General features: G+C 69.3%; 102 protein-coding genes and 16 pseudogenes (1 of these 118 only partly in view). 45 read left to right on the top strand and 73 right to left on the bottom strand.

Going from position 1 to position 112146, the window contains the following annotated elements:
* The 6 genes and pseudogenes from ACZ4SF_RS33985 to ACZ4SF_RS33960 form a co-directional block, all read right to left on the bottom strand.
* A protein-coding gene (locus tag ACZ4SF_RS33985) for an MEDS domain-containing protein (RefSeq protein ID WP_468392210.1) crosses the window boundary here: on the bottom strand, positions 1-378 show its 5' end (the start). The gene continues 405 nt to the left of window position 1, outside the view; only the first 378 of its 783 coding nucleotides appear in the window; it begins with the start codon at positions 376-378; its stop codon lies off the left edge, out of view.
* Between the two features lie 795 nt (positions 379-1173).
* On the bottom strand, positions 1174-2376 hold the full coding sequence (locus ACZ4SF_RS33980; protein WP_468392208.1) for an NAD(P)/FAD-dependent oxidoreductase: 1203 nt from the start codon (positions 2374-2376) through the stop codon (positions 1174-1176).
* 112 nt (positions 2377-2488) lie between these two features.
* Entirely contained in the window at positions 2489-3430 is a 942-nt protein-coding gene (locus tag ACZ4SF_RS33975) for an RNA polymerase sigma-70 factor (RefSeq protein ID WP_468392206.1), read from the bottom strand.
* A 302-nt stretch (positions 3431-3732) separates the two neighbouring features.
* On the bottom strand, positions 3733-4602 hold the full coding sequence (locus ACZ4SF_RS33970; protein ID WP_468392204.1) for a class II glutamine amidotransferase: 870 nt from the start codon (positions 4600-4602) through the stop codon (positions 3733-3735).
* Between the two features lie 68 nt (positions 4603-4670).
* The gene (locus tag ACZ4SF_RS33965; protein ID WP_468392202.1) at positions 4671-4895 is read right to left on the bottom strand and encodes a hypothetical protein; all 225 of its coding nucleotides are present in this window, start codon (positions 4893-4895) and stop codon (positions 4671-4673) included.
* Positions 4896-5061: 166 nt separating this feature from the next.
* Positions 5062-5832 (bottom strand): annotated as a pseudogene (locus tag ACZ4SF_RS33960) (transposase).
* Between the two features lie 35 nt (positions 5833-5867).
* On the opposite strand from ACZ4SF_RS33960, the gene ACZ4SF_RS33955 reads away from it, so the two are divergent.
* Positions 5868-6344: a hypothetical protein gene (locus ACZ4SF_RS33955; protein WP_468392200.1), complete on the top strand. Its 477-nt coding sequence runs from the start codon at positions 5868-5870 to the stop codon at positions 6342-6344.
* 280 nt (positions 6345-6624) lie between these two features.
* On the opposite strand, the gene ACZ4SF_RS33950 is transcribed toward ACZ4SF_RS33955, so the two are convergent.
* The 5 genes and pseudogenes from ACZ4SF_RS33950 to ACZ4SF_RS33930 all read right to left on the bottom strand — a co-directional run.
* Positions 6625-6801, bottom strand: coding sequence for a hypothetical protein (locus ACZ4SF_RS33950; RefSeq protein ID WP_468392198.1), 177 nt, complete (start codon positions 6799-6801; stop codon positions 6625-6627).
* Between the two features lie 167 nt (positions 6802-6968).
* Positions 6969-8078, bottom strand: a complete 1110-nt coding sequence (locus ACZ4SF_RS33945; RefSeq protein WP_468392262.1) for a hypothetical protein — start codon at positions 8076-8078, stop codon at positions 6969-6971.
* A gap of 1067 nt (positions 8079-9145) precedes the next feature.
* A complete protein-coding gene (locus ACZ4SF_RS33940; protein ID WP_468392261.1) occupies positions 9146-9511 on the bottom strand; it encodes a hypothetical protein in 366 nt (121 codons plus the stop codon).
* 625 nt (positions 9512-10136) lie between these two features.
* Positions 10137-11333, bottom strand: a complete 1197-nt coding sequence (locus ACZ4SF_RS33935; protein ID WP_468392196.1) for a phospholipase D-like domain-containing protein — start codon at positions 11331-11333, stop codon at positions 10137-10139.
* A 345-nt stretch (positions 11334-11678) separates the two neighbouring features.
* Positions 11679-12198 (bottom strand): annotated as a pseudogene (locus tag ACZ4SF_RS33930) (hypothetical protein); the annotation flags it as partial.
* A gap of 107 nt (positions 12199-12305) precedes the next feature.
* Between ACZ4SF_RS33930 and ACZ4SF_RS33925 the strand changes: the two are divergent.
* Positions 12306-12494, top strand: a complete 189-nt coding sequence (locus ACZ4SF_RS33925) for a hypothetical protein (protein WP_468392270.1) — start codon at positions 12306-12308, stop codon at positions 12492-12494.
* Positions 12495-12911: 417 nt separating this feature from the next.
* Here the strand turns inward: ACZ4SF_RS33925 and ACZ4SF_RS33920 are convergent, their stop codons facing one another.
* Positions 12912-13955, bottom strand: a complete 1044-nt coding sequence (locus ACZ4SF_RS33920) for a GlxA family transcriptional regulator (RefSeq protein WP_468392194.1) — start codon at positions 13953-13955, stop codon at positions 12912-12914.
* Between the two features lie 133 nt (positions 13956-14088).
* Here ACZ4SF_RS33920 and ACZ4SF_RS33915 point away from each other — a divergent pair, with 133 nt between their 5' ends.
* Positions 14089-15015 carry an NADP-dependent oxidoreductase gene (locus ACZ4SF_RS33915; RefSeq protein ID WP_468392192.1) on the top strand — a complete coding sequence of 309 codons (927 nt, stop codon included), beginning with the start codon at positions 14089-14091 and terminating at the stop codon, positions 15013-15015.
* Between the two features lie 98 nt (positions 15016-15113).
* Here the strand turns inward: ACZ4SF_RS33915 and ACZ4SF_RS33910 are convergent, their stop codons facing one another.
* The 3 genes from ACZ4SF_RS33910 to ACZ4SF_RS33900 form a co-directional block, all read right to left on the bottom strand.
* Positions 15114-15257 (bottom strand): ATP-dependent DNA ligase, encoded by a 144-nt coding sequence (locus ACZ4SF_RS33910; RefSeq protein WP_468392191.1) that lies wholly within the window; start codon positions 15255-15257, stop codon positions 15114-15116.
* Positions 15258-15628: 371 nt separating this feature from the next.
* Positions 15629-15943, bottom strand: coding sequence for an MmyB family transcriptional regulator (locus ACZ4SF_RS33905; RefSeq protein ID WP_468392259.1), 315 nt, complete (start codon positions 15941-15943; stop codon positions 15629-15631).
* A 147-nt stretch (positions 15944-16090) separates the two neighbouring features.
* Positions 16091-16564: a hypothetical protein gene (locus ACZ4SF_RS33900; RefSeq protein ID WP_468392189.1), complete on the bottom strand. Its 474-nt coding sequence runs from the start codon at positions 16562-16564 to the stop codon at positions 16091-16093.
* 341 nt (positions 16565-16905) lie between these two features.
* Here ACZ4SF_RS33900 and ACZ4SF_RS33895 point away from each other — a divergent pair, with 341 nt between their 5' ends.
* The 4 genes from ACZ4SF_RS33895 (at position 16906) to ACZ4SF_RS33880 (ending at position 19757) form a co-directional block, all read left to right on the top strand.
* Positions 16906-17124, top strand: coding sequence for a hypothetical protein (locus tag ACZ4SF_RS33895; protein WP_468392187.1), 219 nt, complete (start codon positions 16906-16908; stop codon positions 17122-17124).
* 122 nt (positions 17125-17246) lie between these two features.
* Positions 17247-17789, top strand: coding sequence for a serine hydrolase (locus tag ACZ4SF_RS33890; protein WP_468392185.1), 543 nt, complete (start codon positions 17247-17249; stop codon positions 17787-17789).
* A 960-nt stretch (positions 17790-18749) separates the two neighbouring features.
* The gene (locus ACZ4SF_RS33885; RefSeq protein WP_468392183.1) at positions 18750-19250 is read left to right on the top strand and encodes a LysE family translocator; all 501 of its coding nucleotides are present in this window, start codon (positions 18750-18752) and stop codon (positions 19248-19250) included.
* Between the two features lie 216 nt (positions 19251-19466).
* A complete protein-coding gene (locus ACZ4SF_RS33880) occupies positions 19467-19757 on the top strand; it encodes a hypothetical protein (RefSeq protein WP_468392181.1) in 291 nt (96 codons plus the stop codon).
* 524 nt (positions 19758-20281) lie between these two features.
* On the opposite strand, the gene ACZ4SF_RS33875 is transcribed toward ACZ4SF_RS33880, so the two are convergent.
* From ACZ4SF_RS33875 to ACZ4SF_RS33800, 16 genes are all read right to left on the bottom strand, one after another.
* On the bottom strand, positions 20282-20758 hold the full coding sequence (locus tag ACZ4SF_RS33875) for a CYTH domain-containing protein (protein WP_468392179.1): 477 nt from the start codon (positions 20756-20758) through the stop codon (positions 20282-20284).
* On the bottom strand, positions 20742-21461 hold the full coding sequence (locus ACZ4SF_RS33870) for an HAD family hydrolase (RefSeq protein WP_468392177.1): 720 nt from the start codon (positions 21459-21461) through the stop codon (positions 20742-20744). Before ACZ4SF_RS33870 ends, ACZ4SF_RS33875 begins: the two co-directional genes overlap by 17 nt.
* Positions 21458-22123: a hypothetical protein gene (locus tag ACZ4SF_RS33865; protein ID WP_468392175.1), complete on the bottom strand. Its 666-nt coding sequence runs from the start codon at positions 22121-22123 to the stop codon at positions 21458-21460. The genes ACZ4SF_RS33870 and ACZ4SF_RS33865 overlap by 4 nt, the downstream gene beginning before the upstream one ends.
* Positions 22120-22773, bottom strand: a complete 654-nt coding sequence (locus ACZ4SF_RS33860; protein WP_468392173.1) for an MOSC domain-containing protein — start codon at positions 22771-22773, stop codon at positions 22120-22122. The genes ACZ4SF_RS33865 and ACZ4SF_RS33860 overlap by 4 nt, the downstream gene beginning before the upstream one ends.
* Complete coding sequence (locus ACZ4SF_RS33855; protein ID WP_468392171.1) at positions 22770-23726, bottom strand: nucleoside-diphosphate kinase; 957 nt, start codon at positions 23724-23726, stop codon at positions 22770-22772. Before ACZ4SF_RS33855 ends, ACZ4SF_RS33860 begins: the two co-directional genes overlap by 4 nt.
* The gene (locus ACZ4SF_RS33850) at positions 23723-24700 is read right to left on the bottom strand and encodes an acetylxylan esterase (protein WP_468392169.1); all 978 of its coding nucleotides are present in this window, start codon (positions 24698-24700) and stop codon (positions 23723-23725) included. Before ACZ4SF_RS33850 ends, ACZ4SF_RS33855 begins: the two co-directional genes overlap by 4 nt.
* Positions 24687-24905: a (2Fe-2S)-binding protein gene (locus tag ACZ4SF_RS33845; protein ID WP_468392167.1), complete on the bottom strand. Its 219-nt coding sequence runs from the start codon at positions 24903-24905 to the stop codon at positions 24687-24689. Before ACZ4SF_RS33845 ends, ACZ4SF_RS33850 begins: the two co-directional genes overlap by 14 nt.
* Positions 24902-25843, bottom strand: coding sequence for a nucleoside-diphosphate kinase (locus ACZ4SF_RS33840; protein WP_468392165.1), 942 nt, complete (start codon positions 25841-25843; stop codon positions 24902-24904). The genes ACZ4SF_RS33845 and ACZ4SF_RS33840 overlap by 4 nt, the downstream gene beginning before the upstream one ends.
* A gap of 42 nt (positions 25844-25885) precedes the next feature.
* Entirely contained in the window at positions 25886-27166 is a 1281-nt protein-coding gene (locus ACZ4SF_RS33835) for a hypothetical protein (protein ID WP_468392163.1), read from the bottom strand.
* Between the two features lie 27 nt (positions 27167-27193).
* Positions 27194-27988 (bottom strand): ABC transporter permease, encoded by a 795-nt coding sequence (locus ACZ4SF_RS33830; protein ID WP_468392161.1) that lies wholly within the window; start codon positions 27986-27988, stop codon positions 27194-27196.
* A 3-nt stretch (positions 27989-27991) separates the two neighbouring features.
* Complete coding sequence (locus ACZ4SF_RS33825; protein ID WP_468392159.1) at positions 27992-28798, bottom strand: hypothetical protein; 807 nt, start codon at positions 28796-28798, stop codon at positions 27992-27994.
* Positions 28795-29742: an ABC transporter ATP-binding protein gene (locus ACZ4SF_RS33820; RefSeq protein WP_468392157.1), complete on the bottom strand. Its 948-nt coding sequence runs from the start codon at positions 29740-29742 to the stop codon at positions 28795-28797. Before ACZ4SF_RS33820 ends, ACZ4SF_RS33825 begins: the two co-directional genes overlap by 4 nt.
* Positions 29739-31091, bottom strand: coding sequence for a metallopeptidase TldD-related protein (locus tag ACZ4SF_RS33815; protein ID WP_468392155.1), 1353 nt, complete (start codon positions 31089-31091; stop codon positions 29739-29741). The genes ACZ4SF_RS33820 and ACZ4SF_RS33815 overlap by 4 nt, the downstream gene beginning before the upstream one ends.
* Positions 31088-32455: a TldD/PmbA family protein gene (locus ACZ4SF_RS33810; RefSeq protein WP_468392153.1), complete on the bottom strand. Its 1368-nt coding sequence runs from the start codon at positions 32453-32455 to the stop codon at positions 31088-31090. The genes ACZ4SF_RS33815 and ACZ4SF_RS33810 overlap by 4 nt, the downstream gene beginning before the upstream one ends.
* 14 nt (positions 32456-32469) lie before the next feature.
* Complete coding sequence (locus ACZ4SF_RS33805) at positions 32470-33486, bottom strand: PqqD family protein (protein WP_468392152.1); 1017 nt, start codon at positions 33484-33486, stop codon at positions 32470-32472.
* A gap of 211 nt (positions 33487-33697) precedes the next feature.
* Positions 33698-33859 carry a hypothetical protein gene (locus ACZ4SF_RS33800; RefSeq protein WP_468392150.1) on the bottom strand — a complete coding sequence of 54 codons (162 nt, stop codon included), beginning with the start codon at positions 33857-33859 and terminating at the stop codon, positions 33698-33700.
* A gap of 1495 nt (positions 33860-35354) precedes the next feature.
* On the opposite strand from ACZ4SF_RS33800, the gene ACZ4SF_RS33795 reads away from it, so the two are divergent.
* From ACZ4SF_RS33795 to ACZ4SF_RS33785, 3 genes and pseudogenes are all read left to right on the top strand, one after another.
* Positions 35355-35801 carry a hypothetical protein gene (locus ACZ4SF_RS33795; RefSeq protein WP_468392148.1) on the top strand — a complete coding sequence of 149 codons (447 nt, stop codon included), beginning with the start codon at positions 35355-35357 and terminating at the stop codon, positions 35799-35801.
* 480 nt (positions 35802-36281) lie between these two features.
* The gene (locus tag ACZ4SF_RS33790) at positions 36282-36563 is read left to right on the top strand and encodes a transposase family protein (RefSeq protein WP_468392147.1); all 282 of its coding nucleotides are present in this window, start codon (positions 36282-36284) and stop codon (positions 36561-36563) included.
* Positions 36564-36748: 185 nt separating this feature from the next.
* Positions 36749-37283 (top strand): annotated as a pseudogene (locus tag ACZ4SF_RS33785) (hypothetical protein).
* Here ACZ4SF_RS33785 and ACZ4SF_RS33780 read toward each other — a convergent pair.
* From ACZ4SF_RS33780 to ACZ4SF_RS33770, 3 genes are all read right to left on the bottom strand, one after another.
* Positions 37240-38031, bottom strand: coding sequence for an IS5 family transposase (locus ACZ4SF_RS33780; protein WP_468392145.1), 792 nt, complete (start codon positions 38029-38031; stop codon positions 37240-37242). The pseudogene ACZ4SF_RS33785 and the gene ACZ4SF_RS33780 sit on opposite strands and share 44 nt — an antisense overlap.
* Before the next feature lie 329 nt (positions 38032-38360).
* Complete coding sequence (locus tag ACZ4SF_RS33775; RefSeq protein ID WP_468392143.1) at positions 38361-39170, bottom strand: DUF6585 family protein; 810 nt, start codon at positions 39168-39170, stop codon at positions 38361-38363.
* A gap of 374 nt (positions 39171-39544) precedes the next feature.
* Positions 39545-39958: a hypothetical protein gene (locus ACZ4SF_RS33770; RefSeq protein WP_468392141.1), complete on the bottom strand. Its 414-nt coding sequence runs from the start codon at positions 39956-39958 to the stop codon at positions 39545-39547.
* A 442-nt stretch (positions 39959-40400) separates the two neighbouring features.
* Between ACZ4SF_RS33770 and ACZ4SF_RS33765 the strand changes: the two genes are divergently transcribed.
* The gene (locus tag ACZ4SF_RS33765; protein ID WP_468392139.1) at positions 40401-40886 is read left to right on the top strand and encodes a DUF1877 family protein; all 486 of its coding nucleotides are present in this window, start codon (positions 40401-40403) and stop codon (positions 40884-40886) included.
* Between the two features lie 196 nt (positions 40887-41082).
* Here ACZ4SF_RS33765 and ACZ4SF_RS33760 read toward each other — a convergent pair whose 3' ends face one another.
* The 4 genes and pseudogenes from ACZ4SF_RS33760 to ACZ4SF_RS33745 all read right to left on the bottom strand — a co-directional run bounded on the left by ACZ4SF_RS33760 (position 41083) and on the right by ACZ4SF_RS33745 (position 45182).
* On the bottom strand, positions 41083-41862 hold the full coding sequence (locus tag ACZ4SF_RS33760; RefSeq protein ID WP_468392257.1) for an alpha/beta fold hydrolase: 780 nt from the start codon (positions 41860-41862) through the stop codon (positions 41083-41085).
* A 51-nt stretch (positions 41863-41913) separates the two neighbouring features.
* Positions 41914-42809: pseudogene (locus ACZ4SF_RS33755) on the bottom strand (IS256 family transposase); the annotation flags it as partial.
* Between the two features lie 563 nt (positions 42810-43372).
* A complete protein-coding gene (locus ACZ4SF_RS33750; protein ID WP_150497990.1) occupies positions 43373-44035 on the bottom strand; it encodes a response regulator in 663 nt (220 codons plus the stop codon).
* On the bottom strand, positions 44010-45182 hold the full coding sequence (locus tag ACZ4SF_RS33745) for a sensor histidine kinase (protein ID WP_468392137.1): 1173 nt from the start codon (positions 45180-45182) through the stop codon (positions 44010-44012). Before ACZ4SF_RS33745 ends, ACZ4SF_RS33750 begins: the two co-directional genes overlap by 26 nt.
* Before the next feature lie 175 nt (positions 45183-45357).
* On the opposite strand from ACZ4SF_RS33745, the gene ACZ4SF_RS33740 reads away from it, so the two are divergent.
* The gene (locus ACZ4SF_RS33740) at positions 45358-47628 is read left to right on the top strand and encodes an MMPL family transporter (RefSeq protein WP_468392135.1); all 2271 of its coding nucleotides are present in this window, start codon (positions 45358-45360) and stop codon (positions 47626-47628) included.
* A gap of 67 nt (positions 47629-47695) precedes the next feature.
* Here ACZ4SF_RS33740 and ACZ4SF_RS33735 read toward each other — a convergent pair.
* From ACZ4SF_RS33735 to ACZ4SF_RS33725, 3 genes and pseudogenes are all read right to left on the bottom strand, one after another.
* A pseudogene (locus ACZ4SF_RS33735) lies at positions 47696-48241 on the bottom strand (IS5 family transposase); the annotation flags it as partial.
* A 172-nt stretch (positions 48242-48413) separates the two neighbouring features.
* The gene (locus ACZ4SF_RS33730) at positions 48414-50825 is read right to left on the bottom strand and encodes an ADP-ribosyltransferase domain-containing protein (RefSeq protein WP_468392133.1); all 2412 of its coding nucleotides are present in this window, start codon (positions 50823-50825) and stop codon (positions 48414-48416) included.
* A 448-nt stretch (positions 50826-51273) separates the two neighbouring features.
* Positions 51274-51402 (bottom strand): hypothetical protein, encoded by a 129-nt coding sequence (locus ACZ4SF_RS33725; protein WP_468392131.1) that lies wholly within the window; start codon positions 51400-51402, stop codon positions 51274-51276.
* A 48-nt stretch (positions 51403-51450) separates the two neighbouring features.
* On the opposite strand from ACZ4SF_RS33725, the gene ACZ4SF_RS33720 reads away from it, so the two are divergent.
* Positions 51451-51687, top strand: a complete 237-nt coding sequence (locus ACZ4SF_RS33720; protein WP_468392129.1) for an STAS domain-containing protein — start codon at positions 51451-51453, stop codon at positions 51685-51687.
* A gap of 1131 nt (positions 51688-52818) precedes the next feature.
* Entirely contained in the window at positions 52819-53196 is a 378-nt protein-coding gene (locus ACZ4SF_RS33715) for a hypothetical protein (RefSeq protein WP_468392127.1), read from the top strand.
* A gap of 141 nt (positions 53197-53337) precedes the next feature.
* Here the strand turns inward: ACZ4SF_RS33715 and tpg (ACZ4SF_RS33710) are convergent.
* Positions 53338-53870: pseudogene (gene tpg, locus ACZ4SF_RS33710) on the bottom strand (telomere-protecting terminal protein Tpg).
* A 66-nt stretch (positions 53871-53936) separates the two neighbouring features.
* Here tpg (ACZ4SF_RS33710) and ACZ4SF_RS33705 point away from each other — a divergent pair.
* Positions 53937-54038 (top strand): annotated as a pseudogene (locus ACZ4SF_RS33705) (HNH endonuclease); the annotation flags it as partial.
* Positions 54039-54463: 425 nt separating this feature from the next.
* Here ACZ4SF_RS33705 and ACZ4SF_RS33700 read toward each other — a convergent pair.
* Complete coding sequence (locus ACZ4SF_RS33700; RefSeq protein WP_468392125.1) at positions 54464-54730, bottom strand: hypothetical protein; 267 nt, start codon at positions 54728-54730, stop codon at positions 54464-54466.
* A gap of 425 nt (positions 54731-55155) precedes the next feature.
* Here ACZ4SF_RS33700 and ACZ4SF_RS33695 point away from each other — a divergent pair.
* Together ACZ4SF_RS33695 and ACZ4SF_RS33690 are read left to right on the top strand one after the other, a co-directional pair.
* Positions 55156-55392 (top strand): annotated as a pseudogene (locus ACZ4SF_RS33695) (phosphotransferase); the annotation flags it as partial.
* Entirely contained in the window at positions 55359-56078 is a 720-nt protein-coding gene (locus tag ACZ4SF_RS33690; protein WP_468392255.1) for a phosphotransferase, read from the top strand. The pseudogene ACZ4SF_RS33695 and the gene ACZ4SF_RS33690, both read left to right, overlap by 34 nt.
* Here ACZ4SF_RS33690 and ACZ4SF_RS33685 read toward each other — a convergent pair.
* The 11 genes from ACZ4SF_RS33685 to ACZ4SF_RS33635 form a co-directional block, all read right to left on the bottom strand.
* A complete protein-coding gene (locus ACZ4SF_RS33685; protein WP_468392123.1) occupies positions 56048-57109 on the bottom strand; it encodes a glycosyltransferase in 1062 nt (353 codons plus the stop codon). The genes ACZ4SF_RS33690 and ACZ4SF_RS33685 overlap by 31 nt on opposite strands.
* 7 nt (positions 57110-57116) lie before the next feature.
* Complete coding sequence (locus ACZ4SF_RS33680) at positions 57117-57731, bottom strand: dTMP kinase (RefSeq protein ID WP_468392121.1); 615 nt, start codon at positions 57729-57731, stop codon at positions 57117-57119.
* Complete coding sequence (locus ACZ4SF_RS33675) at positions 57728-58606, bottom strand: PIG-L deacetylase family protein (protein WP_468392120.1); 879 nt, start codon at positions 58604-58606, stop codon at positions 57728-57730. Before ACZ4SF_RS33675 ends, ACZ4SF_RS33680 begins: the two co-directional genes overlap by 4 nt.
* Positions 58607-58620: 14 nt before the next feature.
* Positions 58621-59352, bottom strand: a complete 732-nt coding sequence (locus ACZ4SF_RS33670; protein WP_468392118.1) for a glycosyltransferase — start codon at positions 59350-59352, stop codon at positions 58621-58623.
* Positions 59349-60230 carry a phosphotransferase family protein gene (locus ACZ4SF_RS33665; RefSeq protein ID WP_468392116.1) on the bottom strand — a complete coding sequence of 294 codons (882 nt, stop codon included), beginning with the start codon at positions 60228-60230 and terminating at the stop codon, positions 59349-59351. Before ACZ4SF_RS33665 ends, ACZ4SF_RS33670 begins: the two co-directional genes overlap by 4 nt.
* A complete protein-coding gene (locus ACZ4SF_RS33660) occupies positions 60227-61114 on the bottom strand; it encodes a glycosyltransferase family 8 protein (protein ID WP_468392114.1) in 888 nt (295 codons plus the stop codon). The genes ACZ4SF_RS33665 and ACZ4SF_RS33660 overlap by 4 nt, the downstream gene beginning before the upstream one ends.
* Before the next feature lie 111 nt (positions 61115-61225).
* Entirely contained in the window at positions 61226-61426 is a 201-nt protein-coding gene (locus tag ACZ4SF_RS33655) for a hypothetical protein (protein ID WP_468392113.1), read from the bottom strand.
* Positions 61426-61632 (bottom strand): hypothetical protein, encoded by a 207-nt coding sequence (locus ACZ4SF_RS33650; RefSeq protein ID WP_468392111.1) that lies wholly within the window; start codon positions 61630-61632, stop codon positions 61426-61428. Before ACZ4SF_RS33650 ends, ACZ4SF_RS33655 begins: the two co-directional genes overlap by 1 nt.
* A 513-nt stretch (positions 61633-62145) precedes the next feature.
* The gene (locus ACZ4SF_RS33645; protein ID WP_468392109.1) at positions 62146-63456 is read right to left on the bottom strand and encodes a helix-turn-helix domain-containing protein; all 1311 of its coding nucleotides are present in this window, start codon (positions 63454-63456) and stop codon (positions 62146-62148) included.
* Between the two features lie 106 nt (positions 63457-63562).
* The gene (locus tag ACZ4SF_RS33640) at positions 63563-64225 is read right to left on the bottom strand and encodes an HAD-IA family hydrolase (RefSeq protein WP_468392107.1); all 663 of its coding nucleotides are present in this window, start codon (positions 64223-64225) and stop codon (positions 63563-63565) included.
* A gap of 447 nt (positions 64226-64672) precedes the next feature.
* The gene (locus tag ACZ4SF_RS33635; protein ID WP_468392105.1) at positions 64673-65293 is read right to left on the bottom strand and encodes a TetR/AcrR family transcriptional regulator; all 621 of its coding nucleotides are present in this window, start codon (positions 65291-65293) and stop codon (positions 64673-64675) included.
* A 179-nt stretch (positions 65294-65472) separates the two neighbouring features.
* Here ACZ4SF_RS33635 and ACZ4SF_RS33630 point away from each other — a divergent pair, with 179 nt between their 5' ends.
* Positions 65473-65916 carry a DUF3995 domain-containing protein gene (locus ACZ4SF_RS33630; RefSeq protein WP_468392103.1) on the top strand — a complete coding sequence of 148 codons (444 nt, stop codon included), beginning with the start codon at positions 65473-65475 and terminating at the stop codon, positions 65914-65916.
* Between the two features lie 366 nt (positions 65917-66282).
* Complete coding sequence (locus ACZ4SF_RS33625; protein WP_468392253.1) at positions 66283-67377, top strand: ISL3 family transposase; 1095 nt, start codon at positions 66283-66285, stop codon at positions 67375-67377.
* A gap of 28 nt (positions 67378-67405) precedes the next feature.
* Here ACZ4SF_RS33625 and ACZ4SF_RS33620 read toward each other — a convergent pair whose 3' ends face one another.
* On the bottom strand, positions 67406-67996 hold the full coding sequence (locus ACZ4SF_RS33620) for a hypothetical protein (RefSeq protein WP_468392101.1): 591 nt from the start codon (positions 67994-67996) through the stop codon (positions 67406-67408).
* Between the two features lie 839 nt (positions 67997-68835).
* On the opposite strand from ACZ4SF_RS33620, the gene ACZ4SF_RS33615 reads away from it, so the two are divergent.
* A complete protein-coding gene (locus tag ACZ4SF_RS33615) occupies positions 68836-73563 on the top strand; it encodes a DUF6531 domain-containing protein (protein WP_468392099.1) in 4728 nt (1575 codons plus the stop codon).
* 96 nt (positions 73564-73659) lie between these two features.
* Positions 73660-74667, top strand: coding sequence for a hypothetical protein (locus tag ACZ4SF_RS33610; protein ID WP_468392097.1), 1008 nt, complete (start codon positions 73660-73662; stop codon positions 74665-74667).
* A gap of 371 nt (positions 74668-75038) precedes the next feature.
* Here ACZ4SF_RS33610 and ACZ4SF_RS33605 read toward each other — a convergent pair.
* From ACZ4SF_RS33605 to ACZ4SF_RS33590, 4 genes and pseudogenes are all read right to left on the bottom strand, one after another.
* Positions 75039-75222, bottom strand: a pseudogene (locus ACZ4SF_RS33605) (IS5/IS1182 family transposase); the annotation flags it as partial.
* A gap of 346 nt (positions 75223-75568) precedes the next feature.
* Positions 75569-76338: pseudogene (locus ACZ4SF_RS33600) on the bottom strand (transposase family protein).
* Positions 76339-76989: 651 nt separating this feature from the next.
* Entirely contained in the window at positions 76990-77523 is a 534-nt protein-coding gene (locus ACZ4SF_RS33595; RefSeq protein WP_468392251.1) for a hypothetical protein, read from the bottom strand.
* An 80-nt stretch (positions 77524-77603) separates the two neighbouring features.
* Positions 77604-78259, bottom strand: a pseudogene (locus ACZ4SF_RS33590) (transposase family protein); the annotation flags it as partial.
* Between the two features lie 135 nt (positions 78260-78394).
* Here ACZ4SF_RS33590 and ACZ4SF_RS33585 point away from each other — a divergent pair.
* The 6 genes and pseudogenes from ACZ4SF_RS33585 (at position 78395) to ACZ4SF_RS33560 (ending at position 83069) form a co-directional block, all read left to right on the top strand.
* A pseudogene (locus ACZ4SF_RS33585) lies at positions 78395-79598 on the top strand (IS256 family transposase).
* Positions 79599-79613: 15 nt separating this feature from the next.
* Positions 79614-79904 (top strand): annotated as a pseudogene (locus ACZ4SF_RS33580) (transposase); the annotation flags it as partial.
* Positions 79905-79988: 84 nt separating this feature from the next.
* The gene (locus ACZ4SF_RS33575) at positions 79989-80441 is read left to right on the top strand and encodes a DUF5959 family protein (RefSeq protein WP_468392096.1); all 453 of its coding nucleotides are present in this window, start codon (positions 79989-79991) and stop codon (positions 80439-80441) included.
* Between the two features lie 639 nt (positions 80442-81080).
* A complete protein-coding gene (locus ACZ4SF_RS33570; RefSeq protein ID WP_468392094.1) occupies positions 81081-81755 on the top strand; it encodes a hypothetical protein in 675 nt (224 codons plus the stop codon).
* A 498-nt stretch (positions 81756-82253) separates the two neighbouring features.
* The gene (locus tag ACZ4SF_RS33565; protein ID WP_468392092.1) at positions 82254-82823 is read left to right on the top strand and encodes a DUF4232 domain-containing protein; all 570 of its coding nucleotides are present in this window, start codon (positions 82254-82256) and stop codon (positions 82821-82823) included.
* Positions 82824-82931: 108 nt separating this feature from the next.
* Entirely contained in the window at positions 82932-83069 is a 138-nt protein-coding gene (locus tag ACZ4SF_RS33560; RefSeq protein WP_468392091.1) for a hypothetical protein, read from the top strand.
* 115 nt (positions 83070-83184) lie between these two features.
* Here ACZ4SF_RS33560 and ACZ4SF_RS33555 read toward each other — a convergent pair whose 3' ends face one another.
* Complete coding sequence (locus tag ACZ4SF_RS33555; protein ID WP_468392089.1) at positions 83185-83850, bottom strand: hypothetical protein; 666 nt, start codon at positions 83848-83850, stop codon at positions 83185-83187.
* 572 nt (positions 83851-84422) lie between these two features.
* On the opposite strand from ACZ4SF_RS33555, the gene ACZ4SF_RS33550 reads away from it, so the two are divergent.
* Positions 84423-84782 carry a hypothetical protein gene (locus ACZ4SF_RS33550; protein ID WP_229869656.1) on the top strand — a complete coding sequence of 120 codons (360 nt, stop codon included), beginning with the start codon at positions 84423-84425 and terminating at the stop codon, positions 84780-84782.
* A 4-nt stretch (positions 84783-84786) separates the two neighbouring features.
* Here the strand turns inward: ACZ4SF_RS33550 and ACZ4SF_RS33545 are convergent, their stop codons facing one another.
* A complete protein-coding gene (locus ACZ4SF_RS33545) occupies positions 84787-85671 on the bottom strand; it encodes an IS5 family transposase (RefSeq protein WP_468392087.1) in 885 nt (294 codons plus the stop codon).
* A gap of 35 nt (positions 85672-85706) precedes the next feature.
* Between ACZ4SF_RS33545 and ACZ4SF_RS33540 the strand changes: the two genes are divergently transcribed.
* From ACZ4SF_RS33540 to ACZ4SF_RS33515, 6 genes are all read left to right on the top strand, one after another.
* Positions 85707-86033, top strand: coding sequence for a hypothetical protein (locus ACZ4SF_RS33540; protein ID WP_468392085.1), 327 nt, complete (start codon positions 85707-85709; stop codon positions 86031-86033).
* A 206-nt stretch (positions 86034-86239) separates the two neighbouring features.
* A complete protein-coding gene (locus ACZ4SF_RS33535) occupies positions 86240-86557 on the top strand; it encodes an SH3 domain-containing protein (protein ID WP_468392083.1) in 318 nt (105 codons plus the stop codon).
* A 357-nt stretch (positions 86558-86914) separates the two neighbouring features.
* Entirely contained in the window at positions 86915-87820 is a 906-nt protein-coding gene (locus ACZ4SF_RS33530; RefSeq protein ID WP_468392081.1) for a DUF3626 domain-containing protein, read from the top strand.
* A 231-nt stretch (positions 87821-88051) separates the two neighbouring features.
* Positions 88052-88180: a hypothetical protein gene (locus ACZ4SF_RS33525; protein ID WP_468392079.1), complete on the top strand. Its 129-nt coding sequence runs from the start codon at positions 88052-88054 to the stop codon at positions 88178-88180.
* A gap of 255 nt (positions 88181-88435) precedes the next feature.
* Positions 88436-90016 (top strand): hypothetical protein, encoded by a 1581-nt coding sequence (locus tag ACZ4SF_RS33520; protein WP_468392077.1) that lies wholly within the window; start codon positions 88436-88438, stop codon positions 90014-90016.
* Positions 89952-90326: a hypothetical protein gene (locus ACZ4SF_RS33515; protein WP_468392076.1), complete on the top strand. Its 375-nt coding sequence runs from the start codon at positions 89952-89954 to the stop codon at positions 90324-90326. The genes ACZ4SF_RS33520 and ACZ4SF_RS33515 overlap by 65 nt, the downstream gene beginning before the upstream one ends.
* Positions 90327-90422: 96 nt before the next feature.
* Here the strand turns inward: ACZ4SF_RS33515 and ACZ4SF_RS33510 are convergent, their stop codons facing one another.
* Complete coding sequence (locus tag ACZ4SF_RS33510; protein ID WP_468392074.1) at positions 90423-91280, bottom strand: hypothetical protein; 858 nt, start codon at positions 91278-91280, stop codon at positions 90423-90425.
* Between the two features lie 316 nt (positions 91281-91596).
* On the opposite strand from ACZ4SF_RS33510, the gene ACZ4SF_RS33505 reads away from it, so the two are divergent.
* The 4 genes from ACZ4SF_RS33505 to ACZ4SF_RS33490 all read left to right on the top strand — a co-directional run bounded on the left by ACZ4SF_RS33505 (position 91597) and on the right by ACZ4SF_RS33490 (position 94476).
* Entirely contained in the window at positions 91597-91890 is a 294-nt protein-coding gene (locus tag ACZ4SF_RS33505; protein WP_468392072.1) for a WhiB family transcriptional regulator, read from the top strand.
* 553 nt (positions 91891-92443) lie between these two features.
* On the top strand, positions 92444-93163 hold the full coding sequence (locus ACZ4SF_RS33500) for a GNAT family N-acetyltransferase (RefSeq protein ID WP_468392070.1): 720 nt from the start codon (positions 92444-92446) through the stop codon (positions 93161-93163).
* Positions 93164-93349: 186 nt separating this feature from the next.
* A complete protein-coding gene (locus tag ACZ4SF_RS33495) occupies positions 93350-93718 on the top strand; it encodes a hypothetical protein (protein ID WP_468392068.1) in 369 nt (122 codons plus the stop codon).
* An 86-nt stretch (positions 93719-93804) separates the two neighbouring features.
* Positions 93805-94476 carry a DUF4190 domain-containing protein gene (locus ACZ4SF_RS33490; protein ID WP_468392066.1) on the top strand — a complete coding sequence of 224 codons (672 nt, stop codon included), beginning with the start codon at positions 93805-93807 and terminating at the stop codon, positions 94474-94476.
* Positions 94477-95136: 660 nt separating this feature from the next.
* Here the strand turns inward: ACZ4SF_RS33490 and ACZ4SF_RS33485 are convergent.
* Positions 95137-95391 carry a hypothetical protein gene (locus tag ACZ4SF_RS33485; RefSeq protein ID WP_468392065.1) on the bottom strand — a complete coding sequence of 85 codons (255 nt, stop codon included), beginning with the start codon at positions 95389-95391 and terminating at the stop codon, positions 95137-95139.
* A 915-nt stretch (positions 95392-96306) separates the two neighbouring features.
* Here ACZ4SF_RS33485 and ACZ4SF_RS33480 point away from each other — a divergent pair.
* A complete protein-coding gene (locus ACZ4SF_RS33480) occupies positions 96307-96453 on the top strand; it encodes a hypothetical protein (protein ID WP_468392063.1) in 147 nt (48 codons plus the stop codon).
* A 470-nt stretch (positions 96454-96923) separates the two neighbouring features.
* Complete coding sequence (locus ACZ4SF_RS33475; RefSeq protein ID WP_468392061.1) at positions 96924-97433, top strand: hypothetical protein; 510 nt, start codon at positions 96924-96926, stop codon at positions 97431-97433.
* A 1637-nt stretch (positions 97434-99070) separates the two neighbouring features.
* On the opposite strand, the gene ACZ4SF_RS33470 is transcribed toward ACZ4SF_RS33475, so the two are convergent.
* On the bottom strand, positions 99071-99307 hold the full coding sequence (locus ACZ4SF_RS33470) for a hypothetical protein (RefSeq protein WP_468392059.1): 237 nt from the start codon (positions 99305-99307) through the stop codon (positions 99071-99073).
* Positions 99308-99881: 574 nt separating this feature from the next.
* On the opposite strand from ACZ4SF_RS33470, the gene ACZ4SF_RS33465 reads away from it, so the two are divergent.
* Both ACZ4SF_RS33465 and ACZ4SF_RS33460 read left to right on the top strand, forming a co-directional pair.
* Positions 99882-100658, top strand: a complete 777-nt coding sequence (locus ACZ4SF_RS33465; protein WP_468392057.1) for a hypothetical protein — start codon at positions 99882-99884, stop codon at positions 100656-100658.
* 282 nt (positions 100659-100940) lie between these two features.
* Entirely contained in the window at positions 100941-101528 is a 588-nt protein-coding gene (locus ACZ4SF_RS33460) for a suppressor of fused domain protein (RefSeq protein ID WP_468392055.1), read from the top strand.
* Positions 101529-101674: 146 nt separating this feature from the next.
* Here ACZ4SF_RS33460 and ACZ4SF_RS33455 read toward each other — a convergent pair whose 3' ends face one another.
* The 4 genes and pseudogenes from ACZ4SF_RS33455 to ACZ4SF_RS33440 all read right to left on the bottom strand — a co-directional run bounded on the left by ACZ4SF_RS33455 (position 101675) and on the right by ACZ4SF_RS33440 (position 104632).
* Entirely contained in the window at positions 101675-102820 is a 1146-nt protein-coding gene (locus ACZ4SF_RS33455) for a hypothetical protein (protein ID WP_468392053.1), read from the bottom strand.
* A 449-nt stretch (positions 102821-103269) separates the two neighbouring features.
* Positions 103270-103797, bottom strand: a pseudogene (gene tpg, locus ACZ4SF_RS33450) (telomere-protecting terminal protein Tpg); the annotation flags it as partial.
* 2 nt (positions 103798-103799) lie between these two features.
* A pseudogene (locus tag ACZ4SF_RS33445) lies at positions 103800-103985 on the bottom strand (hypothetical protein); the annotation flags it as partial.
* A gap of 377 nt (positions 103986-104362) precedes the next feature.
* On the bottom strand, positions 104363-104632 hold the full coding sequence (locus tag ACZ4SF_RS33440; protein ID WP_468392051.1) for a hypothetical protein: 270 nt from the start codon (positions 104630-104632) through the stop codon (positions 104363-104365).
* An 82-nt stretch (positions 104633-104714) separates the two neighbouring features.
* Between ACZ4SF_RS33440 and ACZ4SF_RS33435 the strand changes: the two are divergent.
* A pseudogene (locus tag ACZ4SF_RS33435) lies at positions 104715-105518 on the top strand (IS5 family transposase); the annotation flags it as partial.
* 154 nt (positions 105519-105672) lie between these two features.
* Here ACZ4SF_RS33435 and ACZ4SF_RS33430 read toward each other — a convergent pair.
* Both ACZ4SF_RS33430 and ACZ4SF_RS33425 read right to left on the bottom strand, forming a co-directional pair.
* Entirely contained in the window at positions 105673-106092 is a 420-nt protein-coding gene (locus ACZ4SF_RS33430) for a DUF6841 family protein (RefSeq protein WP_468392049.1), read from the bottom strand.
* A 70-nt stretch (positions 106093-106162) separates the two neighbouring features.
* Positions 106163-107119 (bottom strand): SDR family NAD(P)-dependent oxidoreductase, encoded by a 957-nt coding sequence (locus tag ACZ4SF_RS33425; protein ID WP_468392249.1) that lies wholly within the window; start codon positions 107117-107119, stop codon positions 106163-106165.
* Between the two features lie 128 nt (positions 107120-107247).
* Here ACZ4SF_RS33425 and ACZ4SF_RS33420 point away from each other — a divergent pair, with 128 nt between their 5' ends.
* The gene (locus tag ACZ4SF_RS33420) at positions 107248-107838 is read left to right on the top strand and encodes a TetR/AcrR family transcriptional regulator (protein ID WP_468392047.1); all 591 of its coding nucleotides are present in this window, start codon (positions 107248-107250) and stop codon (positions 107836-107838) included.
* Between the two features lie 181 nt (positions 107839-108019).
* On the opposite strand, the gene ACZ4SF_RS33415 is transcribed toward ACZ4SF_RS33420, so the two are convergent.
* The 3 genes from ACZ4SF_RS33415 to ACZ4SF_RS33405 are packed head-to-tail and all read right to left on the bottom strand — an operon-like array spanning position 108020 to position 110516.
* Positions 108020-109813 (bottom strand): helicase associated domain-containing protein, encoded by a 1794-nt coding sequence (locus ACZ4SF_RS33415; protein WP_468392045.1) that lies wholly within the window; start codon positions 109811-109813, stop codon positions 108020-108022.
* Positions 109699-110205: a DEAD/DEAH box helicase family protein gene (locus tag ACZ4SF_RS33410; RefSeq protein WP_468392043.1), complete on the bottom strand. Its 507-nt coding sequence runs from the start codon at positions 110203-110205 to the stop codon at positions 109699-109701. Before ACZ4SF_RS33410 ends, ACZ4SF_RS33415 begins: the two co-directional genes overlap by 115 nt.
* Entirely contained in the window at positions 110163-110516 is a 354-nt protein-coding gene (locus ACZ4SF_RS33405) for a DEAD/DEAH box helicase family protein (protein WP_468392247.1), read from the bottom strand. Before ACZ4SF_RS33405 ends, ACZ4SF_RS33410 begins: the two co-directional genes overlap by 43 nt.
* A 641-nt stretch (positions 110517-111157) precedes the next feature.
* Between ACZ4SF_RS33405 and ACZ4SF_RS33400 the strand changes: the two genes are divergently transcribed.
* Positions 111158-111535: a hypothetical protein gene (locus tag ACZ4SF_RS33400; protein WP_468392041.1), complete on the top strand. Its 378-nt coding sequence runs from the start codon at positions 111158-111160 to the stop codon at positions 111533-111535.
* Positions 111536-112146: the final 611 nt, after the last annotated feature.

Below are 112146 nucleotides of genomic sequence, written 5' to 3'. Positions count from 1 at the left end.
TCCGGTGTCGGCGGCGAACTCCTCAAGATCGAGCTCGCTGCGCAGCCATTCCCCATTGCGTCCCCTGCGCGAGCCGGGCATGACATGGTGCAGCACACGAAGAGAGCGAAACCCCTCCCGGTCGGCAGCGGCCGCCTCCCGACGCACCGCAGCAAGAAGAGAACCCTTCAAGCGGTCAGGGTCGAGCACAAGCGGTGCGAACTCGCTCTCCGCTTGCGGCGCAGAACCGACGATCACCACCTTGTCGCCGTGCAACGCACCATCCGCAACGAAGGCCCGACTGCGGTCGAGGACGTCGTCGGCACGATCCAACAGGTGGCAGACATGATCGCCGATGTCGACCTCGTCCAGCGTTGGCAGTACGCGCGGCGCTCTCACTACTCCTCCCTCGCTCCTCCCTCACTCTACTGCTCTCATCACCTCCACCCACGTCCTCCTCACAGCATCAGCTCCGCTCGCCGCCTCTACGACTCCCGCGCCCGGCACCGACAGGCCGACGGAGGGACCGTGGACTTGCCCCACCAGCGACCTTGCCCCCGCGGAGTGGATCTTGCAGGAGGGACCCTCATCCTCATTGGCCGGCCGCCGACCGGACGGGGCGGTGTCGAGGTCTGTGCGGCTATCGCGTTACGAGCGGGATTACGGCGGAAGCCACACGCGGAGCATGACCCTGGCGATTCCGGCCCGGGTGGTGAACCGGCCCGGCACGTACCGGTAGCGCAACGGCGACTACAAGAAGGCCATCGCTCTCCTCGACGAGGAGGGCGACGCCGGGCGCGGGGCCCTCTACGGCATCGACGAGGGATTCGGATACCACCCATGCAGGTCCTGCAGGACAGGCGCCCGACTGATCCGACGGCCCGGTATGGAGGTCTGACCCGGCAGGTGGCTCAGTTGATCACGGCGGAGGATGCCCGCGGCCGGTCGTACGTGTGCAGGCAGATGCCCGTGGACGGGTCGATACCTCGGGGCGCATCGTTCGTGCCCCTGACGGTCCGACGCCGCCCTGCTGTGCGCTCGTACCGTTCACGCGCCGCCGGGCGTCGGCGCGTGGGGCAAATCCTGCTCGCTGTAGGTTCACCGGCATGTCCGTCGGGTGGACGATCGACATCGGCCTGGCGGTTCTCGGCACCGTGCTGTGGCTCATGTGTTCGTCCCTGGCCGGGCTTGGGATCAGGCAGCAGCCCGGGCCGATGCGTCCATCGGGGTCTGTGACTGCGTGACCCGCTGGCGCAGGGCGGGCACGCCGGCGGTCGGGTGGGTGACGCCCCAGGCCGCGCTCTTGCAGATCAGTTCCTTGTAAAGAGCGGCCCAACGGCCCGTCAGGGCACGCTCAGTCGCCCGGTCGTCGGCGGTGACGAATTGGATCAGGCCGTCCTTGCGGCCGAGGGAGATGCACTGCTGGAAGTAGCGGATGGAGACCTGGCCGACCTTGACGCCGGTGAGGCGGGCGGCGATGGCGTCGGCGGCTTGCCAGGCCATAGGAACGCCCGAGGCGCAGGACATTCGCAGGGGCTTGCCGCCCGGGCCGATCGCCATGGCCGCGTCACCCACGGCGTACACGTCCTTGTGGGAGGCCGAGCGCATCGTGGCGTCGACCACGATCCGGCCGCGGTCGGTGACCTCCAGCGTGGTGGCCTGGGCGATGGAGTGGACGGCGAAGCCGGTGGTCCAGAGCGTGACCTCGGCGGGGATCGTCCGACCGTCGGCCGTCGTCACGGCGTCTGCCTCCACATGGGCGACCGCCGTGTGTTCGTGGACCGTGATGCCGAGTCGGTCCACCACCTTGCGCACGTGGGCGCGCCCCTTGTGTGAGAGCCAATCGGCGAGGGTGCCACGGACGGCCAGGGCGACGCTGAGGTCCGGGCGGGCTTCGGCGATCTCGGTCGCGGCCTCCAGGCCGGTCAGGCCGCCGCCGACCACTACCACGGGCCGGCCGACGCCCAGTGCGGTCAGGCGGTCGCGCAGGCGCAGGGCGCCGGGGCGGCTGGAGACGTCGTGGGCGTGTTCGGCGGCGCCGGGCACACCCCCGTCATCCCAGCCGCTGCCGAGTGCGTAGACCAAGGTGTCGTAGCCCACCTCTTCCCGCTCGGGGCCGTCGGTGGCGGTGATCGTCACCGTCTTGCGGTCCACGTCCACGGCGGTGACCCTCGCGAGCTTCAGCTCCACGCCCGTTCCCGCAAACGTCTCGCTGAACGGCCGCGGCTTGAGGTCTTGGCCGGTCGCGAGCTGATGCAGCCGGACGCGCTCGACGAAGTCGGGCTCGGGGTTGACGAGGGTGATCGTGACGTCGTCGCGGTGCAGCCGCTTGGCGAGGCGGCCGGCGGCGACGGCTCCGGTGTAGCCGGCTCCGAGGACGACGATGCGGTGCTGCATGGGCCTGCTCCTGGCTGTGAGGTTCCGCCGCTTGCCTGCGCGGTTTCGCTCCTTGAACCGGACAGCCCGGCGTTTCCTGACAGGACCCGCATGTGAAGCACGTCACACCGAATCACAGGATGTACAGCGGGTTCCCGTGATCTGCAGCGGCCCACTGCTCGCTCGCGCGAACCAGTTTGTCGGGGTTGACCTGGCTGCGCAGCGCGACGATCCCCTGCTCGGTCACCTCAAGGCAGGTGATCCCGACGACCCGGCCGTCCACGACCGCCACGATGGCGGGTTCACCGTTGGCAGTCGCGGCATAGATCTCCGGCGCGCCGCCGACGTAGGCCCGCTTGGCGTCGCTGGGCTTGAACAGGCCGCGCAGGAACGTGGCGACCGCGAGCGCGCCCTCGAATGCCTTCGCGCGGGCCGGGACCTTCCCGCCGCCGTCGCCGACCGAGACGGCGTCCTGGGTGAGGAGACGCACGAGGGGTTCGGTCCGGCCGCTCGTCGCCGCGACGAGGAACTCCTCGACGATCCTGCGGGCGGCAGCCTGGTCGATCTCGGTGCGCGCCTTGCCGTCGGCGACGTGCTTCTTGGCCCGGTGGAGGATCTGCTGGCTAGCGGCCTCGGTGATGTCGAGCACGTCGGCGATCTCCCGGTGCGGGTAGTCGAAGGCCTCCCGCAGCACGTACACCGCCCGCTCGTTGGGGGAGAGGCGCTCTAGCAGGACGAGGACGGCGTACGACACCGACTCGCGCTGCTCGACGGTGTCGGCCGGGCCGAGCATCGGGTCCCCGGCCAGCAGCGGCTCGGGGAGCCACCTGCCCACGTACGTCTCACGCCGGGCGCGCGCCGAAGTGAGTTGGTTCAGGCAGAGATTGGTGAGGACCTTGGTCAGCCAGGCCTCAGGCACCTCGATCTGCTCGACGTCGGCCGCCTGCCAGCGCAGGAACGTCTCCTGCACGGCGTCCTCGGCCTCGCTCGCCGAGCCGAGCAGCCGGTAGGCGATGGTCTCCAGCCGGGGCCTGGCGGCCTGGAACCGATCGACGTCACTGGTGATCAGGGCCATGCAGGTGATCCTAGGCCACGGTTTCCCGGATGCCGGGGCCAGGCGTTGGCACGGCGATCGACTGCATCGGTCGTGATCGTGTGGGCCACTCTGCGCATTCTGTTTCCCGGGCCCGCTTCGCCGCCTAGGTACCCCGCCTGTGGTGCTCCAGAGGGCGGTCAGACAGGACCCGGCGATGGGAACCGTCTCGCAGGCGGGAGGGATGCCCTCTAACCCCTGCAGTCCAGTACGGCAAGGCCGCGCCGAGCGCAGCCGCAGCCCGGTGGCCGGCCAGGTCGCTGATGGCTGCGGCGCGGGCACCCTCAGGCAGTCTTCTGGGAGGCGGCTGCGTCGGGGTGCAGGTCGTCGAGGGTGAGCTGGTGAGATGGAGGAGTGGGAAGGACGACCTGGCGGGTGAGGCGGAGGTCGGGGCTGACGTGGACCAGTTCGCCGGGCTCCAGCTCGCGCCAGTGCGGGTTGTCGTCCATACGCTCGCTGGCGACGACGACGGCGGGGTGCTCGGCGAGGTGCGATGAGTGGATGCGCATGCGACCGTGGGTGCCGCTGTGGTCGAGGTGTCGGCTGCCATGCGGGCCGCCCGCCCGGCGTTCGAGGACGTACAGGTCGTGGGTGTCCGGATAGCGCAGCGCCCACAGCTCCTCGGGGGTGATGAGGATCAGGTTCATGGCGTAGACGGGCAGGTTGTCGGCGATCCAGTGAGTGGCGTGCCGGATGCCCTCGGTGACGTCACCGCCGTGCCGGCGGGTCTCCCGTGTGATCAGGGCGAAGAACCGCTCGGAGTCGGTGTCACCCTTCACAAGTGACCGGTCCTCGCCCAGGTGGTCGTCGAGCTTGTTCAGGCCTTCGATGACCCCGTTGTGGGCGAAGAGTCGCCCGTCCTGCTCGAAGGGATGGGTGTTGCGGAGGTCCAGGCTGCCGGTGGAGGCGAAGCGGACGTGGGCGATGAAGGTTGCCGACTCGACCTCGCGGGCCTCCTCGGCGAAGGCGCGGTCGTGGTAGGCGGCGATGGGTGCCTTGTCGATGCGTGGGATGCCGTCGGCGGTGAAGTGGCCGAGGCCGGTGCCGTCGGGGTCGCGGTGGCTCTGCCGGCTCAGGCTGTCGGGGGCGTCCAGGAGCCAGAAGGTGGCGTGGGTGGGGCACGGGGCGCTGCTGAGGCCGAAAAGACGGCACACGGCATTCCTCCGGAGGGGTCGGCCGGCCCTTCCTGGCTCGCGCCGAGCCGGCGGTTCGTGCTCTGCGGTCAGTGGCGGCCAGGGTGGGTGTTCTTGGTCTCCGCGCCGTGGGCGAAGCCACCGCCGGCCTCGTCATCCCGGTGAGGGATGCGCACACCGGGTGTCGAGTTCTGCGGTCTGCGGATACTCGTCGCGTTGATCACGTTCTTCCCGGCGCACTCGGCCGTCAGCCGCCGGGCCGCGGGTTCGGCGAATGCCGCCAGGTTCTGCTGGGCGGTGCCGTAAAGAATCATGCTCCACTCGGCGCATTGCGCGCACTGCGCCCTTCGTCATACATAATGGTCCTCTCTGTAAAGTTTGTCATCATTGGCAAGAGGTCTCACGCAGGGCTGGTTAAGGCCCTAAAGGGCTGTCCCGTAAATGTTCCACGGCGTGCTGACTGAACAGCTCGTTTCTCCGTTACCCGGCGAGGGTCAGGTTGTGCAGGCGGGCGATGCCGAGCATGGCGTGGTGGACGCCGTCGCCTTTCAGGCGGCAGTCGCGGAGGCTCTTCCCATCCCTTCCTGCGGGCGAAGACGTGCTCGACGCGGACGCGGACCTTGCGGTGGGAGGCGTTGTGTTCCTCTTTCCATGTCGGGAGTTCGGCCTGGCCGCGCTCCCGGCGGTGCGGGATGACCAGGCCGGTGCCCCGGTAGCCGCCGTCCGCGATGACCGTGGCCTTGCCGACGACGGCCTTCGCGCCGGACAGCTCCCATGCCTTGCAGTCGTTGCGGTTGCCGGGCAGTGGCCGACCGACAGCGACCACGAGTCGGGTGTCGGCATCGACGACGACTTGGTGGTTGGTCGAGTACCGGTAGATTTTCGACTGCTCAGCGATCGTGTGGTCGCGGGTGGGCACCAGGGTTCCATCCACGATCAGACGGTGTCCTTGCGGAACCACCTGCGCGGCCGGAGCGCGAGCGACGGGCCGAGGTGGTCGATGATGCGGTCGGCTGCGGACTTGGAGATGCCGAACAGCGGAGCGAGCTGCCGCAAGGTTAGATTCGTCCGCCAGTACGCAGCCACCAACAACACCCGGTCCTCCAGCGGCAGGCTCCACGGCCGGCCCTTGCGGACCGGATCCGCGCCCTCTCGCCGTAGCGCGGCGAGCAGCTTGCCGAACTGACGCGGGCTCAGCCCGGTGAACGGGGCTATCCAGGACGGCTCGGACGCCGTGTTCACACCAGCCACAGCGAGATCGTCTCAAAGACCGATGCTGTGGAACGATGATCGTCATGGCAGGTCAGGTCTGGGTGTCACTCATATCGTTGGGCGGCGTTGTCCTCGGCGGCGTGTTGTCCTACCTCGTTCAGCACAGGACTCAGCAATCAGCGGAACGCGCCGAACAGCAACGGCAGCGGATCGCGTTGTCGGAGACCCGACGCGCGGAACGGCTGGCGCTGCTGGAGCGGTTCATCGAGGTATCGGCAGAGGCGGAACGATGCGCCTACACCCGGCCGTCCGAGTGGGAGGACACCGATGACTGGTACCTCACGACCCGGGACGTCATGTACAGGTTGTGGGTCGCGGATCGGCTCCTCCGCATTCAATTCCCCCAGCCCGTGCATGACGCCGCACACGCGCACTTCCTCGATCTCAACAGGACCGTGTGGCACGGCTTACCCGACGGTGAGAGCGTGCGGGACTACCTGGAGGACAACCGGTCGGCGTTCCTCGACGCGGTCCGCGAGGTCATGGGGTAGCGCTCCGCTGACTCCCGAAGATCTTTTGCGGGACAGCCCTTAGTGGGTGCTTCACCACGGATACCGAGGATGTCCGTGTGCTGACCCGGCGCCAGACGATGTGCTGCTCGCCCGGGACAATCTCTGGCCCGTAGGACCGTTGGATTCCGCCCGGTGGGGTACTCGGGCCCGCCGTCGCCAGCGGCACTGTTGTCGGTGGGCCTGGAAGGCCGGACGGCATGAACAGCGATGACGAGCAGTGCACGGGGCGCCAGATGCCGGACATCTCCGCAGCTCGTCCTCATCGCCCCTGAAGGGGTCGCAACCCGAGCGTGTTCATGGTGGGCGGCCTGGTGGTCATCGTCCTCGTCAACTCCCGGTGGTCCAGCAGGTGCGACTCGTCGATCACGACCGCGGTGCGTCCGCGTTCGTCGACCTCCGCGGCCAGCGGCGGACGCCTGAACTGACGGGCATTCACCTCGCGCGGTTCCTACTGGACCCGTGCGAGGTACCGGTGGAGGTCACGGAGTACCTGGCGGGTCGGCTGGAGATCGCCGACGCCGGAGCATCACCTGCTGGAACTGGAGCTGGCGGCCGCCGCCGAAGTCCGGCAGACGGCGGCGCAGCCGCTGACTGGGGAACGGCTCACTGGATCAGCTCGATGTGCGGATGGTCCGGGGATACCGGGCAGACGTGCAGCTGCAGATCGTAGCCTCGGGCGAGGTCGAGCATGGTCGGGTTGTGCGGTTCGGGATGGGTGGTGGATGACAGAGAGCGGGCTCGGTCCTCGTCGGGAATCCAGTCGGGATAGTTGGAGTTCCATTCGCCCGAGGCGATGGTCAGCAGCGGATCCATCTCGGTGCCGCATGAGGGGCAGAGCCGGGGTAGGGGATCGGTGAGGCCCCAACGGGTCCATCCACCGACCTTCCAGCCGGGAGCGACGGACATCCTGCCCGTGTAGAGCTCGTTGTAGAAATCCTTCGAGTAGGGCGTGTCAGAGCAGTCCAGCGGGTACGGCGTGTTGTCAAAGCTGTCCAGAGCGGCGCCGGCCGCCTGCCACCTGCGCCAGTCCTCCAGCTGCCGCTGGAGCTCCTTGCCCAGTTCCATGATGTGGGGGTATTCGGTGATCTGCTCCGGCGCGAGCAGGCACGGCTCCGGCAGGTAGCCGGGGAACTGGATCGCGGGCGGCTCGGGGGGTGTGTCGAGGATGTCGGAGACTGTGGCGGCGGACCGCCAGAACAGCGCGGTCTCGGGCTGCGCGGGGTGGTCGAAGGGGCACCACAGCACTTGGAGCAGATCTGCCTCGGCCTGCTTGGGCGGGCGCAGCAAGGGGACGTCGCGTACGTACAACTGGGCCACGGGTAGCATGGCGATCGGGCCCTCGGGCCACGGGCGGCCGGCCTTGATCCGCTCCTCGATCGCCAGCTCCTCGGGCGTGTACCGGGTCCCCGGGGGATCGCCGCCCGGCCGGTTCGCCACCGCTGCCCGGATGCGTCGCCGCTGCCGCACGTCCTCGGGCGAGAGGATCTCGTTCCACCCATCCCACTCGTGCGGCCCCTCGCAGTGCGGCCACGGCTCGTCGGCGGGCCACAGCAGCGGCCCGCCGACGGAGCTGTCGTACGGCGTAGGCGACCCGGGGCGGGGATGCAGCCGGGTCGCCGTGCGTGCCAGCGGGGCCAGTTGCGGGGCGACCGCGGTGACGTCGATCAGCCGCGGCGGGGTGGTACGGATACGGAGTGCGGCGGCAATGCTCATTGCCCGCTCGGCGCACACCGACCGGATCTCGTCCAGCAGCTCGGGGTAGTGCTCGCCGTACGTGTTCAGCGCATGCCACACCGCGTCCAGTGCTGCTATGAGCGGGGCGGGCTTTGCGACGGCGAGCACGGCGGGAAGAGCGAAGTGCGGCTGTGAGATCCGGCCCGGGGTGCGCGGCGTAACGGCAAGGGGCACCACGACGACCTTGCGCCCTGTGTCCGCGAACGGCGGCGGGACGTACGGCGGCCACTCCGGAGGTATCGCTTCGAGCACCGTCCTGTCCGGTACACGAGGGTCGGAGCGCAGGGCCTCCCACATCCGGGCCGGGTCGTCGAACGGCGGCGGCAGAGGGCGTCCCTCTGCCGACTCCGAGAGCGCCTGGGCGACCCACGGCACATCGGTCAGGCCCGCAGCCTCGCAGGCCCGCCGCGCGGCCAGCAATGCCACTGCACGCTGGACCTCGGGACCCACGACATCGAGGGCGTGCACCAGGTCGCTGTCGAAGCGGAGCAGACCGAGGACGTTGCTCTCGCGGGCACCGCGCAGCCTCTCGCTCGGCAGCCGCCCGCCCCACTCCCACTCCTCGTGGTGCAGGCGGCGCCCCTCGGCGGCTTGTTCGGCCCGCTCCTCGGCGGCCCGTTGGAACACCTGGCGAGTCAGGCGTTCGGCCTCGGCGAGCTGCTCGGGCGTACGCGCCGTCCGGCGCGCGTTCCGGTGCAGGTCCCCGGCCATCCGCGAGGTGTGGCGGATCACCTCGTCCGGGCGGGGTGGGGCAGGCCAGAACTGCAGGAGGTAGCTGTCCGCCCGGGACTTCCCGGCCACTCTGGTGGAGAGTTCCCGTCCCTCGTCCATCCCCCGGGCGCAGTACCGGACCCGGTAGTCGGTTCGGGCGAGACCCAGGTCCCACGCGGCCTCGCCGTCCCCCTGCACCAAACTCGTGCGTTCCGACTCGGGGCGGAAGGACACCTCCATCACGTCATCCCAGACCGGGTCCAGCACAGGGGCTGCGTCGTGGACTTCCACGACAAAGCCGACGTGGCCCGCGTACAGCCCGGTGGACAGGACGATCACACCTGGGACCGCAGCCCCGCACAACCCCCCGATCTGGTACGCGAGCGCCTTGGCGAGGTCAGGTCTGGCGCTGTCCGGATCGCTCTCGACGTAGATCTGACGATCGTGAACACGCACCTCGCCTGCGACCGGCCTGCGCACAGCACTCCCCTCGTCGAGGACGGCCTCAAAGCCCCTGTCGGGCAGGCCGTCACGTGCCCCGCATCATGCCGCAGGCCACTGACAACACGGCCGACGACGCCGCGAGGCCGACGGTGACATCGATGATGCGGCCACTGACGCAAGAGGGTGTCGGTCACGATGTGCCGGTTGCGGCCCGGCACCTTCTTGCCGCCGTCGTAACCGCGTGAGGCTGCCGGCACCGTCGCGGCGGCCCGCACCGACTGCGCGTCGATGCCCCCGCCGTGGGCCCTGCCTCGCGGCCCTCCCGTTCACGGACTTCCCGCGCAGCCGGTCGTGGAAGTCTGTGATCAGCCCGCGCTCGCGCCAGCGGCGGAAGAAGGCGCGGACCCGACCCCAGCCGGGAAAGTCCGCGGGGGCCGGTCGTGCGGTTCGGGGACGGGTGTGGGGTCGGTAGTGCTGTTCGGCGAGGTGGTCGAGGCGGACTGCTTGGAGGGTGGATTTGGTGATGCGTTCGGTGCCGTCGATGACGGCGGTGATGGCGGCCTGGCGGATGAGGCGGGCGAGGCTGCCGACGCGGCCGGCGGTTCGTTCGTGCAGGTAGGGGCCACTGGGGGAGGTCCCGGGCCGGCGGTGGCGCAGGTCGAGTGGCCTCTCTCCATGGCTTTGACGAGGTCGCGGAAGGGCTCGACAAGGCTGTGCCTGCCCACTGGTCGAGGTGCTCGGCATGCCGTCGGGCCCCGTGGGATCACGTCCGCCCGGCCTGTCAGGAGCGCGTGTCGGCCGCGGGACGGACATCCCCTCGTGGAGAGCCCGATTGAGCGGCGCGCCGAAGGGCATCCGCGGGCTGATCCGGCAGATGTCGCGTCACAGGAAGTGTCGGATCGGAGTGACGGCGGCTTCTTTGGCCCGCTGGAGTATGGCCCGCCGTCTCCATCGGGTGAGGTCGATGTCGACGCTGCGCTGCAGGTCCGCGTCGTAGTCTCGGTCGAGTTCGGCGGTGAACGTCTCGTCCAGGACGGCGAGCATGACTTCCTCGTCATGGTCCATGGACCGGCGGTTGAAATTGGTGGATCCGATCAGGGCAGCGACCGAGTCAACGGTGATGATCTTGGCGTGCATCATGGTCGGCTGGTACTGGCGGACATGCACGCCTGCTTGCAGTAGACGTGTGTAGTAGTGCTGGCAGGCGCGCTGGTCGGTGTGCGGGCCGGGAAGCAAGATCTCCACACGCACCCCTCGGCGGGCGGTCTGGCACAGCAGGTCGATGAAGTAGGTGTCGGGGGCGAAGTAGGCGGTGGCGAGGCGGAAGCGCTCCTCGGCCGAGGTGAGCATGACGCGGATGAGTGTCTGCATGTCCTGCCAGCCGATGCTGGCCGAGCCGCGTACGACCTGGACCACCGACGAGCCGGCCTGTGAGTGCTCGATGAAGCGGTCGCGATCGTCGTAGAGCTGGTCGTGGCACTCGGCCCAGTTCTGCGCGAAAGCGGCCGCGATGCCGTCCACGGCTGGTCCGCGTACCTGAACGTGGGTGTCTCGCCACTCCGCCGGGTTGCGGGCGTCACCACACCATTCCTCCGCGATACCGACGCCACCGGTGAAGGCCGCCTGCTCATCGACGATGAGAGCCTTGCGGTGGCAACGGTGGTTCTGCTTGAACGGCGACAGCCAGGCGGGCTTTCGGAACCAGGCCACCTGCACACCGGCCGCATCCATGAGATCCAGCAATCGCTGCTCGATCTCCTTGGCGCCGAAGCCGTCCAGCAGCAGACGGACGCGCACTCCCGCCCGGGCGCGATCAGCGAGAGCGACGGCGAAGTCCCGGGCGACCTGACCACGCCAGTACACGAAGGTCATCATGTCGATCGTGTACCGGGCCGACCGGATCGCCCTGAGCATCGCGGGGAAGATCTCGTCGCCGTTACGCAGGGGCAAGAGATCGTTGCCTTCGGTGGCGGCCACGCCGATCAGCCGCTCCAGACGGCGGCGCAGCCGTTGCTTGCGTGCTGCCGCGTCAGACGTCGTGACAAGCGCAGAGGCTGCCGGTTCACTGTCGAGGATCACGTCGTATCTCCCGTTCGGCCGTGTGGACGGATCGTTGCGGGCCGAAGGTAGAGCCCGAGAAGCAACATGCCCGGCGGGTGCTGCCACATGTCGGCGGCGGCTCGATCCTCTCCCCCCACGACTTTCGCCAAGAGCCCTGACGAGGCTGCGGACCGATCACCGAGGCCGAACACAGCCTGACACTGCAGCACATGGTTGACCGCCTCGCGGCCGGCGGTCGCAGAGCTGCCGGAAGGCGCAAGGCGACGGGTGCGCTGCTTCGCCTATCGCCACTCTTCTCAGGTCGTGGAATCGCTGGTGCCGTGCGCAGGTGGCCGGCGCCGGGGGGTGCCTCTATGTCTTTCGTCAAGCGAGGCGTGGGGTTCTGGCTTCGTAGAAGGTGCCGTCGCGGAGCATCGCGAACAGCACGCTGATGCGGTGGCGGGCCAGGCGGAGAAGAGCCTGGGTGTGGGTCTTCCCGCGGGCCCGGCATTTGTCGTAGTAGATACGGGAGGCGGAATCGAGGTCAGGACCTTAGAAAGAGGGTGCTCCTCCAGCAGGGCCTCGATCTGGGCTTCCAGGGCCCGGCGCTGTTCGTGAACGGCGGCGAGCGAGCGGGCCAGAGACGGGGTCACGATGTCGAGCGTGCCGGTGCCCGGAACGACGACGGTCTGCTCGTCGAGCGCGTCGAATACCTCGTCGATCAGCCGCTGGGCCATGCGCGGGGCTTTGGGCCGGATCACCTCAACGAGCCTGCGACGACCTGCCTTTCGCAGCGCTGCAGGGGATCCGTAGCGTTCCAGCAGCCAGGTCACGGCCTGGTGGTCCAGACGGGGCCGAGGACGCGTTCCAGCGAGGGGTGGAACTGGGTGAGGAGGCCGCGTAGTCAGATGCGGGGCCGGACCGGCGGTGTCCGTCCCCGTACCCGGACTCTGACGTCGGGGCATGACTCGCTGAAGCGGTCCCGGCCCGGCAGCGTCCGGCGATGCCTTGGTGAGACATGCCCTGGACCGCGCCCTGGTCGTCATCTCCGTCGATCCCGACTTCGGCGAGCGGATCCCCGGCACCGCCTCCGGTCCCCGGCTCCGCCGGTACACCGACGAAGTCGAGCATGTGCACGTCCTGTACTTCGCCACCCCTGCACACTGGGGTGGTCGTGGCATACATCGAGGTGTGACGTGATCCGTATCTGAGCAGGGGCGCGGCATCGCCACCCAGTACGACAAACCACCGAGTCCTACCAAGCAGCCGTCACCCGCGCAGCCCTGCTGGTGTGGGCGTGACGATTGACGGCAGAATCCAGGCGCGCCGCGCTGTCTCGCCGAGATCGGCTGGGCCGTGCGATGTGGCCTCGGTCCCGGCGCCGGAGACGGGCCAGCCGTGTCCCGCCCAGGGCACGGTGACGGCCGACGCGGTATGTGGCGTGCTGAGGGCGGCGTGCGAGGGGTGGGGAACTGGAGACCGCCGGGGGCGGCGCAGGACCTTGCCGACGGGGCCCGCGCCGTGTCTTTGGCCGAGGTGGAAGGCAAGGTGAGGGGCGAGCGGACGGCACGCCCTGTCGGCTCGGGCCGTGCCTGCGGGTGGTCCGTCTGCCTGCTGTCAGGCCTCGGCTTCCACGGGGTCGCGGGGGCTGAAGGTGCGGCGGTAGGCGGCGGGTGAGACACCGAAGGCCGCTCTCATGTGGGCGCGCAGGGAGTTCGCGGAGCCGAAGCCGGAGCGGTGGGCGACCAGGTCGATCGACAGGTCGGTGGTCTCCAGCAACTGTTTGGCCAGTTCGAGGCGTTGCGCGGTGAGCCACTGCACCGGGGTCATACCGACCTCGTCGCGGAAGCGGCGGGTGAAGGAACGCAGGCTCATCCGGGCGTGTTCGGCAAGGCGGTTCAGGGAGAGGGGTTCGCCAAGGTGTTCCAGGACCCAGGCGCGGGTGGCGGTGGTGGTGGCGACGGTGGGTTCGGGGACCGGGCGGTCGATGTACTGTGCCTGCCCGCCGTCCCGCCAGGGCGGTACGACGCACATGCGGGCGGCGCGGTTGGCGGCGGCGGCGCCATGGTCACGGCGGATCATGTGCAGGCACAGGTCGACGCCGGCGGCGACGCCCGCGGAGGTCAGGACGTCGCCGTCGTCGACGAAGAGGACCTCCTCGTCGACCTTGACGCGGGGGTAGGCGCGACGGAACTCGGGGGCAAGGTTCCAGTGGGTGGTGGCGGGCCGGCCGTCGAGGAGTCCGGCTGCGGCCAGCACGTAGGAGCCGGTGCATATGGAGACCAGGCGGGTGCCGGGCGGGATCCGGGCGATGGCCGCGGATACCGCGGGCGGCAGCGGACCGCCGCGGCCCAGCTCGGGCATGGCGTGGGTGGGCGGGACGATCACGGTGTCGGCGGCGGCCAGGGCTTCCGGACCGGCTGCGGGTTGCACGGTGAACCCGGCGTCGCTGAGGACGGGGGCGCCGTCGGCGGTACAGACGGTGACCTGGTACAGCGGGCGTCCGCCCGCGTCCGTGACGCTGCCGAAGACCCGGGAAGGGATGCCGAGCTCGAAGGGCGGGACGCCGGGCAGGGCGAGGACTGCGATGCGATGCGGTTTGGGCGCATCGTCGACCCGGCGGGGGTGGGTGTCGGTGTCTGGCCACTGCGTCCTGCTCATGGCCAGATCCTGTCACATAGTGGCCAAACGGCCAACACCATGGAGGGTGCGGATATCGGATCGTGGACTGCGTCGCACCGGGAAGCGCCCGGGCGGCACATCCGATCGAGACGGAAAGAGTGAGGCGGACAGCATGCGCGCGGTGGTCGTGGAGCAGTGGGGCGGACCCGAAACCCTCGTCGAGCGTGAGGTGGCCCGTCCCGAGCCCGGACTGAACGAAGTCCTGGTCCGGGTCCACGCGGCCGGAGTGAACCCGGTGGACTTCAAGACCCGGGCCAGTGGGGCCCTGATCGAGTGGGGCGAGGTGCCGGCGGTCGGCTGGGACGCGTCCGGCACCGTCGAGGCCGTCGGACCGGGCGTGGGGATGTTCCGTCGCGGGGACGAGGTCTACGGCATGCCGTTGTTCCCGCGGCAGGCCGGCGCGTACGCCGAATACGTCGTCGCCCCGGCACGCCACCTCGCGCCCAAGCCGGCGAACCTCACGCACGTCCAGGCAGCGGCGCTGCCGCTGGCCGGGCTGACCGCCTGGCAGGCCCTGGTGGACACCGCCGACGTGCGCGCCGGTGAACGGGTGCTGGTGCACGCGGCGGCCGGCGGGGTGGGCCACCTCGCCGTGCAGATCGCCAAGGCTCGCGGCGCCTACGTCATCGGCACCGCCAGCGCCGGTAAGCACGACCTGCTGCGGGAACTGGGCGCGGACGAGGTGATCGACTACCGCACGGTCCGCTTCGAGGACGTCGTCGGGGACGTTGATGTGGTGCTGGACGGGCTCGGCGGTCAGATTGCCGAGCGGTCCCTCAAGGTGCTGCGGGCAGGCGGGCGGCTGGTCACCCTGCCCGGCCCCGACGACGTCCCGGCTGCCGTCCCCGATCATGTACGGGCGGTGTGGATGCTGGTCGAGCCCGACCACCTCGGTCTGCGCGAGATCGCCGCCCTGGCGGAACGGGGCGCGCTGAAGCCGGTGGTCGAGACCGTCCTGCCGCTGGCCGAGGCCGCGAAGGCACACGAGATCGGTGAGCAGGGACGCACCACCGGGAAGATCGTCTTGTCCGTGGCCTGACCTTCGCGGCGGTCAGCACCGGCCGAACGAGGCGAGCGGGAGACCCTGAGACACCTGCGGTCCCGGGGCTCCGCGGAGCCGCCCCGCCCGTGCCGCCGTCAGCGTGGCGGCAACGTCAGGCGGGGGACGTCGGCGGGGGAGAGGTCGGGGCGGGCACGGTGCAGGCGTGCGGGGTGGCGCCACCGGTCGGTGGCATCGCGGCTGACGTCGACGCCGACTTCCACCACCGGCTCCGGTTCCACCAGCGCAGCGTTCAGCGTCTCCCGGGCTGCCCCACCCGGCGGAGAACGACCAGCCCGTCCATGGATGACCGCGCCGCGACGGGGCGAGTAGCCCGGCGACTGTGCTGATCGCTGTCTGGGCGAGAGTCGTGGTGCGGCCGACGTACTGAAGACGGCCACGGTCGTCGAACCTGCCGAGCAGCAGGGTGCGCGCGGGGGGCGAGTGTGCCGGTGACCGCGCCGACGATCGCCTCGGTGCTCTCGCGCACCTACTGGTGAAGGTGAGTATTCGGCGCCTGCGGAATTCGCGCACGAAGTTGGACGCGCTCCTGCGACTGGATCGGCTGCGCGCACGACAAGGCGACGTCCGTCCCTCACGCGAGGCACTTCCCTCAAGGGTCGGCCCAGCGCTTGTAGCAAGGCGCAGAGCGTTCGTGACGGCGTCGACGAACGTCTCCGGCGGCCGCCGACCGTCTTGGAGTCTCTTGGCTCTGTACGTCCTCGTCGGCGGAGAGACCGCTGGCAAGGCGGGCAAGAGCTGTGGCGTGAAGGGAGGTGGGAGCGGCGGTGCAGGGGACGATGGTCAGGCCGGGGTCGGCGGGGACTTCGAGGGCGTCGTAGTCGAGGGCGAGGTCGCCGACGTCGGGGTGATGGAAGCGCTGTCGGCCGGAGCGGGAGTACTCGACATCGTGTGGATCCCAGCCGATCGCGAACTCGGTGCTGTGAGTGGTTGAGCTCGTCGATAAGGTCGGCGAGGTCGGTGTCGGTAGGGGGTCGAGCGGCTTTTGCGGAGGCTGAGCACGTGCCGTCGAACCGTGGTCGTCACGATCTGGGATCTCGTGGCTCTGGATGGCTCAAGGCCGACGCAACAGTTCTTCCAGAGCCGCGCGCGTTTCGGCTACCCGCTTTCTCCAGGCCGCGCTGCGCAAGGTGGCGAAGTCCCAGGCGACCACGGGTTCGGCGCCGCTCACGCAGTATCCGTAGACCGAGGATGCGATGTCGTCGGTGAGAAAGTGGTCGTAGTGGAACGACCCCTCGAAGCCTGCCCAGGCCACGGCCCGGCCGTCCGCGCACAGTCGGCGCAGGGTCTCACGCGTGTAAACGGGCAGGGCGAGCGACGTGTCGCGGAAGGTGAGGTCGTACGACATGAGGCCGAACGGCAAGATCGCCGACGGCTGCGATTCCAACATGAACGGGTACACCTCGTCGGGTCTGAGTCCGACGAGGTGGAACGCCTCAGGCGGCAGGGGATCGTTGCCCGCACCGACGACGAATACCGTCACCATGGCAGGACCCGTGAAGCAGAGTCCCTCCTGTACCTCGTTCACGGGGTCCCTTCCTGCCGTCCGTGGCCTGGCTTCCTCATCATCACAGCGAGAACACGTGCATCTTCCGCAAGGCTGCCCTCGCCGGCCGGTCCTTCGCCGGACCGCCCGAGATCGACCAATCCACCCGCCTGGCAACAGCCCAGCTCAATACACGAGCCCGGCCCTGGGTATGGGGAGGACTCGCCCCTTCAACCCGCGTCCTACGCCGCCGATACGTGTATTTTGAGGAATCCAGCACTGGACGGCGAGCAGAGCGGCGAGAAGCACAGCCGCCACCGCAGTGAACACCCGAAGCTCTTGACGGGGTCGCTGGGCGGGCTGGCCAGGGGCACGCTGGATGTGTGAGCAGCGCTCTGTTCGTCGTGCGTCCGTCCTCCCCTATGGGCGGGCGGAGGGTTACGGTGCATTCCCACGGTCATGATGAGATCCTCGGCACCGCTTACAGCGACCTGATGGTGTTCCTGGAGCACGCGGGCGTCCGCGATCCCGACGTCATCTTGGACGACGAGCGGTTCATCGAGTGGCGTGGCGTCCGGCGCATCAGTGGAGTAGCGGCCTGAGCGCAGGGCAGGAAGGTACCGAAGCGTCATTTGGTGAGCGGTTGACGGAGGGTTGCGCGTCAGTCGAGGGGTGATCCAGAAAAGACTCACCATGTCCCCGCCCTGCCAACGGACAAGACGCTGTGAGAGACGCTTCTGCGCGGCTCCCCGGCCAAGTGGAGGAGTACTCCAACTTCGGCTACGCAGTGCTCGGCGCGGCTCTGACCGCTGCTTCCGGGACAACGTACGAGGAGTTGGTAACCAGGTACGTCCGGCAGCCGCTCGACATCACGGAGACAACCGCGAGCCCCGATCCCGCCCAGCGCCTGCTGGCCCCAGGGCTCCTCGGCCGGCCCCGCAGACCGTGGACGATGGATGGCGCGATCCTCCCGGCGGGAGGTTTGTGGGCCACTCCGCGCGCGGCAGCCGACTTGGTGGTACGGCTTCTGATCGAGCGTCGACTGGGCGATCCCGTGCCGAGTTGGCAGACATCCGGACCCTTACGTCGGCACAACGGGGCCACACGCCACGCCTCGCTCTTCGCCGGAGCGACGGACGACGGACGCTGGGTATTGATCCACCGCCTCGACGCGGTACCGGAAGACACAGACCGTGCAGGTATCAAGGCCCTCACGGAGAGCCAGCGCGTCCAGGAGTCGGGGAGTTCTCCGCGCGAGCGGAGGTGAGCCGAACCTCCACCCGCGCGAAGCGCGTGAGCTGCAACAGGTCCGGTCGGCAGGTCCAGGCCTCGGCCGCGTGCGATGCAGGTAGCGTTTCCGCCTCTGGAGGTGATGGGCAGCCTGACCGGCTACTTCGACACGCGTCTGCACTGGTTGTCCTTGCAGCCTGATGGGTTGCCCGCCGACCCGAACGCTGTGAGGGGGCGGAGAGTTGGGCAGGCCGTCAGCATCAACGAGCAAGTCAACGGGCGTTGCCACGAACATCTTCAAGTCTCCACGCCTGATCGGGCCGCCGGTCGAGTTCGCTACGCGCTCCGTGTCGCGGTGGCTGTGCTGGCTGCGCAACGACGCGACCAGTCGGCGGTCAACCGCGCGCTCCAGGACGTCTGCGAGCGCTACCCGTCCTCCGCTGACCTCGTGCTTGCTGTGGGCGGGACGACACGACCTGGTGACCGCGGAGGGTTGATGGGCGGTGCCGGCCCGTCGTCCAGCAGCCCGAGGGGCGCGGAGCCCGCCTACTGGACGGTAGAACGCGCGGCCCGAGCCGTGGTGGACGCCCTCGTCAAGGGCGACCGACAACGCGCCCAGGCCGTCGACGGACGGCCCCGCGGCGCCGCACTCTTCCCGGCACTGGCAGCCCGGCACGTGACTCGGCGCCGGCCAGGTACGACAAGAGAGCATTCGTCTGTCACGGCACGGTCACTGTCACCGCGATCCGGCTGTGGATCCGTGAGCGATCCGTTCGGCAGTCCATGGACGCCCTCGTCCCAGATGAGTCCAAGCTGACCGGCTGACCCATCGCTCGAGGCGTGTCCCGGACACGTCTCCTGAGATGTGACGCGCAAACAAAGGTGAACAGTGCCATTCCTGCCCGATTTCGGGCAGGAGTGTAGACGCTCTGCGGTTCCCGGCCTAGGGTGATCGCTCATGATCACCCTAGGCGCAATAGGGACTTTTGCCCTGATAGTGGGACTCCTGACGCTCACTCCGGGACTGGATACCGCACTCATCCTGCGCACCGCGGCGCTCGGGCACCGCCGCCGCGTCTGGGGCGTGGTCCTCGGCATCCAGAGCGGCACGCTGGTCTGGGGCGTGCTCACCTCGCTCGGTGTGACCGCGCTGCTGACCGCGTCTCATCTCGCATACGAGACTCTTCGCTGGGCCGGAGCGGCGTACCTGGTGTGGATGGGCGGCAGGCTGCTGTGGGCCACCTGGCGCCACTCGTCGGGCGAGAGCCCGCGGACGGCGGGGACCGGGGGCACGACCGGGGCCGAGACCAAGGCCGGGACAGGCGCCGGCGACACTCTGCTCGGCGGCTGGCGGCAAGGGATCGTGACCAATCTCCTCAACCCGAAGATGGGCGCCTTCTATGTTGCGGTGCTCCCGCAGTTCATTCCCGCCGGCGCCTCGCACCTCGCTCCAGGTGTGCTCCTGGCCGGCGTACACATCCTCCTGGCCGTCGTCTAGGCGTGCGCGCTGATCGCCTTCGCGCATGCGCTCCGAGACCGCCTGCAGCGGCCCTCGGCCCGCCGCTACCTGGACCGCATCACCGGCACGGTCATCGCCGCCTTCGGCATCCGGCTCGCGCTCGGACAGTGAGGCACCGGTCGACGCCACCGCAAGGCCACCGGCAGCAGCCGAAACGGGCAACCCGCGCATCACCCGAAGTGAAAGGACACCTGCATGTGCTCGCTCCCCACCGGCACCGAGGCCGTGGTCTTCGACTGCGACGGCCTGCTGGTCGACACCGAAGCCTGCTGGACCGTTGCGGAAACAGCCATCTTCGCGGCGCACGGCCATTCCTTCGGTCCTGAACAGAAAGCCCTGGCCATCGGCCGCACCGTGGAGGCCGCTGGTGAGGCCATGGCCCGATACCTCGGGCGCCCGGGCGCTGGTTCCGAACTCGCGGCCGAACTCCTGGAACCCGAATTGTGGGACTGGGCCAGGAAACTGGGAGATGGCACGGTCCGCTGACCCGCTTGACGGATGCCACCGGGCTGAAACGGCAGGCGGCACACCCCGCTTACGCGATCGGCCGGACACCGCCCAGCAACGGTTGCCGGGCCGCGGGCGGCAGCCAGGTGCTGGGGTCCTGGTCAGCCCTGGACCCGTTCGGCGCCGCGGACGCGGCGATCAACGCACGCCTTGTCGCTTCTGCCTGCGGTCCTCCTCGTGGGGGAGTCCCAGGTCGCCGGCACGGTCGCCTGGGCCTGCGTCCGGCCGCGGCTGCCCGGCCCATGCGGCGATCCTCGGCCCTGTGGGGATGTACCACCTCCGGTGGGCACCAGGTGGTCGGCGGCCCGTGGACCGCCGCCCGGATCGAGTTGCGACCGCCCGGTCCGTGCCGAGCGCAGATCAGTTGACGCCGCGCCGTGATGAGGTCGGCAAGGCGGTGCTCGTGCAGGAGCAGGAGCAGGAGGCGCAGGACGGTGTTGCGGGCATGCCCGGGCGTGACCCGGTGCGGGGCTCGCCCGGGCATGCGTCGACGGCCCCGAGGGTCAGGCCGTGGTGCCGGGAATTCCCTCGGCCGCTAGACGGCGGTTCTTGTACTCCGGGGCTCCGGTGATCTCGGTGCCGAACCAGTCCGGGGGAGTGAAGGCCCTGGCTGTCTCCTCGGACGGAAACTCCACTTCGACAGTGCGCAGACCGGACAGACTCTCCGTATACACGTCCACGTACGCGAGGGTGTCGTGGACGGGCACCGAGTGGCGGGTCTTCGTCAGCCGGGCGCCGATCGTGGCGGGCCAGAGTTCCACGAACTCCTCCTCAGTGAGCTGGAGTTCGACCTCGATGCGGGAGAGGCCACCCTTTCCGCGCTTGATCCCGAGGACGCACTGGCCCGCGATGCGGCGCAGGCGCACCTCGGTGCCGTCGTCGGTGACAGCGATGTAGCCCTGCTCGATGGGTTCGGTTGCCACGGAAGGCGGTACGGCGTCGCTCCGCAACAGGAACTTGCGCTCAATTTCCAACGGCATCGGTCACCTCCTGCCTCCCGTGTGCCGTGACCAGGGCGGGCAGCCGGCGCATGTCGGTGAAGACGACCGTCGTCGGGCCCGTGAGCCAGTCGGCCGGAGTGAGGCCCCCCGCGTATCCGAATGAACGCATCCCGGCGGCGGTGGCCGCCTGGACGCCGAACCTGCTGTCCTCCACCACGGCGCAGTGGGACGGATCGATGCCCATCTGCCGTGCGGCGTGCAGGAACAGGTCCGGGGCGGGCTTGCCCCGTTCGACCTCGTGGGCGCTGAAGACCCGGCCCTCGAACCTTTCGTAGAGGCCGACCCTGCCGAGGGTGTGGCGCATCTTCTCGTGGCTGCCGCTGGAGGCGATGCACCACTGCCGTGCTCCGAGGCCCGCCGCTTCCAGGTGGTCCAGGGCCTCGACGATGCCGTCGACCGCGGTGAGGCTCTTGTCCACCTCCTCGGCGTGCAGCTGCCGGAACCGTTCGTCCCAGACACGGGCGGTCTCCTCGCCGAGGCGCTCGGCGATCTGCTCGCCGATCGAAGTGGTCGAGCGGCCGACGAAGCGGTTCATGACGTCGGACTCGCTCAGCGGCCAGCCCAGTTCGGCGCCCAGGGCGACATGCGTACGTACGGCGATCGGTTCGCTGTCGACGAGTACGCCGTCGCAGTCGAAGATGATGAGCTCGATCGGCTCCGCGGTGGCGGCGACCCCGGTCAACGGATGCAGCCCTGGCTGATCAGCAGCTGCCTGATCTCCTCGACGCGCTCGGCGCCGAGCCGTCGTCGGACCTGGTCCTCAGGCTTCTCGTCCTTCTGGCCGTACTGCCACCAGGCCTCGCCGGTGTCGCGGTTCATCACGACGAAGCGGTCCTTCTCGGAGGGGCCGCGGACGATGAGGGACGTGGTGTCGACGGCGGAGCTGACGGTGTGCACCATCGTGTGGCGGATCACATAGCCCGAGCCGGCCACCTCCTCGCGTACCAGCGCCGGCGTGCCGATGCGGGTGTCGGTGTCCAGCTCTTCGTAGTCGCCGAAGAGGTGGTGCTGGTAGCTGCCGTGCAGGATGCGGGAGCCGAAGCTCCAGCGGTGGTTGTGCGGACGGTCGAAATCGCTGCCGGTGAAGACGTGCAGGCGGATCCGCACGTCGCTGGCTTTGTCGTTGACCAGGACGACACGGTCGAGTTCCTGCAGGCGCTCACACTGGTTGAGGAGCTCGGGGGTGGCCAGGACGTGGTCGAAGGCGTCGTTGAGCCAGGTGGGGTGTGATGCCAGATGTTCGAGGAGCTCCTCCATCGGCCGATGGAGGGCGGGCATGTCGGACCAGTCGAGGGCGGCCAGCCGGGCCGGGTCGATCAAGGGCTGGGATGCTGTGGTCGTCATCGGGCGGGTATCTCCTGTTGGTGCGTGGCCAGCCACTTGCGGGCCTTCTCATGGTGTTTGGGCAGCATTTCCGGGGCGTCGAGAAAGCGGGGCATCAGGTGTGGCTCGGTGGTCAGCGCCCTGAGCATGTATCCGATGGTCACTCCGTGGCCGGGACGTTTGATGATCTCGACGGCGTCGCCGGCGCCTACAGTGCCTTCTTTCAGCACGCGCAGGTACGCGCCCGGGGCGCCGTGTGCGATGAAGCGTTTGACCAGGTCCGGGACGTCCCAGAAGCCGGCGAAGACACGGCAGGGCTTTCGGGCCCGGATGACCTCGAAGACCGCCTCGCCGATGGCCCACTGCTCGCCGACCTCGGCCCCGGTGATGTCCATGCCGACGGTGGAGAAGTTCTCGCCGAAGTTCCCCGGGGCGCACTCGCGGCCGAGTTCCTCCTGCCAGAAGACGGCATCTTCACGGGCGAAGGCGTACACCGCTTTGTCGGGTCCGCCGTGAACGCGCTTGTCGGCGATCAGATCGCCTTCAAGTCCCCAGCTGCGGGCCATGACCCGGTGGTCGACGGGCCTCTTGTCGATGCCGCTGCGGCCTACGCTGGTCCAGGGGCCCTGTCGTTCCACACCGAGGTTGAGGGTGGCCAGTACGGCGGTCACGAGGCGACCCCGTCGAGTCGCTTCGGCGCCCAGGCATCGGTGACGTTGGGGACGGTGGGGGTCACGCCGTCGACGTTCATCTCGGTCAGCTGGTGCGTGACGACGGTCAGCAGGTCCCAGCGGTGCGGGCTGTCCAGCGGGGTGTTCCGGGTCAGGTCGAGCATCTCGCTCGGACCGGGGCGCCGCTTCCCTGCTTCCCCGAGGGGTCCGGGGGCCGCGGCGAGCCGCCTCCAGCTGGCTTCCAGGTCGAAGTCGTGCTCCGGGTGCCGGTCCTCCAGTTCCTGGAAGATGTTCAGAGCCTCGGAGCGGGCGTCGTGGTTGTCCAGGATGCGGCGACGGATCAGTGCACGCCGGGGCTCGTCACAGATGACGGCCAGCTCACGCAGTACGTCGGCAGGCTCGTCCGAGATGTGCGTGAAGTTGAACAGCCCGCTGACGACGCCCAGCTGGTGACGCAGGTGCTCGGGTTTGCGCTGGCTGGGCTCGGCCGGGCCCTTGAGGGAGTTGAGCCGTACCGCGGCGGGGACCGCCCCGGGCTGCCAGCGCTCGTCCTTGAGGACCAGCGCCACCGTCTCGGTGCTGGGCAGGATGACGTCCATCGCTTCGATGCGCCGGCGGCTGGCGATGTTGAACTGGTAGCGCCAGACCTCGCGGATGGTCAGGCGGTCGTGCCGGAAGCGCACCGCGTCGACGGGGTGGAAGCCCGCCTCCCTGAGGATGCGCAGCGCGGGCCGCAGCCTGCGCCCGGCGGTCGCCTCCGGCTTGAGCATGCACATGGCGATGCCGAGCATCTGTTCGACGATGTCCGCGAAGGTCCAGCTCGCCTCGCGGAAGTACTGGTCGACCGCATAGAGATCGGCCTTGCGTTGTGACCAGGTGACAGTGTCGAGGACGTCGGTGGCTATCTCGGTCAGTTGCGCAATGGGCGGGCTGTCCGGATGCAGGCGTCTCATCGGTTGTGTCCTTCCTGCCAGAACGCGGGGGCGTGCGGGGCGGCCTGCGAGAAGACGTCGGCCAGGAACTCCGCCTCGGCGAGACGGAGCGGGGTGTTGGGTGCGGCGTGTTCGGCCAGTGGCCAGGTCAGGAGCTGCTTGGGTGCCGGATAGCGGGCGTGCACGGTGTATCCGGTCTCCGGCAGGCAGCGCTGGTCCCGGCCGGCCACGGAGAACAGCGCGGGGCAGCGCCCGTACCCGGCCAGCTCGGCGACGTCGAACAGGCCGAGCGTGCGCGATGCACGGGGTACCAGGTCCGGGTAGGACTCGGCGAAGCGCAGCAGCTCCCGGTAGGGCTGCCGGTCGGGTAGCCGGGTCAGCTCCGGGAGCGCGGCGAGGAAGGGGGATTCGACGAGCGCGGCGGCGACCTGGGGGCTGAGGACGGCGGCGGCCAGAGCCAGCTGTCCGCCCTGGCTGCGGCCGGTGGTGGCGATGCGGTCGGCGTCCACGGCGGGGTGCGCGGCCGCGACGGCGACGGCACGCACCGCGTCGACGTAGGCGTCCCGGTAGTAGTACGTGTCCGGGTCGAGGATGCCGCGCGTGGTGAAGCCCGGAATCTGGGGATGTGTGAGGCCGACCGGGTCCGCAGTGGCGCCGGCGCGGCCGCCGGCGCCACTCTGGCCCCGGGTGTCGACGACGAGCGTGGCGTAGCCGAGCGCCGGCCACAGGAGGCTGTCCAGGATGTGGCCGCGGCCTTCCCCGTAGCCGAGGAACTGGACGGTGCAGGGCAGCGGGCCGTCGTCGGTGCCGCCCGTGGGCAGGATCAGCCAGGCTGCGATGCGGTGGCCGTGCGCTCCGGCGAAGGACAGGTCGTAGGCGACGGCCGCGGCCAGCGGGGCGTGCTGCTCGGTCAGTCGCACGTCCAGGGGCAGCCCTGCGGCCGTCGCGAGCGTGGTGCGCCAGAACCGGGTGATCTCGTTGTCACTGCTGTGCACAGCTCACCGCCGGGTTGACGTAGCCGTCGGCCTCGTCGCCGAAGTCCTCGAGCAGTTCTTCGAGCATCTCGCGGCAGTCGCCGCAGCCCTGCCCGGCGTTGCAGTGCTCTCCCAGGCGCTCGACGGTTCTGGCGCCCCGGCGGATCCAGTCGACGATCTCGTCCTCGGTGACCTGGTAGCACACGCAGACGTTGCCCTCGCTCATGCCTGCTCCTGCCAGGCGCTGAGCAGCACGTTGGGATAGATCCGTTCGACGCCGGGGGTGTTGAACCGCACGGTGGCGGTCAGTACCGACAGCAGGTCCCACAGGTCGGCGGGGTCGGCGTCGGGATGGTGCGCCGCGCCGAGCAGCTCGGTGGCGGTGACGGTGGAACCCTCGGCGCGGACACGGGCGAGTGCTCCGGCGGGGGTGCCGGACTTCTCCAGTCGCCGCCAGCTGCGGTCGGGGTCGAGGTCGTGCGGTGCGACCGACTCCTCGACTTCCTGGCGGAGTCGGGTCACTTCGTCGGAGGCGTCGTGACCGGACAGGATGCGGTCGCGCACGAGTTCGCGGCGCCGGGATTCGAGCAACAGCCCGAGGTCGCGCATCACGTCGATGGGTTCGTCGGTGGTGTGGACGAAGTTGAACAGCCCGTTGAGCGCGCCCAGTCGCTCCCGCAGGTGCTCCGGTCTGCGTAGTTCGGCGGTTGCGGCGCCCTTGAGGGAGGCGAGCCGGACGGAGGCCGGTACGGCGCCGGGCTGGTGGTGTTCGTCGCGCAGGACGAGCAGGACACAGTCGAGGGAGCGTAGGTACAGCTCCATGGTGGCGATGCGTTCGCGGTCGGCGAAGTTGAGCTGGAAGCGCCAGGTCTCGCGGATGGTCAGCCGGTTGTGCCGGAATCGCAGGGCGTCGACGGGGCGGAATCCGTTGTCCTGCAGGGCCTGTAGGGCGGCGCCGTAGCGCCGCCCTGCGGCGGCATCAGGTTTGAGGACGCAGAGGGCGGTGCGCAGCAGATCGGCGGTGTGGTCGCCGAACGTCCAGGCGGCTTCCCGCGTGTAGGTGTCCATGCCGAACAGGTGTGCCTTGACGGGCGACCGTGTGACGGCGGCCAGCAGGCCGTGCGGTATGTCGTGGGGGCGCTGGGCGGAACGCTGCGTCTCCATTCTGTGCTCCTCTTTCTGCTTCGTTTCTCCTGACGGGTGCGCTCAGATGAGGGCGCGGCGCTGTCGCTCGGCGTCGACGTGGCAGCCCCGGGTGAACTGGGCTGCGGCGAGGTCCAGTTCCGGGAAGAAGGTGCGGTAGGCCGTGAAGGAGACGAGGTGCCAGATGTCGGCCTCGGGGATGCCCAGGGCGCGGACGTTCGCGATCTGCTGGTCGATGGGCTGGGTGCCGGCGGCGACCACTCCCTGCTCCTGGTACCACAGGTCGCTGCCGGGTTCTTGGTGCAGGTCCTGTCCGGCGAGGCGGGCGACGTCGCTGCGGTCCGTCATCAGCATCATGTTCTGCGGGCCGACGATCTCGATGGCCCGCTTGGCGATGGCGAAGTCGACGTGCTCGCCGTCGAAGTTGAGGCAGGCGGCGATGCGGCCGGCGTGGGCGCCGCGCATGATGGCGGCGGGCACGGGTCCGATCTGCTCGTGCAGGTCGGCCAGGTTCCACGACGGAAGGTCGTAGCCGGCCAGGAGCGCGTCACGGTTGGCGCGTGCCTTGGAGGTGCGGAACGCGTGCTTGATCAGCAGCGGCATCTCGTTGAAGAGATGGTCGGTGACGACCCGGACGCCGTCGTGCGGGCAGTCGGCGGCCTCGGCCGCGGACAGGACCTCCTCGATGCAGTCGGCGCCGAGCTGCGGGTTCTCCTTGGCGAAGTGCCCGAGCGCGGGGCGGATGCCGCTCTCGACGAGGCGGGTGACGATCCACTCCAGCGACGGGTGGTCCGGGGTGAACTGCGCGGCCAGATAGGAGCTGGACTGCAGGGCGTCCGGAGACAGCATGATGTAGACGAGGCCCAGCGGACCGCAGCCGGCGAGCTTGTCCCACTCCTCCTTGGAGGGCGCCCATACCGAGCTGGCCGGGGTGCCGCCGAAGCTGGCGACGAGCGGGCCCTCCAGTGCGATGGCGGGGACGAATGGGAGCTTGCCGTCCGCCTTCAGCGCGGCGAAGCCCTTCATGAACTCGACGAACCCGTCGAGGCGTTCCTGGCGCAGGTAGAGGGTCGGGATGCACAGCAGACCCTCGGAGGCGGCATGCTTGTCGACCTCGAAGAGGTCGATCTCCGCGAAGTTGGAGAAGTCGACGCTGCCCAGGCCGTGGCAGTGCACCTCGACGGGCAGGGAGGGAACCAGGTACGGCTCGGTGTCGCCGAGCGGGGCGGCCGCCAGCGAGCCGGGGATGATCAGGCCGTCCTTGTGCTGTACCGGACCGGAGAAGGTGCCGCGCGGGTCGATCCAGGCGTTCGCGGACCAGGTGGATGCCAGGCTGTTGCTCACTTGTCTTCTTTCTCTTTCCGGGGCTGTTCAGGCGTTGCCGAGCGCGACGCGGGCCGTCGCGCGGCGGGCGGCCAGGTGCACGAAGAGCACACCGGCGAGGGCCCAGGCGGCGCCGACCGCCAGTTCGACGATCAGGGGCGCGCTGTGCGTCCGGCCGACGAGGAGGCCGTCGACGGCCTGCATCACGTGGCTGAGCGGCATCACGTCGCTCAGCGGGATCAGGAATGCGGGGAGCCGGTCATGGGGCACCAGGGTCCCTGACAGGACCATGAGGACCAGTTCGGCTGTGTTGGGGCCGACGAACAGGTCCTCGATGAGCAGGGCGAGGGCCGAGAGGGTCAGGCCGAATCCCGCCGTCGTCAGCACGCCGACGACCAGCAGTGTGGCGTACTGCCCGATGCCGATCGGCAGCGTCGTGTACAGGAGGCAGCACACCAGGTAGGTGCACAGGCCGCCGACGAAGCCGTCGACGATGTGGGGCAGGGCACGTTGGCAGGCCGCGGCGACTTTGTTCTGGGGGGAGGCGAGCCAGATGCCGAGTGTGTTGAAGGAGCGCTCGTTGCCGATCGACAGGGCCATCCCGTAGACGACGGCACCCGCGCCGGCCAGCAGGCTGGAGGCGACCAGCATGCGGGCGGCTCCGGCTCCGTAGTGGGTTGCGAGGGAGGTGAAGGCGATGGCCATACCGATGGGGCGCACGATGCGTGAGCTGAGGTATCCCAGCGGGTTGAACCAGGTGAACAGGGCTCGGTAGGACAGTGTCGCGCCGCGCAGCGCGGCACGCATCGCGCCGGTCCGGGGGGCTCGGGCGGGAGTCTGCATCGCTCAGGCCTCCAGCGGCAGGGCGGTACGGCGGACGGTGTTCTCGAGCCGTTGCAGGGCGAGGACGACCAGTGCGCAGAAGAAGCCGGTCAGGGCCAGCGCCGCGAGCAGCCGCCCCGGGCCTGCGCCGCGGATCCAGGCCATGACGTGGGACTGCGGCACGATCAGGGCGAGTTTCTGCACGGGAGCCGGGAGGGCGGACTGGGGCACGATCAGTGCGCTGAGCGCCATGATCAGCCCGGTCAGTCCGTTGGTCATGCCCGCCGAGAAGGGGAAGCGCAGGACGGCGATGCCGAGCAGCCCGATCATGGAGGCGGTGGCGAAGGCGAGGAGGACACCGCCGACGAGCCAGCGGAACCAGTCGAATGTGCCGTCGATGCCGAACAGCAGACCGAGGACGATCAGCGTGCCGGGCAGCGCGGTGAGCGACTGGAGGGCGGTCCCGGTCAGCCTGCCCAGGACCACGGGGACGAGACCGCCGGGGCTTCCCAGGGCGGCGTGCAGTGTCTTCCACTGCTTCTCGCCGAGCATGCTGAACAGGACCAGCACGATGATCGAGTCGAGCATGCCGATGCCGGCCGAGCCGACGGCCATGTCGCTGGTGGTGTCGCGCGAGAAGCCGCTCGTGGCATTGGCGTGTACGACGAAGGCGAAGACGCAGGGCATCGCGAGCGTCGAGAAGATGGCCATGGGGCTGGTCGCGTGCATCCTCAGCTGGTCCACGACCGCCCGGAGGAAGGTAGCTGCGGAGGCGGGGCGACTGGTCGGAAGCCGCGCGGCGCGGGCGGTGCCGGTGCGTGGGGTCGTCATGACGCGGCCACCATGTCCAGGAAGACTTCCTCGAGGGTGGGCGGGGTGACGGCGACGCTGGTGGTCTGTCCGGGGAAAGTGGCCAGCAGCCATTGCACGGCGGCCGCGCCGTCACCGACGCGCAGGGTGACGGCGGAGCCGTCGTGCTCCATGCGCAGCATGCCGGGGCAGTCCTTCACCGCGTCGGGGGGCTGGGCGGCGGAGAAGACCGCGTTGACGACGTGGCCGAGCCGGCTCGCCGCGTTCAGTCGCAGCTCGCCGGCCGTGGACTCCACGTGGATCCGGCCGCCCTTCATCAGCACGATGCGGTCGCTGAGCTCCTCGGCCTCGCGCATGTCGTGCGTGGTCAGCAGGATGCTCCGGCCCTCACCCGCCAGGCGGGCGACGAGGGCGCGCATCGTGGCGGCGGACTGGGGGTCGAGGCCCGCGGACGGCTCGTCGAGGATGAGGACGGACGGCTCGTGGAGCAGCGCGCGCGCAAGGTGGAGCCGCTGCTTCATGCCGCGTGAGAAGGAGCCCACGAGGTCGCCGGACCGGTCGGAGAGGTCCACCTCGTGCAGCAGGTCATGTGCGCGCTGCGCGAGGCGGGTACCGCGCAGACCGTACATGAGGCCGAAGAACTCCAGGTTCTGTGCGGCCGTCAGCCGCGGGTACAGGCCGGTGTCACCACCGAGGCTGAAGCCGCAGGCCATGGCGGCGCGGCGGCGGGCTCGCACGACGTCGTGCCCGTCGATGAGCACCTGGCCGGCGGTTGGCAGGAGCAGACCGGTCAGCATCTTGACCGTGGTGGTCTTGCCGGCGCCGTTGGGGCCCAGCACGGAGACGAGTTCGCCGGGTCGTACGACCAGTGTCACGTCGTCGACGGCTCGTCGTACGGAGCCGTCCTTCGTCGTGAACTCGCGTACGAGTCCTCGGGCTTCGAGCCCTCCGCTGGTCACGGTCATGATGCCATTGCCTTCGAGGTGATCCGGGCGATGTCCATCTCCAGGTAGGCGCCGCCTGCCGAGATCTGGCCGGGGAAGTAGGACACGGTGTCGCCGACGGCGGTCACCGAGGCGAGGAAGTCGATGGCCGACCCCTCGACGGACATGGGTGCGCAGGCCTGCAGCGGAACGCCGTCCACGGTGCGGGCGGTCAACAGCCGGAAGGCGAGCTGGCCCCCGGAGCGGAACTCCTCGACGCCCAGGGTGCGGGCGTCCACGACCACGCAGCGTTCGCCGGCCAGCAGGGAGTCGGTGGTGGTGTCCGGTGTGGGGGTCAGCCGGACGTTGCCGGCCGTCATCTGGGGGAAGTTCTTCAGCGGGTTCCACCATGCGTGGCCCGTCAAGGGCGACGCATGCTGCGGCCCGCCCTCCGCCAGGGCCACGGTGCGGGTGGCGAGGGGGCGCTGCCGCCCGTCGCCGCCGACCAGCTGCATGGCTCCGGTCGCTGTGCCCTCGCAGTCGAAGGAGCGGGCACCGTAGCCTTCGGGGCATGGCCCGTCGTCCACCAGGGAGGTGGCCATCGGCGCGGGGTGGGCCACGGGGTTGAGCAGGATCGTGTTCACCAGGGCGCGCAGCAGCTGGGCGACGGCGGACGGGGTGAACACCAGGCGGCTGTGCGTGACGGTGTGCTCCCCGGAGCCCATCCCTGTGTGGATCAGGCTGAGTTCGCGGCCTAGCCCGGCCAGGTCGATCTCGTCGAGCGTGGTGGCGTAGCGGGTGGCCGACACCACGTGCGAACCGGCGTCGTCGGTGACGAGCGCGGTCAACTCGACTCCGTAGCACTGGTCCTTCAGGCGGGCCCCGGAGCTGTCCAGGAAGACGGACTCGCGCAGGATGTCGCTCACGTGCAGTCCGGCGATGCTCTGCCCGGGGCGCAGGTGGGCGCCGATGGCTGCCATCAGCTCGCTGGTGCGGGAGGCCGCGCCGGCCATGTCGAGGCGGTCGCGCGTGGTGTGCCAGCCGTCGTCCGCGGACTGCACGGAGCGGTGTGCGTGCGGCCGCTCGCCGTCCACGGCGGCGCTGCCCAGGTGGAACAGGGGGCGTCCGGTCGTCAGCAGTCTGGCCGCGGTCGGCTCGGTGAGCTGGTTGGCGTTCAGGTACAGTTCCCGGCCGTCGCGCTCGAGTCGTACGAAGCCGCTGAACGCCGGTTCCTCGACGAGGAGTTGCTTCTTGCCAACGACGTCGCACGCCAATCGGCGGCGGGCCGTCCGCTGAAGGTACGTCGCCGCGCTCTCCTCGGGGCGCAGGGCCGACTGGACGGCCTCGGCCACGGTGAAGGCCTGGTCGGCCCGGTGCTGAAGGGTCTTCACGCTGCGCTCCAATCCAGTGCGGAGAAACGCATCGAGGGAGAGAACAGGCCGATGCCGATCATCTGCCCCTGCTTCCCGCAGGTGACGCTGTCGCCACCGAAGTCCGTGCCGATGCCCTCCACGCGAGTGAGGGTCTCGACGGCGTCACCGAAGAGGCTGACGTCCCGTACCGGGAGGCGGTGGCCGTCGGGAGTGAGGTAGGTGCAGTTCAGCGCGGCGAAGTGGAACTCTCCGGTAGAGAGGTTGATCATCCCGGCCCCCAGGCAGCCGACGTGCAGCAGGCCCTCGGCGGACGGCGCCATGAGGGCCTCCGGGGCATCCGTGCCGCGCGGCACCACCGTGTTGCTGGCGCGCGGCAGGGGCAGGGCGCGGTAGTCGCGGCGGCGGCCGTTGCCGGTGGGCCGGTAGCCGTGGCGCTGCGCCGTACGGACGCTGGACAGCGGGGTGCCGAGTTCACCCTCGCTGACCAGTACGGTCTTGCCGCCGGCGAAGCCCTCGTCGTCGATGTCGTAGGAACCGTAGCCGTCGGTGAGGGTGGCGTCGTCGTACAGCGTCACGGTGGCGGGGACGGCTCCCGGTTTGCGGAGCGCTGCGACGTAGTCGCTCTGCATGGCGAAGTTGTCGCCTTCCAGGGCGTGGCCGATCAGCTCGTGCAGCAGAGCGACCGCGGCGGACGGTCCGAAGACCACGGGTGTGCGGTGGCGGCCGCCGAGACGGGCACGCGCGGAGTTGTGCGCGTGTTCCACGGCGATCCGCGCCACGTCCTGCGGCAGGGCGTCGCGGGTGGCGGTGCCGGCCTGCGGGCCGCGCTCCAGCCAGCGGCTGAGGCCCCGGTAGCGCTGTGCGTCGTGCACGACGGTGGCCTCCACGCGGCGCCGCACGAAGCGGGAGGTGGCGGCCGACCGCACGCCGTCGGTGTCCACGACGGCGACACCGCGGAGGGTGAAGTCCTCCATGGTGCGCAGGGAGTGTGCACGGGCGGAGCCGGCAGCCGACCAGTCCTGCGCGGCCACGGGTTCGAAGTCCAGGTCCGGGGCGTCCTGCCACGAGGGCGCGTCCCCCGTGGCAGGCTGGCCGTCCGCCGGCAACCACTGGGCCAGCGCAGGCAGTTCGGCGACGGAGAAGGCCCGATGGCGCCAGCGGCCGTCCTGGCGCACCATGCACGCGAGTCCCTCGCGGGGTTCGACGCAGGTGGCGAGCACCTCACCGTCGAGGCACTCCACGCGTACCTCGACGGTGCGCTCCGCGTAGGCCTGGACGTAGTCTGCCGATGCGCCGAGTCGCTCGACGGCCCACTGGGCCGCCTCGAGGAGGCCTTCGGTACCGGTGGGCCGGGTGTTCTGCTGGGTCGTCGTCACTGCCATGGCTCGCTGCCCGCTCAGATGGTGTCGAGGACGGAGTACGGTTCGCCGCCCACGAGGTCGCGCGAGCGCAGCGACTCGAGCAGTCGTTCGATGCGCTCGGGGGTCATGGCCTTGAGCGCGGGAACGTGCTCGGCGAGCTTGTGCACGGCGTCGATGACGCCCTGCGGGCTGCGGCCGTCGCACAGCGCCCAGACGAAGGCGGCGGGGTCGCGCAGCATCAGCTGGCGGCGCAGCTCCCAGTGCAGGAGGATTCCGTCGCTCTGCCCGAGCACGTTGTACGACGGGTTGCGCCACAGGCCTTCGGCGGCTGGCTCGGCCGGCGCGGTCCAGGGCCAGACGTCGAGGGAGACCGTCTGGCGGCTGAGCAGCTGGCTCGCCGCGACACAGGTCTGCACGAAGAAGACGAGTTCTTCGGCTGCGCGACGCCCGCGACCGGTCCAGTTACCGCGCTGGAAGTCGGTGAACGTGTCCTTCGGGAACCCCGCGACGGGCGTGCGGTCGAGCTGCTTGTAGACCCACTTCTTGCTGTAGTACAGGTCGCCGGAGGCTGCCGTGACGGCCTTGCCGGCGTAGGCGGTCAGCTCCTGGCCGACGAGTGCCGCGGTCTCGAAGTCGTCGTCCGCGCAGGCTCCGAGGAAGTCCTCGAGGTGGCCGTTGACCGCAATGGCGGAGTGATTGACCGCGACCTGGCGGATGTTGCCGACGGAGGAGTCGATCCGCTGCTTGAAGCCGTCCAGGGAGGACGAGGGCGCGACGATCTCGGAGGTGTACAGGCGGCAGACGAAGTCCAGCTTGTCGGGCAGCTTGTGCAGATCCGTCAGGTTGTCGCGCCGCAGCTCGAAGGAAGTGATGGTGTTCACCGCTTCCTCGACGAATGCGAGCGTGTACCGTTCCACATCGACCCGGTGACCGTTCACGTTGTATTGCGTGACGTCGTCGCCCATGGCGGACTCGTCGGCGTAGAGAACGAAAAGGTCGGCATCGCTCGTGGGATTCCCAAGGCCTGCCGTCAGGCTTCCAGCGATATACATGGAATTAATTGATCCATTGTCGTCAGCGGCAAGTGCCTCCGCCAACACGCGGGCCGCTTGCAGCTTTTCTTCAATCACCGAGCGTGCCACAGTCTGGTCTTACCTTTCCACAGAGTCGCGGGAGCCTCACCGGGCTTCCCGCCATCAGTGCCGGCCTTTTTCGATACGGAGGAGACGGGGTGGCGGGGAAATTCCCCGCCACCCAGCCTCATCAGACGTTCGCCACGTTGGCGACGTTCGCCACGTTGGCGACGTTGGCCACGTTCGCGACGTTGGCCACGTTCGCGACGTTGGCCACGTTCGCCGTGTTGTCCTCAGCGGACTCGAACTCGACGATGTCGTCCTCGATCTCGATGACGTCAATGTTCTCCATGTATTTCACCCCCCTTCGCTACAGATGTCGCCCTTGATGGGCGCGTCGGGAGTCCATGCATCAAAGACCCCCCTCGGCGGTCCTGCGCGAAAAAATGGGCACGCGCAGCGGACTGCCGAAGTCTTGAATGTCTTCACACGGATCGGCCCGGCGTCTCGAAGGACGACCGATGTCACCCCACGAGGTGAGCCGATTGATAAAGCTGCGGGAACTCCGCAGAAAATCAGGAACTAGCAGGGCCTGTCGCGGCCGGCGTCCCCATCAAAAGATCCCCCCGGTTCTCTCTGCCTTCCCCCCGAAGGCATGCAAAAACGTAACGGTGTGCCGGGCGATGCGTCAAGATCCTCTTGCCATCAAGTTACCCTCGAGTTCATCCGGGCTGCGAAGATCAACTGTATGTCCCTTTTTGAGGGGTGCGGACGTGACGTTCGAGCGAAGGCGACTTGAGGTTCTGTTGAGGTTCGATCGGGCCGGAAACCTGTGCGGGGGTCGGGTGCGGGGCCGGATACGGCCGAGATCTCGGTGGACCTCGGCCCCGCGCACCTCCGAGAGGCCCCGTAGACACCGGAGTTGGCGTGCCGGAGCCGCAGCGGGCACACCGAGCCGCCCGCACCAACTCGAGCGTGCAGCCGACCACCAGGATCGCTTCAGCCCCATGGGGAGGGGCAGTTGGACAACTCAGCCGTGAACGCGCCGCACCTCGTCGCCCTCGTCCCGGCAGGCGCCCGCTTCGGACTCGGCCCACTCGTCGAGTGACCGGATGCACTGGACGCAGTGGTCGCCGCGTGGGCCAAAGGGCCGAACCGATGCCCCACCGAGCTGTGGCGCGAGCCGACTGCTCTTCCATTCACCAGTAGAGGTGTTCGCGCACGTGGGAGGATGCAGTCATGTGGTCACGGCTGGGGTCGGGGAGAGGCTGCAAGCGGAGCTGGGTTCGCCACGCCGAGCTTGCAGGCTGGGCAGCAGTCCGCGATCACGGTTTGGCGGGCCGAGCTGTCCGGCACACCGGTGGTGGTCAAGCAGTTCGTCGAGGGCCCGGAGGCCGCCGAGAGGTGCGCCCGCGAGGTGGCTGCGTTCACGGCTCGCGTCCCGGGTCGACCCGCCCGTCGTACCAGGGCTCCTCGGCGCCGACTCCGGTGAAGAGTGCTGGTGCTCGAGCACTTGGACGTTCAGCCGCCGGCCGACGACTGAGTGATCGGTCATGCCGAGGCACTGGCCCGGCTCCACGCGGCCACCACTTCTGACGACTTCGGCCATCTCCCAGCCTGGTCCGGCCCACCGGAGACGACGTCGACTCCTTCCTCCGGCTCGCTCAGTCCTTCGGCTGCACGGTGTCATCCGCAGTACGGAGGGAGCTGGACGACCTCGTCAACCGCCTTGCCCACGCGTCTGGGCGTGCCCTGCTGCACGGCGATCCCTGCCCTGGCAACGACATGCACACCAGCAGCGGGGTCAGGTTCATCGACTTTGACAGGCCGCGCTCGGCAATGGGCTCGTGGAACTCGCCTGCCTCCGTATCGGCTTTCCGACCTGCTGGTGTGTCACAGCCCCGGCTCAGCCGCTGCTGGACGCGGCGGAGGCCGGCTACCGAACGGCCTGGCGCCAGGCGGCCGGCACCGACGTCCGGGGCGACCTCACCGACGCGTGTGCGGGCTGGCTGCTTCGAGGCGATGCGCTGGTCGAGCGGGCAGACCGGGGAACCGCCGACCACCTGTCCAAGGCCCCCGGCAAGAACTGGCGGTGGGGCACCGCGACGGCCCGTCAGCGACTCGTCCACCGTCTTGGGGTCACCGGGCAGATCGTCCACCGTCTTGGGATCACCGGGCAGATGACCATGAACAGCGCCGAGTTGGAGGATCTCGGGCGGCTCACCATGGCCATGCGCGATGCAATGCTCACTCGCTGGCCCACCCTTGCACCACTACCCGCACAGCGGCCCTGACGGCGTCCTGCCATCCGGCCGGAGCTGCGAAGTCCCGATCCACCGGTCCCGACGATTCCTTCGCCGCTCGGTGCGGGCGGGGCCAGGGCGGCTCCGCCGGTTCCGGCTGCGCCCCCAGGTTGCCGCACAGCCCGACTGGAGCGCTCAGTCGCAGAAGGTGTGGCTGAGCGTCTTGGCCGGCCGGTGAGCACTGCACTCGGCCGGCCGGCCGGGCGCGCCGCGCCAGCGATCCAGCCTCACGGAAGATTGCCTGGCGGAGCGGCGAGGTCGTCCTGACCGACGGCACCCTCATCCCCACCCAGCGCCGTACGGGAGAGGCGAACCGCCCGAACTGCTCTGGCAAGTATCACGCCACGGCCTGCACGTCCTCGCGCTGCCCGATGAGCGGGGCCGTCTGGTGTGGATATCGGCGGCCCGGCCCGGACCGCACACACGACATCGCCGCCCCCCGCCGCGACCACATCCCGGCCCCCCTGCGCGGTGCCGGCCTCGGCACTGGCCGACCTGGGCTTCCTCGGCCTGGACGACGACGATCCCGTGGTCGTCACCGGCTTCAAGGCCACCCGCGCCCGCAGGCTCGCATCCGCCGAGAAGGAGGCCGACCGGGTCCTGGCCGCCGGACGCGTCCCCGTCGAACGCAGCTTTGCCCACCTGAAGAACTGGCGGATCCCGACCAAGCTCCGCACTGCCCCCGCCCGCGCTACTCACCTGATTCGCGCCCTGATCGTCCTGACGAACATCGAGACCTCTACCGACAATTGATCTCCACCGAAGGTGGCCCACGATCAGCACATGCCCCCGGAACAGCGTCACCGCGCCGCGATCGGCTGAGTCAGAAGCCGTTGTCTTTCCGGAGTTGAAGACTGCGTTTTCGCTGGTCGGGCATAGGGTCGACGATCCCGTGGGAGTAGTGGTCTGGCGTGCTGTCGCTGCCCGGGAGGTCGTGGATGCCGTCGGTGGTTGGGCTGTTGGAACAGCGTGAGCTGAGTGCTCGCCGTCGTGTGGACGAACTGCGGGAGGAAGCCGACCGCGTCCAGGCCGAGCTGGCCGTGGCCGAGCGGGAATGGAAAGGAGTGGGTCATCGCCCGCTCGCGGGTCGGCGAGGTGCTGGCACCGGTGGACGAGACCGAAGATCACGCCCGGACCGAGCGGGCGATGCCGGCCGAGGAGGCATCATCGGCGTCGAGGGCCGCGAAGCCGAAGTCGCACGTGCCCATGTGGCGTGAGGGACTGGCCTGGTCTGTGCTATCGATCGACTACCAGCGCATCCTGCAGGCTCTTGCGGACCGGCATCGCCTCCATCAAGGGCCGCTGACCTGCCAGGAGATGGCCGTCTTGTTCGGCCTGGACGCGGTGCCGGCGAAGGTGGAGGCGCTGCGGTCGAAGGCGAAACGCCTGGTCGCGCGCGGCTGGCTGGTCGAACAGCAGCCGGGCCGCTTCACGCTCGCGCAGAATGTGACCGGGCCAGGCGCCGGGTCATGAGCAGGGTCATCGACCAGTAGACCATCGCCTCGGCGCTGGTGGTGCGGCGTTCGAAGTCGCGCACCAGACGGCGGGTGCGCATCAGGTGGGCGAAAAGGCGCTCGACGATCCACCGCTTGGGCAATACCACGAAGCCACGCATGTCGTCGCTGCGCTTGACGATCGCCAGGACCAGGGCGAACGCGGCCAGGCAGTGCTCGACGAGACTGCCGGTGTAGCCGCCATCCGCCCAGACCAGGGCCAGTTTGTAGTGCGCGTCCGCGACTTGGTGCAGCAGGACCTGGGCGGGGGCGCGGTCGCCGACATCCGCGGCGGTGACCATCACCGCGAGCAGCAGGCCGAGGGTGTCGACCACGACATGCCGCTTACGGCCGTTGATCAGCTTGCCACCGTCGAAGCCGCGGCTGTCGGAGCCGACGACCGCGTCCGCCTTCACCGACTGCGAGTCGATCACTCCGGCCGTCGGCTCCGTGTCGCGGCCCGCCTTCCCGCGGACCTGCGCACGTAGCCGGTCGTGGAACTCCTTGACCAGGCCGTGGTCGCGCCAGCGGCGGAAGAAGGCGTACACCCGGTCCCACGGCGGGAAGTCGGCCGGCATCGCCCGCCACTTGATCCCGTTGTCCACGAGATACCGGATCGCATCGAGTATTGCCCGGAGGCAGTACCCCTCCGGTCGGCCGCCCCGGCCACGCAGCCAGCCCGGCACCGGCAGCAGCGGCCGGGCCACGGCCCACTCCGCGTCCGTCATGTCCGAGGGATACCGCCGAACACGTTCCGGATGATCGGCCGCGTTCCCGAACCGGTGAGCAACACAATCACACGTCGGTGCAGCCGAGTTGAACTCCACCGGCGCGAGCACATACAGCTGCGGCAACAGGGTCTCCGGGATCTCGGTTGGCTCCGCAACCCCGAGCTACCAAGAGGCCCTGTTCTCATACCCGCGGCCAGCTGCGATCACCCGATCGAGACTCCCGTTCGACGCGCACCCCTCAAGACCGGAACTCTGGAAGGTGGTTGGCGCGCTGCGGAGTGAGCCGGGGGCCCTGCCCCAGCCGGTATGTCGCCGCTACGGGCTCCTCATCCGGTGGAGGCCGAGCGTCTCAACGCGTCGGCGAGGTTCAGGAAGACCAGTAGGTTCGGGAAGCCGGGCGCCGGTACCTTGAGCCAGGCCGTGAGCTGGCCCCGGCGGTGGATCCGCACGTCGCCGTGCTTGACGTCGATCCGCTCCACCTCGTCCCAGCCGATGCGCTTGTCCTCCTGCCCCACACCGCCCAGCGTCATGTCCAGGACGCCGAACCACAGGCATTCGCCGGCCTCCAGACGGGCAGCGTCCTCCGCCACCCGGGCACGGCTGAACGTGTCCGTCAGGCCCTCGGCGAAGGGCACCATCCCGGCGTATTCGTCGTCGCTCACGGTGAACGACAGGCCGTCGGTCGCCCGCACGTGCAGCTTGCGCGTCGTGGCGCTGACGACGCCGTTGGTGACCTTGACGTCGTGCCGAGCGAGGGAATCGATCTGCGCCCACGGGTACGCGTGGATCTCGAAGCCCTCTGCGTGGTAGACCACCCCGCCCTCGTACCAGGCGATCCACCTCTGGTGGCCGCGGCCGCGCGACCACGCGACCAGGAGCCACACGAGGACCGCCGGCGGCACCATCGCCAGGATCAGCAGCGGCAGCGAGTAGTACCAGGCACCTTCCGTCCGTTGGTCGTTGACGGCGAAGGTCACCGCCACGGTCAGCAGAAGCACGCTCACCAGCGTCAGCCCGATCAGGGGTGCCCAGGGGAGGGACCTGGGGGAGTTGGCCACCAGCCCCTTGCGGGCGCCGAGGCCGAGTTCCTGCGCCGCGTCGCGCATCGAGCGCGGCGCCTCTCCGACGTCCCTCATGAGAAACCCCCTCCTTGCATACGGTCCGCCCGGACCGGTCCGGTGTGTCGCCGGTATCGGGCGAGGCATCCAAGTATGGGTGAACGCCGCGGAGTTGAGCGAGAGCGAAGAGGAACGGGAAGGAGAGGTACGTCACGCGAGCGCGATCATCGCAAGATCAGCCCCGGGGGGACCGTGGCCGAAGCCGAAGCCGACCTTAGTCCTCGTGACGTAGACGCCGCTCACCTGCACCGAGGACATCCTGCTGCGCGCCGTCGAGTACCTGAACGAGGTCGGCGCACAACGGGGTGAGCGTGGGCTGCCGAAGCTGCTGCCCGGCCTCAACTTGATCTACGGCCTGCCCGGCGAGACACACGCCACGCACCTGGCCAACCTCAGGGCACTCCAGAGGATCCACGACGGCGGGCTGATGTGCCACCGCACGATGTGCGCCTGGCCCGTGCCTCTTCCTGCACCCCGCTGTTCGACCTGGCCTCGAACGTCTCCCTCCGCACGGTCTCCACGGCGAAGGTCAGCAGACCCTCCGCCTCGGCCGAGGCCAGCTCCGTCATCTCGGCGAGGAGGGCCTCCCGTGCTGCCTCCGGGTCGCTCGCGTACTCCTCGTCGAGCCGGACCGTCACCACTTCCCGGCCGGAGCCGGACGCGACCAGCAACTGCATCTCACCGTGGTAGCCGAGGCGTTCCTGTGCGGCCCGCAGGATCCGCCGGTGGTTGACGAAGTACGTGCCGACGCGCACGACGTCGCCGTAGCGCGCAGCAGTTCCAGCCTCGGCACGTGGCTGCCGCACGCGCACGCACCCTCCACCGCCCGGCCCAGATCACCGATCTCGTAGCGCTCCAGCCGCTGTCCCGCACGGGCCCGGGAGGTGAAGACCAGCCGTCCCGGCTCGCCCGGTGCCACCGGCCGGTCCGTGTGCGGGTGGAGGATCTCCAGCGTGTGCAGATCGGTCAGCACATGGTGAACCGACCCCTCTCCCGCCGTGCACCGGTAGCCCAGCGGCCCCAGATCGGTGCTGCCGTACGCGGCGGAACGGATGACCTCGACGGCGAACTCGTCGGTGAGTACGCGGCGTTGCTCGGGGGCGAAGTGCTCCCCGCCGTAGGGCGTGTTTCGAAAGTCCTGCCGGATGGCGCGAGTCGTTATCGACGACACGTGGCTGTCAGTGCCCTCAAGTAGGTTCTGTCCGTTCGGCCTGACAGGTGGGTCGTTGAGCTGAGGGATTCGTCGTAGTGAGCATCTACCTGCACTTTCGTGCCGTGGCTGAGTCCGAGATCCGGGATGACCACACCTGGCTCGCTGCGTTCATGTCTGAGGCTTGGGAAAACGACATCGCCGAGTACGCAGCGGGCATCGCCCACTCGATCAACAAGGGCTGGGACGCTGTCAACGACCTCTATGCCGCGGCCGATGGCTTCTATGCAGACGCCGACGAACCCTGGAATCTGCCGATCTACGGCGGCCGCCCCGTGCCCCACAGTGCTGACGCCGACCCCTCGGATCCTCCCCTGATGCTTCTGGAGCCGCCCGGGGTGTCACAGGCCGCGCGTTTCCTTACGACTGTCTCTTTCGACGAGCTGTGGAACGTAGTCGGTGCAAGGTTCAGTGCCCTCGGCTGGACTAGGCAGGAGTACCTCGAACATCACCGGGACCTCCAAGAGTTCTACGGGCAGGCGGCTTCGGCAGGCCACGCCGTGGTCAAAGCGGTATGGGCTTGAGATTTGACCTGCCAAGCCCCGACATTACGGGGCGTGACGCGGGCTATCGCCCTGAGGCTCACTGGGATCACGGACGACGGCACCATCAGGCCGACAGGCCCCTGCCCCCTTCCTTCCAGGAGTAATTGTCAAGACCTGTGGATCGGTGGCTATGTGTGGGGTCTGACTTTGGTGTCCTTGTGACCGCGCAGGAGTTTCAGGCGAGGCCCTCGAGGAAGTCCGAGAGCGCGGTGTCCAGGATCTCGGGCTGTTCCAGGTGCAGGTCGTGGCCGGTGCCAGGGATGCTCATGGCCATGGTGGCGGGTCGCTGCCGGAGCATCTCGTCCGCTTGCTGCGCGGGGATGAAGCTGGATTGGGCCAGGACGACCAGGGTGGGGCACGCGACCTGCCTCCACTCGTGCCGGAAGGAACGCCGGGCGTTCTCCGCCAGCGAGCGGACCATCACGTCCCGGTCGAAGCGAGGCCACCATCCGCCCTCGCGTTCCTCCAGCCCGGCCGCCCAGCCTGCGCCGACCGGCCCGCCGCCGAGGAACGCGGCTGCCGCTTCGCGTGAAGGGAACGGTGTCGGCCATGAGTCGAGCCATCCGCCGATGTCCGCGGGGCCGTCCGGGTTCGGGCCGCCGGGGCCGGCCTCGACGAGCACGAGTGCGCGGACGAGCCCGGGATGTGCGGCGGCGGTGAGCATGGCCGTGTGCCCACCCAGCGACTGGCCGACCAGGACGGGTCGCTGCAGCGCCAGCTGATCGACAACGGCGATGACGTCGGCGACGTAGGCGGCGCGGGAGACGTCCCGCGGGTGGCGCTCGCTGGCGCCGTGCCCGCGCTGGTCGACCGCGACGACCCGATACCGGGAGCTCAAACGCCCGGCCAGCACGTCCCATTCACCCGCGTGACCGGCCAGGCCGTGCAGCAGCACGATGGGCTGTCCCGGCCCGCCCCAGTCCCGGCAGGCAAGCCGGACGCCGTCTCGCACCATCACGTGTTCAGACCATGCCACGTCAGCCCCCAGGTAATCGACTGGCCTCGATCATGCCGCAACCGCCGCGGGCCGCTCGACGAGCCGGCCGCGGGCGAAGCGGGCTCGGTGCGGCCGAGGGCGACGAGGTGGGGCGCATTCATCGCCCGCCGCCGGGCCTGGGCGGACCCGACGAGCTTGAAGACCATCGCCAGGGCGGCGGTGCGGGAGCCGGCGCCGCGGGTGACCTTGGTCCGCAGTCGGACCGTGGCAAACGTGGACTCGATCGGGTTCGTGGTCCGCAGATGGATCCAGTGTTCGGCCGGGAAGTCGTAGAACGCCAGCAGTTCGGTCTGGTCGTCGGTGATCTTCTTGACGGCTTTGGGGAACTTCGCCCCGTAGAGCTGCACGAACGTTTTGATCGCCGCCTCGGCGTGCTGTTTGTCCTCGGCGTTGTAGATGTCCTGGATGGCCTTCTTCGCTCCCGGCTGCGCGGACTTCGGCAGGGAGTCGAGCACGTTTGCGGTTCTGTGAACCCAGCACTTCTGCTCGCGGGTCTCAGGGAACACCTCGGCCAGCGCCTTCCAGAAGCCCAGGGCACCGTCCCCGACCGCGAGCACCGGGGCGCGCATGCCCCGGCGGGCGCAGTCCCGCAGCAGGTCGGCCCACGACTCACAGGACTCGCGGTAGGCGTCCTTGAGCGCGACCAGTTCCTTGGAGCCATCGGCGCGGACCCCGATGAGCACCAGGACGCAGGCTTTGGCCTCCTCCAGGCGGACGTTGAGGTGGATGCCGTCGGCCCACAGGTACACGTAGTCGACCTTCGCGAGGTGGCGGTTCATGAACGCGGTGTGATCTGCCTGCCACTGCTGGGTCAGTCGGGTGACCGTGGCCGGGGAGAGCCCGGCGGAGGAGCCGAGGAACTGCTCCAGGGCGGGCACGAAGTCGCCGGACGACAGGCCGTGCAGACGCCTCAGGCGCTTAGCGCGTCAAGTCGATCGTCGGAATGGTCGAACAGCGGGCGTCGGCTTGTCCTGCTGAGCGGGCAGTCAGCTGGAAGCGGCCTGGCGTACCACATCTCGCCCGGCACTACTCCGGCCCGGGCCTGCCGTTGCGCCTCCACCACCACGCCCTCGACAAGGACGTCGTCGACCGCTGCACCCTCAGCTATGATCTCCGCCAGATTTGGAGCAGCCCCGGGTGAACAGTGCCCCTTTCCGTCTCGTCTCGCTCCCTGGCATTCCAGATCCGTACCCTCCCGTCGCTGTCGGCGGTGGCGAGCTAGGCCGCGTATCGAGTCGTGATCATCGGGTGGTCCTGGTGAGGTCTTTGATCCAGATCATCGAGGCGTGCAGGTGGAGACTGGCGAGGTAGCTGTCGGGAGTCTTGTCGTATCGGGTGTCTCACCGTCCCAGTTCCTGCCTCCTGGTACGTCACGCTCTGGGGCGGGTGAGGCATGTGGAGCCGACGTGAGCCGACCGGTGCACTGATGTCCGGGCGGGGACTCATGGGACATGGCCCGGCACCCGGCTCAGGTTCCGGGGAGGATACGGCGCGTTTCGTAGGCCCACATCGCGATCTCGACCCGGTTGCGGGCGCCGAGTTTGGCCATCAGGCTGGCCAGATGCGTCTTCACCGTGCTGAGGCTGATGTGCAGTGCATCGGCGATCTCGGTGTTGGTCAGCCCGCGAGCGACGGCGAGGAGCACCTGCTCCTCGCGGGCGGTGACGGGGGAGACCGGCTGGGCCACGGGCCGGCCGGCGGGCAGGTCCGCGAATGCCTGGAGCAGACGGACGGTGACGCTGGGGGCAATGAGCGCCTCACCGTCGGACGCCGACCGTACGGCCTGCGCCAGAAGGTCTGGTCCCGTGTCCTTGAGGAGGAATCCGCGGGCGCCGGCACGCAGTGAGCCGTAGACGTACTCGTCGAGGTCGAACGTGGTGATGACGACCACGGCCAGCGGGTCGGCGACGCCCGGGCCGGCGACCAGCCGGGTGGCCTCGAGCCCGTCGAGTACGGGCATGCGGATGTCGAACAGGCAGACGTCGGGGCGTAGCTCGCGGGCCAGACGTACCGCTTCCCGCCCGTCGGCGGCCTCGCCGACCACCTCGATGCCGGGCTGGGCGTTCAGCATGATCCGCAACCCGGTGCGAATGATCGTCTGGTCGTCAGCGACGAGGACGCGAATGGACACCGCTCTCGCTCCTCGCTCTCGGCAGTTCGGCTTCGACATGCCAGCCCCGGTCGGTACCCGGGCCGGCTCGTAGTGTGCCGCCGAGCAGGGTCGCGCGCTCGCGCAGTCCGGTAAGTCCGTATCCGTCGCGACCCCGGCCGGTGCGCCGGCCGTTGTCGCGCACGCTCACCCGTACCGTGTGCCGTTCCGCGGCGACCCGAACGACGAGCTCGGTCGCGTCGACCGCATGGCGCAGCGCGTTGGTCACCGACTCCTGCACGATCCGGTAGACGGCCGCGTCCACGGCCGGGGGCAGCGCGTCCAGTTCGCCGTCGAGCCCCAGGTCGACCCTGAGGCGGCCACCCGGGGTGCGCACCAGGCGCTCCAGATCCGCGACTCCGGCAGGGGGCGCCAGCTCGGCGCCGACCCCGCGGTCGCGCAGCGCGGCGACCATGGCGCGCATTTCCTCCAGCGTGCGCGCCCCTTCCTCCTCGACCCCCTCCAGCGCCTCGACGGCGGCGGACGGGTCGGTGCCCGCGAGCACCCGGCCCGCCTGGGCGATGATCACCATGGCCGACACGTGGTGGGCCACCGTGTCGTGCAGTTCCCGGGCGAGCTGCTCGCGCTCGCGGGAACGCACCTGCTCCAACTGCCGCTCGCGAGCGGTCACCCGGAACCGCACGGCAGCCCCGGCCACGCCGGGCAGCAGCAGGAAGACGAAGCCCACGACATTTTCGACGACCGGGGTCTCGTCCGTGACGGAACACAGCGTGCTGGCCGCGAGGATCACCGCGCCGCCCAGCACAATCTCGCGTCCCGATCCCCACCGGGGCAGCGCGTACACCAGCACGAGCACGACCGCGCCGGTGTACAGGCCGACGGGCTCGCGCGGTGCGGCGACGAGCGAGGCCACCTGAAGCAGGATCACCGAGCCGAACGCCAGCGTCACCATCGCCAGCGGGCGGATCCGGCGCCACAGGAGCAGCAGGCACAGCCATACGGCGAACACCACCGCCACCGGCCGCCACACGACGTTCTCGCGCAGGGTGGCCTCCAGCGCCACACCGGCAAGGCCCGCGGCGAGCAGCGCCCAGTCCCGCCGCACCCGGGCGGGCGCGTCGGGCGGCCGGGGTTCGGTCCACAGGGTTCGCAGGTCGTCTCGGAGCACGGTTCTCAGCCTAGGGACCGCGGCGTGCCGCGCATCGGCCGAAAGGACGGGTCGTCACTCCGCCCCGGGGCCGACGGATCCGCAGCTCGCGGGCCGATGCCGCGGAGCGCCGTGGCGACGAGCCTCGGCATCGGCGGCCGTACAAGGACGGCCGACGAGGTGGTTGGAGGACCCGATGCTCTCGAAAGCCCTGTTGTGCCTGGGCGCAAGCGCCGCCCGCCATCCCTGGCGGGTGATCGCGGCATGGCTGGTCGCCGCCACGCTCGCCGTCCTCGCCGCCGTCGCCTTCGGCGGGCGGACCGCGGACTCGATGACCGCTCCGGGACTGGACTCCCAACGGGCCGCGGAACTGATCGAGCGGGCTGGCACCGGCCAGGAGGGGATGACCGCCCAAGTGGTCGTCACCCCCCTCGACGGCGCTGCGACGTTCTTCGACCACGGCAGCGCGCGCACCGCTCTCACGCGGCTGCAGACCGAGGTGAAGCGGCTGCCGCACGTGCTCGGCACGAGCGACCCGGCGGGGGCACTCGACGCACGCGGGGACACCGCCGTGCGTGGCGGCCTTGTCTCGGCCGACGGGCGGATCGCAGTCGTCCGGGTGCAGTATCCCGACCAGAGCCGGCTGTCGGCCGAAGACCTCGACGCCCTCGTCGATCTCGGCGACCGGCTGCGCGCCGAACTGCCCCTGCGCATCGAGATGGGCGGGAACCTCTTCTACGCCTTCTCCGACCCCGACGGCGGCGCAAGCGAGCTGATCGGCATCCTCGCCGCGGCCGCGATCCTGTTCCTGGCGTTCGGTTCGCTCGTCGCCGCCGCGCTGCCGATCGGCATGGCGGTCTTCGGACTGACCGTCGGGGTCGCCACGATGACGGTACTGGCGGGGGTCACGGACGTCCCCACCTTCGCACCGGTCCTGGGCAGCATGGTCGGGCTCGGAGTGGGCATCGACTACGCGCTGTTCGTGCTCGCCAGGCACCGCGAGTACCTCGCGCGCGGGCTCGATCCGCACGAGGCGGCCGGACGAGCGGTGGCCACGGCGGGGCGGCCGGTGGTCTTCGCCGGCGGAACCGTCGTCGTGTCGATCCTCGGCATGGCGGTCGCGAACGTGCCGTTCATGACGGTTGGCGGGCTTGCCGTCTCGATCGTCGTCCTGACCATGGTGCTCGCGTCGGTGACGCTGCTGCCGGCCTTCCTCGGCGCCGCCGGCCCGCGCCTGGCCCGGGCCGGCCGGATCGGCCGGGCTCTGCAGACCAGGAAGCTGGGCCGACTCGCACGGCGGCGGGACCCGGCGGCAGGCTCCGCCCACGCCGCCGGGTGGCGTCGCTGGATCGGGCACGTCAGCGGGCACCCGGTGCCGTACGCGGTCGGCGCGGCGGGGCTGCTGCTGACCGCGACGCTGCCCGTGCTCGGCCTGCGCGTCGGCCTGCCCGACGACGGCTCACTGCCCCACAGCCGTACCGAGCGCCGGGCCTACGACCTCGTCGCCGAGGGGTTCGGCCCGGGCACCAACGGTCCCCTCGTCATCGCCGCGGACCCCACCGGTGATCCGGGAGTGCTGGACCGACTCGTCGGGGCGGTCGCGGCGGATCCGGGCATCGCCTCCGTCGCGCCGACGCACATCGATCGGGCCACCGGCATCGCGACCCTCGTGGTGTTCCCGACCACCAGTCCTCAGGACAAGGCCACGGCCGACACCATCGCCCGGCTGCGCACCGACGTGCTGCCCACGGCGATCGGGCACGGCCCGGCCAGGGCCCACGTCGGCGGCGCCGCCGCGAGCCTGTCCGATGTGGGCCAACGCACCAGCCAACGCCTGCCGGTGTTCGTCGCCGCCGTGCTGGCGATGTCGTTCCTGCTGCTGATGCTGGTCTTCCGCTCGATACTCGTACCGCTCAAGGCGGTACTGCTGAATCTGCTGAGCATCGGCGCGGCCTACGGCATCATGGTCGCGGTCTTCCAGTGGGGCTGGGGAGGCGCACTCATCGGGCTGGAAGCGACGGTTCCGATCGTGTCGTTCATCCCGATGTTCCTCTTCGCCATCCTGTTCGGCCTGTCGATGGACTACGAGGTGTTCCTCCTCTCCCGCGTACGCGAGGAGTACCTGCGCACCGGCGACAACGGCACGGCGATCGTCGAGGGCGTCTCGCGCACCGCCCGGATCATCACCTCGGCCGCCCTCATCATGGTGGCGGTCTTCCTGTCCTTCGCCGTCGCCGAGGACCCCTCCACCAAAATGTTCGGGCTCGGCCTGGCCACCGCGATCTTCATCGACGCCACGGTCGTACGCATGGTGCTGGTACCGGCGACCATGACACTCCTCGGCCGGACCAACTGGTGGCTGCCGAAGTGGCTGGACCGGATGCTTCCCCGCGGCCCGGTCGGCACCGACGACACCGACGCGGAATCCACGGGTGAGGCCCCGCGTCCACGGCTGGTTGACCGTTGACTCAACTCCTGCCCGCCCTTGGCGTCCGGCACCTCAGCGCGTCACCTGGGGGCATATCGAGTCGTGATCATCGGGTGGTCCTGGTGAGGTCCTTGATCCAGATCATCGAGGCGCGCAGGTGGAGACCGGCGAGGTAGCTGTCGGGAGTCTTGTCGTATCGGGTGGCGATGCCTCGCCATGCTTTGAGCTTGTTGATCAGGCGTTCGACGGTGTTCCGCTCCTTGTAGAGATCGGCGTCGTGGCTGACGGGTCGGCCACCTCTGAAGCCCTTCTTCTTCCGGTTGGCAGCCCGGTCCTTCTTCTCCGGGATGACCGCCTTGATACGGCGTTTGCGCAGGTGGGCGCGGTTCTCGCGGGACGAGTACGCCTTGTCCCCGGCGACCGCGTCCGGCCGGATGCGGGGTCGGCCGACGGGCCCGCGTACCCGTACCTTCTTCAGGAAGGGGATGAACTGCGGGCTGTCCGCTGCCTGGCCTGTGGTCAGGATGAACGCCAGCGGGCGGCACTCGCGGTCGGCGGCGAGGTGGACCTTGCTGGTCTGCCCGCCTCTGGAACGTCCGAGGAGGGCGGCCTTCAGCCGGAGTTTCCGCCGACGCCGGATGCGTCGTCGTTCTTCCAGCGCGGGATCACTTTCGGTCTGTTGGGGCAGCGGTAGGGCCGGTATTGGCCTCTGCCACGTGGTTGCGGCTGGCGTTGTGGTGGGACCGGTATGGGCCTGTGCCCCGTGGTTGCCGGGCATGAGTGTTCGGCAACCATGACTGTGGCCTCGTGGAACAACGAGCGGTTCACGACACTGCGGGAGTGCTGTCCGTGATCTCGTTCAGCCGGATTGTGCACAGTCCGCGGGGTTCGCTCTTCACCTCCGTCACTTTGAGCTGGGTACCGGGGGTAAGGATGTATTCCTCTTCGCCGGTGAAGGCGGAGAAGTTCTTGATCCCGACTGCCCGGGCCGGCGTGACCTCGAAGAGGGTCCGTTTGCCGCGGCTGCCCAAGAAGGCTCTGGCCACATTCAGCTCGGAGGTGCATGAGGAGACGCCCCACCAGGTCACGGTCCGGCCCAGGGGGTACTGCGCCCGGAGGTCCAGTGACACCCCGCGCCACAGCGGCTGCGTGTAGGCCGGCAGCTTGGAGACCGCTGAGAACAGAAGCCGCAGGTAGGGCAGGTAGGGCGTGACCCTGGTGCGGTCGGGGGAGCGCAGAACGCTGTTGATCTCGCGGTAGAAGGCTGATTCACAGGTGTAGAGGTGGAGTGCGGCGATCGCGTCGGCGGACAGGCCGCCGCCGGTCGCCTGGTCCGCACGCTGCTTGCCGAAGTCGCGGGAGCGTCGGATGTGCCCGGTGAGCCCGGTCAGTGCCGTGCTGACCGGGGCGACGGCGTCCTGGAAGTCCATCAGCGGGGTGTCGAAGACACCGGTGATCGTGGGCAGGGCCAGACCCTCGTCCTTGACGCTGGTGAGGCGTTCCAGGTACAGCTGGTGCAGATTCATGGTCGACTCGATGAAAGCGCCCATGTGCGCCGAGACATCCCCGTCCGCACTGCCCAGGCCGGCCGCCGGCACGTTCCACCCCTTGCTCGGCAGCCAGTCGATGGGGTCGGCGCCCACCGAGGTCAGGGCGTCGTTGACCTGGGCGAAGTGGTCGCCCTCGCAGAAGATGTCGCCCTGTGCCGCCGGGTTGGCGTGGTCGAGGTGGCGGACCTCGACGTCCGGGTACTTCTGCTGGAGCCGCAGGACGGCCCGCTTCAGGCTGCGGGCGTGCGCCCCCCACCACGCGAACACGACCCCGCGGTCCTCCTCGGTCGCGTCCTGCTTGGCCTTGAGGATCTCCTCGACGATCCGCTCGGCGACCGGCCGCCAGAACGCCGTGTGCTGGTCGGCGCCCATCGCGCCGTCGCCGCTCGCGGTCAGCGACGCGTTCAGCAGGAGCACGCCCTGCGTCAGCATCGCCTGGAACCACTCCGGTGGCTGGACTGTGTCCCGTTCCTTCAGCAGCGTCCGCACGTCGGCGATCGGGGTCTTTTTGGCGATGCCGTACTTCCACATCGCCGCTGCCTTGATGAGGCACCTGATGCTGACGACTCGGCCGAACTGGCTGTCCTTCCAGTCGCTGAAGGTGTTGTCGAACATGGCGATGCCGGTGGCGCTCTCCGGCCGCGGGTACGGGTTCTGGCCGAAGACCACGACCTTCCACTTGTGCGGCGGGTTCGGCTTGAGCGCCTGGAACGTCAGCTCGCGGACCGGGACCACCTCGTGGCTGCGGTCCTTCCCGATGAACCGTGCGGCGTCCGGCTGCGCCTCGATGACCGGCTTCAGCAGCGGGAGCCAGGCCTCTCCGCCGCCGTCGAAGAGTGCGGTCAGGGCGAGGGGGTCGTTCGCATCGGGGTGGGGCTGCGGGGGCTGGCCCGGAGCCGGGACGCCGGTCGTCGTTCCGGTCATGGCGGAGGCGTTTTCGCTCGTCGTGGCAGAGGGAGAGGAGGGGGCGGCGCAGGGAGCGGGAGCGGCAGTCTCGGGCGCCGGCGCGGGGGCGACGGGCGTGAGGGCCGCCGGCGGCACGATGCGCACCCGCTGGTCGACGGGCGCGGTCTCGATCCCGTGGAGCTGGGAGGTGATCGTGGACCGCAGCTCGTCGTCGTCCTCGAACCAGTGGTCGTGGAAGAGGGTGTAGCCGGTCCACATCAGATTGGCGCACACCCGGGCCGGCACCTGGCCGGTCTGCGCTCCCATCCCGACCAGCGCCACGGACCGGATACTGCCCGGCTTCTTCCGGTTCTGCCGGTGGACGGCCTGGAAAGCGGCCGCGCACGCCAGTGCCACGTTCAGCGTGGCGCTCACGTTCTGCGAGGACCGCACCATCGTCGGCGTCGATATCAGGTACCGGGGGACGGTCGCGCCGGACGGGACGCAGACCGCGCTGCCCACCGGCATGGGTCCGGCGAACCGGTCGCGGATCGCCCGCTGGACGCGCACCTGGATGCCGGACCCCAGGTACCGCTTGATGACGGCGTCGACCCCGCCGTCCATCCGGCCCCTGGAGTTCGTGGGGGTGACCCAGGCGTCGACGTCCTCATCGAGGATCGAGCCCTTGCGGATCTCGATGCCGGGGGTGTCGGCGAACGCGGCGCGCCACGCTTCCACCACACGCTCGTTGACGTCCGTCAGCACCACCCTGAGCGCGGGCAGCACACTGCTCTCGGTCATCGTCCACTCCTGTCGTGCAACAGCGATTCCAAGGCCTCGAACGTATCGCCCACCACTGACAACGCAGCTCTGACAAAGGGAGGGTGACCTGCCGTCATGCTGAGCAGGTGTCGCGGTGACCGGCCGCCGGCAATCGGAGTCGCGGCACGCCGCTCCCCGCGCGGGCGGGGTTCTCGCCGCAGGCGCCGTCGCATGGCGTGTGCACCGCATGCTGGGGTGCGCCGCCTCTCAGCCGACGATACGCCGATCGCCGCCCGGGATCAGGCGTGCGTGCCGGCTCGGGGACCAGGACAGCAGGTGCGCGTCCAGGCACAGCCGGTGAAACTCGGTCAGGAAGTCTCTGGGAGTGGCGAGCAGAAGACGGTGTCGTCGTTGTAGTGCACGGGCAGCACTCAGGGGCGAGCGTCCAGGCGCCGGGCCAGTTCCGCTTCCTGCACGCCGTCCATGGTCACCGCGAAGCCGCGGGCAGCTGCGTGCCGCCCAGGAGGGGCAGGTCGGTAGCGGGGAAGCGGCGGCCGATCTCCTCCAGGCCGTCGAACAGCAGGGTGTCGCCCACGACGTACAGGCGCAGCCGCACCGACCCGACGGCCGCGCGGAACCCGGTGAGCGAGCCGGTGAGTTGAACGTGGTCACCGCCGCCGAACTGCGTAACGCCGCCCAGCAGGCCGTTACGACCTTCCCCCGCACCCTCGTGGGCCTGGCGGGCGTTCCCTTATGCAACTGCACGGGCCTGAGCGCCCTGATGGCTGCCAACCGCCACGCCAAGGAGCGAGGCGCCGTCATCAGCCTGCGTTCAGTGCCATGCGCCGTGGCCTGGCTGCTGCGCCTGACGCACACCCGCGACGCCTGCGTCATCGAATAGGCGGCCTTCTTCCGCCCTTTGCTCCCTGTGATGGAGCTGAGCGTTGCATGCCGTGGTGATCGACAGCGCGCGGCTCGAGTCACCGTGGCTGGGAGCGTCGTCGCACATGGGTCAGGTCTGCCCATTCACAGCCAGGACCCAAAGGATGCGCAGCTGTTTGGAGTTCCCGCTCGGCACGGGGCTTGACGGGTGAGGTCCGATGCCGTGTCATCGTGAAAGGCACAACAACGGCGGGGGACACGATGGCGACAGAGGGACTTGACGGGCCCGGTGCCGAGCCCGCACGCGACAATGCCAACGCACAGCCCGGCACTCCGAAACCCACGCGGCACCACGGCAGTTGGGCTGCAGACAACGTACCTTTGATTATCCTGGCTCTCATCGTCCTGGTGCTGGGGATCGCGGGCGTGGCGTCCAACGACAGTGTGACCTGCCCTGGCGGAGCCACTAGCTGTGGCACTCCCTGAAACCACCTGAAACCGTTGCGAGGATGGCTACGACCGGGCCGTCGCCGTCTCAGGGACCACCCCTGCGGAAGCGGGCCTGCCCGGCGAGGACCTGTTCGTGCATGGCCTCGGTGTAGGGCTCGTCCCGGTCAGCGATCACGTCGTGGAGCCCGCCTTCGAGGTCAGGCGACTCCAGCGCGACCTGACGTACGACGTGCTGCGGGCCGCCGTCGAGGCCAAGGGGAACAAGGGCGGGCGGCGCACGGTCATCGCTGCCGACAAGACCGACGCCGTGCGCATCGCGTTCTTTGGGGGCCGCTCGATCCAACGACCAGGCACTGCGTGCAAACGCGGACAGTACGAGCTCCCCGCGACCAAAGGACCCGTTGCCGGCGCCGGCTGCCGAGGGTTGTCTGGCTTCGAGCTACTGATGCCGCTCTGCCAACAGCCAGGCCGGTCCTGCGAACTACGCCGCATCGTTCAGGCTGGCGCAGGCAGGTCCGGTGTTTCGTCACCTTCCGCCATCAGCGCGTACGGGCTACCGAGGGTCGATCGTCGCAAGGCTCTGTTCGAGGCCGCCACACCTCCTTGCCCTTCATCACTGATGCTTCTGAGTAGCCGCGCGGGCCCGGCCTGAGTACCTCTGCCGGTGTGCTGGGCCGTGTCGCCCCGGTTCACTGAGCCCATGACGACCTCCGCCACAGCGCCGGCACCGGCACAGCCAGGCAAGGACGACCGGGACGCCCGGGGCTGGGTGGCCCCGGCGGTGGCCACGGCCCTGATGATCCTGCTCGGCCCGCTCGCCCTCATCTTCGGCGGACTGTCCGACATGGCCACGGACAGCTGCGGCCCCGACCACTGCTCAGCAGCCCTGGAGACAGCACTGGTCCGAATCCACGGCATGCTCCGGATCGGCGGCCCGCTCTCCGGCGCAGCCCTGCTCACCGCGTGGTTGCTGCCCTGGCAGCACCGCTGGTCGGCGTACCGCGTCTGGGCAGCCCTCACCGCCCTGGTCCCACCGCTGGCCGTGCTGTTCCTGGTCTTCACGCTTCCTGCGCCCTGATCACCCGCCCGCCAAGTGCCCTTCAGCCGGGCCCCTTCCGGCGCACTTTTCCTGCCGCCCGCTGCGGGGTCTCCCGCACACCAGTCACCGCCGATATCCGAGGTCGTACCGCGGCTCAGGACCGTCGACGCGCTGGCCCGGCTACAGCTCGAACTCGAGACCGAGGAGGCCGGTGAGTTCTACTTCGAGGCCGTGGGCGCGGCGGCCGTTGTCGCGGAATTAAACTCGCTCAGGCCTCGGCCGCGACGTGGCGGAGTTGGTCCTCGGTCGCACCGGCCTCTTGAGCCTCGAAGAGACGGGCGGCCTGGTGCGGCGGCAGCGCAGGGGGCAGGTGACGCAGCCGTGCGTCGTCGGTGCTGCCCGGGGCGGCGGTGTAAGCGTACCGGGTCTGGACATTGATCATGATGCCGCCGGTGGTGGCCGCGGTCTGCCTTGCCTTGACCCTGATCTGCGGCTGCGTGCACGCGGACCTCACGCTCAGCCGCTCGGCGAGCTGCGGCCGGGGGTGCGATCTGGTTCTTCACATACCGCTCGACGGTGCGCTGGCTGATGCCGAGCAGCAAGGCGGCCGGTGCCCGAACGGCCATTGGGGGAGCGGAGAAGGACTCCTCGGTCCCGGTGGTGGCCACAGCGTCCGGTGCCCCGCCCGTGGACGCCGTCAGTGGACGCACCATGGGCGTCGACGGCGCTGCCGGCGCGGACTGGGTCTGCGCTGCGGGCGCGGCAGCGCTGAACTCACGCTCGCCGAGGGCCTGGGCTCCGGCGCTTCCTTCTGGAGCGGGAGGAGACGGGAGGCCTACGCCAATGACCTCGGGGACGACCGCGCGCTGATCGTTGTCACCTGTCCGCCCCTTCCATGGCGGTATCGGTACCCTCGCCGTCGCTCCACTCGCCGCGGCGTGCTTCCCCCTGCTCCAAGTCGTCCGGCCCCGGTACCGCCGCCTTGCCCGCGACCACGAAACCCATTCCCGTCGCCGGGAGCCATCTGTGAGCCGCGAGCCAGACGAATCAGCCGCCATCTCCGCTCCGAGGCCGTCTCCGTCATCGTCCTGCTGCCCGGCGGCCACGATCTGCTCCCTGTCAGGCTGTGGTCTGGCTGGTCGGCGCATGTCCGGGGCGGCGGACCGGTGGACATGGCTGGTCGCCGCCGCGTACGCATTTGCCGTGTCCGGTCCGTGCGCCGAAAAGCAGCAGGCCCGGCCCCGGCAGGCCACTCGGTTCGAAAGACCGACGGCCCGCCATCCGCTCCGACGTGTTGCGAAAACGGTCAGGCGGCCGAAGACCATCGCCGGACGTGACCGGGTCGGATCGTAAGGAACGAGCTATGAGGTCGTGGCGGTGCCTGCGTGGCGCGTTGGCCGTGGTCCTGCTCGGCCTGCCGCTTGAGAAGCAGTTCCATCTTGCGGTCGATGCGGCTCAGCCACATCGCATGCCACACCCGCAAGGTGTGCAGCCGTTCCAGGTCCGGCAGCAGATCATCGAACGTGCTATCGATTCTAGGCTCAAGATCGAGGCCGCCGGCCGGGATCTCCACCGGTGTAACACCGCCCCCGCCCGTACGGCGATCACGTACGGTGGCGGATGCCGCCGAGCCCGAGTCATACGAGCCGCGTTGAAGGGCCCATACGGTGCGGGGTTGCACCGGGGCTGCCCCACGTCGTGTCTGCCACGTGGCGAGTCTCGTGACGCGGATGGCCTCGTCGGCGCTGATCAGCCTTGTGATCGCCGCTAGGAGTGGCCGAGGTTCGCTTCGTTGACGACGGGGGTGGGTGCCAGGACGAGTGGCAGGCCTCTGGATGATCGTTGTGCCCGAATGGGGCGTGCTCGCGTATCGTCCGTAGGGTGATTGATGCCACCGTGGCGGCCCGAAGCGATATCGCCGAGAGCGTGCTCGGAGAATTGATCGATGCCTTCGGCCTCGGAGAGGTGCGGGAGTCCCGCTATCTCGCTGACGGGCTGATGAACGCGAACTGGAGGCTGGATACCCCGGTCGGGCAGTTCGCTTTGAAGCGGGTCACGGATGTCTCGCCGGAGCGGTTGCAGCGCAATCTTGGCGCGCTGGCCGCCCTCGGCGCCGGCGGCGTCCCTGTCAGTGCCCCCGTCCCCACGATCTCGGGGTCGCTGGTGGCCCAGGCCAGCGACGGCGCCTGGTGCCTGTTCCCATGGGTGGCTGGCTCCCATGTGCGGGGTGTCGATCTCACCTTGTCCCAGGTGAGCGCACTGGGCGGGCACCTGGGGCGCCTGCATGTGAGCCTGGGCAGCGCTTGTGCTCGGGGGCTGCTGCCCGGTGTGCCAGAGACGATCACCGCGGACGTCACCTCGCCGGAGCGAGCGGTGGAGAAGGTCGAGCGGCTGTCCGCGGCCATACGCGCCATCGGAACGGGCAGTTCGACCGAGCAGCCGCTGTCGCCTTGGAGCATCGGCGGGCCCTCGTCCTCAAGTACGCCGATCATCGTCCGCGATCCGCGACGCCTGAGGGTGACCACGGGTGGACGCATGGCGACGTGCAGTACCGAAATCTGCTCTGGGAAGACGGGGCACTTGCCGCCATCCTGGACTGGGACCGGATCGCGGTGCGCCCGTACGCGGAAGAGGTCGTACGGACGGCGCAGGTGCAGTTCGGCGTGGGCGGGGTGTTCGACCTCGCGCGGGTCTCCGCGTTCGTCGAGGGGTATCGGTCTGTGGTGCCGCTGGAGCCGTCTGCGCTGGTGGATGGTGCTCGTCGGCTGTGGTGGAAACGGATGACGGACTTTTGGCAGCTGGAGTTCCACTACGACCGCGGTGACTTCTCCTTCGATGAGCTGTTCACCGCGGACGAGGCGTTGCTGCACTGGTGGACGGACCGGCTGGATCAGGTCGAGGACGCGTTCGCCGCAGGGTAGATCCCGAGGCGTTCGAGGTCCGGCAGACGGGGGCGGGTGAAGGCGGTCGCTCGTTGCCGAGCTTCCTCTCCCAGGGTGTGGTGGTCGGCGGCGCGGAGGGCCTCCACCCACTCTTCCGCGCCGGCCTCGGTGGAGAGCACGATCCCCGTGTTGCCCAGGGCTTCGGGGATGCCGCCCCGGTCGGTACCAATGCTCGGGGTCCCGTGCAGGGCAGCTTCGATGATCACGCGGGGGAAGGCGTCCTCCACCGTGGACGGCACGAGCAGGAGGCGGTGGCTGCGGTAGAGGGGACTCATGTCGTAGACCCTGGGCACGTAGGTCACGTTGGGGTAGCTGGCGAACTCCTCGGCGGTGTTCCACCAGCCTTCCACCAGGGTGAAGCGCTGCTCGGGCATGCGTCGGATGAGCTGGTGCAGGAGGTCGGCGCCTTTCGCCGGGATCGGGTTGACCATGAGCACGGCCCTGGTTCGCTTGCGGCGGCGCTGCCCCGGCTCCGGCAGTGTGAAGGGCGGGTACAGGACGGACAGCCGGGTGCCGTCGGTCCGGGGCGCACGTCGGAGAACGAACTGGGAGACGGCCAGTCCATGGTGCGGGCGCCCGGTGAGCACGCCGAGTCCCGTCTTGGAGACTGAGTGCAGGATGCCTGCGACGAGGGCGGTGGGCCGGACTTGGGCGGCGATATAGGCCGCACCTTCCTGTGAGGTGAACACCACGTCCGGCCGCACCCGGGACAGCATGCTCCGCAGAGCTAGCGTGATCCGCTGCTGCGGTACCGCGATGCAGTCCATTCCGTTCCACGTGTAGTGCAGCTCCTCCTGGGACTCCTCGTACGCGGTGTCGAGCTGGTCGAGGAAGGCCCGCATCTGGGCGATCTGCGGGGTCTGGTCCCAGGGTGCTTGGTGGGAGCCGAGGTAGACGGTGCGCCATCCGGCTGCCGCGAGTTCCTCGGCGAGGAGTTGCTGGGTGACCTCGGCTCCGCCGATGAGGAACGGAGGCGGGGTACGCCGCCAGGCGAAGAGGGCTGTGGGCATCGGCCGGTCACCTGGTCCAGTACGTGACGAGGGCCTCCACCGCATGCGCGACCGCGTCCGGGCTGGCGTCGGCGGGGATGACGGTCACTTCCCGCGACACCGGTGGCTGAACTGCGGATACGAAGTAGTCCCTCGTGTGGGTGAGGAACGCCGGCTCGTGGAGAAAGTACTCAGACTCCGCCGCCGTGTGCCCGGCCGCCTTGCGGCGCAGGGCCAGTTCTTCGGCCGGCACGTCGAGGTAGAGGGTGTGGTGGGGGCGCAGGAACGGCAGCTCCTGGAGGCGGTCGCGGAGGCGGTGGTGGATGTCGTAGCCGAACAGGGCGTCGAGCGCGTGGGCGTGGGCCAGGAGGGTGTCCACCGAACGGTCGAGGAGGACGACGGGCTTGGAGCTGGCGAGTGCCTGGCGCACGCGAGCGCCTTCGATGCCCATGAAGGTCTCGAACGCGGCGAGCTGTTCGGCTGCGGATGCGGTGCGGGCGGGCGGAATGTCGGTGCGACGGGTGATGTGCTGGACGTAGCAGTCCGAGACGAAGGCCCACTCCTGGATGCCGCACGTGCATAGGTGGCGAATGGCGGTGGACTTCCCGGCGTATGACGGCCCTTCGAGCGCGATGATCTTCACGGCGACTCCGTCCGGTAGAAGCGTTCGGCGAAGGCTCCCGTACCTCTCAGAAGGTCGGCCGCCGTGGCCCAGGCGTGCCGGATCGGCCGGTACATCTTCCGAGCGGGGTGCATCTGCGAGCCGTGCATGTGCAGCACCGTGACCTTGTCGAGCACAACGCCGGTGATGTCGACGAGCTCGGGGAGCAGGGAGGAACCGGTGCGTGCTCGGAAGAGGTGCTGGTCGCAGCCGGCCAGGGCGTAGGTGGGCCAGAAGGCGAGGTCTTCCCAGAACCAGTGGCATCCGAGTCGTACGGCTGCCGCGTGCACGAGGAGGTGGTCGGGGTGGCGGGTGACGGCGGCCGGGGCGAGGAGTTCGGCGCCGGGGTGGGCTTCGGCGATCTCGCGGAGCTCGTCCGTGATCCGGTCCAGACGGTCCTGGTCGAAGGGGCGATATGGGGGTTCGGCGTCCCTGTGGCCGAGGAGGATCCGGTCAGCCGCCAAGGGTGCCAGGGCGGCGGCGCCTTCCCGGTTGCGCATGTCGGATACGGCGGACTCGGTGCCGTAGGCGCCTTCCAGGGTCGGGTGGACGCTGGTGGAGCGGGTGAACACCGTGGTCACGGTGAGCGGTCGGGGATGGGCGAGGAAGGTGCCGGAGGCGGACAGGGCGAAGTCGTCGTGGTGCGGTTCGATGACGAGCACCGGGCGGCCGGCCGGGCGGCGCATCTCGATGAGGTAGCGCTGCCCGCTGTGCGGGGTCTTGAGATCGATGATCCGATGGTCGTGGGTGCGGTGGCGCTCGGACAGGTGCTCGGTCCACCGCCGGTGGGCGTGCATGAGGTCGTCGGGGAAGGTGTAGATCCCTTCCGCGTCCGGCACGGGCGGCGTCACGGTCATGGTGGGCTCCGGGGTCATCGGACGGTGGTCTGGTACCAGTGGCGCCACATACGTGGGGAGCTGAGCCGCAGCCGGGCGGTGACGGGGTTCTGCCACCACAGCATCCGGAGGCTGGACCACTGGTCGTAACGGCGGGTGGAGGGGCGTACGCGCAGCTCGTCGAGGATGACGACCGGTGCGTTCTTGCTGCGGCCGTGTGCCGTCAGGCGGCGGAAGAACTCGACGTCCTCGCTCATGAACAGGTCGTCGCGGTATCCGCCGATCTCCTGGAAAGCGGCGGCCGTGGCGAACTGGGCGACGCCTTGCGCGCCGCCGTGCGTTTCCCGGTAGTGGTCCCAGTAGGCACAGAGCAGCCGTGCGCCGAGCCGCTTGGGGGTGTACAGGGGCGGGATGGCGCCGCCGACGGCGCCGTTGTCCATGGCGGTGGCCGCAGCGGTGATCGCTTCGATGGGGAGGGCGACGTCGGCGTCCGTGAAGAACAGCCTGCGGCCTTCGGCGGCAGCCGCGCCGGCGTTGCGGACCCGGCTGATGTTGCGGAGGGTCTCGCTGATCACTCGGACGCCGAAGGAGGCGGCCATGTCGGCGGTGGCGTCGGTGGAGGCGTTGTCCACCATGACCACCTCCCCTCGTTCGCCGCTCGTCTCCTGCCAACGTTCGAGGGACGAGAGGACGGTGGGGAGGTAGCGAGGCAGGTAGGCGGCTTCGTTGTGGGCTGGAATGACCACCGTCAGTCCAGGGCTGGTCATCGGGGTGTCCCTTCCCTTCTGGCCGTGCGGAAGAGGTGCGGTGTCTGACGGGTCAGGTCGGCCAGGCGGTCCGACCACAAGCGGCGGCTGGTGCCGGGCGTGGCGTGCACCCAGCAGCGCGCGGTGTGGAGGACCACCCACGCCGAAAGCCGGGTGTCGTTCAGGGGCGCTGCGTAGGCGCCGAGCAGGGTGCGGCGGTCCCATGGGGTGTGGGCCGCGGTCATGACGAGGGCGTGGGCGACGTCCGCCTCCCGCCGACCAGGCGCGGCATCGGTGAAGTCGACCATGTAGCGCGTGCCGTGCGGGCCGGAGAGGACGACGTTGTCGAAGTGGATGTCGCCGTGGCACCACACGGTGGGTGCTCGCTCCGGCGTGTCGGCGATGACGGCGAGGGCGGGGCCGATCCGGTTCAGCAGGTCGGGTGGGCAGTGGTGGGCCAGGGAGGAGACCGAATCGAAGAACGGGCGGCGGGGCACCGGCTGCTCGACCGGTGCTCGGTGCAGGCGCGCGAGAAGGCCACCAAGGTCCTTGAGCCCTTGGACATGTGGGATGTGGCCGGAACGAACAGCGGCACCCAGAGTGTGTCCGCCGAGGTCAGAGGTGATGAGCGCGGTGGCCCCCTCGCTGGAGATGGTGCCACTGCCGAGCACCTGCGGGACAGGCACAGCGACTCCTGCCGCGCGGATGGCGGCGGCCTCGGTCAGCGCGTTGCGGCGGGCGGTGTGGTCGTACAGCTTCACGATCACGCTGCGGCCGTCGCGGAGGTCCGCCCGGAACACGGCCGTCCGGGAGCCCGCCGACAAGCGCTCCGCGGTCCGGGTGGGTGTTCCGAGCAGGGTGCTGCATGCCCGGGTGACCATGGCCGGCGGCGCGCTCATCGAAGCCCCGCCGGTTCGGGATGTGCGGCGCCCAGCGCGCGGACGTGCCGCAGGGTCCGCTTCAGGACAGTTCGGTACTCCCGTACGTCGTCTGTACCGGGACACGTCGTCTGCCAGGGTTTCTCGGGGCCCACGAAGTGGACCAGGTGCGCGGCCGGGTCCGGCCACAGGGGGCGAGTGACGACGCGGCGTACCCAGTCACCGCGTTCGAGGTACCGGCCCACCTCGAACCGGTTGTACGCGGTGTCCGCGGCCCGCACGCGACCACTGTGGAGGAGCCACAGGTTCAGGGCGTCCTGGTCGTTGTGGAGGATGTGCCTGCGGTGTCTGGCCAGGGCCTGCTCGACACCCTGACGGATCTGCGGCAGATCGGTGGTGTGAGCCCACAGCAGACCGGCGTTGTAGTACGGCTGGTCCCTCAGATGCGGCCAGCGTTCCGCGGCCCCAGGCAGGGCAGGACAGCCGCCGACGGACGGGTTGAACTCGTCACGTACGGCGCCGACCTCGCCGGGCCGGAGAGTGTCGAGCGGGGTCGCCAGGTCGCCGCGGACCAGGACGTCGGCGTCCACGTAAATCAGGTACGGGCGGCGGACGAACGCAGGAGTGAACTCGAATCGCAGATAGGTCGTGACGGTGATGTACGAGGTGTCCGCCATCCGCGCGGGTCGGAGTGGGGCGCGACGAGCCAGCGCGAACGAGCCGAAGCCGACCCGCTTGGCGAGGTCGGCCAGGAGCAGCACCTGGGACGCTCCGAGGTCAAAGCTGAGCAAGCGCAGAGCTGCGGCCTTGCGGGCGCTGGGGCTGAGGCTGTCCGCCAGCGAGGCGATCGTGGTGAGGCCGGGGGTCAGGTAGTGCCGGTCGATGCAGATGCCGAATGCGTACACGGCGAGTCCGCCTTCCGGGCGTGACGGAGGGAAGTAACTGGCGATCGGCTGTCAGTCGCTGACGTCCGCGCACTGCGCGGGCTGTGCGGAGCCGACAGCGGAGGGCAGGGGCTAGAACGCGCGGTCGGCCGCGTCAGGACCGGCATCCGGCTGGCTGACAGACGGCCGGTGGCCGGCGACGACGTTCTGATGGTCGTCGGTGATCAGTGCGCCGAGCGTGAATACGGCAGCGATGTGGCCGGTGAACCACACCCCGACGCAGAAGCGCTCGACCGCATCAGTCCCACCGCGGACTTTGTGGCGGCTGCGCATCAGGTGCTCTTCTCGCGGTTCAGGCGGTCTGCGCGTGTCTCGAGTACGTGGAGCGAATCGGGGTCGTCCGTCTCCCACTGGGTGGTGGTGCTGCCCGACACCGGGCGCAGGACCCAGGTGGTGCTCTGCTTGATGTCGGTGACGATGGCGTGATGTCCGTCAGCGTCCTCGACCAGGTCACCGACCTCTGCCCGTGCCCGGGTCACGAGGCGGCTCCCGGCACGAGGTCGCCCCACAGCCACCAGCCCGAGGAGGCATCAAGGAGGATGCGGCGGCGTTCGTGCTGCCCCGGGGTCTGGCGGGCCGGCGGCGACGTCGCCTCGGTGAGGAAGCCGCCCCGGTCACGGATGAGGACGCCGAGCGCGGCGAATTGCCGAGCGTCTTCAGCCAGGTGAGAGATTCCCGCGACGAGCGGACCAGGCCGGAAGACAGCGCGCTCGTGACAGCCGCCCAAGCCGGGCGCGCGTCGAGTGGCATGCACGGGTCGCCGTCGGACCAGTTGCCGGCCACATGCCAGTGCCGGGCGTCGGCGTAGTGGCGTGCGCGGCGCTCGGCCTCGCGGACAGCGGCCGATTCGGACGCACAGGAGTAGACGGCAACCGGCACGTGTCCGATGCCGCCGGATGGGGATTTCGGCATGCAGTCAGCGTGCTGTCGGTGGTGCGCCTGGGACAGGCACGGCTCGTGGCGGCCGCACGAAGTCGTGGTGTGACGGACTGTCACGTCCCGTGCTGCTGCACGCTCGCCCTCCAGCAGGACTGCAACGGAGCGTGGCAGTCGGACTGGTGACGGCTGGGTGAGCTGCTATGGCGCGTGGCAGTGGCCGTCAGCGGACGGCGAGGGGCACACCTGCCGCGTGGGCGAGCCCGCGGAGCCGCGCGACGGACACGCCGGCGAGGCGAGAGATGATCACTCCGGGCAGCATTTGGTGCCGCACCCACCCCGGCGCCATGCCCGCAGACCTTTTCCAGGGTGTCGGCAGCCTGATCCCACCGACGGCACTCCACGTGCGTCAACGCCACGTCCAGGCCGTACCTCGCCCGAGTGGCGAGGGGCACCGTGTCGTCCAGCCGGATCGTGTCCATGAGCCGGAGCGCACCGCCGGTGTCGCCGAGGGCGACGGCGATGCTCATCGCCTGCGTGGCGGCGTAGAGCGGCCCGAATGGTTGGGCATGCCGACCCCGAGCATGCTCCGCCCCGAGGCGGGCACCGACTGCGTGCGCCTGCGAGAGGTACTCCCGCGCGGTGTCCGGCGCGGCGCCACCCCGGGACGCGGCCACGGCAGCGTTCGTGACGAGCTGCCCGTACACCGACAGCCGGTCCGAATCGTGTTCGGACATCTTCGGCTCGATCCGGTCGGCCTGGGCCGCGGCGAGCGCAAAGCCCTGCGCGGTCCGCCCGTCGCGGAGATTCACCCACGCTGTGGTGGCGGCCAAGTGGGCATCCCGCAGATCGTCGCCGACCTGGACGGCGATCTGCCGGCCGTAGGTGAGCGCCGCATAGGCCAGGTCCCGTGAACCCCACACGTTCGCGGCCATACCGGCAGTCTGGAAGACATCGGCCAGGACGCCGGCCGCAGCCTCCCGCTCGTCGGCATCCGCAGCGTCGTATCGGGCGCGAGCTTCGGGCAGCAAGGCGCCGAGCAGTGCACCGAGTTCGGTGTAGCGGCCCGCCCAATAGGCCGCGTCAGCACGCCGAACGACACCGCGGAGTTCTTCGACGGTGCCCGGCTCAGTGTCGGTGGGGATGCCGATCGCGGCATCGTGGGTGGCAGCGGACAGCGCGCGCAGCGCTGCACGCTCGTCGCGGTCCATGGAGCGACGAGGCGCCTGCTGGCCGAGGAGCACGGCGATGTCCGTCCCAAGCGCAGAGGCAATGGACAGAAGCGAAGGAAGGGAAGCGGTGCCGCCCCGTTCCAGCTTCCGCACAACACCCACAGAGACGTTGGCCGCTTCAGCCAACTGCTCCTGCGTCATGGTACCGCGCAGCGTCTTGAGCCGTTCAGCGGTGCTGTACTCGGACCACTGCATCGCAGCAACTCCTCCCCGACCGGCCAGGCACGGACCGTACCCACTGCATTACGACCGGCAACACCCATGGGCACCGTCGGCACGGTGAGTTGGCTGGAAGTCGCCGCTAGACGGAAAGCGCGGCGCTCACTCCGAGCAATGCCTCAAGCTCGGCCACCGCGGCGGCTTCATCCGTCGCCAGGACGGTAGTGATACCCAGGGCCTCGGCAGGTGGCAGGTTTCGAGGGTGGTCGTCGACGAACACGCACGCCTGCGCAGGAAGCCCGAGACGCTCCAACGTCAGCTCATAGATGGCAGGGTCGGGTTTTGCCATGCGGACCTGCTCCGAGATGACGCGCACATCGAAAAGGTCCCAAATCCCAGCGCGTTCGTACGGGTTGAAGGGGTCCGTGCCGAAACTGTTCGACAGGAGAGCGAGACGGTACCCCGCGCTCTTGGCAGCGCGTGCGAGAGCAGCCATGCGCCGAGCTGGGGGCACCGCGGCCCAGGCGCGCCCCATCAGGTTGTCCGGTGCGACATGCGCACCGAGAAGGGCTGCGGTGCGCTTGTTCCACTCCTCCTGGCCGATCTCACCGATCTCCAGTGCCGCGTAGTGCCGTCGGCCTTCAGGGTCGTCGTTGAGGGTGGCGCGCCATGCTTCTGGGGGAAGCCCTTCCGACTCGCACCAGGCGCGGTGCACGGCGAGCGGATCGGCGGTCAGCACCCCGGCGAAGTCCAGGATGAGCCCTTGCTTGGCTTGGCGGTCCGCGGTCTCCACGGGCTGCGGCATGCTGCGTGCTCCCTCTCGCTCGGCCTCATGAAGACGCTACCCCTACGGGCACACTGATGCTGCAAAAGCCGCAGGACTTGCACGGCACGCGGGCCCCGCTTCGGGTGACGTGCAAACGGCGCACTCAACACTGCCGGAGTCCGGCATGGTCGCCCCGCTGAGCGGTCCCATTGGTTGGCCGTGCAGCACGGGACCCGTGCGTGTACGACCGAAGCACGCTGACTCAGCCCTAGGCAGTTTCGTTTGGATCACCGGCCGGACTGCACATTGCTGGAATCTTCCTCTGGTCCGGCCGGTGATCCAAACGAAACTGCCTTAGGTCTCACCGGACGATCACGTGCGGAGCCAGATGGCCAGGGCTGCTGCGGTTGTCGTGCCAAGGAAAGCCTGGCGCGCACTGCTCATGCAGGGGAGCTGGAGCGTGTTGTCCACGTCGCGGACCGTGCTTCAGGCGCCCGTTGACCCGTCGGCGGGTCCGTCCGTTGTGGGCGGCTCGGCCGGCGCGAGAATCATGGCGACCAGGTGGTCGAGGGCTGCCGAGGCCCCGGGGTCGTGGAGTTGTGTCTCGGGTGCGAGGGCAGCTGCGGTACGGCGCAGTTCGAGCCAGCCGAGGTAGGCGGCGTAGGCGGCGAGCGCTCGGTGGCGGGCATCCTGCGGGCCGAAGCCCAGGTCGGTGAAGATCTCGGCCAGGAAGGCCAGCCGGGCGTCGGTGACCCTGGCGACCACCTCGGCGATGGCCGGATGGCCGGCCTGCGCGGCGAGGCTGGGCTCCAGACCGGCGATCTCCTCGCTGCCCAGGGCCTCCGCGAACAGGGCGCGGGCCCGGGCCCAGGCGTCGTCCAGGGCTTGGACGGCCGCCACCACCTCGGTGGTGGCGCGCAGTTCCCAGGTCTCCAGGGCTGCCACCAGCAGGGCCTCCCGGTCGGCGAAGTGCCAGTAGAAGCTGCCGCGCGTGACGCCCAGCTCACGCGCCAGCCGGTCCACCGCTACCGCGGCGACCCCGCCGCGGGCCAGCGCCCGCAGCGCGGCCATCGTCCAGTCGTCACTGCTGACTTTGCCCTTCCCCATGTTCCGTACACTACTGTACGGAACATCCATACAGCAGTGCATGGAACTGTCTCGGAAGGGGTGGCGGGATGAACCTGGTGGCATGGGTACTCGGAGTGGCGGGGCGTGAGGAAGGGCCACGACGGCAAGGCGCTGTATCAACGGCAGGTGTCGGCCTCGGTGTTCGGGCGGCGGCTGCCGTGGCGAGTGCGGGTCTGCTGGCGGCTGGGGCCCTGCACGCGGTGTGGGCCTTCTCTCCCTGGCCGCTGGATTCTCGGGCCGAGTTCGCGGCGTCCGTGGTGGGGGTGGAGGAGTCGCAGCTGCCGTCCCGCCCGCTGACGCTGGCCGTCGCGGGTCTGCTGGGCGTGGCCTCCTGGCTCCTCGTCACCGGCGCCCGGCCGGCCAACCATTTGGCTTCCTCGCGCCTGGTCCGGGCCGGGCTCTGGACGATCTGCGGTGTGTTGTCGATACGCGGGCTGGGTGGCCTGGTCGCCTCGGGCTTCGCCCTGGGCGAGGCAGCGCACGAGTTCCGGCACTGGGACCTGCTGCTGTACTCCCCGCTCTGCATCGTCCTCGGCGGCCTGACCGGCTACGTGGCAGCCCGGACCCGGCGCCGCCGCATCAACCCTCAGGCCCAAGCCTGACCCACCCTGCACGCCCTGAAGGGCCCGACGGGCCCAGGCCGATCGACAATGGCCGTTAGGCTCGCGGCCGGTCGTGGTCCGGCTCCGGGTGCGCCGGTACTTCTGCGACCGGAAGCGGTGCTCCCGGAAGACGTTCGTCGAGCAGGTGCCGGGCCTGACCGAGCGGCACCGCCGCTCAAGCACCGGGCTGACGGGGTGGCTGCGGTCGATCGCGGTGGAGCTGGGCGGCCGTCCGGCCGCCAGGCTGTGCCGTCGTCTGCGACTGGCCGCGGGCCGGACCCGGCTGCTCAGGCTGCTGACGGCGCCGCCGGTTGAAGACCGGGCCCCTCAGGTGCTGGGGGTCGACGAGTTCGCCTTCCGCAAGGGCTGCACCTACGGCACCGTGCTGGTCGACGTCGAGCCGGCCAGGTCGTCGACGTGCTGCCCGACCGCACCTCAGAGACGTTCGCGGCCTGGCTCAAGGACCATCCCGGCGCGGAGATCATCTGCAGGGACCGGGCCACCGCCTACACGAAGGCGGTCAAGGCAGCTGCTCCCGACGCCTTGGAAGTCGCGGATCGGTGGCATTTGCTTCAGAACCTGTCCGCCGCGGTGGAGAAGACCTGTCACCAGCACCGCAACTGCCTGCGCAAACACGCCGAGCAGCAGGTGGAGCCCAGCGCGCCGGAACCGGTCCCGATGGAACTGCCGGTGCCGGAATTGCCCCGCACCCAGATTATCGAAAGGACCCGTCACCGATTCGAGGACGTCCACCGCCTGGTGGAGAAGGGCTGGACGATCAGCGCCATCGCCCGCCGTCTGAACCTCGACTGCAAGACCGTACGCCGCTTCCGCGACACCGACCTCGACGAACTCCTGGCCTCCGCCCGCGAGCGCCGCCCCAACGGCGTCCTGGAGCCGTTCAAGGCATACCTCAACGCCCGCTTCACCGAGACACAGGGCCAGGTCAGCGGCACCCGCCTCTTCCAGGAGATCCACGAACGCGGCTACCGGGGCAGCCGCCAAGTCGTCCGCAAACACCTCGCTGCCTTGTGGGCGGGCACCGCCGAACCGGTCCAGGCCGACATATCCAGCCCGCGGAAGATCACCTCCTGGATCATGCGGCCCCGTGACACCCTCACACAAAGCCAGGACAAGCGCCTGCTGGAAGCCCGGCTTGCCTGCCCGGACATCACCCGGGCCTGCGACCTGGCCCGCACGTTCGCTGATCTCGTCCGTCACCGACGTGGATTCCTGCTGCTGGAGTGGATCCGTCAGGCCGAACAGGACGCTCCGAAACCGATGCAGGGCTTCGCCGGCTTTCTCCGCCAGGACCTCGACGCCGTCACCGCCGGCCTCACCCTCTCGTGGAGTTCCGGCATAGTCGAAGGGCACGTGAACCGAGTGAAAACGCTTAAGCGAGCCATGTATGGCCGGGCCTCGTTCGAACTGCTCCGGACCCGCATCCTCACCCAGCCATGACCTCACGACACTCAAATGCGGCACAGCACTACCGAGACAGGAAGGCAGAGGCTGCACCCGCCAGGAGGGGACCGACAACGACCACGTTGGTCCGGAAGTCGCTGAAGGCATTCCGATCTACGCCCAGAGTCGTCTCGAGTCGGGACCGTTTGTCCAAAGCTTCCGCCAGCACATCGGGAGCTAGCGTCCCCAACGGATGGCACAGGTCGACCAGTTCGCGTCCTCGCTGGCGCAGTTTCGCAGCCACAGGGGCGTACACGATTGCGACGAGTGCGGAACTGCCGGCTCCGAAGACCAAGGTGGTCTCGATGTTGGTGTGTTTGGTCATGCGCTGGCTAGTAGCCTCGGCAATTACCAACAGGGCGATGATTCCGCCCATAACGGTCAGTAGAGACTGCAGCAATCGGCTGGCTGTGACCAAGGTTCCGAACTGAAGGCCGAGCGGAGTGGGAGCAGTATCGGCATGTGTGCTTGCCACGTGACCGACACCAACGATGGTGGCCGCCCCGGGAGCCAGCCCGAGAGCCGCTAGCGAGATCAGCACCAGTGCCCGCCAGGCACCGACGAGGTCCCCGCGTAGCGCCACGGCCAGCACCGCACCACTGATCACATACAGCACCACCAGCGGCTAGACCACCGCCGGCAGCGGCACGTCGCCGAGCGCGGCCAGCTCTGCCCATCGCCGGAGTCCATGAACGAAGGCAGCTCCACTGGCGGCGGTCAACGCAACAGCGGCACAGCTCCAAATCACCCACTCATCGGAGCCGCGGTGTGCGGACGTTAACGCCGAGGTGAGCCCGGCGGCGGCGCCCAAGGGAACCGTCAAGCCAGCGAGGTACGGATACGGCGTACGAATTCGAACGCTCATGCACCGGCTCCCATCACCGCCCTGCGAGTTGCCATCCGATGCTCCCCCTTGCACGGACCGCTCACACCCCGCATCCGCCTGCTGCTCGCGAAGTGCAAGTACGGCATCACAACGGGGAGTTCGCCTGTGCGTGCCTTACCTCCGGAGGCCGCTTCGTTGCCCGTACCCGGCCTCAGGCCTCAGCCTGCCTGCACTTCACGGAACTGCGGCCAGAGCCGTTTTCAAGAATCGCCATCACCGAGGCGCACCAGGACCACGACACCGACCCCCGCGAGCGGGCCAACGGTCTCGGGCGTCAGGCCGACGACTAACGGCTGGCGACGGCTATGTCGCTGGGGGCGGGGCGTCCTGCGCTGGCGGCGGCGCTGGCCGCGCAGGGCCCCGGGTGTACGGGCGATGGGCCTACTGCGGGACGCGCGACGGATCCTGAGGCACCGGGCCGGAGCGGCCGACGGAGATCGCAACGATGAGCCGTAAGGCTGGCTTGCGTCCTGGTGGCTTGCTGTCTTCGCGGTCTACTAGGGTTCTTGATCGCGAACGGGCTGGATGTGTGCCCGTGGGCTGGGAGTGAACACGGGGGAGGTACGGGAATGGGTTACACGATCCCGGGCTGGCTTGACGAGGTTCTGGACTTCATCGGGATCAACTTCCCGAACGTCGACGAGGACGACTACCGCGACATGGCCGACGCCATGCGGGAGTTTGCGGAGACGTTCGAGGGGCACGGCGGGCACGCACACGCCGCTGTCTCACGGATCCTGTCCTCATCCGAGGGCTGGGCGGTCGATGCGATCGAGAAGCACTGGAACCAGGTGAAGGCGAGCCACCTGGAGAAGCTGCCGGAGCTTGCTCGGCTGTTCGCGGACGCCTGTGACGCGCTCGCCGAGATCATCTTCTGGATGAAGACCAAGGCCGAGGCCGAACTGGCCGTCATGGCCGGGTCGGTGGGCTTGTCCATCGGGCTCGCCTGGGTAACCGGCGGACTGTCGGCGGTGCTCGGGGCGGCCGAGGTCGCGGCGATGCGGCGGGCGGTTAAGCGGATCATTGATGAGGCGGTGGACCGGGTCGTCGACGAGGTGATCGCGAAGCTCACCGAGCCGGTCAACGCCAAGCTGGAGGCGATGGTCGAGGACATGGTCCTCGACTTGGCCGAGGGCGCGTTTTCCATGCCGAGCGACGTCGGAAGCGGCGGGCACGGCGGCAAGGGTGGGCACGGGGGAATGCAGCTCGCCTCGGCCGGCGGTGATTCCGGTGGGGGCGGTGGCCCGCAGAAGCGGATCCGCATCGATCATGTCGAGTTCGAGGACGGGGCTGGAAAAGTCTCCCGTCACGGAAGCGAGCTGCACCTGGCCTCGTTCAATCCCCTGGACCGAGCCAAGCGCAGGTTCGGCCACAGTAAGGGGCGTGACCCGTTCACGAAGACCTTCGACAGTGTGCTTCACGGCGCGCTTGATGGCTCCGAGAAGGCCCTCAAGAAGATCACCAAGCACATCACGGAGACCGTCCCGGACCGGGTCAAGGCCACCTCTCGCCTGCACAAGCACAACGACATCGGCGTCGGCCACCGCACCAGAAACATCCACGTAAACACGGGCGAAGCGGGCGGCGGTCCAGGACGCCACGGCGTCCCAGCCACGGGCCGTAAACCGGACCCCGGGCTGAAGACCGACTCCGCGACCCTCTCCCGACAGGCCCGCGAACTGAACGCCAAGGAGACCTGCGGCGACCCGGTTGACATGGCCACCGGTCAGATGATCCTCGCTCAGATCGATGTCGACCTGCCCGGCGTGCTGCCACTGACCCTGCGCCGCACCCACCTGTCCGGCTACAAGACGGGGCGCTCGTTCGGGCCGTCGTGGGCCTCAACGCTCGACGAACGTCTGGAGAAGGACGACGCGCTGGGCGGCTACTGGTGGTACCGCGAGGACGGTTCGGCCCTGGCCTACCCGCGCCTACCCGACCTGCCCGGTGACCGGGTCGCCCCCGCGGAGGGCGTACGGCTGCCGCTGACATACGTCACACGCGGCACCAGCTACGTCCTGACCATCGAGGATCCGCACAGCGGCCTCATACGCCAGTTCGAGCAGGCCACGTCCCGTGACGGCGTGTGGTGGCTGGTCGGCGTCGAGGACCGCAACGGCAACACAGTCACCATCGAACGCGGCGAGCACGACACGCCGGTTACCGCCACCCACAGCGGTGGCTACCGCGTCCGCGTCGACTCCGAGGACGGCCGGATCACCGGGCTGTCCGTCCTCACCGAGGACCAGCCGCTACGCGTACGCTCCTTCCGCTACGACGAGGAGTCCGGTGACCTCACCGAGGTGCGCAACGCGGTGGACGCGGCCACCCGCTTCACCTACGACGCCGCCCACCGCCTCACCGGTTGGCGGGACTCCAACGACACGGCGTTCACCTACGTCTACGACAGCGCCGGCCGCGTTATCGCAACCCACGGCACCGACGGCATCCTCAACTCCCTGATCACCTACGGCGAGCCGCAGGACGACGGCACCAGCACCGTCACATATACCGACTCCCTCGGGCACCGCACGCTCTACCGCGCCAACCGCCGCGGCCAGATCATCGCGATCACCGACCCGCTCGGGCACACCACCACCCAGCAGTGGGACCGCCACGACCACCTGCTGTCCCACACGGACCCGCTCGGCCGCACCGTCCGCTGGGACTGGGACGCGGACGGCAACCTGACCGCCGTCACCGCGCCCGACGGCACCGTCACCCGCGTCGCCTACGACGCCCGGCGGCTCCCGGTCACCCTCACCGGGCCGGACGGCGCCGAGACCCGCCAGGAGTACGACCAGCGCGGCAACCGTACGACCGTCATCGGCCCCGACGGCGCCGTGCACCGCTTCACCCACCACCCCACCGGCGCGCTGGCAAGCATCACTGACCCGCTCGGAGCGACACTGCACCTGGAGGCGGACGCGGTCGGGCTCCCGGTGGCCGTACAGGACGCCCGCGGCGGCCGCACGGTCTGCCGCCGGGACACCTCCGGTCGGCCGGTGGAGCTGACCGACGCCCTCGGCGCGATCAGCCGCCTCACCTGGGACGCCGAGGGCAGGCTCCTCACCCGGACCGCGCCCGACGGCAGCAATGAGAGCTGGGAGTGGGACGGCGAGGGCAACTGCGTCCGCCACACCGACCCGCTCGGCGGCGTGACCAGCACCACCTTCGGCCCGTTCGACCTGGTCCGTTCCCGCACGACCCCGGACGGCCGCACCCACACCTTCGTCCACGACACCGAGCAGCACCTCGTCCAGGTCGTCAATCCCGCCGGACTGACGTGGACGTACGGGTACGACCCCGCCGGCCGGGTGGTCGCCGAGACCGACTTCGACGGCCGCACCCGCCGCTGCTTCTACGACCCCGCCGGACAGCTGGTCCGCCGTACCAACGCAGCCGGAGAGGAGGTCGGATACGAGTTCGACGTAAACGGCCGGCTCGCCACGAAGACCGTGGGCGGCACGCGCACCACGTTCTCCTACGACACTGCGTCCCGGCTGACGGCGGCCCAGAGCCCGCAGTGCGCGCTGGAGTTCTCCTACGACGTGGCCGGACGGCTGCTGACCCAGACCGTGGACGGCGCCACCCTGCGCCTCGCCTATGACACGGCTGGGAGGCGAGTCTCGCGCACCACGCCCACCGGGGCGCGCACCGAATCGGGCTGGGACGAGGTCGGAAACCGAATATCCCTCACCGTCGACGGCCGGCACGCCTTGTCCTTCGGCCACGACCTGCTCGGCCGCGAGACCGAACGCACCTTCGGCACGGGCCTGCACCTCGTCTCCGACTGGGACTCGGTGGGCCGGCTCACCCACCAGAGCCTCACCGCCCGGCCGGGCCGCCGCGTCCGCGCCCGCACCTACACCTACCGGGCAGACAGCCACCTGACCGCCGTGCACGAGGAGGTCACCGGGCAGAGCACCGCGTACGCCCTCGACCCGGCCGGCCGGCCGCTGCGCGCCGAAGGGCCCGCCGGCGCGGAGACGTACACCTACGACGCGTCGGGCAACGTGTGCACCGCCGAATGGCCGCAGAGTGCCGCGGACCCGGCCGCACGCGGGGAACGGGACTTCAGCGGCACCCGCGTGCTGCGCGCCGGACACACCCACTACCGCTACGACGCCGCCGGACGCCTCGTCGAACGCGTCAAAAAGCGGCTGTCCCGCAAGCCCGACGTATGGCGTTACGCCTGGGACGCTGAGGACCGCCTCACCTCCAGCGTCACCCCGGACGGCGCCGTCTGGCACTACCGCTACGACCCGCTGGGCCGCCGCACCGCCAAGTACCGCCTCGACGAGGCCGGCCGGGCCGTGGACGAGACCCGCTTCACCTGGGACGGCGCCCGGCTGGCCGAGCAGACGTCGACCACCGCAGGCACCACCCTCACCTGGGAGCACGACGGCTTCCGGCCGCTGGTCCAGTACGAGCGCAAGCCGCTGTCCGACGAGGAGGTCGACTCCCGCTTCTTCGCCATCGTCTCCGACCTGGTCGGCACCCCCACCGAACTCGTCGACGACAGCGGCACGATCGCCTGGCGTAGCCGCGCCACCGTCTGGGGCACCACAGCCGTCAACCCGGACGCCACCGCTCACACCCCACTGCGCCACCCGGGCCAGTACTTCGACCCCGAGACCGGCCTCTTCTACAACTTCTTCCGCCACTACGACCCGGAGACCGCCCGGTACGTCAGCCCCGATCCACTGGGCCTGCTGCCCGCGCCGAACCCGGTCGCCTACGTCGACAACCCGCTGGACCTGTACGACCCGATCGGCCTGGCTCCGTGCCGCAAGGAGCACTACACCTGGACCGACGGCGCGGGCGGACGCGGCGGCAGCGTCCGCTACAAGCCGCACGACCACCTCGGCCGCCCGTTGGGCGTCTCTGCCTGCATCCGCCCCGAGATGCTGGACACGGGCACCGAGGCGGGCGGCACCCGCCCGCCCGGCTGGCGCGGCAACGGCAACGCGTTCAACGAGGCCCGCGGCCACCTCCTCGCCAACCGCCTCGGCGGCGCGGGCACCCACCACAACGCCCGGCACAACCTGGTGACGCAAACCAACAACCCCACCAACTCGCCGTACCAGCGCGACCTGGTCGAGGCGCCGATCTACGAGGCGGTGAAGCGAGGCGAGGTCGTCCAGTACGACATCACCCCGATCTATGAGGGGACCAACCCGATTCCCATCCGCCTCGAGTACGCCGCCTACGGCAACCGCGGATTCGAACTGACCGGCTGGCTCGACAACCCCGCCGCCGGGGTACGCACCGCCATACCCGGATGGAGACCCTGACCGCGGACCCTGGGGGCCACCCGGGCTCGCTAGAGTCCCTACGGCCCCCGGCCCAGACGCCCCGACCCACCCGACTCCTTCAGAAAGCCCCGGTTGATGCCCCGTACCACCCCACCCCGCCCCCTGGACGTGGAAGCGGTCATCCCCGAACTGACCGCGCTGCGCCGCACCGCGACCCGACTGCACCCACGCCGCGGCACCCCCACGGCCCGGGACAGCTCCGTCGGCGGCCCGATGCTGTGGCCCGCCGACGAGTCCTGGCCCGTGTGCACCCTCCCTCACAAGCGGGACCGCGGCCACCGCTACGCCGAAGTGCTGCGCGAGCGGGAGATCCTGGAACGGGCCTGGCAGCGCGACCCGCGCTCCGGCCCCAACGCCGAGGAGGCCGACGAACTCTCCCGCTTCAAGCGAGGCCGACACGCCCCCCACCTGGCCGACACCGACCCCATCCCGCTGATCGGCGTGACCCAGCTCTACCGGCGGGACGTGCCCGGCCTGCCCGACACCGGGGCAGGAGACCTGCTGCAGGTGTTCTGGTGCCCCTTCGAACGGCACGGCGAGAGCCGCCACGAGATGCACGTCGAACTGAGATGGCGGTACTCGGAGGACACCGGCACACCGATGACCGAACAGCCGGTTCCCGAGGTCGTCGGCCGCCCCGAACTCGTCCCCTCGCCCTGCGCCCTACACCCCGAAGAAGTCATCGAGCACCCATGGTTCGAAGAGCTCCCCGAGAACGTGCAGGAGCGCATCGAAGCGTCGCAGGGACAGGAAGAGGACGAGAACGAGGACCAGAACGAACAGTACATTTGCGACCTGTCCACGGCCCCTGGCTGGAAGGTAGGCGGCTACATCGCCTGGAACCTCACCGGACCCGCGCCCCTGGCCTGCGCATTCTGTGACGCAGAGCTCACCCCGCTGCTCACCATCGACCAGCGTGAGTGGGACCCCGCCACCACCAGTTGGGTCCCCTACGAGGACCGGCAGGACATCCGGGTCATGGGCGCCAACGTGCCGACAGGCGTCTCACCGGGCCGGGGTCGGCTGATCATCGCCATCTGCCCCCGCAACCCGCATCACTCGTTCCGCCTCGTCACTCAATGAGCGGACGCCTTCTTCCGGTCGGGGTGACGGCGGTGGCGTGGCGTTCACCTTGCCGACGTTCAGGCCGAGGAAGACGTCCATGTCGCCGGCGGCGGCCTCCGCTTCCGCAGCCGGCTCAGCGGCCGACTTCTTCGCGACGGTCTTCTTCGCCGCCTTGGTGACGGTCTTCGTCGCCGCCGTCTTGGCGGTGGTCTCTTTGGCCGCGGTCTTCTTCGCCGCGGCCGTCTTCTTGGCTGCGGCTGCCTGGGGTGCCCTCCCAGGTCCCAGACCTCTGCGGGGGCGATGTCCCGGGAGGTGCCCGTGATCGCCCCTGTGTTGAGAAACAGAGCCCAGGTCACCACAGCGTCGCCGGCTCGCTGTGCGCCCACCATGACCATGGTCGGACGGGTCCGGGGCCGGCCGGGCCGGTTCTCGGCACCCGGATGCGGGCCATGACTGTCTCGAAGGCGGGCGCGTCACCGGCCTGGCCTGCGGTGCGGCGAGGGCCAGGTGCCGTGCATGGCCGTCTGCAGCCAGGTGGATCTTGGTTCTCAGCCCGCCGCGGGAGCGTCCGAGTGCATGGTCGGCCGGCTCGTTGCTGCCTTCGGCCCCCTTTTGAGTGCTCCGGCGGCGTGCTGGTGGGCCCGGACGACGGTGGAGTCGACCGACACGGTCCAGCCGATGTCGTCGACGGCATCCGCTGCCGCGAGGACGGCGGCGAGGATCTTCTCCCACGTGCTGTCGACGGCCCATCTGATCAGGCAGGTCCACAGACTGCCCGACGCGCCGGAAGCTTACGCGACCATGATCACTCGCGCCAAAGCAGCTCCCGGCCAAGTCGCTTCGCCGACCGCTGCCGACGCCTAAAGGGTGTTACACAAGGCCGTGATCGGGCAGCCGGGCAGGTGGCGAGCCTGCGTGATCACGCGGCGAGGGCGAGGTTGTGCATGCGGGCAACGGCCTGGACGGCGTGATGGAGACCGTCGCCGCGCTGCCGGCAGTCGCGGAGGATCTTGTAGTTCTTCATCCGGGAGAAGACATGCTCCACGCGAGCACGGACCTTGCGGTGGGCGGCATTGTCCTCTTCCTCGCCCTTCAGCAGCGCCCGTCCGGGCCGTTTGCGGTGCGGGACGACCAGGCCGGTATTGATGTAGGCGCCGTCGCCGAGCACGGTCACACCGTGGCAGTGCTCGGCGAGACCGGAATCCCGCCAGGCTCTGGCATCCGCGGTGTGCTGGGCACAGGTCGGGCCGCCGCCACCACGAGGCGGGTCTCCGCGTCTACGATGACCTGCACGTTCGCCGAGAACCGGTAGTTGCGGGAGGAGGCGCCCACACCGCGGTCACGGACCGGCACGAGGGTGCCGTCCACGATCCACATCCGGTCAGGGACGTCGGCGGAGCGGGACACCGGCTCGAGCGCCAGCAGCGGTCCAAGCCGCTGGATCACACGGCATACCGTGGACGAGGAGACACCGAACAACGCACCCAGCTGCCGCATGGTCAAGTTCGTGCGGTAGTACACCGCGACCATCAGGACCCGCTCGGCAAGCGGCAAAGACCACGGCCGGCCGCGCAGAGTGCCGTTGCCGCCGCGCTACCGCACCACCTTCAACAGACCCGAAAACTGCGTCATCCGCAGCCCCGTGAACGTCTCCACCCACACCCGGTCAGCACGTAACACCGCGGCCATACCGAGGAGATGCCCAGATCACGGCCTTGTGCAACACCCTTTAGCCTCGGTGGTGGTTGGATGGGCGGCCCGCCACCGAGGCGCCTCTCTTCTGCACAGGACGCCCGATGAGGGGTTGCGGTCAGAAGTTCGCCATGTTCGCTATCAGACAGTTGGACGCTACTGCTGCCGCCCAGTTGATCAGGGATGCTCTTATCGTCTACTGATTTTCAAATCGTAGTGTCAAGGCGCTGACGCCTTATGATCCCCGCGGTATGCCAACTGCACGAGGTATGCGCAAGGGGGGCGGGCTGTCTGGTGAACGCCGGGCTTTCCGTTCCAGAGTACTCCGCCTGGCATGACCGGCCCGGCCGCTATCACCTGCTTCTCGTATCGGGTGGCCGGCCGGTGCAGCACGACTGGTGGACCGTGAGATGGCGGTGAGGTTCCGGCGGTGGCACGCCGCGTGCAGGCGCATGTCCGGTTGCGACGTGCTGGCAGTCTGGGATGGATGAGTATTGGGCCCCTCGACCGCCGGTGATCCTGGCCAGGGTCAGTCCGGCTGCCGCGGGTTCCGCGGCGACCACGGCCGGATCTGTGCAGCCGTGGGGCACGTCTTTCAGGAAGGGGCTAGTACTCCAGCCGTAGTTCGCGATCATGACGAGTCGCTGCTTATGGCCCGTAGACGAGATCCACGCCACCACTGGCCTCGATCAGCCAGGACAGCGAACCGCTGCCGAAGGGCCAGCCAGTGGTGGCCACCTGCACCCAGCCGCCCGACTCGTCGGTTCCTGCGTGCCACCACCACCAGCTGCGATCGTCTCCCATTCCTTCTTCGGTCGGGTCGAAGTAGTACAACCATCCTGAGAGCGTCCACGGTCCCTGGTCGACGGCCGCTCTCTCCTTTGGCGTCATCGCGCGCCATTGACGCAGCCACGCCTCCATGTCGAAGGGTTCGTCATGTTCCGGTTCCGGGGTCTCGGGTGCGCACCGCTGGATGAACCAGGCTGGCAGCAGCTGCGGCCAAAGCTCTTCTGCCGGCCAGTCACCCATCTGGGAGACAACGCACGTCAGCACCGCACACGCGTTGTCGATGACCTGGGCCGGGTCCTGGGCAGTGAACCGGAGGCGCACGAGAAACGGCCGGGGCGCGTCGTCGTCCTCGGCGCTCGGTCCAGATCGAAGGCGCCGCAGCTCGCCTGTCATGATTTCCACGGTGAGGAAGTATGCACCGGCACGGACCTCGCGACATCTGGATATCGCCCCTGCTCAGGGGACGCGAAGCTCTATGGCTGGCCAGCTGCTTGCCGTCGGTAGTGGCAGGCTCGGGCACGGGCTTGGTGTCGGCGTCGCCAGTGTGACCAGCGCAGGCGGTGTGCGAGGTCGTGGAACGGGCTGATCAGGGCCGCGAACAGGTGCTGGATCCCGTTGCCGGTCAAAGCGATCAGGCCGTTGAGGGCGGGCCGTTCGCGGCGTTCGGTGGCTGCGGTGACGGCAAGGAAGGCGTGGGCGAGCATTGCGAGCGTGACCCAGCGGTGCCAGGAGGTCCAGCGGCGAACCTGGTGCTCGTCCAGGCCGGTCAGGCCCTTGCCGGCCCGGAACGTCCCCTCGATCGACCAGCGTCGTCCGGCCACCCGTACCAGTTCGGACAGTGCCACCGGCCGGGGTGAGAAGCAGCGGTAGAAGGCGAGTTCGCCGGTGCGACGGTTGCGGCGGACCAGCAGGCACCAGTGGCCGGGCCGACCGGCGGGGTCGTGGATGTCGACCTGTGCCCAGTCGTAGTACCGCTCGCCCTTCGCACCCGCACCGGCCGACAGTCGCTGCCAGGCCCGCTTCGGGATCCGCGCGGTCGGGTCTTCGCCTGGAACTTCCCAGCGTGCGTGGTGATCGGGTGGGTGCTGGAGACGGCCAGGACGTAGCCGGCCCGGCGGTGTTCAGGGGCGGGAGTGTCTAATCAACGGCGGATCTGATGATCAAGGAGACGCGTCTGATGACGGAGACCGCCGTGGAGAATGAGCAGGCCGAGCCGGTGGTTCAGGCACCGTCGAGTGCGGTGTCGGACGAGCAGCTCGTTGCGATGCTGGTTGACCGGGCCCGCAACGAGGGGCTGCAGCTGACCGGCGAGGGCGGGCTGTTGCAGCAGCTGACCAAGCGGGTGCTGGAGTCCGCCCTGGAGGGTGAGATCACCGACCACGTCGGCTACGAGAAGCACGACCCGGCCGGGAAGAACAACGGCAACAGCCGCAATGGCACCGGGCGAAGACCGTGCTGACCGAAGTCGGCCCGGTGGGGGTGAAGGTGCCCCGCGACACCGCCGGCACCTTCGAACCGCAGATCGTCAAGAAGCGGCAGCGCCGCCTGACCGGCGTCGACGACATGGTGCTGTCCCTGTCCGCGAAGGGACTGACGCACGGGGAGATCTCGGCTCATCTCGCCGAGGTCTACGGGGCGGAGGTGTCCAAGCAGACCATCTCCACCATCACCGACAAGGTGATGGACGGCATGGTCGAATGGCAGAACCGCCCCCTCGACCGCGTCTACCCGGTCCTGTTCGTCGACGCCATCAACGTCAAGATCAGGGACGGGCAGGTCGCGAACCGTCCGATCTACGTGGTGATGGCTGTGACCGTGGACGGCACCCGCGACATCCTCGGCATCTGGGCCGGCGACGGCGGCGAGGGCGCCAAGTATTGGCTGCACGTGTTCACCGAGTTGAAGAACCGCGGCCTGGACGACGTGCTGATGCTGGTCTGCGACGGGCTCAAGGGCCTGCCCGAAGCGGTGGAGACCGTCTGGCCTCGCACGATCGTCCAGACGTGCGTGGTTCACCTGCTGCGGAACTCGTTCCGCTACGCCGCCCGTCAGGACTGGGACAAGGTCGCCAAGGCCCTCAAGCCCGTCTACACCGCGCCCAGCGAGGACGCGGCCACGGAGCGGTTCCTGGAGTTCCAGGAGTCCTGGGGACGGAAGTACCCGGCAATCGTGAAGCTGTGGTCGGACGCCTGGGCCGAGTTCGTGCCCTTCCTCTCCTTCGACGTCGAGAGCCGCAAGGTCATCTGCAGCACGAACGTGATCGAGAGCGTCAACGCCCGCATACGCAAGGCCGTCCGTGCCCGCGGGCACTTCCCCAACGAGGCCGCCGCCCTCAAGTGCATCTACATGGCGCTGATGAGCCTGGACCCGACGGCAAGGGCCGCAAGAGGTGGACCATGCGCTGGAAGGCGCCCCTGAACGCGTTCCAGATCGCCTTCGAGGGCCGCCTCACCCCGAGCAACAACTGACCACTCAACAACCAAGACCTCCGACTGCATCTGACGAAGCCGCTGCGGGAGTTCATCGACGCGAACGCCGAGTGGCTTACCGTCGTTCAGCTGCCCGCCTACGCGCCCGACCTCAACCCAACCGAGGGTGTGTGGTCCCTGGTCAAGCGCGACATCGGCAACCTTGCCGCCGCCAGCCTCAGCCAAGTCACCCGGGCGGTCAAGCATCGGCTCAAGAGGCTCCAGTACCGGTCAGACGTGATCGACGGCTGTCTTGCCGGCACCGGCTTGGCCCCTGGGCACGTGACTCTCCAGGCCCGGGCCTGACTGTGTCGCTCGTCCGGCGATAGGAGACGATGCAGCCCACGCCAGCGCACGAAAGCGAGCAACGCAATGACGGAACCCGCTCCGATGGATCTGATCCACCTCGCCGATCCGGATGGGAACCGCTGTATCGTGCGCGTCACAGGACGGTCGCAGCCGGGCGTGCTGACCGGCCACGACATTCTGCACGCGGACGTGCTCGTCTCCGCGAGTTTCGTCGACGCCCGGCTCGACCTTTACCTCTTCCAGCATGACCTGGACTCCTGGGAGCAGGAGCTGTCCAACCTGGGACCAGGCCAGACGGTCAGCATCGGCGGAGACCGCGGCCTGAGCCTCGACATCCACGTGCACGAAGACGGCTGGCTGTCGATCCAGGTCAGCGACCCAGACCGCCTTACGGCAGCGCTGGGAATCCGACCCCAGGGAGACTGGATCGCCGAGCACCGCGGGCGCCTGGAACAGGTCCGACTGGCCTGGCCCCGCGAAGTCATCGAGACGGCACCAGGAGCTTACAAGTGGAGACCCAATCGCAAGCGGTGACCACCTGATCCCAGGAGCCGACATCACGCTTTCAAGTTCAATAGCGCGGCTCTCTTCGCTCTGCATCCTGGCCGGCCGCCTGTCCTTCCTGCGACAACCTCGGAGCGCTGCTCACAGGCCCTCCGGTCCTGATCACGGGGGGGGGAGCCCGCCACGGCTCCGCTCGGGAGCCTCTGACGATCTTGACTTGATAGGGCGTGCCCCGCTCCGCCAAGGCGCTCTGGTGACAACAAGCCTGTCCCAGTGAGAGACAACGAGGAGCGCCCCTGCGGGTCGCCGAGTGGGATGCGCTGTTCGCCGAGCGGCTGACCTCGCACTCGTCTCGTGCTTCGGCCCGGACGACTGCTACGGCGTCGCCTGGACGCTCCTGCACCTCATCGAGACAGGCCCGAACCCAGTCCTGACGGACGCACCCGAACCAGGCGCGAACGAGTGGCACCAGCGGCTCTACGACCGCGCCGTGAACGGCGGACTCATTCCCTGACCACCTTCACCTTCACGTACGCCGCCCGCTCGGTGCGGCAACCCGCCCGCCTGCAGAGCGACGACCTAGCGCTGACCGCGGCGGGCCGGTAACTCACCTGCCTTGCTCTGCGGCTTCCCACCGTGCACGATCCGCAGCACCCGACGGGGCGCCTCGTGAACCCTTTGGACCCCGAGCTCGTCTTCGCGTCCTTCGGTATGGACGTGCAAGCCACCCTCACTGAGGGGCAGTCAGCGTCGGAGAATCCGCTGGTCAGCAGTCTCGACATCCCCCAAACTCGGATGGGAGGTCCCTGGGTGCTCAGCGCAGGAACCCGTGACTCGTTGAGGGGAATGAGAATGACCCGCCTGCGTCTCGCCTGGGTCCTGTCCGGACGTGGCTGGGCCGATTGCACCGTCAGCGACCAAGAGGCGAGAGCCGAAGTCACGGCCTCGTATATCACCGCTGCCCCCGAAGATCTCCTGAGGACGGTGACACGGCTGGTCGATGGCGAGACCGAGTGCCGAGCACAGTTCGAGGCCGAGCCCACCGCCTTCCGGTGGATCTTCTACCGTGACGGCACCGACGTGTGGATCCGTCTACTGGAGCTCGCCCACGGCAGTGACCACGACAACAAGGGGACCGAGATCTGGTCCACCCAGCAGAGCATCGACGTCGTTGCCCGAGCAGTGATCCGATGCTTCGACGAGGTCGTGAGGGAGTACGGCGAGAGCGCATACCGCGGCAAGTGGGGTGAGCACTTCCCCCGCGCCGAACTCGAGGCCCTCCGGACCGCGTGGCGCGAACATCGAGGTGGCTGGGAAGTCCCCTCGAGACTATCGAACCCGTGAAGGTCCGGCAGCACCTCAGTGGGAGGAACGCTTCGATGGGCGCGCAAAGCTGCGTGGGCCAGGATGAGCGTGTGACGACCTGGTTCCGCACCTACTGCGAAGACGAAGACCTGTGGCTGTATTTCGAGGCGATGACGAGGGCTGGGCCACGCGCCACGTCGAGGTCCGGGGAACAGACGCGCGGCCGGTGACGGCGGCCTCCCTGGAAGAGGTGCTGCACTTGCGCAACTTGGAAACTCGCAGGTCAGCAACTCAGCGTACCTTCGGTGCGCGCCGGGGGCGTGGCAAGACCCGTGGCGCGCTGGAGGTGCTTCTGTCTGTCCTGACGGCCATCTGCACGGGTGCAGCCTGTCGTCACCGTTCCGTCACAAGTAGTCGCCGCACGGAACGCTGCCGCTCTCCCGCCCTGTCTGCACTCACGTACCACGACCACGCGTACCGCGGGGCAACAACCGACGACCGAAACCCGCGGACGAGACGACTCAGGGGGACGACAGCATGCGTCACAGCAACGGCATTCGCAGGGCGGCTCTGGCGACGACGGCGGTCACGGCCGTCGCGGCGGCGGTGACCGGCATCCTGCCCGGCACCGCCATGGCGGCGAGCACCACCACCTCCACCCCGCCGCCCGCCTGCCCGGCCTCCGCCCTCCAGGTCAGCGCCTGGCAAGCCGTCCACCGGCCCGTCGGGACCGGGACCGGGGCGGCGGTCGTGCAGTTCACCAACGTCTCCCGGAGGACGTGCGTCCTGAAGGGCCATCCGACGGTCGCGGGCGCCGGCAACGGCTCCCCCGCCCACAACACCCCGCTCAAGGTCACCCCCGCCGGCAGGGCGGCCACCGTGACGGTCCGGCCGCACGGCAAGGCGTGGGTGAAACTGACCTTCGTCCAGGTCCAGGGGGAGGCCGACGGCTACTGCGTGTCGGGCAAGGACCCGGTGACGTATCCGACGATGGTCATCGGGCTGCCGCACTCCGGGAAGCACCAGGTCGCCCTGAACGACGGGGTGTGGGCCGAGTGCGACAACAAGGTGACCGTCACCCCTGTCTCGGCGGTCAAGCCTTCCTGACCCCACCGTCCCCATAAAACGAGCAGCCTGCACGACGATCGCAACGCTCTGAACTGCTGTTATTTACGCGACAGAGGCGGTTACGGTGATCATGCCGATCCGCCGGCGATGGACCGCTATGAACAGCAGTACGGCGTTCTCGCCGACGCCCCCTTGGACGGCTGGCAGACCCAGCCCCAGGCGGCAGAGATCTCCGCGGAAGAGTTCGAGCAGCTGTGGGCTGAAGCACGTCGAGTCCTGGGCTGACCTGCCTGACCTGACGCGCTGAGGCCCGCCGGAGGTTCCGTCGCCGCGCACGACGCCGGCCCGGCGTCGTGCGCGGTAGAGCGGTAGAGCAGGGCATGGGTGTGGTGGCTCGCGACTACCGGATCCCTGGCCCGGGCCGGCGGGGATGCTGCTCAGCGCCCGGCTGGATTGGGGCCGCGGGAGGAACCGGCGCCGGGAGCCCGGCGGCACGTCGCTCCGCCCGGCGGGCGACGCCCTCGTGCAGGCGGGCCGCCATGGCGTGGATGTCCGCCTCCCGGCCCTCGAACGGCGACGCCGTCTCCGCACGGCGCGGTCCCTGCCCGGGCAGCAGGTCACCGAGGTCGCTGTAGCGGGCCCGGTAGGAGGCGGCGGCGTCCCGCTGGTAGGCCGGTTTGATCGCGGCGTCCAGTGGCGGGGCGAAGGCGGCGCGGTGCGTGTGCCAGGGCTGCTGCTCGTGGCGCCAGGACATGCCCGCCAGCTTGACCTCGATGCCGGGGGAGTCGACGAAGGTGACCCACGATGCCTTGACGTCGTGCAGTGGCAGATCCGCGCCCTCGGCTACGCGTACCTGGAACGTCAGGTGAGTCTCGGGCTGCCGCGCGCCGGCCTGGGCGCGTTCGAGTGCGGCCCGCCGGACCACGGGAATCTCGTCGTCCGCGTCGATGGGCGGTGGCGTGTCGAAGAGTCGGTCGTGGGCGAGTTCCTCGAACGCCGCTCGTTCGGTGCTGCTCCAGGCGGAGTGGTGGGGGAGGTTGCCGTAGCCGATGTGGTCGAGCAGCATGGCGGCGCGTTCGGCGGGGTCGCGGCGGCTGTCGTGAACGATGCGGGTGCAGCCCGGGCGGGAGCACGAGCCGCAGGGCGCCGTGCAGATCGTCCCGCCGTACGTCCGGTCCCTTCACATCCGGCTCGCGGAAGGCGGAGGCGTAGCGGCGGGCCTCGCTCTCCAGCGACTCGCCGTACCGGTACACGTGCTCGCGATGACCCCGCACGCCCTGGTAGCGGTTCTGGTAGGCGTTGCGCGCCCGCCGGCCCGCGACCGTCACCGCATCGAAGTACGCGGCCCACTCGGCCGGGGGCCTGTTGTGCACGTTGAGCTCGGGCGCCGGCTCGTCATAGCGGTCCCACCACAGCGTGCCCTGCGGGGTCCGCCCGGCGTGGTTGATCCACGCGGTGGGGTAGGCCGCATGACGGCGACCTCCGTGATGTCCTGCGGGACCTTGCCGACACGGCGCCGCTGGAAGACCTCGCGGCCGGCTGGCGTACGGCGGCCCAGGTGCGGGAGTGGGCTTTAGGGCCTGTTGCGGAAGTGCACCGCTGGGCAGCTGAATCCTGTGGGTCGGTACAGTCGCGTGCATGCTGAAGCCAGTGCTGCGTGTAGTTGAAGCGGGCGGTCGTACCGTGGACGATCCGACCGAGGAGGCTGTCCATGACCTGCTGTCTGAGATGAATCTGTCGCACCGGTTTGTGATCCTGAAAAGACTCGATCTGGAGCCTGTGGATCAGCACTACATTCAGGTGTACCTGAACGACGACTTCAGCTACCAGGTCGAGTACCGCGAAGGCAGTGCAGACAAGCACTACCAGGCCCACGTTCCAAGGCTCCATGAAGTGTTCGGCCCGGAAGAGTCGACCGCCAAGGTGATGATGGACTGGGCTCACGATCGACAGGGGTGGCGGGAGGCGTTGCCGTGGACCCCCATGCCTTTTCAGTGAAGGATTACAGCCACTCGTTGATCGCCGCGACCAGGACTGTCGCCTCGTAGCGGACGGCGAGCTTGTCGTACCGCGTGGCGACGGCGCGGTGCCTCTTGAGTCGGTTGATCCCGCACTCGACCGCGTGACGCTGGCGGTAGTCGGCCGGGTCAAAGTGCGGCGGCGACCGCCGCGGGAGCCGCGTTTCTGGCGGTTGCGTGCCTGGTCGACCTTGTCCGGGATGGTGCAGCGGATCCCGCGGCGACGCAGATAGGCACGGCCTGCGGGAGGCGTACGCCTTGTCAGCACGCACTCGATCGGGACGGACACGTGGCCGGCCCGGCCCGAGGCGGGGTACTCGGACCTTGTCCAGCACTGGTTCGAACTGCGGCGAGTCCCCGCGCTGCCCGGCCGTGATCACGATCGACAGGGGCTTCTGGCCCTGCTCGACGGCCAAGTGCAGCTTGGTAGTGAACCCGCCACGCGAGCGTCCCAGCCCGTGATCACGGGGCTCGATGAAGACGCCACCGGGGGGTTCCTTTTGCAGGTCGCCCTGCCTGCGGGCCCCGGCCGCGTGCTGGTGGGCGCGGCAGACTGTGGAGTCGACGCTCAGGTCCCACGTGATCGCCCCCTTTGCGTCGGCCAGGGACTGGAGCCGGGTGAGGACCCTGTGCCAGGTTCCGTCTCGCTGCCACCGGCGGAACAGGTCATAGACCCGGCTCCACGGTCCGTACTCGACAGGGACGTCCCGCCACGGAACACCGGTCCGGACCCGGAACCGTATGCCGTCGATCAGTCGCCGCCGGGGCCAGACGGGCGGCCGCCCTGCCCTGGCTCCCTTCGGCAACAACGGCTCCAGCACCGCCCACTGCTCGTCCGTGAGATCTCCCCGACCCATGAACGTGATCATTCACAGCCCAAGATCCACTTTCGATACACGGCCTAGTGGCCGCCCTGTTCGCCGCCGGGTGGCTCCCCTTGCTCGCCCCGCTCCCGGCCCCGGCCGTGCTCGCCGCGGCGGTGCTGCCGGGTGCCTTGTTCGTCCCCCTGCTGACCGTGGCCAGCCTCACCCTGACCGCGCTAGCCCCGGCCGGCACCTCCACCGAGGCGGTGGGCTGGATGTCCAGCGCGATGCGGCTGGGCCTGGCCGGCGGCACCGCCCTGGCCGGACCGCTCGGCGGCCACTTCGCCCTCCCGCTGCCGGCCGCCGCCCTGTGCGCGCTCCTGCTCTGGACCCCCACCCCCACCGCGGCCGCACCGGCCACCGCCTGAATCCGGGCCGAAGGGGGGAGTGGTCCCACCTCGCGGAACGGCACCCCGGATCGCCATGCCGGGGCCTGGCACGCCCAGGCCCGGCACCGGTTCCGGACCGTCGCCCGCTTGGAGGCTCCCGGTACCACCACCGAGCAAAAGGGGAGATCACCGTGCCGTTCCCGTCCGTTCTGCGTCGCACCGCACCCGCGCACCGCGCCCGAACCATGGCAATAGCCACCGCCGTGGCCGCCTCCTCGGTACTCGGCCTGACGCTCGCAGCGGCCGCACCGGCGAGCGCGGTCACGAGCAAGGCGTGCACCCACCAGGTCAAGCTCGACACCCGGGTCACCGCCACCGTCAACTTCCGCACCGGCCCCGGCACCAGCTACACCAGCCTCGGGCTGCTCCCCAAGGGCCAGGGCGTCTACTGGGCCTGCTACAAGGGCAACTGGGGCTACCTCAAGCCCTACTACGGCGCCCACAAGGGCCACTGGGGCTGGGTGAGCCGCACCTACATCGACGTGCCGATGCAGACCGACTGACACCGCCCGCCGATGTAGCCTCACGGTTCGCTGCACGGTCTCACGTTCCGCTTCATGTCGACCTCACGGATGAAGCGGTCGTGAGACAAGCAGGTCGGGGCGCTCAGTCTGTTCGGGCTACGTGGCTCACAGCCCAGGCGTCTGCTCTCGACGGCGGGCAGTCTGGCCGCACGGACCAGCACAGTCAGCATTGACCGGTGACGACAACAGCAGGTTCGGCATCACCGCCGAGCTGCCGGTCTCAGAAGGGGAAGACCGTGACCGGGCTGGTCTTTGGCGTCCCGATACAGCAGTAGCAACTCTCTGGCCGCTTCAAAGCCGGTGTGGTCACAGATGCAGCTCGGGCACACTGCGCAGATGGGTACTGATGTCGCTTGTTCCCCGGCGGAGAGGGCTCTACGTCACGTCGCGGCGCTGTCCTCGGGTGGGCCGCTCAACCGCGGACTGCGGCTGACGATGAACTTCCACCCCGACCGAGTGGCGGGCGATCGCCCGATCCTGCTCAAGATGGCGGAGGACGGGATCTACCGGTCGCAGTTCGTGACCGGCACCAGCAACGGCGGTCTGACCGCCCACCCAGGCGGGGACAGGTGGCGCTGGGAAAGCCGTATCTTCGGAGGTGCCTATGACCACGCCGCCGCTGACGAACGCCCCGTCTACGGAGCGCTGAACTACCGGCGACATGCGGTCGGCGGGGCACCTCGATTCGGCTCTTCGTACTTCAGGCTCATCAGCAAGGTTCTCCCGCGAGCGACGTTCTGCTACCCGGACAGCTCCACCGGCCCCTCGGTATTCGGAGTTGCGGACAGCTTCTCGCTTCTTCAGCTGGCCGAGGCCGCCGGCCTCGATGCCCTGGACGGCCACATCGAAGCGCAGATTCATGGGCCGGTCAGGTTCGACCGCGACGTCGAAGCCCTGGTCCTGGATCCCAGCTATCGCGGCACGGCGGTGGAAGACATGGCCCGCCGACTCCCCTGCGCGGTTGACTGGCATCCCGGCTTCCGACTCGCCGTGGATCACCTGCGGCGCCACCCGAACTACCGCGGACAGGAGTACGTCGACCTCGGCGCCGAGATCGCGGTCGACGGCTGGCTTAATCCCCGGACCATCGGAGATGCTGCCCACACAGACCGCTACGACCCACAGGCGCTCAAGAAGGTCTGGCACTGCCTGGCGCGTTTCGGCTCACCACTTCGCACGAACACGAACGCCGACGCGCGAGAACCAGCCCCGGGCTACTGTCCCCAGCCGGCGAGCCGGTGACCCACCGTTCATTGGCATCTGCGGCCGCTTGCCGGTTGGACGGTTCGCCGGGCGGACCGCGCAGGGAGCGTGAACGCGGATCTGTCCCGCAGCCCAGACCGCTGCCCCGACTGTTTTCCCACCCCAAGGAATAAGCGAATTATGCCCGCTTCTGTCCCTGGTGGTTGGGGGCCGCGGCTGCTGAGATCCCCCCTGTCCGACCGACACATTCTTCGCTTTCAAGGAGTCTCGATGTCCCAGCGCCCGTGCAAGTTCCGTCCGTTCGCTTCCGCCCGCCCGGCCGCGTTCCGCCCGTCCGACTCCGCCCGCCCTGGCGAGGACCTCGCGGCCCGGCCCTGCTCCATGGCGGCGCGGCCGTAGCGACGGCCGGCGCATCCTTTCTCCCAGTGCCCGCCCGGGCCCCTTCATCCCTCCCGGGCGGGCACTGTCGTGTCCGCCCCCTGCGGCACGCCGGGGTCCGCTCGGCGGTTCACCGGGCACACATTCCGCGATCGCTCTCCCACGCCGCGGGACCGTTCCCGGCGCACCGCCACCCCCGCCGCGCGACCCGGCAGCCTCGAGGTCGACCGGTCACCGCAGCGGTTCAACGCCGCCGGGACGAGGGAGAGCGCGCACGTGCCTGACACCGACCGCCTGTATGCCCTGTCCAGCACCTACAACAACCCGTTCTGGCCGAGCGAGTCCGGTCCGGGGCTGCTGATCAACGATGCGGTCGTGGCCATGCGCTGGTATTTGACCAGCGAGCGGGAGGAGAACCTCACCGTCACCGCTCACGCCAGCGACGACGACGGCGCGACCTGGCGGCCGCTGCCGGCAGCAGAACTCCTGGCCGACGCCGAACGCGCCCTGGCCACCGCCCGACAGGCCCCCGACCCGCAGGCTGGGCCGCGCGCTGCGGCCCTGCACGACGCCCTGGCCGCCGAGGCCGCCGACTGGCTCGATGACCGCCTGCGCTACGTCCAGCCGGACGACCCCACCCCCTACCGGCCTGAGGAGCCGTCCCCGAGCGCGTGGCAGCGTGGCGGGCAGGTGTGGGCTCTCGCCCTCGGCACCGTGCCGCACCAAGAGGTTCTCGACCATCTCGCCGCCCGGTTCACCGCACCCACGCGGGACGGTATCGAGCGGCTGCGCGCGGGCGCTGTTCAGACGCTGAACGCTCTGGCCGTCGCCGACAGCCCGGCCCAGGCCGAGCCGAAGAAACTCCTCGCGGCCCTCGCCCACATCAACCGGCTCACCTTCGGTTTCGAGATCGGCCAGCTGCGCCACCTCGCCGACACCGCGCAGCGCACCCTCCTGGATCATCTGATCACCCGGTGGCCCGAGACCGCTGCCGTGGCCGACGCCTACCCCGACCCAGGGCACCCGGCCAACCGGGCAGCCCGCGCCTACCTGCACCGCGTGTCCCTCATCGGCGCGGACGGGGAACCCAGCCTGCTCGACGACGCGGCCCGCGCCCTTGCCGACGCCGTCGCAGCCGCGCAGCAGCAGCCAGCCACCCCCACCCCGGCCCCCGCCGCAGAGACGCCCACGCCCGCGCCCGCGCCTGCGGCTGGGATCCCCGGCTATCCCCGCCGCCTGGAGGGCGACCTGCAGGCAGCTGCGCAGTGGCGCCTGGTGTCGCCCACTGCTCGCCGCGCGGCCGAGAAGGCCATGCAGCGCCTGGTCCGCACCGCCACCGCCCTCACGCAGCCCGGCACGGACCGATCCGTGTCCGATGCCGTGAACAATCATCGCCGCCTCCACCTGGAGCTGGAAGCACTCACCGTGGGGCACGCGCTGCTGATGCACGCGGGCGTGCTGGCCGACGCCGAGGCGGCCGCCGAACCGGCCAAGCACGCGGCCATCGTCGCCGCGGCGCAGGCCACCGAACCACAGATGCAGGCCCGCACCGCCGCCGACCTCAAAGCAGTCCAGGAAGCGTTCATGCAACACGTCACCCGGGCCGAAGAGGGGATCACACTCTGCAGGAGCAGCGCCGCCTGGCCCGCGAGGCGCTGCACCGGATCTTCCCCGCCGCGGTCACCCACACCGGCCTGCACCAGGTGCGCACGCACCTCATCGAGGGCAGCGGCCTCGCCTGGACGCCTACCACCACGCGTACCGGGAGATCGGCCGGCGAGAACGGCGGCTGGTGGAACTCCAGGCCGCCTACCGCAGCGGGGTGGTGGACTTCGGCCGCCCGGCCGTGACCCGTGAGGACGTCGAACAGGCCCGCGCAGCCGCCGCCGACGCCCGTACGGCCTTCGAGGACCTGCGCATCAGCCGGCCGGCCACGCTGCGCGCCCTGAAAGCACTGAGCAACGCCGCACGCCAGGACTACCCGGCGCCCGACACACTGGTCGCCCGCGCCGCCCGTCTCGCGGCCCAGTCCCGCGAACGGGCCCGCACAGCCACAGCGAGCGCACCGGCGGCCGCACCACGCACCGATCCCGCCGCACAGCAGCAGGCCCGCCACGCCGGACTGCAACCCGGCCTGCGCGAAGGGCCGGGACTACGGCACGCCTGAACACCCGGCGCCATGGCCCGGCCCACGGCCCCGCGCAGGCCCGCCCAGGGGCGCCGCAGCGCAGTCAGGGGCGCCGGGGCGGGGGAGGGGGGATACCTAGGCGTGGGCGGGTGCCTTCTCCTCGGACGGCGCGAGCTCAACATCCGCGGCGGGCGCGTCGGTAGGGGACTTCCTCGCGCGGTACATCACCGAGCCCTGCTGGTTGGTCTTCTCGATCGACTGCTTCTTGACCAGCGCCTCCAGGGTGTTGCGCACGGTCTGCACCGACGTCGCCCGGTCGGGGTGCTGCTGGGCGAGTCCGTCGAAGACCTCACGGGCCAGGCGAGGCTCCGCGGAAGCGGACACGATGGCGAGGACCAGGGCCTGCAGCGGCTGCTTCGCCTCGCCGGCCTGCGCCGGCACCGTCTTCTTCGCCGCCGCAGGCTTCGCCGCCGCGGGCTTGGCCACCGCCTTCTTCGCCCCGGTCGTCTTGCTCGTGGCGGGCTCGGCCGTCGTCTTCTCGACGGTGGCCTTCGGCGCTGCCGACGCCTTCTTGCCGGGGCTCTTCTTACGGGTGGCCGTGGCCTTCTTTGCTGCTGCCGCCGTGCCTGCGCTCTTCTTCGCGACGGTCGCCGCCTTCGGCGCAGCCTCCTTTCCGGCCGGCTTGGCCGCCTCCTGCCGGGGCTGCGGAACCGAAGAGGCCGCCGCGTCCTCACCCACCCCAGCTTCCTGCGCGGCGCTGCCCACAGGTGTCTGGTCCGCGTCCCCGGCGACTGGAGCCGACGGCACGGAGAGGTGCTTCTGCCGTTCGACCAACCAGGTCTCGTCCTGCCGGAGTTGTGCGAGCTGCTCCTGCAACTCGGAGATCTGGGCGGTGATACCGCTCTGCTTCTCGCGGTTGGCTGCGAGGTCTTCGGCGCAGCGCTGCGCCCACACGCTCTGAATGGTGATGGTCGACTCGGACTCGGCAGCCACAGAAACACACTCCTTCTACCTGGATTGTTGCTGCCGGATGCTACCCACCACACACAGCGTCAAGTTGCCTACTGGACCCAATCACTCCTGCGGGATGAAGAGAGGAGCCCACCGGGCCAGCACCCACAAGGGCCGCCCGCGCGAGGGGTTGTGCGTCGGCCGAAGCCGAAGATGCTTCCTGCGTCGCGAGGACACCGCCATGTCGGCGCCTACGTGTGAGACATCAGTTGCGGCACCCGCTGATCACGTTCCTGTTTGGCCTCTGACCAGGTAATAGAGTGAGGTCCATGGCCGCTGCAGGCCGGGGAGGCAACCCATGACGAGCAGGCTGGGGCACTGGCAGGAGCATGCTGCCTGCCACGGGTGTGACCCGGAGGAGTTGTTCGGCGACAGCCCGAGCCAGAAGCGGGTGAGAACGCTGTGCGCCGGGTGCCCGGTTAGGACCGAGTGCCTGGCCGAAGCCCTCGACAACCGGATCGAGTTCGGCGTCTGGGGAGGCATGACGGAACGCGAACGCCGCGCGCTTCTGCGCCGCAGACCGGATGTCGCCTCGTGGTGGAAGGTGCTGAATGATGCCCGTCACGGCCCCGAACAGCAGCAAGCCGGCTGAGCACCGACATCCGTCTCCCCGGCACCGCCCGCATGTGCCCGCAACTGTCGATGTCGTAGGGGCGTCGGGGCCGGGCGGACGTGTGCGGCCGGCAGGTCCGCGGCGCGGAATGTGCCGGACAGTTGCGGACCGTCCGCTCCCGCCGTAGGGAACGAGACGGACGCGCGGGTCTGGCTGACTTCCCGAGCGGGTGTCCTGGCTTGTATGAGGTCACAGCATGGCGAGATGCGCACCCTCGACCGCCTGTGCAGCCGCGAGTACAGCGGGGCGGCGGCGCTGGACTTCCTGACGCGGGTCTGGCCCGGCCTGTACGAGCAGGACAGCGCCGCGCCGGCGTACCAGGATCCGTCGTGGCTGGGCGGCTGGGCCCGGCACCTGCCCCCTTCCCGCGAGCCGCTGGTCCTTGCGGTGGTCGAGGGTGAGCGCCCCGTCGCCGCCCTGGCGCTGGCCCGGGAGACCGCGGGTGGCGGCCGCACGCGGATCATGCCGCTGGCCTGGCCTGGCCTGGCCCGCGAGCGAGCAGGTCCGGCCGGTCGGCGGATGCGACGAGGCGGTGAGCGTCCTCGTTGCGGGCCTTCCTGCGCTCGCCGACACCGTCGTCGCGGCCGACCTGCCGGAAGACTCCCTCCTCGCCCGACAGGCGCAGACGTGGTGGGGCCTGCCGGACGCGGAGACCCTGTACGCCACCGTCCCCCTGCCGGTGGATCTGGCGGGCCTGTCCCGGTCGACGCGCCGGGACCACACCCGGCGAAGACGGACCCTCGACCTCCTCGGCGACCGCGTCGCCTACCACCGCAGCCACGGCCGGCCCGAGCTTCTGGCCGCCTTCGAGACGCTGGCAACCCTGCACCACCGTCGCAACGCCTCCCGGCAGCGCACCGCCGGGACAGCCGACCTGGCCCTGCCCTGGCGGCAGGTGCTCGCCCAGTGCGCCGGCGCGGCCTTCATCGCCACGCTCACCCTGGACGGCCGGCCCGTCGCCGCCCAGTTGTGCCTTCGACGAGGGCCGCGCGTGTACTCGGTGCTGACCGCGATGGACCCGGCCTGCCGTGAACTGGCCGCAGGGCATGCCCTGCGGCACCTGCTGTGTGCGGACCTGACGGCCGACGGATGCACGGCGCTCGACCTTGGGCCGCACCACCGCCGACCCCAGCCAGCGCGCCTACAAGGCTGCCTACGGCGCCGCCTGGACCACCACCCACACCTTCACCCACGCCCTCGTGTTGAACAGCACGAAAGAGTTCAGCAGCGCAGCAAAGAGTTCAGCATGTAGTTCAGCAGCGCGGTGAACCGTTCAGCGCCATAAGGTACATCTCTGGACGTTTCTACCTGCCTACGTCGTTGCGGGCCGTTTCCGAGTGATTCTGGTGCCGCTGTCAGGCGAACTGTTCAGCGACAGTCGAAGGTTCAGCTGCGCTTCAGAAGGTCAAGTGCGCAGGCATCTGTTCAGTAGCGCCGCATGGCGGAAATCGTTCGATCGGGCGTGCTGTGTCGAGTGGTTGCACGAACGCTCGGACGGATGTTGCCGCGGGTGCGGCCGATCGGTGGACTTCGCGGACCGCGGCAGTGCGGCGTGCTGTCCACGCCGCCGCGCATCGACGCCCACACACGTTGTGTCGGGCAACCAGGACGACTCGTTTTCCTCAACGCGAAGCATCACACCGCACTGCGGGTGACGACGGTGGAGCCGCGTGGCGCATCGCGGTCGGACGCCGAGGTGAGGCCCCTGCCCGATCCCGCCGTCACCGCCGATGACCTACAAAAACACCACAGCCGCGCCCTGCACACCAAATTTTTTGCCTATCAGGAAAGTTCAATCACGAACTAATCACTTTCCGTACCGTCGCGGCAACCACACAGGTCCTTCACCGGTCACCCACGCGCAAACACAGCAGCAAACCCGTGGGGAGCACCATGAGCCAGCAGCAGTACCCCCAGCCTCAGCAGCCCGGCAGCAACGGCCTGGCCACCACCGCACTCGTCCTCGGCATCATCGCCGTCGTAGTCAGCTTCATCCCTGTCCTCAACGTCGTCGTCTGGCCGCTCGCGATCCTTGGCATCATCTTCGGCGCCATCGGCCTCTCCAAGGCGGGCAAGGTCCGCAAGGGCAAGGGCGCCGGCATCACCGGCCTCGTCACGTCGGCCGTAGCGATCATCATGTTCTTTGCCATGAACGCCCTGTTCTTCTCCGCCGTCGACAAGGCCAGTAAGGAGCTCGACAAGTCGTACGACTCCACCACCGTCGGCGACGGCAAGTCCAAGACCGGCGGCGCCAAGGAGTCCAAGGTCATGAAGGACTTCAAGGTCACTAAGTGCGACGTGGTCACCGGCGACTTCGGCATCAAGGAGATGGCCATCCACGTCGACTACGCCAACAACGGCGACCGCCGATACTCGTACTTCGTAGAGGGCGAGGTCCTGGTCGACGGCAAGAAGGTCGACGACTTCATGTCAACCGCCGAGAACCTCGCCCCGGGCCAGAAGTTCACTGACAAGAACGCTGGTGCGCTGGTGAACGCGGACGAGATCAAGGACGCCAAGAAGCTCGAGTGCAAGACCATCAAAGCGTCCCGAACTGACTTCTGATCGCTGACGTCGCACGACGCCGACCACCATCTGCAGGCCTCGCCGCGCACCCCGCAGCGGCGGGGCTCGCTGCATCATGGAGACCATGGAGTCGCAGCGGCACGGGCGCCGGCCGGACTGAAGCGGGGCGGAGACATGAGCGCAGGCCCGGCCGAGGGCCGGGCCGCGCGCGGGGAGCGGAGCGAGTCTCAATGACGGAGTCAAGCCGCTTGCGTGGCAGGCGGGGATAGACACGCGGACAGAAACAGATCAGGCAGGTGCTGAATCCAGTGCCTGCCTGATCTGCTGTTTCGGCTGTCGGGGTGGCGGGATTTGAACCCACGACCTCTTCGTCGGTTACGAACGCCCCAAGTAGCCGCACCGTCGGGCGTCTGCGCACTGAACAGATCAGTGCGCAGATCCTCGATTCCAGCTGCGCAGAGAAGAGTTCAGTGCCCAGGTCAAAGCCTTGGGCGCTGAACTGTTTCCTCTCGTCCGACACCTCGGTCCGGTGCAGCAGGCCGCCCTGCTGCCGGCGGGAGACTGTGCCCTGAGTACGGCGGGGCGGTAACCCCGCACCGCATGACGGTGAAGGCGAACGATGTCCCGGTGGAGACCGAACCGCGGACAACATCGCCAAGACCACCCGAGCGATCCGTTCCATCGGCAGGGAGAGCGGGATCACCACAACAGGAAAGCGGTGATCAGCCATCCTGGCAGCGCGAGGAGGAATCCCGTGACGGCCAGGCCCATGCCGCGCTGGCCCCGTCGGGCGACCTGGATGCTGGCGATGATGCTGAAAACGAGCGCCAGCGGCGTGAAGACGAGAAACGACACGAGCAGCCCTAGGACGCCGAGACCGAGAAATCCGTCATCGGATGAGGCCCTCCGGGCTCCGCGGCTGAGGTCGAGCGGTTTGCGGGCCCAGACGGACATCCGCAGTCGGTCACGCTCCACGATCCGTCCAGCCCTGGCTGCGTCGTCCTGCCCGAGGTCGCGGACCCGGGATCCTCGGAGCCCGCGTTCGCCCCGCACAACGACACCGATGAGTGGGTGATGGTGTTCACCGGGCCGGACTGCACCGGTGATTCCTGGACGCTGCGTCCGCACGGGAACCCCGCCTCGGACCGTCTGAAGCTGCGTTCCGTGTTCCTCACGGGCCGCCGCTGAACGAAGGCGCCGCCCTCGTGCTGCGGGCGGCGCCTCAGGGTGCCGCCCTCATCTGCGCCCTCGCCAGGGCGCAGGAGCCAATCCCCTCCGCGTGACTGCGTGTCGTCGCCGCCCCCGGGCATGCCAACTGGCCTGCTGAGCCCATGCCGTGCGGGCCCGTGGCCGCGAACCCGCACACGCATGTGGAGTGCCGGCCTCACGGTCGCACGAGACATCCGCAGCTTCCTTGCCCGGACCGTACAAGCCGTACGGGACGCCGCCCCCCTTGCACCTGCGGCTCCCCGCCACCGGCCAGCCGCTCGCCCCGCCCACGCGAACGGACCGCTACACGTGCGAAAGATGCGGTAGTTCCGTGCGGTTTTGACTGCCCGGTTCGACAGGACGGCCGGGGCTTGGTGGTCCCGCGCCCCGTTCGCACGCCGCGCGGGACCACCCCCTTTCCCCGCCAGCCGCACGCGGCAGCCCCTGGCGCGGGGCCGTAGGCTGGGTTGCGCCGATGCGCCAGGCCCTGTCTGGCACCGTGGGACCCGGGCCCCGTAGCGGCCCGGGCCCTGCAACCCTCCCCCCCCCCCCGCGCCTCCCGCCCGCGGGCACCCCCGATCTCCTCCCGCACCCCAGAGAGCGCGGCCGCTCTGCCTGGGAACGGTCCTGCCCTCCCAAGGTACGGGCCCTGGGAGAGGGTTGATTTTCGCCCCTCAGGACGCCTCGCTGGCCCGTGGCCTGTGCTGGCACTGCAGCGGCAAGGGCACCAACTACACCGCCTTCGGCGGCGTCCAGTGCACCGTGCGCTGCCCCGAATGCCGCGGTGACGGCAAGGCCAAGCGATGACCGCCACCGCGCTCGCCCCGGCCGAGCCGGTCGCCCTCATTGTCGACGACCGTCTCGCCCTCGCCTCCCGCCCCATGGACGAACGTCTCGCCCTCGCCGCGCTCGCCGTCGATGGCCCGGCTCCGCATCGAGACCGACGGCTGGACGCGCGGAGCGCTCCGGGAGGACGGCCGACGCTGCGCCATCGGCGCCATCCGTATCGGCCGACAGCCGGGACCAGGCCGACGACGCGTGCGCGCTGCTGCTCGAGGTCGTGCAGCGGGAGTTCGGCGGGGAGACCGTGCCCTCGTGGAACGACGCCCAGGCAAGCCCGCGGCCCGTGCTCCTCGCACTCGGCCGGGCCGCCGAACTCGCCGACGAACGTGGCCTGTAGCACCCGAGCATCTCGAATCGGTGAATCCCCAATCGACCGGGTCCCAGCAACATCATCCAGCGATAGCATCCCGTTTCCGCACAACCATGGGGGGACCATGACGAGCGAAACACCCGAGCAGCCAGCCATCCCGCCGCTGCCCGCCGAACCACCCGCCGCCCCGGCGCCAGCCAAGAAGCCACTGACTCCCATCGTCGCCGGCCTCATCGGTCTCGCCGTGGGCGTCGGACTCGTGGGCGGCATCTGGGCCATTACCGCTAACAGCGGGCCCAGCGACCCTTCCACGTTCACGCTCAAGGGCTCGTTCGAGCTCACCGACTCCGTCACCCCCGACGGCAACGGCGGCTGCCGGGGAAGGCTCGACAGCGGCTACGACGACATAGCCGAGGGCACCTCCGTCACCGTGTACGGGGCCTCAGGTGACGTCGTCGCCACCGGAGGGCTCGGTAAGTCCAGCGAGGACCTGGGCACCTGCACGTTCAAGGTCAGCGTCCCCGACGTGCCCACCGGTGAGAAGTTCTACAAGGTCGAGGTCTCCCACCGCGGCACCCTGCAGCTGACCGCCAAGGAAGCCGAGAACGGAGAGTTCGCCGGCAGCCTCGGCTGACGACGTGACACGCGATCCCCTAACCAGGAAGGTGCAGCGCTTGGTGGTCGGGTTCAGCACTGCGACTTTCAGCGGGCTGCGGGCGGCGGCCTGGACGCGGGCGAGCCAGGTCGGACTGGGTACCAGGATCGTCAGCTCGGCCGGCCACCGGGTGAGTGCTTCAGGATCGGGGCACACCACACCGGCGAGCCGGAACTCCCGGCCCGGATGGGGCCTGCTGTGTGCGAGCAGCCCGTTGCCGTGCGCGGGACTCTGGCCGCCGTACTCGACCGTCTTGCCGGAGACGGTGCGCACGAGCCGCGTGAAGGCGGGCCACACCCCGGCATCGATCCCGGCGTGTTCGAGGAGTGCCGGCAGGCGCCGCTGTAGCGGCGCAGGTCGGACGGCGGCACGTGGAACTACGACGAGCAGGTCGAGCAATGGCTTCAGCAGGCCCGCGCCGATGCCGCGCTCGCCGGGGACGCCGACACGCTCGCCGACGCCTGGCAGCAGCTCGCCGCCGACCACCAAGCCTTCCTGAACGCCTACGCCGCCAACTGCCCCGAGGTCGAGACCTACAACGGGGCCCGGGACGCGGTGCGCCGCTCGGCTGGCTCCCCCCCCAGCGCCAGGGCCTGGACGAGGTCAGCGCCGCGGTCGGCAAGGTGGCCCGCACCCGGGCATGCGATTGGATGTACGGGGCGCCGCCGGAGCTGGACGCGGGTGCGCTGGTGTGCGGGGTGTGGTTGGCCGCACGCTCGCGTGGGCGCTCCCGAGCCGAGGCCGCGGACCTGGCGTATGCGGCCGCCGCCGAGGAACTGGCCGGTGCCCGCGTCGTCGACGTCACCCGGCTGCTCACACCGCCGCGCACCGCGGGCAGCGCGCACGCCAGCCCGGCCGCCTGGGCGGACGCCGAGCTGGCCGTGTGGTGGCCGGAGGCGGTGAGGGCGCTGTGCGCCCGCCTGGAGGAGGACTTCGAGGCCGAGTCGGCCGCCACCGCAGCGCGTCTGCTGCTGGTGCGGGACTGGCCCCTGACCGGCGTTCGGGATGCACCGGTCGCCTACCTGGCCACCTCCCCGGTCCTGGGCCCGTTCGTCCCCCACGGCTACCGCGACGTCGACAACTACGCGTCCTGGAACGGCGGCGACAGCGCCGCGAGCCGTGCAGGCCAAGGCCACCGAGCTTCAGGCCGCCACGGAGCAACGCCTCAGACAGGCAGCCGAAGCCCTCGCCCACCGCGACACCATCGGAGCGCCGGCACAGCAGGCATCCAGGCCGAGCGGCCAGCAGCCCCTGACCCCGGCCGCTCCACCACGGCAGGGACCGCGCCCGTAGGAGCACCGACCGGACCGGGGAGGGGGAGTGTGAGGTTGCGGGGCTCTACCGGCGGCGGGCCGGCACAACCCCGCCCCCGCATCCTAGGGACATCGGCTGGCCTGCCGCGCGCAGATCCTCACAACGCCTGCCGTGCAGAGTCCAGTTCCCCGGCGCGCACCGTAGAGCTATGTCTTGACCACCTTGGCCTCTGGGTGGCTTGTCGGGCGGATTCTCGCGCGTCGTCCATGGCTTTGGCGAAGTCCTCGTCCCGGCCGTGCCGGAGCACGGTGAGCGGGACGGGGTCGGTCATGCCCGGACCCTACGGGCGTGACGTGTCGGTTTTAGAACAGGGTGTCCGTGTTCCCGGAGTCCTCGGTGGGTGGCGGGGCCGGCGTGTGGGGGCGGCGGGGCCGCGGGGGCTCCGGGTCCTTCCCGAACAGTGCTTGGGTCCCGCACTCGTCGGGCACGGCGGGCACCGGACGACACACGGCCGCGTCGACCAGGTCGAGCGGGGCGCAGTCGTCGAAGTCGGCGCGCTGCATACGGGTCCAGTCGCGGCCCTGAGGTATGGCGCTCACTCGCTCTCTCCTGTCTGCGCTCGGGGGCCGGGCGCGGGCGGCGCACCCGGCGGCACGTGGGTGCCCGGTGCCGTGCGGCGCTCGCGTCCCACGGCGAGCCGCCTGGCCCCTGGCGGCCGTACGGCGGACACGGAACATCGTCTTCACCCACCATCGCTTTCCCTCCCCGGCGACATCTCACCAGCCCGAGCATCGTGCGCGTGGGGGGAATTCTGTGCGGCCACGGCTTCGCCAGGCACTCTTTGCGGCAGACGCACGGCGCGTCGTCACAGCGGGGCTGCCGCCGGCGGCCCTTGCCGCTGGAGTCCTGCGGGACGACACCATCGCGTTCCTCCCCGCGGAGGCCGCCGGCGGGCCGATCATCTCCGCCAGGCGCACGAGGCGCCCCGGCGCGGGCCGTACGCTGGCGTGGCCGATGTGCCAGGCCTGCCTGGCGCCGTGAGGCCCGGGCCCCCGACGTCCCGAGCCCCACAACCCTCCGCCCCCGGCTGATCGCGACGGACTCAGGGCCGACTACCCGCCATCCAGGCGCCGGGCCGTCGGCCCGAGACGCTCCAAGTAGGCTGCGCTGGCCATGGATACGAACGCCGAACCCGAGCAGACCCGGCACACCACGATCGCTGCTGGTCCGCCGATCCGGCAGCTGTTCCGGAACGTCATCGCCGACCGCCTGCCGGGCCCCAGGCCGCCCCAGGCGGTGATGCTCTTCGACGCCGAGACCGACCCTTGCTGGGACGACCTAAGCTTCCTCGACGACTTCTACAGCGAGATCCTTCACCAGGACACCTGCCAGCCGGCCACCGCTGACGGCCTCGCCCTGGTCACGGCCCTCGCAGTCGACGACCGCATTCCCGCCCGGCACCGGTTCCAAGCCGTCGACCTGCTGTTCAGGGCTGCCACTGTCGCCGAGCGCCATCTAGCCGAGAGCTGGCCGGCCGCCCCGCAGCATGCCGATCCCGACAGCGAGGCCCGGGCCCGCAGCACGGTCCAGGCTCAGGTTCCAGCTCTGCTGGCCCGCTGGTCGGCCGAATGCCCAGCGGTTCGCCTCGCCCTCGCCGGACTCGCCGTGGTCTTCCCGACTGACCGCACCCTGCCCGCCTTGGCGCCGCGCCTGCGAACCTTCACCCACCAGCACACCCCTGGCACCGGCATCGGTGATTACGTGCGGTTCGTCCTCATCCTGGCCACCCAGAGGGACGACCAGATCCTCACGGCGACGGAGATGCTCACTGACGCCTACTGGAAGGGAACAGCGCGCGCAGTGCCAACCCGGCCACGAGCCCTCCACCTCCTCGGCCAGATGCTGGCCACGGTCGGAATCGGACTGATCCGAGCACCCGCCGGGCAGTGACGCACCGCGCGTCGCTTGCGCCGCTATTTCGCGTGAACATTCACGGGCCTCAGGATCCGCGATTGCTGCTCAACTGGGCGGACAACGCTGCCCTTGAACGAAGCCACTCCAGGCCTGGGGGGACACAGCGCGGTGGTGAGGGGTGTGGCGGTCGGCCGAGTCGCGTTCGTCCGCGAGGCAGCCCGGGTGTGCCCGCCCGTACAAACGAGCTCCTCCCGCACCCGAATCGCGGCGTGGGCGCCCTGCCTGCTGGATGGGGTGCGGTGCTGCCATGATCGGGTCATGCCCGTTGACGCCGCCCTTGCAGCACGAGCAGCCCTGCGTGAGCACCTGCGCCGGCACTTCCCCAGCCAGGTCATCGATGAACTCCCGGGAGCCGAAGGCCCGATCGCAGAGCGCGTGCCCGACTTTCGCGTGTTCCGGGTGCACCCGAACAGTCCGGGCGGCTGGTGGGTGTATGTGACGTCCGGCTGCTGGGCTGCGACCCAGCAGGACGGTCACGGGACGGAGTTCTTCCTCGCAGCACCGCGCGATGAGTGGCTGAACCTGGAGAGCGTCTCCATGAACGCCTACTACCACTGCGGACCGAGCCACCAGCGACTGGATGTCGGCCACACCGTCCCCATCGGCCGGCCGTGGCTGGACGACTCCCGCTGCGACCACTACCTGATCAGCCTGCCCTACCCCTACGGCCCCGACTTCGAAGTCTGCGCATGGGACGACACAGCCCACGCGCGGATCCTCTGGCTGCTGCCGATCACCAAGGCCGAGAAGGACTACCGACGCGAACAGGGCCTTGAGGCGCTCGAGAGCCTCTTCGACGAGCGGGCGATCGACCCGGTCGATCCCCAGCGCCCCTCCGTCGTCTGAGCGCGGTACGCGGAAGCGCGAGTGCCCACGGCCACCCGGTACGGCCAGTACACCCACGACTGCTGCAGTGACCCACCCGCGGGCGTCATATCCCGTCAGCGCCGCCAGGCCTGTGTGGCGCAGGCGCCCGGCGGCCCGTCCACGGCTCAGCCCTGGAGGAGTTCGCCCGGGGGGAAGATGCCCGGCACGTAACCCCTGGCGGCGGGCAGGTCCCGCAAGTCGAGGTCCCCCTCCTCCACAGGCTCTGCCCGCCAGTCCTCCTCCTCGTTTCTGCTGCGGAACGCCTCGTGCAGGAAGCCGGGGAGCGCTTCGTTGTCCCGGCGGCCCGGGCGGCGCCGGTCCTCGGGGATCGTCCAGTCCGCCGCGAAGAGAGTGCCGTCGCGGTAGAGCGTGCGCTCCAGGCGAGGCCGGTGGCGGGCGAGCAGGCGCAGGATGTCGTCGCGGAGGCCTTCGGTTTCATTGCGTCGGGCCGCCCTTTCCACGCGCTGCAGTACTGGCGCCAGGACCCCGAGTGTCACGCCGAGCGCGGCAAAGCCAGCCACGACGTAGTCGCCCAGCATGAGTGGTTCCTGATGGGCGAAGACGTCCAGGAACGGTGTGTAGTAGGCCAGCACGTGCAGGTCCGGGTCGACGGGGAGGTCGACGGCGCGGGGGGTGGCTTCGTCCGGGTCGATCGCCGTCAGGCGCATGGGGCCGTGGGGAGAGGAGAAGTGCACCGCGCTCGCGTAGGCGATCTCCGGCACCTTGCCTTTGATGGTCTTGATTGTCCTCTTCTGTTCCTCCATCGCTTCGCGCAGCTCATTTGTCAGCGGGCCGGAGCGGCCCTTGGCTTCCGCGACGACATACCCGCCGTAGGTCCGCTCTCCGAAGAAGTCTGCCCGGCTCTGGCCAGGGGCGAAGGTGAGACCGTAGGCGGAGGCGTAGCGGGCGACGTGCATGAAGAACTGGACGGACAGCTGCCTCTCAGCGAAGAGCTGGCACATGGCCTGGCCCAGGGTGTAGGACAGCATGCCCTTCTCGGAAGGGTCGAGCTCGCGGGCGAGGTCGGTACGAGTGATGCGGCGGACCGGATCATCGCTCCAGCTGAGATAGGCGGGCAGGATCGCCACCCTGTGGCACCACTCGTACGTCGACGACCTCCCGTGCTTGGCTCGGTCGTACGGGGCCCTGCCTGTGATGAACAACGCGCGCGCCAAGTCCTCCGGCATGACCGACAGTTCCTGCTCGAGGGGAACGCCGGCCGGGAAGAGCGTGGCGTCGGTGCGCACGTATGCGGGGCCATTGAAGAACATCGTTGCTGCTTTCCGGGTTCAGGTCCATCAGACGCAGACGATGAGGATCGTCGTACCGGCCTTTCTCTATCACCCCGGTCCGCAGTCCTCCCCCGCAACAGCGGAGTCGGAAGCGATCCTTGGGGAACTCCGGGTCACCACGCAGCTCCGGCGGACCGGCCGGGCAACAGTGCCCTGTGCCGTCCTCGTGGCGATGCCAGGCGGGCCGAGGCAGCCATCAGCGACCGAAGCGACCCACGGCAGCCGTACGTTGCTGGAAGGTGAGCGCGGCGTGCGGAGTTACTGCCGGGGCGTGGAGCAAATCAGCGGTTGTTCAGGCCGTGGCCGTAGACCGACTCTGCTCGCGAAGCAGGCCCCGCAGTTCCGTGAGCTATTCCCGCCGGGTCTTCTGGTTCATGATCCACACTCCGCGCCTGACTTCCGTGCCGTCCTCCAGCCGATCTGACCGGTTACGGCTCGAATTCGAGGTCGATGAGGTCGGTGAGTTCGACTTCGAGGCCGTGGGCGCGGCGGCCGTTGTCGCGGAAGTAGACCTCGCCGAGGGCTTCGGCGGCGATCCGGCGGAGTTGGTCGTCGGTGGATCCGGCTTCCTGGGCTTGGAAGAGACGTGCGGCGTGGCCGGGCGGGAGGGCGAGGGTGAGGTGGCGCTCGCGGGCGTCGTCGGTGCTGCCGGGGGCGGCGGTGTAGCCGAACCGGGCGCGGACGTCGATCATGATGCCGCCGGTGGTGGCCGCGGCCTGCTTCGCCTTGGCCTTGATCTGCGGCTGCCACCGCACGCGGACCTCACGCTCGAGACGGTCGGCGAGCTCCGGCCGGGGCTTTTTGATCTGGTTCTTCACATACCGTTCGACGGTGCGCTGGCTGATGCCGAGCAGCTCGGCCACGCGCCGGGTACTGCGCTGGTGCTGGCGGACCAGGCAGCGCATCTGTGCCCCGGCGGTCTTCGGGATGGGGCGCGTGAACGCGCCCTGGACCGCTTCTACTCTCCGGTGTCCTTGGTGGTGACCTCGCCGGTCTTGATGTAGCGGGCGAGGTTGGCGACGTGGCCCTCGGCGCTGAGCTGTTCGAGGACGTCGGCTCCCCACAGCACGCTCTGGGTGCCTTCGTGCTTGACGGGTGCGCGGCGCTGGGCTGGTGCCCAGCCCGGCCCCACGCCGGCGTGGAACATTAATCCGCCGCGACCTGGTGGCAGAGCTGCCCTGGCTGCTGACCCAGGGTGTATTCCGTCACCCGCTCAGCCGCTCGCCTGTCGTGGGCATGGACGTCTCGTCGCGCACGGACCGGGCGGGGTGGCCAGCCTCCGTCGCCCGGCGCAAGCTGTTTTCGATGCCTGAATCCGGCTGGGCTCGGCCGTGGCAAGCGCCGGTCAGCGGTGTCCGCGATCGACCGCGTCCCGGATTTTGAAGCGCCGCGGGGTGGCACCAAGGCAGAAGCGGAGGTAGTCCTTTTCCCTGATCAGCACCACAGCTCGTAATGATCGCCCTTGTCGATGAACCACACCGGTTCGCCCCTGCTGGCCGTGGTCTTGACCCATCCGTCTGATTAGTCGATCCACTTGCCCTTTTGGTGTTCACAGACCACTTGAAGGTATCCGCACCAGTCCCCGTCCTTCTCCCAGCCGTCCACGCACTTGACCCACAGGACCGGGGCACCCTTGCGGATCATAAAGCTGGAGGATCCTGCGCCGGACTTGGCCGTCTCCTGACCCAACCCCGCCGAGGGGTCGAAGGCGATCCAGTCGCGCTCGAAGCGCGCCGCCTCCCCACGGTCGTGGTCGTAGATCGTGAACATTTCGGTACGCAGTAGCCCCATTTTGAGTCCCTTCGTGAGCGTTCCCGGTACTGCGGGGGAACTTAGACCGTGTCCTACATGGCAGTTGGTCGTTGGGCTGGGCATGGGGCGGGGTACGTGGAGTTGGATTGTTCCGGATGGCTTGTGGGAGATCGCCAGGCCGCTGATTCCGGAGGACCGGGTGCGGCCGCAGGGCGGCGGGAAGCAGAACACGCCTGATGAGACGCTGTTTCGCGGCGATCATCTATGTCCTGGTCAGCGGGTGTGCATGGCGGGCCTAGCCGCCGTGCTTCGGGATATCGAAGTCGACCGCGCACCGCCGGTTCATGATCTGGTCGCGAGCCGGTGTTTGGGGACGCCTGCACGAAGCGGTCCTGCACCAGCTCGATGATGCGGGCCTTGTCGACGTCTCCCGCGTGGTCCTCGACTCCGCCCACATCAGGGCTAAAAACGGGGCGAACACACAGGTCCGAGCCCCGTGGACCGAGGTAAGCCGGGTTCCAAGATGCACGTCCTGTCGGACGCGAACGGACTGCCCCTGGTCGTCGGCGCCTCGGCCGCCAACGTCCACGACAGCGAGGGCCTGAAGCCCATGATCGCGGGTGTCCAAACGCAACACGACCCGCATCGAGGCCGTCACTTCAAACCCAGGCGACTCCACGCCGACAAGGCCTACGACATCCCCCACCTGCGGAAATGGCTGCGGGGCAAGCACATCGGTGTCCGCATCGCGCGCAAGGGCATCGAGTCCAGCGAACGGTTGGGCCGCCGTAGGTGGGTGATCGAACGGACCATCTCCTGGCTGTCCGGGTACCGCCGGCTGAACCCGCGCTACGAGCGCCATCCCCGTAAGTACCTGGCGTTTCTCGGGCTTGCCGCAGCCCTCTGCTGCTACAAGCGACTCCTCACTCGCCATATAGGACACGGTCTAAGCCGTGGGGACGAGCATCGAGGTGACATCGATCAGCACGTACTGTCACGTTGGCGATCTTGTGGCGGGGTCCTGTCGTCTCGCTGACTGGCGAGCGCACCGCGGGCGACCGCGCGGGCAATGTGCTTCGTCAGCTGGCCAGGATCACGGAGGCGACCGTCCGCCATCCCGCGTCGGTACGGGCGGCCAGGTAGAGCACACGGACACGCTGGAACTCCCGCCCCTGGCTGTCCTGGCGCGCCCAGGTCACCTCGATTTGCGCTGCCCGCTCGTTGAGCACGCGTACCACCGGGTCGAGGGCCTTGCTGCCCCCGTAGTCGGCGTCGCGCAGTGCGCGCAGCTCGTGTGCGAGTCCCTGGGAGAGCGCCTCGGCGGAGGTGAGAGCGGTGTGGGCCGTGCCCGTGGTCATGCTGATCGGCACCGAGAAGTAGTCGAGGAGCGGCGCGGGATCGGTGCTCCCCTTTGCTGCCAGTCCGATGAACGTCTCGACGTAGCTGTCGAACCATGCCTGTGCTTCGTTCGCGACGGCGGCCAGATCGGTGTGCATCATGATTTCGTGACCCTTCTTGCAGAGATTTCAGATGCGGGCTTCTTGGAGGGGAGTGCGCTATGCCGTCGCGTCACCGGTTCGCGAACGCGTTGGTGCCGGTCAGCTGGGCGGACAGGGTCCACAGGCGTGCGGCCTGTTCGGGGTCGACCGCGTAGGGCCGTACTCCGGGTGCGTCGTCCTGGGAGAGCGGGGCGATGTCGCAGTCGTTCAGGTAGACGCCGCCGGTGTGGGCCAGCTGCGGGGAGGCGGCCGCCCAGACCTGGGTAGCGGCACCCTGTTCGGGGGTCTTGAAACTGGGGGCCGTGTTGCCCTGGTCGTCGATCCAGCCGAAGGCGATCATCTCCTCGCGGGTCATGTGCCGCTGGAGCGGGGTCATGACGGCACCGGGGGCGACGGCGAAGGCCCGCACCTGGTGCTCGCGGCCGAGCGCGTCGAGGTGGACGGCGAACAGCGCGATCGCGGTTTTCGACTGTCCGTAGGCGACGGCCTTGTCATAGTCGTTTGCGAACATGACGTCGTCCCAGCGGATCGGTGAATAGCGGTGTCCGGCAGAGCTGAGCGCGACCACGCGCGCGCCGCCGTCGGCTGCCAGGGCGGGCCACAGCCGGTTCGTGAGTGTGTAGTGGCCCAGGTGGTTGGTGGCGAACTGCGCCTCCCAGCCGGGTCCGAGGCGGGTCTCGGGCAGGGCCATCACGCCGGCGTTGTTGATGAGGATGTCGATGCTGCGGCCGCTTGCCAGGAACTCGTCCGCGAAGGTGTGCACGCTGGCCTGGTCGCCCAGGTCGAGACGGCGCACCTCGACCCCATCCACTGCGGTGAAGGCTTCCGCGGCCGCTTCAGGGCGGCGGACGGCTGCGACGACAGTCGCGCCAGCGCCCCGCAGGGTGCGTGTGGTCTCCAGCCCCAGTCCGGAACTACCGCCGGTCACGACTGCGAGCTTTCCGGTGAGGTCGCGGCCGGCCAGGACGTCGGCCGTGGTGCTGCGGGCCCCGAAGCCGGAACCGATGGGCTGCTGTGCTGTCATGATCGCCATTCCTTGCGCGTGGAGCGTCACGGTCAACGCCGTAACCGGGGAGTTCCCCGGTTAGTCATGACGGTAAGCGGGGAACTCCCCGGTTGTCCAGTTAGACTGGTCCCCCAAAGAAGGGAGCAGCCTTGACCACCAAGCCGAGTGTGTTGCGCGCCGATGCCCGCCGTAACCGGGAGCGCATCCTCGAAGCGGCCGTACGCACCTTCTCCGAGAAAGGCCCGGACGTCGCGATCGACACGATCGCCAAGGCCGCGGGCGTCGGCTCGGCCACGCTCTACCGCCACTTCCCCACGCGCGAGGCGCTCGTCGAGGCGGCCTACCGCAACGAGCTGGCCCGCGTCTGCGACAGCGCCGCGAAGCTGCTGGCCGACAACCCGCCCGACCTGGCGATCCGCCTGTGGATGGACGACTTCATCGACTACCTGGCTGCCAAGCAGGGCATGGCGGACGCGCTGCGGGCCGCGGTCGCATCCGGTGCGGACCCCTTCGCCGAGACCCTCGACAAGCTCGCTACCGCGCTGGGCACCCTGCTGCACGCCGGCGCCGACGTCGGTCTCCTGCGCCCGGGCATCGACCCCTTCGATGTCGGCTTCAGCCTGGCCGGCATCGGGCTGATCACCAGCGCTCCCGACCAGCGCGAACGGGCCGGACGCCTCCTCGACCTGCTCCTCGACGGCCTCCGGTACGGAGCGGACGGATCGGCGTCCAGCTCGTGACCCGGCTTTGGCCGCAATCCTCGCCGGCTTTGTGACGTCAGCGGTCCAGCAGCCCCGACCGCGTTGCGGAGCGCGAGCCACTGACACGAGTCAGGAAATGTGAAACAGGCACTGAATCGGTTTCGGACCCATCGGACAGGCCCTAGAGACCTGCCCGGCCCCGCTGCCCGTCCGTACGTCTCTATGTCCAGCGCATGCCGATGGCGGAGAGCTGTTCGATCCGTTCCGGCGACAGCGTCGCGGCTCTGGATCTCTGGTTCCCGATCCATGCCCCGAGCTTGATCTCTTGTTCCTCCTGCACCCCGCCACTCTCGCCGTTGCGACTGTCGTCCCCGCTAGTGACGGTGATCCGTTCGATGTGCTTCCTGGGTACGCGGAGGTGGCCTTCGCGCTCGTAGTACTGGCGGGCGGCGGCGTAGTTGGTGGCCCATTTGTCGGCTTGGCTGCGCCGTGATTGGGGTTTTTCGTCTTCGGTGGCGGGCTGGATGTCGAGGACGTGTTCGCACAGCCATTGCTGGGCACCGGTGAGTTTGTCCCAGCCGTGCCGCTGGGCCCTAACCCACCGGCCGAGGTCTTCGCCCTGGCGCACGGTCTCGCCCAGCGTGGTGGGTAGCGGGCTGCCGGCGTCGAGGTGCTGGCGGAGGAGGTGGAAGCATCGTTGCCAGTCGACCGGCCATGCCGGGCACCAGGCGGGGTCGATGTCGTCCAGTTGCTCGCGCCGTTCCTCGGACAGCGTCCCGGCCGCCGATGCCGCGGGCAGCCCCTGGGCCTGCCGTTGTTCGTTCACTGCTGCTCGCCGGGCGGCCGCCCGCGCGTTCTTCAGAAATAGCCCTACACGATAGCCCTGGTGGGTGGCGTCGGTCGGTGCTGCGAGGTGCCCGTTTTCGGCTGCCCAGCCGCGGGCTGCGGCGAGTCCTTCGTCCCAGGCGATGTCGTAGCGCGACCAGACCATGCCCAACTCTTCCAGCTGCGCCACACGGTCGGGGTCCATGTCGCCGCGGGCGTAGAAGCGGCGGGCGTCGGCGATCCATTGCCCGAGCGGGAACGCGGCGAGCGATGCCGGCCACCCCTCGCCCTCCACCTCCAGGCCGCCACTCACGGCTGGGACGCGGTACGTGAACGGCACCCTCAGATCGCCCTGCTCGCGGGCGTAGATGACGGCGGCCTCCACACCGCGGCGCCAGTGGGTGTGTTCGGGGTTGAGGACGCGGAGGTTGATGAAGGCGGCCAGTTGTGCGGGGTTGCGGGGGGTGGAGAACTTCAGCAGGGCTCGGGCCGGCAGCGAGAGCCGGTCGCTTCGGTCGCTCTGGGCCCCTTCCTCCTGCGGTTCGGCGAGTGCTTCTACGATGCGGGTGTCGTGGGCTCTGAGTGCTTCCAGCAGCTTCGCCAACCCGCTGAATGCCCGTGCGGTGAGCATGTTGTCTGCTGTCTCGCCGGGCCCGAGCAGGACGGGCACCACGAGGGAGGCAAGCTTGCCTTCGCCGGGCTGCATGCGCAGTGCCCGGCCGACGGCTTGGACGAGCTCGGGCATGGAGCCGCGGACGTCGGCGAAGTAGACGGAGTCGCATTCCCGGGTGTCGACGTCCTCGCCGAGCACCTTCACCGAGCCCAGGAAGCTCTTCTCGACCACGGTGCCGTCGGTGGCGATGCCGTCGGCGAACTCGCCCAGCACACGCCGGCGATGCTCGGCCCGGTGGTCGCCGCACAGCCAGTCGGCCCAGATGGAGCGCGGGTATAGCCGAGGATCGGCTCTGTGCAGCTGCTGGGCGATGTGGGGGAGGCCGGCTGCGAACGCTTCGGCTTCCTTCACCTGGTGGTGGAAGACCAGCGTGCGCCTGAAGCCCTCTTCCGCTGAGGCTTTCACCAGCGCGGTCTGCAGGGCGGCGAGCCGCGCCCCGCGTACCTGGTCCGAGCGGGCTTCAGCGCCCAGGAGCTGGGCGGCTTGGAGGTGGGTGTCGGTGATGTCCAGGCACACCACCTTGTAGGGCGCGCAGATTCCCGGTCGATGGCCTCGGACAGCGTGAGGGTTTCGCAGCGCGCCCCGAATGGACCCTGCGGATCGTCCTCCATCGAGGCCACCAGCTCACCCGGCGCGCCCTGCTCGGCGTCGTTGTCGAGCCGCCACAACCTTGGGGTGGCGGTCATATAGAGACGGCGCAGGGCGGGGATGCGGGTGTTGTCGTGGACCACCGCCCACGGCTTCCCGATCCGCCCCGACGTCCGGTGCGCCTCGTCGACCACGATCAGGTCCCAGCCCGGAAGGCCGGCCTGGTGGGCGCGCTCCAGCGTGCCGAGCCCGAGGGAGGCGTAGGTGGCGAAGACGGTCACCTTGTCGAGCGGCCGCACCCAGTCGACCAGCTCGCCCACGTCCGTGGTGTTCGGAAGGACGCCTCCGGGCCGCGCAAGGACGAGACCCCGATCATGGGGCCGGTACGGCCGCCTTTGCGCCAGGCGGCCTCGGTCTGGACGAGCAGGTCCAGCGAGGGGACGAGGACCAGCACGCTGCCGGCGCGCAGCTCCTCAGTGCTTCGGGTGGCCACGAGGGTCTTGCCGGTTCCGGTCGCCATGATCACCTGAGTGCGGAGCCCGCGCTCAGGCACGGTGGATCGTGCAGGCAATTCAAGCGCGCGCAGCACTGCGTCCACGGCTTCTCGCTGGTGGGGACGGAGTTCCTTCATTGCCATGCGTATCTGCCTTCTCCCGCGGGTCGCAGTGGGGTCGTCACGCGGCTGGAAACAGGAAGCCTGCACGTAGGAGACCCATGATGGGCCACCGGTGAACCGTACCGATACCCCGCCCGTGCGTCGGACCAGCGGCAGGAGAGGGAGATCAGAATCGGTCCACCCCCTCTGACACTACTGCTAGCCGAGTCCAGAGTCTATCTGCGATCAAAAATGAAGCAGATCAGCCCGTCCAGCTGGTGCAGCCTGTCACTTCACTTAATTCGCCGGTCAGTCTATCGGATGACAGTCACTCAGGTCAGGAGGTGTGGGATAAGCGTGAACGATCAGGCGGCACGATCTGACCCTCGCCCCTTACTGCTGCCAGCTTCGGGCATAGGGAGGCATGAGAGTCAGATTGCTGTCGAGGTGCACTGCGGTAGTGCACTCCTGAGCAGGGGCGGTCGATGACGCCTCGTCAACTGTCCTGAGCACTTGTTTAGGAAGAGTTCATTGACTGATCCATATTGCACAATATTTATGATTGAACGGTAAGTGAACCATGAGGGGCTCGACTTGCGACCAAGGACTGACGGTGCTGCGCTGGAGTGGACGGGGGAAAGAGGCGCGGGATAACAAGACACGAGAGAGGCATTGTCGTGGCTAGCATCGGCACGGACAGGGCAATAACCAACGTAGTCCATCAACAAGACAACACCTGGAGATTCACCGTCGAGTACACAGCGCACTTCGACCCCGTAGACAGGGGAGTGTCGTTCGATGACTCAGTGAAAATCTGGGAGCACGATTCGGGCGGCGACGAGCAAATTTCAGCTTACGCCCCCACAGAATCATTCCGGGCGCCTCAGGACGGAAGTCCCTTCCATCGAGTCAAGACTTTTACCATCACTCAGGAACAGCTGAGCACAGAGATCGGCGACGAGCAGACATTCGCGTGGATCTGGTTGCGCAGATCCGGAAGCCAAGGGGCGGCTGACGCGGAAGAGCGCACGCCCATCTGGTATGTGGACGATTGAGACAATCGAATCCCATGACTGTGTGCCGTCGGTCAAAGCGGTTGACCCGGATGGCACGCAGTCATGTCCCACTCAGCTCTATCTCTTCCTCCTCTTTCCTTGTGACTGCGCTCGCGCTAGTCACCCTCGCCCGACCCACGCCAATGGTTGAGGCCCTCAGGTCCAGCACCCCTCCTTGGCTGCCGGCCCTGCCCGTAGCCCCACACGCAGTGTGGGGCGTGCAAGACGGAGCGCGGTAGGAGCGTCAGAGCCGGGCAACCAGCTTGGCCTGAGTAGGTGTGAGGCCTACTGGGACTACTCCGCAGGCACAGCAGGCCCGACCTCTAACCCCCACCTCTACCGCCAGCCGCGGGCCGCGCGAAGCGTGGCCCGCTCTTCTCGCGCGCAGCGCGAGTCGGCGGTTGCGGAGCGCAGCGGAGAGCCGCCCTGCCCTGGGCCTGCGCAGCAGACCCGCTCCCGGAGCGCAGCGGAGGGAGCGTCCAATCCCAGGACACAGTCCTGGGATTGGACGGGGAGCGCAGCGAGCCGCCAGCGCTCACGCGGAGCGTGAGCGCAACCCCCGTGCGCAGCACGGGGGTTCGCTTGCATCGCGCGCAGCGCGATGGGACCCG

It is taken from the genome of Streptomyces sp. NPDC027663, assembly GCF_055566415.1.
The sequence above is the reverse complement of the archived record's forward strand: the minus strand, read 5'-3'. Positions and strand labels throughout refer to the sequence as shown.

Bases quoted from the DNA above. Each gene is read 5' to 3' on its own strand.
- ACZ4SF_RS33980 (WP_468392208.1), bottom strand. From the start codon at position 2,376: ATGCAGCACCGCATCGTCGTCCTCGGAGCCGGCTACACCGGAGCCGTC.
- ACZ4SF_RS33975 (WP_468392206.1), bottom strand. From the start codon at position 3,430: ATGGCCCTGATCACCAGTGACGTCGATCGGTTCCAGGCCGCCAGGCCC.
- ACZ4SF_RS33965 (WP_468392202.1), bottom strand. From the start codon at position 4,895: ATGATTCTTTACGGCACCGCCCAGCAGAACCTGGCGGCATTCGCCGAA.
- ACZ4SF_RS33955 (WP_468392200.1), top strand. From the start codon at position 5,868: ATGATCGTCATGGCAGGTCAGGTCTGGGTGTCACTCATATCGTTGGGC.
- ACZ4SF_RS33945 (WP_468392262.1), bottom strand. From the start codon at position 8,078: ATGAGCATTGCCGCCGCACTCCGTATCCGTACCACCCCGCCGCGGCTG.
- ACZ4SF_RS33920 (WP_468392194.1), bottom strand. From the start codon at position 13,955: ATGAGCAGGACGCAGTGGCCAGACACCGACACCCACCCCCGCCGGGTC.
- ACZ4SF_RS33915 (WP_468392192.1), top strand. From the start codon at position 14,089: ATGCGCGCGGTGGTCGTGGAGCAGTGGGGCGGACCCGAAACCCTCGTC.
- ACZ4SF_RS33880 (WP_468392181.1), top strand. From the start codon at position 19,467: ATGTGCTCGCTCCCCACCGGCACCGAGGCCGTGGTCTTCGACTGCGAC.
- ACZ4SF_RS33875 (WP_468392179.1), bottom strand. From the start codon at position 20,758: ATGCCGTTGGAAATTGAGCGCAAGTTCCTGTTGCGGAGCGACGCCGTA.
- ACZ4SF_RS33865 (WP_468392175.1), bottom strand. From the start codon at position 22,123: ATGACGACCACAGCATCCCAGCCCTTGATCGACCCGGCCCGGCTGGCC.
- ACZ4SF_RS33855 (WP_468392171.1), bottom strand. From the start codon at position 23,726: ATGAGACGCCTGCATCCGGACAGCCCGCCCATTGCGCAACTGACCGAG.
- ACZ4SF_RS33845 (WP_468392167.1), bottom strand. From the start codon at position 24,905: ATGAGCGAGGGCAACGTCTGCGTGTGCTACCAGGTCACCGAGGACGAG.
- ACZ4SF_RS33840 (WP_468392165.1), bottom strand. From the start codon at position 25,843: ATGGAGACGCAGCGTTCCGCCCAGCGCCCCCACGACATACCGCACGGC.
- ACZ4SF_RS33830 (WP_468392161.1), bottom strand. From the start codon at position 27,988: ATGCAGACTCCCGCCCGAGCCCCCCGGACCGGCGCGATGCGTGCCGCG.
- ACZ4SF_RS33825 (WP_468392159.1), bottom strand. From the start codon at position 28,798: ATGACGACCCCACGCACCGGCACCGCCCGCGCCGCGCGGCTTCCGACC.
- ACZ4SF_RS33820 (WP_468392157.1), bottom strand. From the start codon at position 29,742: ATGACCGTGACCAGCGGAGGGCTCGAAGCCCGAGGACTCGTACGCGAG.
- ACZ4SF_RS33810 (WP_468392153.1), bottom strand. From the start codon at position 32,455: ATGGCAGTGACGACGACCCAGCAGAACACCCGGCCCACCGGTACCGAA.
- ACZ4SF_RS33805 (WP_468392152.1), bottom strand. From the start codon at position 33,486: ATGTATATCGCTGGAAGCCTGACGGCAGGCCTTGGGAATCCCACGAGC.
- ACZ4SF_RS33800 (WP_468392150.1), bottom strand. From the start codon at position 33,859: ATGGAGAACATTGACGTCATCGAGATCGAGGACGACATCGTCGAGTTC.
- ACZ4SF_RS33780 (WP_468392145.1), bottom strand. From the start codon at position 38,031: ATGACGGACGCGGAGTGGGCCGTGGCCCGGCCGCTGCTGCCGGTGCCG.
- ACZ4SF_RS33775 (WP_468392143.1), bottom strand. From the start codon at position 39,170: ATGAGGGACGTCGGAGAGGCGCCGCGCTCGATGCGCGACGCGGCGCAG.
- ACZ4SF_RS33760 (WP_468392257.1), bottom strand. From the start codon at position 41,862: ATGGTGCGAGACGGCGTCCGGCTTGCCTGCCGGGACTGGGGCGGGCCG.
- ACZ4SF_RS33740 (WP_468392135.1), top strand. From the start codon at position 45,358: ATGCTCTCGAAAGCCCTGTTGTGCCTGGGCGCAAGCGCCGCCCGCCAT.
- ACZ4SF_RS33730 (WP_468392133.1), bottom strand. From the start codon at position 50,825: ATGACCGAGAGCAGTGTGCTGCCCGCGCTCAGGGTGGTGCTGACGGAC.
- ACZ4SF_RS33715 (WP_468392127.1), top strand. From the start codon at position 52,819: ATGACGACCTCCGCCACAGCGCCGGCACCGGCACAGCCAGGCAAGGAC.
- ACZ4SF_RS33690 (WP_468392255.1), top strand. From the start codon at position 55,359: ATGGGTGGCTGGCTCCCATGTGCGGGGTGTCGATCTCACCTTGTCCCA.
- ACZ4SF_RS33685 (WP_468392123.1), bottom strand. From the start codon at position 57,109: ATGCCCACAGCCCTCTTCGCCTGGCGGCGTACCCCGCCTCCGTTCCTC.
- ACZ4SF_RS33675 (WP_468392120.1), bottom strand. From the start codon at position 58,606: ATGACCGTGACGCCGCCCGTGCCGGACGCGGAAGGGATCTACACCTTC.
- ACZ4SF_RS33670 (WP_468392118.1), bottom strand. From the start codon at position 59,352: ATGACCAGCCCTGGACTGACGGTGGTCATTCCAGCCCACAACGAAGCC.
- ACZ4SF_RS33665 (WP_468392116.1), bottom strand. From the start codon at position 60,230: ATGAGCGCGCCGCCGGCCATGGTCACCCGGGCATGCAGCACCCTGCTC.
- ACZ4SF_RS33655 (WP_468392113.1), bottom strand. From the start codon at position 61,426: ATGCGCAGCCGCCACAAAGTCCGCGGTGGGACTGATGCGGTCGAGCGC.
- ACZ4SF_RS33645 (WP_468392109.1), bottom strand. From the start codon at position 63,456: ATGCAGTGGTCCGAGTACAGCACCGCTGAACGGCTCAAGACGCTGCGC.
- ACZ4SF_RS33640 (WP_468392107.1), bottom strand. From the start codon at position 64,225: ATGCCGCAGCCCGTGGAGACCGCGGACCGCCAAGCCAAGCAAGGGCTC.
- ACZ4SF_RS33635 (WP_468392105.1), bottom strand. From the start codon at position 65,293: ATGGGGAAGGGCAAAGTCAGCAGTGACGACTGGACGATGGCCGCGCTG.
- ACZ4SF_RS33615 (WP_468392099.1), top strand. From the start codon at position 68,836: ATGGGTTACACGATCCCGGGCTGGCTTGACGAGGTTCTGGACTTCATC.
- ACZ4SF_RS33610 (WP_468392097.1), top strand. From the start codon at position 73,660: ATGCCCCGTACCACCCCACCCCGCCCCCTGGACGTGGAAGCGGTCATC.
- ACZ4SF_RS33595 (WP_468392251.1), bottom strand. From the start codon at position 77,523: ATGACAGGCGAGCTGCGGCGCCTTCGATCTGGACCGAGCGCCGAGGAC.
- ACZ4SF_RS33575 (WP_468392096.1), top strand. From the start codon at position 79,989: ATGGATCTGATCCACCTCGCCGATCCGGATGGGAACCGCTGTATCGTG.
- ACZ4SF_RS33565 (WP_468392092.1), top strand. From the start codon at position 82,254: ATGCGTCACAGCAACGGCATTCGCAGGGCGGCTCTGGCGACGACGGCG.
- ACZ4SF_RS33560 (WP_468392091.1), top strand. From the start codon at position 82,932: ATGGACCGCTATGAACAGCAGTACGGCGTTCTCGCCGACGCCCCCTTG.
- ACZ4SF_RS33555 (WP_468392089.1), bottom strand. From the start codon at position 83,850: ATGCTGCTCGACCACATCGGCTACGGCAACCTCCCCCACCACTCCGCC.
- ACZ4SF_RS33550 (WP_229869656.1), top strand. From the start codon at position 84,423: ATGCTGAAGCCAGTGCTGCGTGTAGTTGAAGCGGGCGGTCGTACCGTG.
- ACZ4SF_RS33545 (WP_468392087.1), bottom strand. From the start codon at position 85,671: ATGATCACGTTCATGGGTCGGGGAGATCTCACGGACGAGCAGTGGGCG.
- ACZ4SF_RS33535 (WP_468392083.1), top strand. From the start codon at position 86,240: ATGGCAATAGCCACCGCCGTGGCCGCCTCCTCGGTACTCGGCCTGACG.
- ACZ4SF_RS33530 (WP_468392081.1), top strand. From the start codon at position 86,915: ATGGGTACTGATGTCGCTTGTTCCCCGGCGGAGAGGGCTCTACGTCAC.
- ACZ4SF_RS33525 (WP_468392079.1), top strand. From the start codon at position 88,052: ATGTCCCAGCGCCCGTGCAAGTTCCGTCCGTTCGCTTCCGCCCGCCCG.
- ACZ4SF_RS33505 (WP_468392072.1), top strand. From the start codon at position 91,597: ATGACGAGCAGGCTGGGGCACTGGCAGGAGCATGCTGCCTGCCACGGG.
- ACZ4SF_RS33495 (WP_468392068.1), top strand. From the start codon at position 93,350: ATGGCGGAAATCGTTCGATCGGGCGTGCTGTGTCGAGTGGTTGCACGA.
- ACZ4SF_RS33490 (WP_468392066.1), top strand. From the start codon at position 93,805: ATGAGCCAGCAGCAGTACCCCCAGCCTCAGCAGCCCGGCAGCAACGGC.
- ACZ4SF_RS33485 (WP_468392065.1), bottom strand. From the start codon at position 95,391: ATGTCCGTCTGGGCCCGCAAACCGCTCGACCTCAGCCGCGGAGCCCGG.
- ACZ4SF_RS33475 (WP_468392061.1), top strand. From the start codon at position 96,924: ATGACGAGCGAAACACCCGAGCAGCCAGCCATCCCGCCGCTGCCCGCC.
- ACZ4SF_RS33465 (WP_468392057.1), top strand. From the start codon at position 99,882: ATGGATACGAACGCCGAACCCGAGCAGACCCGGCACACCACGATCGCT.
- ACZ4SF_RS33460 (WP_468392055.1), top strand. From the start codon at position 100,941: ATGCCCGTTGACGCCGCCCTTGCAGCACGAGCAGCCCTGCGTGAGCAC.
- ACZ4SF_RS33455 (WP_468392053.1), bottom strand. From the start codon at position 102,820: ATGTTCTTCAATGGCCCCGCATACGTGCGCACCGACGCCACGCTCTTC.
- ACZ4SF_RS33440 (WP_468392051.1), bottom strand. From the start codon at position 104,632: ATGGGGCTACTGCGTACCGAAATGTTCACGATCTACGACCACGACCGT.
- ACZ4SF_RS33430 (WP_468392049.1), bottom strand. From the start codon at position 106,092: ATGATGCACACCGATCTGGCCGCCGTCGCGAACGAAGCACAGGCATGG.
- ACZ4SF_RS33405 (WP_468392247.1), bottom strand. From the start codon at position 110,516: ATGAAGGAACTCCGTCCCCACCAGCGAGAAGCCGTGGACGCAGTGCTG.